This window comes from Streptomyces sp. NPDC007896 (assembly GCF_042959425.1).
GTDB lineage: Bacteria > Actinomycetota > Actinomycetes > Streptomycetales > Streptomycetaceae > Streptomyces.
Map to the genome: position 1 here is coordinate 1 of NZ_JBIBKX010000012.1, position 115,343 is coordinate 115,343.

A 115,343-nucleotide genomic window follows, 5' to 3' on the forward strand; every position below is an offset into this window, starting at 1 on the left:
ACGGAGGCGATGTGGAGTCGCAGTCCGTGCTTTTCGACGGTGCGGTCGCGGTATGCGAGGACTTCGGGGAAGTTGTGTCCGGTGTCGACGTGCAGGAGGGTGAAGGGGATCGCGGCGGGGGCGAAGGCCTTCAGGGCGAGGTGCAGCATGACGATGGAGTCCTTGCCGCCGGAGAAGAGGATCACCGGCCGTTCGAACTCGCCCGCGACCTCACGGAAGATGTGCACGGCCTCGGACTCCAGGGCGTCCAAGTGCGAGAGCGCGTACGGGGTGCTGTCCGTCTCCTCGGAGTCGGAGACACTGGCGACGGTCGTCATGCGAGACCCCTTTCGGTGAGCAGCGCATGGAGCGCGGCCGCGGACTCCTGCACGGACTGGGTGTGCGACTCGATGCGCAGATCGGGCGACGCGGGCTCCTCGTACGGGTCGTCGACGCCGGTCAGCCCCGAGATCTCACCCGCGGCCTGCTTGGCGTAGAGGCCCTTCACATCGCGTACGGAGCAGACCTCGACCGGGGTCGCCACGTGCACCTCCAGGTAGGGGGTGCCGCCGCTCTGGTGACGCCCGCGGACCGCCTCACGGCTGTCGGCGTACGGCGCGATCACCGGGACGAGCGCCTTGACGCCGTTGCGGGCGAGCAGTTCGGCGAGGAAACCGATCCGCTGCACGTTCGTGTCGCGGTCCTCGCGCGAGAAGCCGAGGCCCGACGAGAGGAACTCGCGGATCTCGTCGCCGTCGAGCACCTCGACGCGGTGGCCCTCGTCGCGCAGCCGGCCGGCCAGCTCGTACGCGATGGTGGTCTTGCCGGCGCTCGGCAGACCCGTGAGCCAGATGGTGGCTCCGGTCGTCACTTGCTGCTCCTGAGAGATCTGGGTGGTCGTGGTCATCCGTGCAGCCCGCACTCGGTCTTGGACCGTCCCGCCCAGCGTCCGGCGCGGGCGTCCTCGCCCTCCAGAACACGGCGGGTGCAGGGCGCGCAGCCGACGGAGGCGTAGCCGTCCATCAGCAGCGGGTTGGTGAGGACGCCGTGCTCGGCGACGTACGCGTCCACGTCGTCCTGTGTCCAGCGGGCGATCGGCGAGATCTTGACCTTCTGCCGCTTCTCGTCCCAGCCGACGACCGGGGTGTTCGCCCGGGTCGGGGACTCGTCGCGGCGCAGTCCGGTCGCCCAGGCGTCGTACCTGGTCAGGCCCTCTTCCAGGGGCTTGACCTTGCGCAGGGCGCAGCACAGGTCGGGGTCGCGGTCGTGCAGCTTGGGGCCGTACTCGGCGTCCTGCTCGGCGACGGTCTGACGCGGGGTGAGGGTGATGACGTTGACGTCCATCACGGCCTCGACCGCGTCCCGGGTGCCGATGGTCTCGGGAAAGTGGTAGCCGGTGTCGAGGAAGACCACGTCGACTTGGCTGTCGCCGGGCTGGGCGCGGGAGGCGAGGTGGGCGACGACCGCGTCCTCCATGGAGGAGGTCACGCAGAACGCCTTGCCGAAGGTCTCGACGGCCCACTGGAGGATCTCCAGAGCCGAGGCGTCCTCGAGATCGCGCCCCGCCTGCTCGGCGAGCCGCTTCAGATCCTCGGCCGTACGGTCTTCCCGATCTTCCCGGTCTTCCCGGTCCTTCTGAATCGTCGTCATATCTCGTCCCCTCCACCTTCGTTGCGCTGAACCCCACGGGCGAGCAGCCCGAGGAACTTCAACTGGAAGGCTCGGTTGCACGCCGCGCATTCCCACGCGCCGTGGCCCTGCTCGCTCGGACGGAGGTCTTCGTCACCGCAGTAGGGGCAGTAGAAGGGAGCGGCCCGCTCACTCATGACAGCGACTCCTCAGAAGCCCTGGTCGCCCATGTGGCGAAGCGCTCGCCGTCCTCGCGCTCCGCCTGGAAGCGCTTGAGGACCCGCTCGATGTAGTCGGGCAGTTCGTCCGAGGTGACCTTCAGGCCACGGACCTTGCGGCCGAAGCCGGCCTCCAGGCCGAGCGCGCCGCCCAGGTGCACCTGGAAGCCCTCGACCTGCTCGCCCTGGTCGTTGAGGACCAGCTGGCCCTTGAGACCGATGTCCGCGACCTGGATACGGGCGCAGGCGTTCGGGCAGCCGTTGATGTTGATGGTGATGGGCTCTTCGAACTCGGGGATACGGCGCTCGAGTTCGTCGATCAGAGAAGCACCGCGCGCCTTGGTCTCGACGATCGCGAGCTTGCAGTACTCGATGCCGGTGCAGGCCATCGTGCCGCGCCGGAAGGTGGAGGGCTTGACGGTCAGGTCGAGGGCTTCGAGGCCCTCCACCAGCGAGTCGACCTGGTCCTCCGTCACGTCGAGCACGATCATCTTCTGCTCGACGGTGGTGCGCAGCCGGCCCGAGCCGTGTGCCGCGGCCAGCTCGGCGATCTTCGTGAGGGTGGTGCCGTCCACGCGGCCGACGCGCGGCGCGAAGCCGACGTAGAAGCGGCCGTCCTGCTGGCGGTGCACACCGACGTGGTCGCGCCAGCGGGCGACCGGCTGGTCGGGGGCCGGGCCGTCGACGAGCTTCCGCTTGAGGTACTCGTCCTCCAGGATCTGGCGGAACTTCTCCACGCCCCAGTCGGCGACCAGGAACTTCAGACGGGCGCGGGTGCGCAGGCGCCGGTAGCCGTAGTCGCGGAAGATCGAGATCACGCCTTCGTAGACGTCCGGGACCTCGTCCAGCGGGACCCAGGCGCCGAGGCGCTGGCCGATCTTCGGGTTGGTGGAGAGGCCGCCGCCGACCCAGAGGTCGAAGCCGGGGCCGTGCTCCGGGTGGTTCACGCCGACGAAGGCGACGTCGTTGATCTCGTGTGCCACGTCGAGCAGCGGCGAGCCGGAGATCGCGGACTTGAACTTGCGGGGCAGGTTCGAGAAGTCCTTGTTGCCGATGATCCGGCGGTGGATCTCGTCGATGGCCGGGGTGCCGTCGATGATCTCGTCCTCGGCGATGCCGGCGACGGGCGAGCCGAGGATGACGCGGGGCGTGTCACCGCAGGCCTCGGTGGTGGACAGCCCGACGGCTTCGAGCCGGTTCCAGATCTCGGGGACGTCCTCGATACGGATCCAGTGGTACTGCACGTTCTGGCGGTCGGTGAGGTCGGCGGTGCCGCGCGCGAACTCCTGCGAGATCTCGCCGATGACGCGCAGCTGGTCGGTGGTCAGCCGGCCGCCGTCGATGCGGACGCGCAGCATGAAGTACTTGTCGTCCAGCTCCTCCGGCTCCAGGATCGCGGTCTTGCCGCCGTCGATCCCGGGCTTGCGCTGGGTGTACAGCCCCCACCAGCGCATACGTCCACGAAGGTCGTTGGGGTCGATCGAGTCGAAGCCGCGCTTCGAGTAGATCGTCTCAATGCGTGTCCGCACATTGAGACCGTCGTCGTCCTTCTTGAACTGTTCGTTTCCGTTGAGCGGGGTGAAGTGACCCACGGCCCACTGACCCTCGCCGCGGTGACGACTCACCTTGCGGCGGGGCGCGGCGGCGGGATTCTGCGGGGTGGCGGCCATGGTTGATACGTCCTTCGGGACTGCGGGACAGGAAGGAGAGCGGCTCTCATCTGCGCATGCGGGCGCATACGGAAGTGCGCGCGCGTCATTGCGCAGAGGGAGGCAAAAGGGAGAATGTCGGCTGGGCCGGGGCTGTCAGCTCGCCGGACAGATGGCGCTGGACATGCGGCCGAGGTCGACGTGCCGCCGACTCACCAAGGCAATTCCAGTTCCAGACATGACGGAAGCGTGTCACGGGGATCTCGGGCCAGTCCACCGTCATCCATCATGTGGACACCCTTGTCCCGAATGGCGAGACGAAGGTGTTGTCGGTCACATGGCTGGGCAGAAATGGACGATCCGACGGACCGGTGACCGCCCGATGGCGGGCCGAGGGTCGGTCCGTGGCAGGTCAGACCGCTCGTGCGCCCGGCCAGGGCCCGGGTGTGGCGACCTCCGGCTCCTCCTCCACCTTGGTGTCGAAGAGCTTGAAGCCGCGGCGCAGGTAGTTGTCCATCGCGTGCTCCCCGTCCTTGCTGCATGTATGCAGCCAGACGCGCTTCGTCTCGGGCCGTCCCGGCCAGCGCTCCCCGAGGTCCCAGGCGCGTGCCACCCCGTGGGAGAGCAGGTGCCCGCCGATCCGGCGGCCCCGGAAGGTCGGGATCAACCCGAAGTAACTGACTTCCACGACGCCGTCGTCCTGCGGGTCCAGCTCGACGTAGCCCGCGGGCGTTCCCCGGTCGTAGGCGACCCAGGTCTCCACGCCGGGGCGGTCCAGGAACCCCTGCCACTGGGCGTACGTCCAGCTCAGGCGGTCGGTCCAGCGGATGTCTCCGCCTACGGAGGCGTACAGGAAGCGGCTGAACTCGGGCGAGGGGACTTCGGAGCGCACGATCCGGACGTCGCCGTCGGGCGTGATCGCGGGGAGCAGGTCGCTCGACGCGGTCTGCTCCAGGGACCAGGTGGTCACAGTGACGTTGCTCATGGGGGCCAGGGAACCACGGGGCCGCGCCCTGCTCCAAAGCGGGCCAGGTGCTTTCGCCCCCGCCGCCCCTACCCGTCCCATCCCTGGGGGCTCCGCCCCCAGACCCCCCCGCGTGTGTTCTTCGACTGCGGGCCGGTGGGGGCCGTTCGCGCAGTTCCCCGCGCCCCTTAAGGGGCGCTGCGCGCATCTTTCAGCCCGTCCGGCGTTTGAGGACGAGGCCGTTCAGGCCGAACGGGGGTTTGGGGGCGAAGCCCCCCGGGCTCTAGCCCAGGGACTTGTCCACCGCGGTCAAGGGGACCGCGTACAGCACGCGCTCCGGTGTCGTGTCCGGGTCCGCGCCGGTGAGGGTCCACAGTTCGCCGGTCTCCGGCCAGTAGGACAGGGAGGCGGTGTGCTGGCCCCAGCAGGCGTAGGACTGGTCCCCGGTGCACTGCACCGCCTCGGCGGTGTGCCCGCTCTGGCGCCACAGCGTGCCGTGCCGGCCACCGCTGGCAGGAGTGTGGCCGACATACCAGTCGGCCCTGCGTGCCCCGGCCGGCGTGTACGAGAGGACGCCCGAGAGTCCGGCGGCCTTGGTCGTGTAGGCCTCGCGCGCGTCGACCCGCCCCAGGGAGTCGCTGCCGAGCAACCCCGCCCGGCCGGTGACGGTGCTGTACGAGTACCGCCAGATCCGGGTCCGTTCCGTGCCGTCGGCCGGTGCCGCCTCGGTGGCGACCAGGCTGTCCGGCGTCGAGGTGCGGTCCAGCGAGAGGGAACCGAAGCAGGGGTTCGCCCGGGTCTCGCCCGAGCCGCACGTGCCGCCCGCCGGGCTGTAGGAGCCGACGGCCGGCAGCACGTACTGGTAGCCGTGCGCGGAGTAGCCGCCGCGTACCCTGCCGATCGCCCCGCTGTTCACGCCCGCCTTCAGGAGGTGGTGCAGGTCGAAGACGAGCAGGGAGTCGTCCTGCCCCGCGCCGTTCTGCGCGGTGACGATCAGCTTGCCCTGGTACCAGACCATGCCGCCCATCCGGGAGCGGACCGCGCCGAAGTCCCTGCCGCCGTCGCGCGGCGCGACCAGCAGCACCCAGCGGTACCTGAGCGCCGCCGGGTCGCTCGCGTCGATGAAGGCGACCCGGGCCAGGCCCCGGTCCGTGGCGGAGGCGCCCGCGGCCCGGTCGTCGTGGCTCCAGCCCGCCAGGATGACCCGCTGGTCGCCCCACCGGCCGTCGTCGTCGGCGTCGCCTGAGGTGGTGACGGAGGCGGGCGCCCACTGCTGGGTCTCCGCGTCGTCCGAGGCCCAGCAGTACGCGCGGGTGGCGACCGGTTCGAGCGGCAGCGCGGCCCGCTCGGTCCCGGAGCAGTCGGCCTCGTCGCGCATCGTGTGGTCGGCGCTCGCCAGCACGCCGGAGACCCCGACGTTCCCGCCCATGTTCCGGCTGAGTGTGCTGAGGGTGTCCCCGGCGACCAGGTTCTCGTGCAGCCGGAGCCTGCTGGTCTCGGAGGCCGAGGTGAGCGGGGTCAGCGCGCCCGGACTGTTGCTGCCGGTGGCCTGGGAGGTGCTGATCAGCGTGGCGGCCGCGGTGAGCGCGAGGGCGGTTCCGGCCAGGGTGGCACGCAGCGCCTGTCCCCTTCGCCTACGACGGTGCCTGCCGCGGTGCTTCATGCGTCCTCCCGAGGTAGGCCAACTGCCCCTCATGATCAGAACATTGACGGAGAGACGGGTGGGGTGGCCTGTGGAGGGATGCTACGTCAGAGAGCCATGTGCCTGGTCAAGGACCCCGGAAGACGGTCCCGAAATACGCTCCTTGCCTCCCGCAGGGGGCATATTCGGCCGGTCGGGTGACGCGTCGGGGCCCGGTGCGGTACAAGGAGGCCCGGAATTCCGCGCCCTGCGCACCGCAGGGGCCGTCGAGTGGGGGAGCAGGTCCCCGGGGTCCTCCGGAAGCACCAGCTGGACCTCCGCGGCCTCGCAGAAACGATACGGCCGGTGTTCCAGAAAAGCCCCGAGATACCGCCGTACGCGCGACATCTCGGCCCGCACCGTCACCGTACGACCGGGGTCGTCGAACAGGTCGTCGGCGAGCCCGGAGGCGCTGCGCCCGGCGGGCCGGACGGCCAGCAGGTACAGCAACTCGGCGTGGCGGGGGCTCAGTTCGTGGCACCAGGAGCCCGCTTCGGACGAGACGGTCACCGAGGAGCGGCGCGGGTGCGCCAGGTCCAGGACGATCCGCGCGGCCCGCCGGGGTCCCTGCTCGTCGGCGGCCCGCAGCAGCCAGCCGCCGGGCAGCGGCTCCACCACGCACAGCCCGAGCGTCGGCAGCCAACTCCGCCCGGGAGCGAGCGCCTTGGGCAGCGCGAGCCGCCCGGTGTACGGCATCCCGGTGACCGCGGCCGTCCAGCCGTCCTGGTCCACGGCGAGGGCGCGTCCGCCGAGCCGGGCGAGCACCGGCGCCGCCACCGCGCGCAGCCCCTCCAGCGAGGTCAGGTGCAGCTCGCGCAGGCGCGCCTCGGCGAGCTTGGCCACCGAGCCGACCAGGGCGAGCGTCGCCGGGTGCAGGGTGTCCAGCGGCCCGCTCACGTCCACGACGCCGATCAGAGTGCCGTCGCGCGGGTCGGTGATCGGGGCGCCGGTGCAGGTCCACGAGTGGTGGGTGCGCACGAAGTGCTCGGCGGAGAAGACCTGGACGGGGCGCCGGGCGACCAGCGGGGTGCCCACACCGTTCGTACCGACCACGCCCTCGCGCCAGTCCGCCCCGAGTTCGAAGCCGAACCCGTCGGCCTTGCGCAGCACGGACGCGCTGCCCTCCCGCCACAGCACCCGGCCCTCCGCGTCCGCGACCACCATGATGTGGTGCGCGACGTCCGCGACCGAGAGCAGGCCCTCGCGCAGCACCGGCAGGACATGCCGCAGCTGTGAGGTCTGGCGCCGCCGCTCGACCTCGTCGCGGACCAGCAGCCCGGCCCGGAAGTCGTGGTCGGGGTCGACCCCGCTGCGCAGCATGCGCTCCCAGGACTGCTCGATCACCGGGCGCGGCGCGAGGCGGGCGGGCTGTCCGGAGAGCGTGGCGTCGCGTACCTTGCGCAGCACACGGGCCGCCTGGGCGGCGTCCAGAGCGGCGAGCCGCGTCACGTCGATCGGCGAGTGCGCCACGGAATCCTCCCCGGACGGGCTCGGGACACCGGTGGCCCACCACTGCCCGGCCCTTTTCGGCCACGGTCACCCGGGCCCGTACTGACTGCTGTTCTCATAGTGCCGCCCGGCGCCGACGGAAGGACACAGTCCGGCCACAGAAGCCGGAAAAGTTGCAACCCCCTGCAACCCTGGCGAACAGCCGTACGGGGTCGGAAACTTGAGCAACGCCGCCCGTGCGGCGTTCGCGCTCCTCACAACGGGGCCAGAGAGCGGGGGTGGTGCCGTGTCGGCGCAGCACCACCCCCGCGCCACCGGTGCGGAGACCGGCTCAGGAAACCGGTCGGGCCCGTTCCACCACCGTGGCCAGATCGAGACTGTGCGGCAGCGTGCCGAAGGCCGAGCCCCAGTCGCCGCCCAGCCGTGACGCGCAGAACGCGTCGGCGACCTCCGGGGGCGCGTACTGGACGAGCAGCGACCCCTGCAGCACCAGCGCGACTCGCTCCGCGAGCCTGCGCCCGCGCCCCTCGATACCGTCCAGGTCGGCGAGTTCGCCCAGCAGGTTCTTGATCGCGCCGTCGAGCCGGTGGTCGGCGCCTCGGGCCCGGCCCACCTCCTGCAGGAACGCGTTCAGCGCCTGCGGCTCCCGCTGGAGCGCGCGCAGCAGGTCGAGGGCCTGCACATTGCCCGCGCCCTCCCAGATGGAGTTGAGCGGCGACTCGCGCAGCAGCCTCGGCATGCCGGACTCCTCGACGTACCCGTTGCCGCCCAGGCACTCCAGCGCCTCCACCGCCACCGAGGTGCAGCGCTTGGTCACCCAGTACTTGGCGGCCGGCACCGCGAGCCGCAGGAACGCCCGCTCGTCCTCGCCGCCGTTGTCGTAAGCAGCCGCGAGACGCATCGCCAGTGTCGTCGCCGCCTCCGACTCCAGCGCCAGGTCCGCCAGCACGTTGCGCATCAGCGGCTTGTCGATCAACTTGCCGCCGAAGGCCTCCCGGTAGGTGCAGTGGTGCACGGCCTGCGCCACGGCCTGCCGCATGATCGCCGCGGCGCCGAGCACACAGTCCAGCCGGGTCACCGCGACCATCTCGATGATGGTGCGCACCCCGCGTCCCTCGTCCCCGACCCGGCGCGCCCAGGTCCCGTCGAACTCGACCTCGCTCGACGCGTTCGACTTGTTGCCGAGCTTGTCCTTGAGCCGCTGGATGCGGAACACGTTGCGGGTCCCGTCCTCCAGCACCCGAGGCACCAGAAGACAGGTGAGGCCGCCCGGGGCCTGCGCGAGCACCAGGAACCCGTCCGACATCGGCGCCGAACAGAACCATTTGTGCCCCGTCAGCTCATACGTGCCGTCCTCGGCGAGCGGCCGCGCCTCGGTCCTGTTCGCCCGTACGTCACTGCCGCCCTGCTTCTCCGTCATGCCCATCCCGAAGAGCACACCGGCCTTCTGGGAGGCGGGCCGCAGCCCCTGGTCGTAGACGGTGGACGTGAGCAGTGGCTCCCAGAGGGCGGCGAGCGCCGGGTCGGTGCGCAGGGCGGGCACCGCCGCGTGGGTCATCGACAGCGGGCAGCCGTGGCCCGCCTCGGCCTGCGACCACACGACGAAGCCGGCCGCGCGCCTGAGGTGACCGCCGGGACGGCTCCAGGCCGCCGTCAGCCCCGCCGAGACCCCCTTGCCGAGCAGTCGGTGCCAGGCGGGATGGAAATCGACCTCGTCGACGCGGTTGCCGTAGCGGTCGTGGGTGCGCAGCTTCGGTGGGTTCTCGTTGGCCAGCACCCCCCACTCCTGCACCTGCGCGGAGCCCGTCGTGCGCCCGAGCAGCGACAGCTCCTCGCGTGCCTCGTCGAGAAGCCCTGGATCAAGATGCCGGTCGACCGCCTCCACGAGGGCCCGGTCGGCGGCAAAGACGTCATATCCGACCAGGGGCGGAGCCTGGTTGGTCACGGTGTGGGTGCTGGCTGCCATACGGATACGGTAAGGACGTGCACCAGGCAAAAGAAACACCTGAACGGCCTCCCGTGGGCCGCTTTCACCGCGCTCGCGCGCTGTACAGGAACGTGTCGAAGCGCAGGACCGCCTGGCTGCTGCTCAAGGACACCGTCAACTCCTGCATGGAGTACCGGATCCTGGGGCTGGCGGCCGAGGCCGCCTTCTTCACACTCCTGTCCGTGCCGCCCCTGCTGCTGAGCCTCATCGGACTGCTCGGCTACGTCGACGCCTGGACCGGCGCGCACTCGATCGCGAGCCTGGAGTCCAACATCCTGGAGGCCTCCCGCACGGTCCTCACCGACAAGGGCGTCCACCAGATCGCCGAACCGATCCTTCACGACGTGATGAAGGGCGGCCGGCCCGACATCATCTCCATCGGTTTCCTCTTCGCCCTGTGGTCGGGCTCACGCGCGGTGAACGTCTTCGTCGACACCATCACCGTGATGTACGGCCTCGACGGCACCCGGGGGATCGTGGCGACCCGCGTGATGTCGTTCCTGCTGTTCATCGTGGCGCTGCTGATCGGCTCGATCGCGCTGCCGCTGATGGTCGCGGGCCCGGACGCGGTGGTGCAGATCGTGCCGTGGTCGGCGACGCTCGTGCAGGTGTTGTACTGGCCTGTCGTCATCGTGCTCTCGGTCGTCTTCCTGACCACGCTGTACCACGTGTCGGTGCCCGTCCGCTCACCCTGGGTGGAGGACGTGCCCGGCGCCCTGGTCGCCCTCGCCATGTGGGTCCTGGGCAGCTTCCTGCTCCGCATCTATCTGACCAGCACGGTCGAGGGCCCGACGATCTACGGCTCACTCGCCGCCCCCGTGGCCGTCCTCCTGTGGATCGGTGTGTCCGCGTTCGCCGTCCTCGTCGGCGCCGCGGTCAACGCCGCCATCGACCGGGTCTGGCCGGCCGCCGCCACGGCCGCGGCCCGCGCCGCGAACGAGCGTCTGCGTCAGGAGCAGGCCGCCGAGTACGTCGCCCGCGCCGCCGCCCACCGCGCCGCCGACCCCGACCCCGACGACCCGGACATGCCCTCCGAGTTCCCGGAACGCTGGTCCCGCTTCCTCCCCCCGGAGGACGTGACCTCCCGTCTCCGCACCCACGTGAAGAGCTCCCACCACCCCCGCAAGCACAACGACGACGACCACTGTCCGGAGGACTAGCACGACCCGAGTGGGAGGCGGCCCGTAGGGGCGCGGGGAACTGCGCGTTGGGGATGGGACGGACCTACCCCTTCCACGCACCCCCCACCGCCGCCTCCCGAGCGAACGCAGTGAAATCGCGCGGCTCCCGCCCCAGAACCTCCCGCACACCCCCCGAAAGGTAGGAGTTGCGCCCGTCGAGCAGGCTCTCGAAGAGCTCGACGAGGAACTCGACCTCCTCCGCCGGCACCCCGAACCCGGCGAGCCGATCGCCGTACTGGCGCGCCGTCACCGGGAGATACGTCAGCTCACCCCCCGTCGCCGCCGCGATCTCCCCCACCGCCTCCCGAAAACTCAGCAGCCGGGGCCCGGAGACGGCGAGCTCCTGCCCGGCATACCGGTCGCCGCCCGTGAGCACGGCCACCACGACGTCCGCGATGTCCCGCACATCGATGAACGGCTCCCGCACCTCACCGGCGGGAAACACCAGCTCCCCGCGGAGCAGCCCCTCCACCAACGGCCCCTCGCTGAAGTTCTGCGCGAACCACGCGGCCCGAACGACCGTCCAGTCGGCGCCCGACGCCCTCAGCGCCTCCTCGGCCGGCCGCGCCCGCTCCTCACCCCGCGAGGACAGCAGCACCAGCCGCCGCACCCCCAGCCCGACCGCCTCTCGTGCCAGACCCCCGACCACCTCGGCCGCGTCGGGCGAGCCGACGTCCGTGGGGTGGACGAGATACGCCGCGTCGGCACCCCGAAGGGCGTCCGCCCACGTCGACCGGTCCGTCCAGTCGAACCCCGCCGCGCGGGACGCGGCCCGCACACTCAGCCCCGCCGCCCGCGCGGCCTCGGCCACCCGCCGCCCGGTACGCCCCGTGGCGCCCGTGACCAGCACCGTCATGTCCCGTACGTGCTCTTCGTGTGCCCTGTTCTGCGTCATACCGCCAGTGAATCGCCGCCCGCGCGGGACTCCCATCGCCGAGGAACTCATTCCCATAAGCGGACGTCTACGTCCCTTCCCCTCAGACGTCTACGCTGACGCCATGGACGCACTCGCCGGCCTGCTGGAGGGCCCCCGGGCACGTGGCGCCTTCATGATCCGTGCGTGCTTCGACCCGCCCTGGTGCGTACGCGTCGAGGACCGCGCCCCTCTCACGATCATGCTCGTGGTGCGCGGCGAGGCCTGGGTCGTGCCGGACGCGGGGGAGCGCGTGTTCCTGCGGGCCGGTGACCTCGCGATCGCCCGCGGCCCGGACCCGTACACCTGCGCGGACGACCCGGGGACCCCGCCCCAGGCGGTGATCCTGCCGGGCGGCGAGTGCACCTACCCCGACGGGCGGTCCCTGAAGGGGCAGTGGGACCTGGACGTCCGCACCTGGGGCGACCGGCTCGACGGCTCCACGGTGCTGCTGATCGGGACGTACATGATGCGGGGCGAGATCAACGGCAGACTGCTCGACGCCCTGCCGCCGCTGCTCTCCCTCACCCAGGACGTGTGGGACTGCCCGCTCACCGAGATCCTCACCGAGGAGATCGTGCGCGACGAGCCGGGCCAGGAGGTGGTCCTGGACCGGCTCCTCGACCTCCTCATGATCGCCGCGCTACGCGCCTGGTTCTCCCGCCCGGAGGCCGCCGCCCCCGCCTGGTACCGGGCGCTCGCGGACCCCGTCGTCGGCCGGGTGCTGCGGCTCGTCCAGGACGACCCGGCACACCCCTGGACCGTGGCGACGCTCGCCGCGAAGGCCGGGGTGTCCAGGGCCGCGCTGGCCCGCCGCTTCAGCGAACTCGTGGGCGAGCCCCCGATGGCGTACCTCACCGGCTGGCGTCTCGCCCTCGCCGCCGACCGGCTGCGCGAAACGGACGACACCCTTGAGGCGATCGCCCGTCACGTCGGCTACGGCAGCGCGTTCGCCCTGTCCAGCGCCTTCAAACGGGTGTACGGGGTCAGCCCGCAGGAGCACCGGACGCGGGCGGCGTAGCCTGACGTACGTGTATGTGGAGCGGGCTTCCCGGTTGGCGGGCGCCGTGGTGTGGTCCCGTGGAACGTCCGGTTCCACGGTGGGGGCCGTGCTTCCCGACGGCTGCATGGACCTGCTCTGGCACGAGGGGCGACTGCTCGTCGCCGGGCCCGACACCCAGGCGTACGTTCCCGAGGACGCGGCCGGGCGCTGGGCGGGCGTCCGTTTCTCCCCCGGCACGGGGCCGACGCTCCTCGGCGTACCCGCCCACGAACTGTGCGACCTGCGCGTCGACCTGGCGGACCTGTGGCCCGCCTCGGAGGTCCGGCGCCGCACCGCGCGGGTCGCCGCGGCCGCCGATCCGGTGACCGCGCTGGAGCAGGTGGCGCTGGACCGGGCGACTGCCGCCGATCCGCCCGACCCGCTGCTGCGGGAGGTCGTGACGGCCCTGGACGCGGGCCGGTCGATCGCGGCGACGGCCGACCGACTCGGCCTGAGCGCGCGTCAGTTGCACCGCCGCTCGCTGACCGCCTTCGGCTACGGCCCCAAGACCCTCGCCCGCGTCCTGCGCCTGCAGCGGGCGCTCGCCCTCGCGCGCACCGGGGTCCCCTTCGCGGAGACGGCGGCCCGCTCCGGCTTCGCCGACCAGGCCCATCTGGCCCGGGATGTAAGGGAGTTGGCGGGCATGCCGCTGGGGGAACTACTCGCGCGCGGGTAGCGGCGCGAACAGATCGACGCCATTGCCGTCCGGGTCGTGCACGACCGCGTACCGCATCCCCCAGAAGGCGTCCCACGGTTTGAGCTCGCCGTGGTAGCCGGCGCCGACCAGGTCCTCGTAGACGGAGTCGACCTCCGCCGGGCCCTCGCAGCCGAAGGCGAGCGACATCCGGCCGCCCCCGTCGGCCGGCGGCCGCCACCCCGCGTGGAACGAACGGATCGTCTCCTCGGTGTCGATCGCCAGCCTGGACCCGCCGGGCAGTTCGGCCTCGACGTGCGGCTGGTCCTCGGCGCCCTCGGGGAAGACGAGGCCGAGGCGGCGGTAGAAGGCGAGCGTGGCGGCCATGTCGGAGGCGACCAGGCCGATCACGGCGAATCGTGGAGTCATGGGGACACCGTAGGCAGGGGGCGGGAAGCGGGTCTTGAACGAATCGGACAGAGTCCCTCCGGGGCGCAACGACCGGAACCGACCTCATTTCATCGCCGTGAACTGACGTGCATCTGTACAGACGTGCACCTGTGGAACACCTGTGCGAGAGGATGGGTGTCATGATCCGACCTGTGCGCGTGCTGTCGCTCCCGGTGGTGCTGCTGATTCCCGTGCTGCTCACGGGGTGCGGTACGGAGAAGGCGGGGGCCGGGACCGGGGTGGACTCGTCGGCGTCGGTTGCCGTGCCGAGCCGGGCCGAACTCGACGCGCGTGCAAGTGCGTTGGGGATCGCGCCGGAACTCGTGTACGTCACGAAGGCTCCCGGCTTCACCCTCGCCCAGCAGTCGGTCGGCGTGTACGGCGACGACGGCTTCTCCGGCGTGTACTGGGCGAAGGAGACCAACGCCCAGATCCAACTGTCCGTGGAACGCGGCACGATGACGGCGCGGTCCTGCCCGAAGCAGCCGGTCGGCGGCATGGCGGGCGAGCGGACGGTGTGTGAGCGGGACGGCGACGCGTGGTACCGCGCCGGTGGGGGCCGGCACGAGTACGCGCTCGTCGAGAAGGGCCATGTGCTGAAAGCGAGCGGTGACTCGACGAAGGTGACGCGGGCCGTCCTGCTCTCCGCCCACCGCCCGAGCGACGCCGAACTCGCCGCCGTCCTGCCACCGGCTCCGACGACGGCCACGGCGCCCGTGGAGCGGGGTGACCTGCCGTCGACGGGGGACGGGGCACCCAACAACGAGGTGGGGACCACGGGTTGAGCGTGAGTCGCCCCGCCCCGCCACTTCCCTGGGGCTCCGCCCCCAGCCCCCACCAACCCGCAGTCGAAGACGATCCCCAGGCATAGGCTCGCGCCCATGACCACCCGTGTTCTCGCCTACACCCGGACCACCGCCTACCGGCACGACTCCATCCCGGCCGCCGTCGCCGCCGTACGCTCCCTGGGCGCTACCCACGGCTTCGGCGTCGACGCCACCGAGGACCCGGCCGCGTTCGAGACGCCCCTCGACCCGTATGCGGCGGTCGTCTTCCTCTCCACCAGTGGGGACGTCCTGACCCCGGAAGGACGGACCCGGCTCGCGGCGTACGTCGAGGGTGGCGGCGGGTTCGTCGGAGTGCACGCCGCCGCCTGCACCGAGTACGACTGGCCGTACTACGGCGAACTCCTCGGCGCGCGCTTCGACCGGCACCCTGAGTACCAGCCGGGCAAGGCCGTCGTCGAGGATCGCGGACATCCGGCGACCGAACATCTGCCACCCGTCTGGGAGTTCACCGACGAGTGGTACGACTTCCGGACCAGCCCGCGCGGTGCGGTCCGCGTCCTCGCCTCCGCCGACGAATCCTCCTACGAGGGCGGCGGCATGGGCCGGGACCATCCCCTCGTGTGGTGCCGGGAACAGGGCGCGGGCCGGGTCTTCTACACCGCGCTCGGGCACGCCTCGGAGGCGTACGAGGACCCGGACTTCCGTGCGCATCTGCTCGGCGGCATCACCTGGGCGACCGCCCTCTGAGCGAGTCGGCCGCTCTCCGGCTGTCCGGTACCGGCCCCGTACTCGCCCGTTCCACCAGACGCGTCGACAACTCCGTGCGCGTGCCCTCGGGTTGCTCGCCCGCCATCATCCGCACAAGCAGGCGCAGTGCCGTCGCGGCCATCTCGGAGAGCGGCTGGCGCACAGTGGTGAGGGCCGGGGTGGCCCAGCGGGACTCGGGCAGGTCGTCGAAGCCGACCACACTGAAGTCGCCCGGGACGCTCAACCCCCGTTCGGACAAGGCCTGGTAGGCGCCGAGGGCCATTCTGTCGGAGCAGACGAAGACCGCGGTGGGCGGCTCGGGGAGGTCGAGGAGTTCCCGCATGTGGCGGTGGGCGCCGGTCTCGCTGAAGCCGCCGTAACGGACGTACTCGGGGCGCTGTCCGATCCCGGCCGAGGCGAGGGCCGAGCGGTAGCCGGCGACCCGGGCGCTGCCGCACATCTTGCGGCGGAAGCCGCCGATGACGGCGATGCGTTCGTGGCCGAGGGACAGGAGGTGTTCCGTAGCCAGCACCCCGCCCTGCCAGTTGGCCGCGCCCACCGACACCACACCGGTCGGCGGTTCGAGCACCGGGTCGATCATCACGAACGGGATGCGGTGCTGCTCCAGCCAGGTGTACTGGGACGGGGTGAGCTCGGCCAGGTTGAACAGCACGCCCGCCGAGCCCCGCGTGGTGAGCTTGTCCAGCCAGTCGCGCTCCGGGCGCCCGCCCCTGGTCCGGGTCAGACCGGCCGAGACGACCACCTCCAGGCCCGCGTCGTGCGCCGCGCCCTCCACCCCGTGCAGCACCGCGCCCGACCAGGAGCTCTCCAGCGAGTGCACCACGAGGTCGACCAGCCCCGGCGGCTTTGCCGCCTCGAAGCGGGGTCTGCGGACGTAGCCGAGCCGGTCGAGCGCCTCGGTGACCCGGCGGCGGGTCTCCGGCGCCACGTCCTCCCGGCCGTTGACCACCTTCGACGCCGTCGGCACCGAGACCCCCGCCTCGCGGGCGACGACCGCCAGCGTCGGCCCGGTCACGCTTCCCGTACGCACCATGAGAGCCCGCCTCCCCGGCCCGCCCGAGGGCCCGTCGAAAGTTTCGAACAGCACTGCTCGCGCGACCGGCACCGCGATCGCGTAGCAACCGCTTTCTACATTAAGCCCGCCTCAACACGGCGTGAAGGGGAAGGGATTGACGGAAGCCCCGCGCGTCGAAAATTTCGAAATGCCGAACAGGATTCCTCGCGCGGGAAAGGTCGACGCACTCTGGTTCACCGGGTGCCGGTCTGCAAGCATGAGAGGCGGGCGTCGGACGGCCCGCTGTGGGATCGCCGCCGCAGCGAGCCCGCGTTGGAGGGGGACCGACGGTGGCGGGAGTCGCCCTGAACATCGTGGTGGGGCTGGTCACCAGCGTGTTGAGCGGTGGACTGGTCTGGATCTGGCAGCGCGTCGGCACGACGCGTGACCAGCGGCGTCGGTGCGCCTTCTTCGGCCTGGAACCGGGTGGTACCTGCATCGTCGTCATGAACAACCAGTGGAACAAGCCCGGAAGCACCGAGCACCACGATGTGCAGGCCATGATCGAGGCCGTGGTCCTGGCCCGTCGCACAGGCTGCGAGGTCATCACGCGGTCGAGCGACGAATTCCGCGACGGCAACGGCGACGCCGTCGAATTCTGCATCGGTGGTCCGGAGAACGGCTCGAATGTCCGAACGGGCGGCCATCTCGCGCACAACCTGCCGGGTGTGGTCATCCAGCCGTTCAGTGACCGGCCGAACTCGATGGCCATCGACGTCGGCGGCGACAGCTTTCCGCGTGATCGGGGCAATGAGGAGCATGTGCTCGTCGCGAAGTTCACACCCACGGGTGCCGGCCGCCCGGTCATCCTCGTCTGCGGACAGAGCGCGATCACCAACCACGCCGCCATGTACTTCCTCAACCAGTCGTACCGGCGGCTGGCCGCGACGGTTGCCACGACCGAGCGGTTCTGTCTCGTGCTGAGGGTCGGTTCGATCCGTACGTACGGATTCCGGGCCGTGGAGCTGGCCAGGGACGTTTCAGCCGCCGCCTTCACACGGTAGGGCGACGGCCGGACGGCGGTCCGTCGCCGCCCGGCGCGAGACCGTTGATCAGCTCGGCGGCGGCCATGGCCCAGGTGCGCTTCCCGGCCATGATGGTGCGTACGGTCTCCGCGTCGGCGAACGCCGCCTCGCGTCGGTGCAGTACGGCCGCGACGGCGGAACCCCAGCGCGGCACGTCCAGCCGGGGATCGTCCCGCACCGGGATGACGATGCGAGCGGCGTCCTCGGCAGGCAGGTACTCCCGGAGCAACTGGCCGAGCCCGCTCCTTCGGCTGATGAGTACGGGTACACCCCGGACGATCGCCTCCAGACCCACGAGTCCGAAGCCGTCCGCACGTGAGGGCATGAGGACCAGGCTCGCCAGTCGCAGTTCGTGTTCGAGCCGTTCCCTGTCGGTCGAGAAGTTGGGGACCACGACGTTCAACGACGGTTGTCCGGCCCACTTTCTGATGGCCCGGTCGAGTCGCTCGGCCTGGCCGGGGGTGGCGCCCCGGAGCATGAGCCACACCTCGGCCTCGTCCGGGTCGCGGAGTCCGACCGCGTGCCCCACCGCTCGGGCCGCGAGGTCGAGTCCCTTCACACCGTCGTCCTCCAGCCGGCCCGTGACGAGAACGCGCAGCGGGCCCTCGACCGGCTCGCGTGGCCCCGACAGCGGACTGTCGAAGCCCGGATCGAGCCGCAACGGCTGGGGAACGCCCGGCAGCACCGACATCTCCTGGCGGTAGTAGTCGTACAACCGGGGGCCGACGGCCACGAGCCTGGTCGCGCCGCGGCCGAGCTTCAGCTCCGTCCAATTCCGGTCGTCCGCCCGTGCGTACAGGTCAAGACCCCGGGTTTTCCTCTTGTGCCGGTCCGTGTCGTCCGCCCACATGTGGACGAAGTGCAGGCGTGGGGTACCGGAGAAGTTCTCTTCGGCCTGGAAGAGCGCGGCGGGTCCTGTCACCCGGCTGTGACCGATGATCAGGTCCGGAGGCAGGCCGCCCGGCAGCACGGGTTTGCGCATCAGACGATCCCGCTCCGTGGCGCCGGGGAACGGCGGCGCGAGAACGAGGTGTACACGGGAACGTTCCGCGTTCGCGATCTCCTCCGCAGAGGCGGAAGGCACCAGGCAGAACACCTCGTGACCTGCCTCGGCCAGTGCCCGGCACAACGACTGGTTCAGGGCGCTGATCCCGCCCTCGGCGGGGAACCACTCATCGGCGAGCACCAGCACCCGCCAACCACGTTCCGCGGTGGTCAAGGACGCCCGCGGCACGGACGCGGAATGTGCCGCCGCATCGGTTCCCGATACGAACGCGGGACTTTCCGGTCCTGTCGCCGTGGTGTCGGCGGGCTCACCGGTCCCCGACCGCAGCGAGCCGCGGAACAGGCCGGGCGCTGTCGGTACGCCGGGTGCGGTCGGCAGGTCGCCGTTTCCCGGCCCCATGCCGCCGGTCTTCTCCATCGACGTGACCAGCTCGACGAGTTCGTCGAAGTCGAGCTCATGCCGCAGGTGGGCGGGCAGGCCTTCCCACAGGAGACGGATCTCCTGCCGGGCTTCGAGCCGTGCCTGGAGAGCGGCGAGCACCACGTGTTCCTTGGTGTCCACCCGTACTTGTTCGACATCGAAGAGGAAGGGTGTCAGCGCCACGAGAACCAGATCGGCGACGCCGTGCACACCGGCCCGCTCCAGCGCGGTGACCAGCAGGGCGGAGGCGAGAACGCTCCTGAACCGCTGCCCTGGGATCCGCACCTGCCGGCGGCCGACCCGCAGCGACAGGGGCTCGTCAAGGAGATCGTCGAGCGCGAGACGGAAGATCCGGTCCAGGTGCGCACGCTCGGCGCCCTCGGCCAGGCCCAGGTCTTCGAGCAGACGCGCGATGCGGGCTTCGTCGACGGTCGCCAGCCCGTCGGCACTGGTCATGAACGCGGTGAGCGAGAGAAGGTCGACGGCGTCAGACATGGGCGCGCCCACCCTGCTGGTCGATGATCCACCAGGCACTGACGACGTGCTGGACGGCGGCGTCGATGCCCGGCAGCAGCGGTGTGAACTCCTCCGGCCGGCTCTTCGCCTGTTCCGGTCCCAACGAGGTCAGCCAACGCTGGAGGTAGTGCCGGCCCGCTTCACCCGTCAGTTGCAGCCAGACGATGCCGGGCAGAACGCTGACGGTGAAGGCGAACACATGCAGCTTTCGGTCGCCGTCGACATCAGCCCGCATCCAGTTCACGTGGGCCTTCTGTTTGAAGGTGTGCACCAGTTGGGACACGATGGGGAGATCCGCGATGGCGTAGATCGTGTCGATGTGGTCGGAGCGGGCGCTGCCCGGGGCGTCCGTGAGACTGGCGGCGGTGGTCAGACAGACCACCGGCAGAGTGAAGGCGCGCGCCACGTCGGCGGGGCTCTCCGTGTCGAACAGGCCCAGCCGCGCCACGGCCCGGCCTTCGGAGTCGTATCCGGCGGCCTGGAGCGCGACCACGAATCCCGCCCGCTCCTCCAGGGCGTTGGGACGGGCGAACTGACGGGCCAGCAGGTCCGCCCGTGCCCACACCAACAGCACGTGCGCACCCAGCTGTTCATGGTCGCGCGCGAAGTCGGCGGCGCGGGCGGCGATCTCCGACTCAGGGACGATCTCCAGCGGCAGGGGCCCCGTGTCGTGCAGGCGTATCCGCTCCCGCTGGTGCTCCTCGATGTCGTCCGGGATCGGTGCGCGGACGCTGTCCAGTTCGATGCGGGCCCGCAGTTCGGGGCTGAGTGTCGCGATGTCCTCGAACAGGTCGTCGATCAGTTCCCGTACAGGGGCGGTACGCAGAGTGGGTACTCCGTTGCGGGTCAGGAAGTCCGCCACCTCGTCGAAGAAGACCCCGAGTTCGTCCGGGGTCGAGCCGGGACCGAGACCATGGGGCCTGAACCGCGGCAGGTCGAGCGAGAGAATCGTCGTCAGACGGGCGTCGGGACGTGTGTCCGGGCCGTTGAGGTCGCGGGTGCGGAGCCTGGTGAATCCGCCCGCGTAAGCCGGTTCGAGAGCGGCCGGCGACATGGCCGCGCGCAGCAGGGCGTCGACCTGGAACCGGCCGGCTTCCCACTCCGTCCCAGCGCTCAGGCGGGTGCCCTGATCGAAGTAGACCTTGTAGTCCGGACTCTGCTCCAGGAGCTTCAGTGCGAAGGGGTCGTTGCCGACCGAGAGGGTTGTGGCGTAGGTCTCGTGCACGAGCCGCGCGGACTCCCGGCAGAAGCGGAAGAGAAGTCTCAACTGTTCGCTCAGCACGCCGAGTCGGGCGAGATCCGCCGAGAAGCGAGCCACCAGACCCCAGGGCGTGGAATGCTGCAGCTCGTGGTGCAGGCGTTCGTGGACGGAGACGATGGCCTGCTCGTCGCGGTCGGTGAGTGCCGTGGCGTGCAGAGTCCAGGACTCAAGTCCGTCGTAGGCGCCCAGCACGTCGGACGCATCACTACGAGTGCACCAATAAGACGATTCGTCGGTAGACACGGTGGCAGCGTACCGAGAACTCGCGTCCCCTCGCGTCGCATGGATGCCGGGGCGCACCGGGCTTCGCACGTCGTTCCGCCCGGAGCCTGTCCGGCGGAGTGTCAGGCGAACTCCCTCGGGGCGGGCCTGGGCTTCCCGCGGTTCCGTGTCGCAGTCGTCCGCCGACCCGCCATCAGCAGTGTCGTGCCCAACAGCAGCCCCAGCGTGGGCAGGACGGGGAACCGGCCGTCGGGTGCGAAGCCCCGGGTGGCGAAGCGGGTCAGGGCGGTGACGCTCGCCGCGAGGCCGAGCCAGGGCAGCCACAGGCGGGGCGAGTCGGGATCCGGGCGAGTCCGTTCGTGAAGGAGGGCCAGCCCGCGCTCCAGGGGACGCAGCGCCCGCACGACACCGGTCAGGACGACGCCGAGCACGAGGAGCCACGGCAATCGGAGTCCCCACCAGGCCGCGGACCCGAGGGTGGGTTCGGGCGCGAGGCCGGTCAGATAGAACGCGGCGGCGACGATCAGCACCGGCAGCATGTGCCACAAATACAGCGTCATGCTGGCACCGCCCACGGGGCGCACCGCCCGCCACATCCGCTCGCGCTCCAGCAGCCGTCGTACCGCGGGCGCGGCCAGCAGGCACAGACCGACCTGGGCCACCGCCCACGCCAGCATCGCCGCCGACGGCGGATCGGTGTTGCTGGGGGTCTGCCCGGTCACCAGGATCAGACTGACCGGGAACGGCCCGAGGGTGATCAGCGCGGCGAAGGCCACTGCGCCGCCCGCCGCCAGCGCGGCCGGGAGCGGCCGGCGCTCCGTCAGCAGGCCGTCCCGCCAGCAGAAACCCAGTTGGTAGGCCACGCCCCAGACGAGCACGTAGTCGAGCAGTCCGACGTACGGCGTGTGCACCGACACCACCAGGGTGTCGGTCACGAGGGCGACCGCGCCCATCGCCACCGGGACGAGGAGCCCCCAGCGCCGGTGCGCCGCGTGCAGCGGCGGGGTCAGCGCGCTGAGCAGCAGATACACCGGAAGGAACCAGAACTGCATCGCCATCGCCCAGCCCACCAGCTCAAGGGTGTTCGGGTCCACGCCGACCGTCGAGCAGATCCCTACGGCGGACAGCACAAGACAGCTGTACACGGCGGCCGGAAGCAGCAGCCGCAGCGCCCGCGCTCCGACCCATCCGGCGGCCGTACCGGCCGCCGCCCGGGCCCGTGTCCAACTGCCGCCCGCCGCATGGCCCCCGGCGAGGAAGAACAGCGGCATGATCTGAAACCCCAGCGTCAGCCACTGGGTCCAGGGCACGGTCGCCAGCAGCTCTGGCGCGCGGATCTCTCCGTCCGGCTCCCGGACCAGGGCGGTGATCAGCCAGTGGCCGAGCACCACCAGGCCGATCGCCCACGCACGCAGGAAGTCGACATAGCGGTCTCTGCTCATGGGCTGTCATGCTGCCGCAGTGCCGCCGCCGGCCGCCGTGGGAAGCCCGGGCCGCAACCAATTCGTGCCCGGTACGACATCCCCCGCAGGCAGCAGCCCGGCAGGGATGCGGTCAAGGGCTGGTCAGTGGTCCGGGCCATGGTCGGCCGCTGCCCGCGTCGTCCTCGCCCTTCTCGCCGTCCTTCCGCGGCCCGGGACAGCCCCTCCCCGCTCCGGACGCGGGCTCACCCGAACGCGCGTACGTGTCGGCGGGGCATCGGCGGCCGGGCGTGGTGAGGTGATGCGGGCGGCGGGAACCGGGCCGGGCTCGCCGGCTCGCCGCCGGTCTGTTCCTTGTCGAGATGGGGAGCGTTCATGTACGGCGTACTCGGATCCGCTGCCGTGGCGGCCGGTGCCGCCTGTGTGCTGCTGGGTCCGTCGATGGCCCCGGCCGACTCCGGGGCCGTGGCGATGGTCGCGCCTCATCCCGCACGGGCGGTCGAGGACGTACGAGGCGGGGGAGACGGCACCCTCATCACCCGTCTGCACAGCGCCCGTTCGTGTCGGGGACCATGCGCCGGCAGAAGTACCTGAAGGTGACGACGACCGCTACCGAGAGGCGCTTCAAGGGCAACGGGCTCCCGGACCATCCCACCGGGCGCTTCCCCGTCCGGAAGGGCACCCTCGCCTACAAGTACTACGCGGAGATTCCCGCGCACGGGTACCCCAACGCCGCCGCGATCCCCATCAAGCCGTGGAACCTCGATGTCACCGTTCCGCGCGATCCGTCTGTCCGGGCGCGGCCCACGTGCATCGACTGTTTCCGGGGGGAAGCCGGTGACGGTGCCCCGGTCCGGGCACGACAGGGCCTAGCCGCCGAGGCGGCCGAGCTGCGGGGACTGCTGACCCACCACGAGGGCAGCGCGGGCGGCGCGATGACGACCGTGCCGGTCACCACTTCGGGCCGCCCGTCGTCGTACGCCCCGACACCCGCCCGGGAATGGGCTGATGCGGTGTGGTGCTCTGCTGTGGAAGGACACGACGCGCCGGGGTGAGGAGCTGGTGGGCGGATGGCGGTGGACGCGGTGGACTCGGTTTCACGGACGCACGACCCGGTGGTCACCACTCCGTACGGAGCGGTGCGCGGACGGTACGAGGACGGGATCGCCGTCTTCCGCGGCATCCCCTACGCGGCCCCGCCGTTCGGCGCCCGCCGCTTCCGGCCACCCGTCCCGCCCGAGACCTGGGACGGTGTGCGCGACGCGGGGGAGTTCGGGCCGACGCCGCCCAAGCCGCCCTACTCCGAGGCGTTCGCACGACTCCTCGCCGACCCCGTGGTCCCCGGCGACGACTGCCTCAACCTGAACGTCTGGACACCGGAACCCGGCCCCGGCGCCCGGCTGCCCGTCATGGTGTGGATCCACGGCGGCGCCCTGACCCGCGGCTCGTCGGCCGTGCCCGTCTACGACGGCCACGCCTTCGCCCGGGACGGTGTCGTCCTCGTCTCGATCAACTACCGGCTGGGTGTGGAGGGTTACGGCCTCTTCCCGGACGCGCCGCCCAACGCCGGGCTGCGCGACCAGCTCGCCGCCCTGGAATGGGTACGGGCGTCGATCGCGCGGTTCGGCGGCGACCCGGACCGGGTGACCGTGTTCGGTGAGTCGGCCGGGGCCATCAGCATCGGGGCGCTGCTGGCCAGTCCGCGCGCCCGGGGGCTGTTCCGGCGGGCCGTCCTGCAGAGCGGACCGCCGGAGGCGAGCGAGCGCGACAAGGTGCGCCGCATGGTGCGCAGGATGGCCACCCGGCTGAAGGTCCCGGCGACGGCGCGGGCGTTCGCCGCCGTGGACCGCGCACTGCTGCTGCGCACCCAGGCCGACGTGGCCAGGCTCAGCAGTCCGGTCCTCGGCGGGCCCGCCTTCGGGATCGTCGTCGACGGCGACGTCGTCCCGCGCGACCCGATGGAGGCGCTTGTCGCGGGCGGCGCGGGTGGCGCGGGTGGCGCGCCCGACGTCGAACTGCTGCTGGGGTGGACCAGCGAGGAGTACCGGCTGTGGCTGGCCCCGGGAGGTCTGCTGGAGCGCGTCGACCGGCTCGGTCCCGTCGCCCTGGCCGGCGCCATGGCCCGCTGCCGCTGCGGCCACGAGGTGCCCCGCGGCTATCGCGCGATCCACCCGGAGGCGGGCACCGCGGACCTCGTCGGGCAGATGGTCACCGACCATCTGTTGCGGGTGCCGCTGCACCGGCTCGCCGACGCCCGTCCACCGCGGACACCCGCGTACGTCTACGAGTTCGCCTGGCCCTCCAACGTGCCCGGCCTCGGCGCCTGCCACGCCCTGGAGCTCGGCTTCGTCTTCGACACCGTGAAGGTGCCCCAGGCGGCGCAGCTCGCGGGCCCGGGCGCCCCGCAGGAACTGGCCGACGCCATGCACGCGGCGTGGGTGCGGTTCGCGGTCGAGGGCGACCCGGGCTGGCAGGCCTGGGACGCCGCGCACCCGGTCCGGATCTTCGGCGCGGACGCACCGCACACCGTACTCGGACCGCGCGACCGTGAACTGGCGCTGTGGGAGGCCGAGTCGGGGCGGCCCGGTGCCCCGCTCAGCTCCCCGGAGTCCACCCCCTCGCCGCGCCCGCGCCGACCCCGCCGGGTCATGGCCGTCAGGCCGAGCTCGTGGCCACCTCTTCCGCCGAGAGCCGGGGGCGGGCGAGCGCGGCCTTGAGGCGCGCGGCGGCCGGGACCGGGTCGGCGGGCCGCCGCGTGTGCCAGTCGGTGACCGCCTGATACGCGGCGGCGACCTCCAGCAGCCGGTCCTCCTCGTAGGGCTGCCCGCCGAGGATCGCCCCCACCGGCACCCCGCCCGCGTCGAAGCCGATGGGGAAGGCGATCTCGGGCAGCCCCAGGATGTCGAAGGGGACGGGGCCGGTCTGCAGGAGCACGTCGCAGCGGTTCATGACCCCGTCCAGGACCTCCCGCAGCAGATGGTTCTTGGCACGCTGGGCAGTGATCCACTCGTCGCCCGAGAGCATCAGCCCCTGGAGCCAACTCAGCAGCGAGACACCGAACTTGGCCGGGTCCTCGCGCAGCCAGTGCCGGAACGGCTCGGTGCGCTCGGCGAGCCGGGCCGCGTTGAAGGTGCCGGTCAGGAGGGTCCAGTCGGCGGGGTAGGCGATGTCGACGAGGGTGACACCGGGGATCGAGTCCAGCTGGTTCAGGAGGGCGGTGCGCAGCTCCTTCTGGGCGGCCAGGAAGTCCGACGGCACCCCGATCCGGGTGGCCCGGCGCATCCGCAGGGCCCCGCCGCGCGACAGCACGGGCGTGGCGGCCCGTACGAGATCGGGCACGGCCGGAAGTCCCAGCGTGCGCGGGTCCTTCGCGTCGGGACCGGCCATGACCTGGAGCATGAGCGCCGCGTCCATGGCGTCGCGGGCGAGCGGGCCCGAGTGGTCGCGGGTGAAGGACAGCGGGATGACACCGTGGAGGGACACCCGGCCCATGGTCGGCTTCAGACCGGTCAGGTTCTGCTGGTTGGAGGGCAGCACGATGGAGCCGCCGGTCTGGGTGCCGATCGAGGACGCCGCCATGCGCCCGGCGACCGAACAGGCAGGCCCGGTCGAGGAGCCGCCCGGGTCGACGCCCGGGTCCCCGGGCGTCCACGCGTTGACCGTGGTCACCGTTCCGTTCGGCTTCGTCGCCCGGGTGGTGGCCAGCGGGCCCATCTGCCCCTTGCCGAGCACCATCGCGCCGGCCGCCTTCAGCCGGGCCACGGCCGTCGCGTCCTCGTCCGGCACGAAGTCCTCGAAGAGGGAGGAGTTGCAGCGCGTCGGCACGCCTCGGGTGAAGTAGTTGTCCTTGATGCAGAGCGGGATCCCGCGCAGTACGCCCCGGGCGCCCTGCCCCCGGTCCGCCTCGCGCGCCGCCGCGAGCGCCGTGTCCGCGGTCACCTCCGCGTACGCCTGATACGTCCCGTCGTACCGCTCGATCCGGTCGAGGTAGGCCTCGGTGAGGGTCGTCGAGGTCAGCTTCCCGCGCCGCATGAGCACGGCGGCCTCGGTGAGTGTGGCCTCGGTGGGGTCGTCGAGGGCCGCCTCGCGTACGTGGATGTCGGGGACACGGGGCGTCGTGGAGGCCTGCGCCGCGGTGGCCGTCCGCAAGGCGACCCCGCTCGCCACGGCCGTCGAACTCGCCAGGAACACCCGGCGGTTGAGGGATCTGCTCATCGGGCGTCCGCCTTCCCCGTCCAGGCCTCCGTGATGGAGGGGTAGATGAGGGGCGGCGAGACCTGCTGCGCGTACGCGGGGCCCGCGGCGGGCGGTGCCCAGCCGGATATCGCGCCGGGGGTGGAGGCCACGAACGACCGCAGGTTGGCCAGTACCTGGTCCCGTGTGGGCACCCCCGTCGCCGCGTCGAACACCTCGGGCAGCAGGGAGAGGTCGAACCCCGCGAGCGCGAGGCGGGTCCGTACGTAGGCGTCCAGTTGCTCGGTGGTGGGCTCGCTCAAGAGGGCCTCCATGATCGGCTGACGAGTACGGGGACTCCATCACCCGTCCGTGAAGCCCTCGTTGAGCGCGTGCTTCGCCGGAGTTACTGCACGGGCGTCAGCACCTGATCGCCGCACAGGTGCCGGCACCCGCTCACCGCACCGGCGTCAGCGCCCGGGTGATCCCCGTGATCGCTCCCGGTCCCACCCGGCAGCACCCCCCGATCAGCCGCGCCCCGCCCCGCCGCCAGCCGGTCACCTGCTCGGGAGTGAAGGTCGAGAGCCCGTTCCAGGCCCGCGCCTCGGCGTCCCAGACCTCGCCGCTGTTCGGGTACACCACCACCGGCTTCCCGGTCACGCGCGCCGCCGTCTCCACCGCGCCGTCCACGTCCTCGGGGGCGCAGCAGTTCACGCCGACCGCGATGATCTCGTCCGCTTCGGCGGCCAGGGCGAAGGCCTCCTCCAGGGGCTGCCCGGCCCGCGTACGGTCCCCGGCGACGGTGTACGACAGCCACGCCGGTACGGCCAGCCCGCGTACCGCCCGCAGCAGCGCCTCGGCCTCGTCGGCGTCGGGCACGGTCTCCAGCGCCAGTACGTCGGGCGCGGCGGCGGCCAGCACCTCCAGGCGCGGGCGGTGGAACCGCTCCAGCTCGGCGACGCTCAGCCCGTACCGGCCCCGGTACTCCGAACCGTCCGCGAGCATCGCCCCGTACGGGCCGACCGAAGCGGCCACCCACAGCGGCCGGGTCGCACCCTTCGCGTGCGCGCGACGGGCCGCCTCCCGCGCCAGCTCCACGCTGAGGCCGAGGAGTTCGGCCGCCCGCCCGTGGGGGATGCCGCGCTTCGCGAAGCCCTCGAAGGTGGCCTGGTAGCTGGAGGTGATCGCCACGTCCGCGCCCGCCTCGAAGTACGCGAGGTGCGCCTCGGTGATCGCCTCGGGCCGCTCGGCGAGCAGCCGCGCCGACCACAGCTCGTCGCTCAGGTCGTGCCCGGCCGACTCCAGCTGGTTGGACATGCCGCCGTCCAGGACGACCGTTCCGTCGGCGAGGGCGTCGGCGAGGGAGGGGGAGGAAGCGGAAGCGCTGTGGGAGGTGTCGCTGGTCATGTCACGACGCTAGTCGATGGGGACGGCCGCGCCCCGTTATGTCCGTCTGATGAGCAGAACGACCACGATGCGGAACGCGAGAGCCGGGCCTGTCCGGCCGGACAGGCCCTGGCCTGGGGGCATGCGTGAAGTCGATCAACTCGACACCGAAGGCGGGGAGATCCTCCGTGCCGAAGTGCGGGAGATCCTCGGGGCCCCGGCGGACCGGGCCGTTTTCGAACCCCTCGTCCACAACCTCAAGAACGGCGTCACGGGTGGCGTGTGGCGGGTCACCGTCGATGACCGTTCCGTCGTCCTGAAGGTGCTCACCCGGGGCAAGGACACCGGCGGCGCCTGGGACGCGTCCGACGACCCCAGGCACTGGAACTTCTGGCGCCGCGAGGCCCATGCGTACGAGTCCGGGCTCGCCCGGAGCCGGCAGCCGTGGGGCATCACCGCCCCCCGGCCGGGGTGCGCGAGGCGATGGTACGGCTGCGGCAGGACCGGGAGTGGTTCCTCGGGATCATGGAGTCCCTGCCGCGCGTCTTCAGTCACCTCGACCAGTGGCCCGCCAGCGTCGTGTCCCACGGACCGGACAGCGCGCTCATCGACTGGGCGTTCGCCGGGGACGGCGCGCTCGGCGAGGACCTCGGCAACTACATCCCCGACACCGTCAACTGGCCGACCTGAGCGGACTGTCGACACTGACGAACCTCACCCGCCTGCACCTCCGGGGGGAGTGAACGGCTCGCCTCCCTGCGGGACATCGCGTCACTCCGCCTCCTGAAAACGGTCGGCCTCCTCGACTGCCCGTCCCTGCGGGACTTCTCCGCGCTCGGTGACCTTCCGCTGCTCGAAGGGCTCACCATGAACGGGCTGGAGGAGCTCCGCGATCTGTCCCCACTCGGCCTCGTGGGCCACGACCGACTGGCTGATCTGTCGGGACCTCGGCGCGCTGACGGGACTGTCCGAACTCACGGAGATCAATCTGGGCCACTGCCGTGACCTGGAGGACTGCCGCCCCTGCTCGACATGCCGTCCCTGAAGCACGTCACCATGCCCTACCGCATGTGGTACAGCGAGTACCACGGAGATGCCCGACCCCGTCATGACGGAACTCGCGGAACGCGGGGTGACCGTCGTCCACCCATGACTCACCGGGAGGCCGCGTGCCGCCGTCCGCCGCGCCGCCGTGACCGCCCGCGCCGCACGATCGGCACGGCGAGCGCGGCCAGAAGCGGTGCGAGCAGCAGCGGCCACCACGAGTTCGCGTTCTCGCTGTCGCCGACGGCGGTGGAGTTCTTCACGGACGGAAGCCCGGACGTGGAAGAGGACGGGGCCGCCACGGTCCGATGGTTCGACACGGCCTTCAGAGTGACGTCGTTGCCGTCGCCCCCGCGATAGCTGATCCGGTACGTCGTGTCGGCGAGCGCGAGCGTGGCGCCCTCGCGCAGGCCGGAGAAGGCGCCGGTCGTCCTCGCCCGGCCGGTGTGGTCGAGCACCCTGATCTCGCGGGCGGGGTCGGTCCCGGCGGCCGACAGATCGAGGTCCCCGGCCAGCCGGACCGCGCCCGTCACCTTCAGGGGCCGGCCGCGCAGGACCAGCGTGCCCTTCGCGCCCTGGGTGTAGTCGCCGGTCACCGTGAGGGCGCCCGCGACCTCGCCGTCGTTGACGACCGCGCCCCCTACCGTGCCCTTGCCGCTGAGGGACGTGGACACCCGAAGTCCCGTCGCCCGCACGTCCAGCCGCGCGTCGGCCGAGGTGAGCCGGATCGCCTTGCTGTGCGCGAGCGTGGCGCCGGAGGCGAGGGCGAGTGTGCCCTTGGTGATGGTCGTCGGGCCCGTGTACGACACCTCGCCGCCCGTCAGGGTCGTCGTCGCGGCACCGGACTGGGTGAGCCCGCCGACGCCGTCAACACGGGACAGCGACACGGGAGTTGCGGTGTTGCGGACGATCAGTGTGCCGTCGTCGACGATCCGTCTGCGCTCGGTGCCGGTCATCAGCGAGCCGTCACCGCCCCGGGCGCCCGAGCCCAGCCGCAGCACGGCGCCCTTCTCGATGGTCGTCGACCCGTCGTAGTACTGCTGTGCCGCGAAGGTCACGTCGTTGCCGGGCGTCCCCTTGATCACGACGTCCCCGGCGCCGGGCGCGGCGAGTGTGTCGTGGTACCGGCCGCCGCCGATGGGCGCACCCAGGGTGACGGGACCGTCGTAGGCGAAGGTCAGCCGGGACCGGACGCCGCTCGCCATGTGCAGGTTGATGTAGACGGTGTCCTTCGTCCCCGGCATGAAGATCCTGTGGGTGGTCCCGTCGCCCCACTGGACGTCCGCACCCTCGATGTTGGTGCCACGCTTGTTCAACTGATGTGGAACGGGGTGCCAGTTGAGGCCCGGGTCGCTCAACGACGGGTCGGTGTCGCCGCCCTGGTCGCTGTAGCCGTACTGGCCGGTGAGTACGACCTTGCTGCCTGGCCGCGAGTGGACGTTGACGTCGCTGCCGTACGCGCGCTGGTAGAAGTTCTGGCGCAGGGTGATCGTCTGGTACAGCGGGGTGTCGATGATCCAGGAGCCCTGGTTGAGGACGGCGCGGGCGTTCGGGAGCGCCACCGGGTACTCGGGGCGGCCCACCGCCATGCCGGTGCCGTTGTCGATCACTCCGGAGAAGGGGTGGGTGCCGGCCAGGTCGAGGGTGCCCCACATGTTGCGCGGCTGGGTGACCAGGCCCGAGCCGCTGATGGTGCCGATGTTGAAGGTGCGGGTGAGGGAGAGGCGCAGGGTGCCGTCGACACGCACGTTGAGCTGGTTCAGCTGGTAGCCGGGCGTGTTGTAGGGGAAGTGGCCGATCAGACCGGTGCCGCCGCCCGTGCCGTACTGGAGGGTGGTGCCCCGCTCGACGGTGATCGCGGGCGGGTCGGGGTTGCTCACGGTGGTGTACGGGTGGTTGCCGCCCTGGGTGGTCACCTTCTGCCGCTGCCGGGCCGCCGGGAGGGTGAAGTCGCTGTCCTTGGTGAGGATCAGCGTGCCGCCGCCGCGCACGGTGAGGGTGCCCTGGCCGCGGAACACCCCGTCGTACGTCGTCGTGCCGGACGGCACGGTGACCACTGTGTCGCCGGTGAGCGTGACGTCCCGGTCCGCGAGGACGTCGGCGGTGGCGTCACGGCCGCCGGCGGCCGAGGCCGCCGCGCGAACGGAGCCAAAGGAGGGAGGCGCGGTGACCAGGAAGGCGACGGTCGCGAGGGCGCCAACGGCGGCTGCTGTCTTGCGGGAATGGCTGCGCACGTCATCGGAGACGTACGCGGACGGCGGCGATAACAGAAATCTCGCGTCCATCTTTGTCCCGCGCGACCCGTTGACCTTCCCGTAACACACCCTTACCTTTTCGACGTTCGTAATCACAGATGACGTACGAGATCTCGAACCCCCCACTTGTTTCCTGCCCTGCCCCCACCTTCGAGAGGCGTCAGATGAGACGTGTGTACGCAATCCTTGTCGCCTTGTGCTGTGCCCTCGCCGCGGCACTGGTGACCGCCGGACCGGCCCAGGCAGCCGCCCAGACCATCACCAACGGCACCCAGTTCACCGACACTTCGGGCAACGCCGTGCACGCGCACGGCGGTGGGGTCATCAAGGTCGGCAGCTACTACTACTGGTTCGGCGAGGACCGCAACGCCGACAACACCTTCCGGTACGTGGACGCCTACCGTTCCACGGACCTGAAGAACTGGGAGTTCCGCAACCACGTCCTGACCCAGTCCAGCGCCTCCGAGCTGGGCACCGCCTACATCGAGCGGCCCAAGGTCATCTACAACGCGTCCACCGGCAAGTTCGTCATGTGGATGCACAAGGAGAACGGCGTCGACTACAGCGAGGCGCGCGCCGCCGTCGCCGTCTCGGACACGGTCGACGGGAACTACACCTACCAGGGCAGCTTCCAGCCGCTCGGCCAGTACATGTCCCGGGACATCACGACCTTCGTCGACACGGACGGCACCGGTTACATGGTGTCGGCGGCCCGCGAGAACTACGACCTCCAGATCTACAAGCTCACCGCCGACTACACGGGCATCGACAGCCTGGTCGCCAACCCGTGGGTGGGCGGCCACCGCGAGGCACCGGCGCTGTTCAAGCGCAACGGCGTCTACTTCATGCTGACCTCGGCAGCCACCGGCTGGAACGCCAACCAGCAGCAGTACGCCACCGCGACCAGCATCGCCGGCCCCTGGACCGCGATGACCAACGTCGGCGACTCGACGACGTACAACTCGCAGACCGCGTACGTCCTTCCGGTGCAGGGGACTTCGGGCACCTCGTACCTCTACATGGGCGACCGCTGGGGCAACTCCTTCGGCGGCACCGTCAATGACTCGCGCTACGTCTGGCTGCCGTTGACCTTCCCGACCTCCACCTCGATGACCATGTCCTGGTACCCGGAGGTCTCGCTCGACACCACCGCCGGCACGATCGCCGGGACGAGCGCCACCTACAACACGCTCGTCGGGCGGTCCAGCGCCAAGTGCGCGGACGTTCCCAGCCAGTCGCTGTGGCAGGGTGTCGCGATCAGCCAGTACACCTGCAACAGCGGTACCAACCAGAAGTGGTGGTTCAAGGACCTGGGTACCGGCTACTACGAACTCATGGGCCGGGGCAGCTCCCTGTGCCTCCAGGAGAACACCGCCAGTGTCACCCAGGAGAACTGCACCGGCGCCACCACCCAGCAGTGGAGCCTGACCACGTCCGGCAGCTATGTGCTCGTCAAGGCCCGGGCGAGCGGCAAGTGCCTGGACGTGTCCGGCGCGTCCACCGCCAACTCCGCCGCGATCATCACGTACACCTGCAACGGAGGAACCAACCAGCAGTGGACACGCGGAACATGACATCAGTTCAGTAGATCCACGGCGTCGATGGAGGTACCCGCGCTGAGGAAGGACGTCGACCCCGAACCGCTCGCCACGTAGATCTTCAGCGTGTTGTACGCGCTCGTGTCCGTCAGCCAGGCGGACGCGGGAACGCTGTAGCTGAACGTGTAGTTGTTGCCCCGGTACGAGCCCACGGTCAGCGACCGGGTGCTCGGCTGGGTGGGCGGTGAGGGGACGGCCGAGGTCCAGGTGTCGTTGACCGTGATCTGCGGGCGGCCGTTCGCGTAGGCCGTGGTCACGCCGATGCGCAGGGTGTGCGCGGCGGCGGCCTGGGCGGCGGTCAGCTTGAAGTACACGATGATGCCGCTGTTGACGTCCTTCCACAGATAGCAGGGGAACGCCGAGGTCTCGCTGCCGCTGCCGACGACGACGTTGCCGGTCCAGGACGCGGCCCGTACGTCCGACGGATGCGCGTACGTCATCAGGTCCGCGTTCTTGAACCCGCCCGGCGTGCCGTCCCAGGTGCCGATCCGCCAGATCGCGCTCGCGTTGGACGGGTCGTTGGAGGAGGGGATCGCGATGCTGTTCAGCGTCGTGGTCCCGCCCGCCGTGACCGTCACCGACGTGGTGTACACGGCGAGTTCGCCCTTGAAGACCGTGAGGGTGTACGACCCCGGCAGCGCGCCCGCGATCGAGAAGTAGCCGTCCGAGGCCCGCGCCGAACCCCAGTACTGTGCGGCCGAGTTGGCGAGCCCGACCGTGTACGCGTACGCCGTGTCGCGCCCCGAGATGCCCACGCCCGCGACCCGGCCCCGCCCGCTCGCGGCCGTGTACCCGGAGATGCCGAGCGAGTCCGCCCAGGAGGTGGTGAGATTCCCCGCGTACAGCGAGGAGGAGGGCGCGCCGCCGTCCGTGAAGGCGATGACGTACGGACCCTGGAGGCCGAAGCGCTCCGACTCCGTCTGGTTCTCGCCGTAGTACAGGATCTCGTACAGACCGCCGCCGTCCGCGCTCTGGTGCCGCAGCAGGGAGCGGTAGAACGGACCGCCGGAGGCCTTTTCGTGGTTGCTGCGCACGATCCACAGGCCGACGCTTCCGGTCGTCCAGCCGATGTAGTTGTAGTCGATGACGCGGAGCTTCGCGTAGTGCTTCGAGCGGGTCTGGCCGTCGGACTTCGCGAAGACGTCCGCGGACTCGATGGTGGTGGGCGCGTACGTGTAGGAGTCCGGCTCGTCGTTGAGGAACAGGCCCGCCTTGACGCGCACGATGTAACGGGTGGCGCTGACCGATGTGTCGGCCTTGTTGGTCCACAGATAGACGTTGTTCTCGCCGCTGCGGGCCGCGTAGTAGTGCCTGAGCGTGCCGTACGCGACGGAGACGAGGATCGTCGAACCGGACTGCGCGATGGTCACGGTGGAGGTGCCCAGGCCGGACTCGACGTGCGAGTTCTTGCCGCCGTAGCCCTGGTACTCGGTGCCGCGGTAGACGAGCGAGGTCAGGTCGCCGTTGGTCTTGCTGACCTTGAAGACGAGGTTCGCGCCGGTGTCGATGACGTAGTTCGAGCCGTCGTCCGTGTAGCCGAAGCTCGCGGCGGCGGCCGTCCGGGTGAGGGCCGTCGCGCTCACGGCCGCCGCGGTCGTGCCGAGGACGAAGGTGCGGCGTCCGAGGGATCTGTCGGTGGATCCGGACATGGGGGTGCCTCCTTCGGAGGTGGGGGTGTGCGGGTGTCCGGAAGACTGACAGTTGAATCGATTTCGCGAAAGGGCTTTCGCTGCTTGGGAGTTGGCAATCATGTGAAAACGCGTCGAGTACTAGAAAGCGCTTGCGGAGAGCGGTACGGTCCTGCCGCCAGGTCTTGTCGTCCTGTTGGAGGAGCCGCAATGAGACGTTTCATCGCCGCCGCAGTGGCCGGGCTGGCCGCTGCCACCGCGCTGTCGGCCACGCCGGCGCAGGCGCACGGAGGGCCCCGCGCCCTCGGCCTGGAGAACTGCACCGCGACCGCCTGCCACTTCGACGTCGCGCCCGGCACGTACGACGTGCGCGTACGGCTCGGCGGGGAGGCCGCGGCGAGCACGAGCGTCAGCGGTGAGACGCGCCGCGCACTGCTGCCCGAGACCGCCACGGCGGCCGGGAAGCCCGTGACGCGCAGCTTCACGGTGAACGTGCGCACCCCCGAGGGCGAGCCGACCGGCCCCGACGGCACCCCCGGCCTGGACCTGGTGCTCGGCGGCTCCGCACCCGCGCTCGCCGACATCAAGGTGACCCCGGCCGTCCCGCACACCCGGCAGATCTTCCTGGTCGGCGACTCCACGGTCTGCGACCAGCCCGGCGACCCCTACTCCGGCTGGGGCCAGCAGCTGCCCCAGTACCTCCGCAAGGGCGTCTCGGTCGCCAACTACGCGGATTCCGGGGAGAGTACGGTCACATACCTCGAGAACCCCGCGCTCTTCCCGACCGTCCAGCCGCTCATCCGGCGCCACGACCTGGTCCTCATCCAGCTCGCCCACAACGACAAGACGACGGACGAGCCGACGTACCGCGCGAACCTGGAGACCCTGGTCGCCGGGGTCCGCGCGCGGGGCGGCGACCCGGTCCTGGTCACCCCCATCGTCCGCCGCTGGTTCAACGCGGACGGCACCCTGAACAACGACACCGCGCTGCTGGTCAACGGCCTCGGTGTGAACCATCCGGCCGTCATCCGCTCGGTCGCCGCCGCCGAGCACGTGCCCCTCATCGACCTGACGGCCAGGACCAAGGCCCTCGTCGAGTCGCTGGGCGTCGAGGGCTCCAAGGCCATCTACCTCTACAACGAGAAGCGGGACAACACGCACACCTCCGTGCACGGCGCCACGGTCTACGCGGGCCTCGTCCGCGACGAACTCCTCGCCCAGCATCTGGTGCCAGAGCGCCAGGTGAGGGTGGGATGAACTCCTGGGGCGTCCCGTCCGGAACCGGGGCGCCCCAGGTACCACCCGACCGAGTCGCCGAACCACGGAGCGCCACTGATGCCCGACGAGGACCGCACCCTCAGCCCGTACACCGGCTACAGCCGCGCCCACTGGGAGGCGGCGGCCGACTCCCTGCTCGCCGCGGTCGCCCCGTACGCGACCGAGAACGGTGCCCTCTACCACCTCCCCGGTGAGCACACGAGCTGGTCGGGCCGGCTCTCCGACGGCCTGGAGGGCTACGCCCGCACCCTGCTCCTGGCCGCCTTCCGCCGCGACGAGAAGGCCCTGGAGCGCTACGCCGACGGACTCGCCGCCGGTACGGCCGGTGTCTGGCCGCGCGTCGAGGACCGTAGCCAGCCCCTCGTCGAGGCCGCGTCGATCGCCCTCGCGCTGCGGCTCACCCGGCCGCTGCTGTGGGACCGCCTGGACGACGGTGTGCGGCAGCGGGCCGCGGCCTGGCTCGGCGACGCGCTCACGGCCGAACCCTGGGCCTGCAACTGGGAGTTGTTCCCGGTGACGGTCGGCGGCTTCCTGGCGGAGATCGGCCACGAGCCCGAGGCGTCGCGGGCCGCGATCGACCGGGGCCTGGAGCGGATCGAGGAGTGGTATGTCGGCGACGGCTGGTACACCGACGGGCCCGGCCGCGCCTTCGACTACTACAACGGCTGGGCGATGCACCTGTACCCGGTGCTGCACGCCTGGCTCGCGGACGACACCCGGCTTCTCGACCTGTACGGCGGCCGGCTCTCCCGCCATCTCGCCGACTACGCCCGGCTGTTCGGCGGCGACGGCGCCCCGATGCGCCAGGGCCGCTCCCTCACCTACCGCTTCGCGACGACCGCCCCGCTGTGGCTCGGCGCCCTCACCGGCCGTACGCCGCTGTCGCCGGGCGAGACCCGACGCCTGGCGTCCGGCGCGCTGCGTCACTTCCTCGACCGGGGCGCGGCCGACGACCGTGGCCTGCTCACCCTCGGCTGGCACGGCCCCGACGAGACGGTCCTCCAGGGCTATTCGGGCCCGGCCTCCCCGTACTGGGCGAGCAAGGCCTTCGTCGGCCTGCTCCTCCCACCGGACCACGAGGTGTGGACGGCGCGGGAGGAGGCGGGCCCGACCGACCGCGCCGACGCCGTCACCCCCGTCGGACCGCCCAACTGGCTGCTCCAGAGCACGACTTCGGACGGCCTGGTCCGACTCCACAACCACGGCAGCGAGGACGTCCGCTACGACCCCTACTACACGCGGCTCGCGTACTCGACCGCGACCGCGCCCTCGGCGTCGTACGACAACAGCGTGATCGTCGGTGACGATGCGAGCCGGACGGACATCGAACCACTGGGCGCGGGGGATGGCTGGGTGGCGTCCCGGCACACGGCGGGTGGGGGAGCGCGGGTGGTGAACCTGGTCGTCGCGCGGGGAGCGGTGGAGGTGCGGGCCCACCTGGTGGCGGGAGCGGACCCGGGGACGGCGGTGCGCGTCACGGGGTGGCCCGAGGACGACGGCGTGCATGCCGAACTCCTCCCCGTACACAACCTGCTGGACTCCGCCGGTGTCACGGGCCCCGGCGCCACCCTCTTCGTCGCCCTCGCCCGGCTCACCGGCGAGCCGGACCCCCTGCCCCTCACGGAATCGGTGTCCGTGGACGTGGAGGGGGAGGAGCAGGGGGAGTACGACGTCCGCGTGAGCTGGCCCTCGGGCCCCTCGACGCGCTTCCGGTTCAGGGCTTCAGACGGGCGACCTTCAGCGTCGTCGTGGTCGGTGAAGCCCCGGTGAGCGCGCTCGCGTAGGACGGGGTGACGGGGGCGTACGCCCAGGTCAGTGAGCCGTCCTTGAGGGTCGCGATATCACCGGAGATACGCGCCTGGACGACCTTGTCCGGCGTCTTGAGGGCGCCGTTCCAGTCGACCAGGCGCAGGTGGGTGCCGGTGAACGTGCCCGTGCAGGTGCCGGACGAGCACTTGGCGTTCTTCAGGGACTCCCAGGAGACGAGGAGCCGGTCCTTGCCGTACGGGGCTATGTGGACGTTGACGTTCTCGGTGCCGGCGGCGCTGGTGAGGTAGACCGGCTTGCCCGCCGGGGTGTTGCGGTTCTTGAGGAAGGCGACCGCCACCTGGTGGGTCGACGTCTTCGGCTTCACCGTCCAGCCGCGCCCGCTCGCGTCGGCCGGGTTCTTGGCGGCCGAGGCGGCGCCCCGGGAGGCGAAGGCGGTGGCGTACCGGCCCGTCGAGGACTTCACCAGATCGCCGGTGCGGCCCGCGAACGTGCCGCCGCAGTAGCCCGCCCAGCACTGCTCGCGCTGCACGGCGGGCGCGTTGTCCGGGGCACCGATGCCCGTCGAGACGAACAGGCCCGAGCGCCAGTCGTCGAAGCACAGGGAGGTGAACGCGCCGGTCGTCTCGGCGTGCAGCGCGATGCCCTCGTTGTGGCTGCACCCCCAGCTCCAGCCGCCCGTCAGCTTCGCGCCCTTGGCGCTGACGTAGCTCAGCTTGTCGCCGAAGTGGCCGTCCGCGAAGCCGCCCGCGCCGTGCACGACGAAGTACGTGCCGTACTTGGTGCCGTTCCAGGTGAGCTGGCCGTCCAGCAGCGGGGCCGTGTCGTGCGAGGCGGTTCCCGTGAGCTTCGTACGGAAGGCCTGGGTGCCGTTCTTGTAGCGGATGAGGGCCGCCGCCGTCTCCTTCCACTTGTTGGTGTCGAAGACGCGGGTCAGCAGCGCGAAGCCGTCGTTGTGCGCGACGAGGCCGCCGACCTCCTTGGCGCCCTTGACGACCGTGTCGGCGCCGGAGCGCTTCCCGGCGGCCGTCAGCGGGGTGACGTGGACGCCGTCGGACGCGGGCCAGGCCACGCGGAGGGTGCCGTTCGGGGCGACGGCGGTCGTGGTGCGCGTCCACTCGCGGGTGTTGTTGTACCCCGCGGACAGGTACGGGAACTTGGCGGCCAGGTTCACCGTGGTGCTCGTGACGGCCGCGAGCCGCGGGGCGGCGGCCGTCGTGGTCGTCGTCGGCGTGGCGGTCGCGTACCAGGCACCGGCCAGGACACCGACGGCCCCGAGTCCGGCCGCCAGCGGCTTACGGGCCACGTGGCGGCGGCGGTGCGATGTGGTGGGTCTTGCGTTGGTCATGCCGGGTGGTCGCCGCCGCACGGCGAAAGGTTGCCGCGTTTCTCGGCGCGCGGTGGACGGATACGGTTCGGCGGGCGCCGAAGGATCGCGCGTCTAGCGTTCGCGGTATGGACAACTCCTCACCCCGGAAACCGGCCGAAGGCGTCGTCGCCCTGGTGGACCACGTCCTCGATCTGGCGGCGACCTGGACCGCCTGGGACGGCAGGCCCACCCATGTCGACGACCGTGTCTACACCCCGCACAAGGCGATCCGCCGTGTCGCCGACCATCTCCTCGACCACCTGGCCGAGCTGGAGGCCCGGCTCGTGGGCGAGGAGCCACTGCCCGACCACTGGCACGCGTCGGCGAGCACGACGCAGGCGGACCTCGCACCCTTCACCCGCAAGGACCTGGACGAGGCGCGCAGTCGGCTCACCCGTCTCGCCCGTATCTGGGCGAACCGGCTCGACACGCTGACCGAGGACCAGCTCGACGACTCCCCGGGAGAGGGGTGGAGCTTCCGTCAACTGGCCGAACACCTCAAGGGATCGACGTACTACGCCGATGCTGTCGGCAAGCTGACGTGATCGCCCGCCGCTCCCGCATCGGAAGGCCGACATGACTCCCTTCGCCGCGCTCCACCACGCCGACGCGCCCCTCCTGCCGCCCAACGCCTGGGACCACGCCTCGGCCGCGCTCCTTGCCGCTCAGGGCTTCGCGGCGATCGGCAGGACGAGCCTTGGTGTCGCCGCGGCGGCCGGACTGCCGGACGGGGCCGCGGCGACCCGGGACCTGACCGTGCGGCTCGCCCGGCAGCTCGGGGGCGCCCCCTACCTGCTGTCCGTCGATGCCGAGGACGGATACAGCCAAGACCCGTCCGAAGTCGCCGAGTTGGCCCGCGAACTGGCCGCCGCCGGAGCCGTCGGCATCAATCTGGAAGACGGCCTCGGCCCCGCCGACCTCCACGCGGCGAAGATCGCGGCGGTCAAGGCGGCCGTACCGGACCTCTTCGTCAACGCCCGCACCGACACCCATTGGCTCGGCGACGGCGCGGACGAGCGGGAGACCGTCCGCCGTCTCGACGCCTACCAACAGGCGGGCGCCGACGGCGTGTTCGTGCCCGGACTGACCGACCCGGACCGCGTCACCGCCCTGCTCAAGACCCTCGACGTACCGCTGAACATCCTCTACTCACCCGCGGGCCCGCCCGTCTCCCACCTCGCCGCCCTCGGCGTACGCAGGATCAGCCTGGGTTCGTACCTCTACCGGCGGGCCCTGGGCGCGGCGCTGGACGCGATGGCGGACGTCCGCTCCGGCCGCCCGCCGCGGGGCACCGCGCCGACGTACGACGAGGTGCAGGCACTCAGCGCGCAGGGTTCCACGGGGAAGGACCGCCGCGGCACCTCCTAGGCCTGCTTCAGCTTCTTGACCTGCGCGGAGACCAGAGCCTCCGGCACGTCGGCCGAGGAGCCGGTGCCGCTCGCGGTGTGGAAGAGAACGACCGTGGCGCCGCTGCGCACGATCACGACGGCGGTCTTGGCGGTGGTGCGGGCGGGGGCGGCGGTGCGCGTGTTCTCCAGCGGTCGGCAGGCGGTGGGCCGGGCGGTGGCGCCCCCGTCGGGCTTCGCGGGGAACGCGGTGATCTGGAAGCCGTCCACCTCGGTGCCCGACAGTGCGGCGGACTTCAGCAGGGCCGCTCCGAGCGGGTCGTCGGGAGCCTCGGAGGTCGGTGCGGACGCGGACTCCGGGGCGGACGGAGCCGTCGATGCGGGCACGGACGCCGATAATGACGCGATTTCTCAACAGAGCGGTTCCGATGGCGTGTTCGTCCCGGGGCGCCGCCCGCGGGCCGCCCGAGTCGTGAGCGCGCGTGGTCGGGCTTACGGTGGATTTGTACGAGGAGGCGTTGTCATGCCCCTCACCCGAGCGGCGAAAGAGGCCGCGGGCTGGTGACGGCCAAGGGCGGGGAGGGTGCCGTCACGTTCCTCGCGTCGCGTCGCACGCGATGTCGGGGAGCTGCCGACCGCCCCTGACGAAAGGGAATCCCGTGCGAACCAAGAGCAATCGAATACGTCGTGTCTGCGTTGCCGCGTGTGCGGCCCCTCTGCTGGTGCTCACCGGAGCGGCCGCCGCAGGCGCCGCGGCGACGGCCACCGTGCCCGCCGCCCCGCCGCGCGCCCTGCAGACCTCGCCCGGCGAGGTCCTGCAACTGGTCAACGCCGAACGCGATAAGGTCAACTGCCCCGCCCTCCATGAGAACGCGCAGCTGACCCACGCCGCCAAGGTCTTCGCGGACGACGCCGCCAAGAACAACATCACAACGCACACTGGCTCCGACGGCTCCTCGCCCCAACAGCGCATCAAGGACGCCGGCTACAACGCGGGGCCGTCAGCGGAGAACATGTCCTGGGGAGACACCAGCGCCAAGCAGGTCGTCGACCGCTGGATGACCAGCGGCAAGGGCCACAAGGACAACATCCTCAACTGCTCGTTCAAGGACACCGGCGTTGCCGTCAGCGGAAAGTACACAGTGCAGCTCTTCGCGGCGCCTGGTTGATCCCTCCCTCTGCCGGGCGACTCAGAGCGCCTCGGCCAGCCGGTCCGCGAAGGCGACCGGGTGCTGGAGGACGCCGAGGTGACCCCCGGGGAACTCGACGAAGTCGCTGCCGGTGAGTTCGGCGAGCAAGGCGGCGGTGCGGAAGGGGAGTTGGCCCCGTGAGTCGCGTCCGGCACCGAGCGTGAGCCGGGAGGACAGACCCTTCAGGGCGTCCAGGTCCAGGGCATGGGAGGTGAAGGGGCGCAGGACGCGGCCGAGGAAGATGTCCATGGGCGTGTTCTGCGTCTCTCGGGAGTCCGGCATGTTCTGCCCGCTCCGCGTGCTCGCGCCGCCGTCGGCGGCAGTCGACGCGGGGCGTGGACCGGGCTCCCAACTCCGGCCCTCCAGACCGGCGCTGAGCCGGGCCGTGGCCGCCGCCACCCCCTCCGTACGGTGGATCTCGTACACCTCTGTGATCATCGCGTGCTGCCGGGCCGAGTCCGGCAGCACGCCGATGCTCGGCGGCTCGTGCGCGACCACGCGCCGCAGCCGCTCCGGGTACCGGGCCAGCAGGTCGAGGGCGACGATCCCGCCGGAGCTGCTCCCGAAGACGCAGGCGGACTCGCCGTCCGGAAGGAGTGAGTCGAGCAGCTGGTGGGCGCGGTCGCTCCAGGCCTCCACCCGCTGGTCTTCGACCGGCCCGTCGAGCGGGCCGCGGGACAGTCCGAGCGGGTCGTACGTCACCACGGTGAACCGCTCGGAAAGGCGTGCGACGGCGCCCTCCAGCCCCATGGGATGACCGGCCCCGCCGGGAATGAGCAGCAGTAGGGGCCCGCTGCCCCGCACGTCGTAGTGCACGTCGTAGTGCACGTCGCAGTGCCCCTCGTAGTGCCTGTCAAGCATGATCCTCTTCCTTTCGCTCGCCGCTCCGTGGCCAGTGCTCCAGGGCCGTGTGCAGGCCGTTGAGGGCCCGCTCCCACGAGGTCTGTACGTCCCTGGCGGCGTGAAAGCCGCCGATCGCCTCCAGAGCGCAGAAACCGTGGAAGGTGCTGCGCAGCAGCCGTACGGCGTCGGTGAGGTCCGGCTCGGACAGGCCGTACGCGTGGAGCATGCCGTAGGTGATCTCGGCGGTACGCCGGAACGCGTCGGACGCGGCGCCGACGACGGGGTCGATCGACGTGTGCGTGGCGGCGTAGCGGCCGGGGTGTGCGAGTGCGTACGTCCGGTAGGCGCCCGCGAAGGCGACGAGCGCGTCCTTGCCGGCCCGCCCGGCGACCGCGATCGCGATCCCGTCGATCATCTCGCCCGAGGCCAGCAGGGCGACCCGCGTCCGCAGCTCCCGCAGGTTCTTGACGTGCGAATACAGGCTCGCGTCCTTCACCCCGAACCGGCGCGCCAACGCGGACAGGGTGACGTTCTCGAACCCGACCTCGTCGGCGAGATCGGCGGCGGCCGCGACGACACGGTCGGTCGTGAGCCCGGCACGGGCCATGGGGACCACCTCTGGAGCGCTGGCTTGTCTGGATTGCCTGGTCCGATTTTCCTAGGAGTCCTAGGCGGAGACCTAATATACACAGGCATGTGGGGAGTGAGAGGCTGTAGCGGACTGGGGAGGACGTAGTGATGTTTGAGCGACTGCCCGAAGGGCTCGTCACGCCCGCGCTGGTCGTGGACGCCGACGTACTGGACCGGAACATCGCCCGCATGGCCGAGGCCGCCAGAACCGGCGGCTTCGCTCTCCGGCCGCACGCCAAGAGTCACAAGTGCGCGGAGATCGCGGGGCGGCAGCTCCGGGCGGGTGCGCGCGGGCTGTCGGTGGTGACCCTGAGCGAGGCGGAGGCGTTCGCGGCGGCGGGCGTGGACGACCTGTTCATCGCGTATCCGCTCTGGCCGGACCAGAGCAGGGCGCGGCGCCTGCGCCGACTGGCCGACGTGGTCGCGCTGCGGGTCGGCGTCGACTCGGTGGAGGCGGCGCGGCGGCTCGGGGACGCGGTGCGCGGGAGCGACCGCCCGGTGGAGGTGCTGGTCGAGGTGGACTGCGGGACGGCACGGACCGGGGTGCCGGCCGCGGACGCGGGACAGGTGGCCCGCGCCGCGTCGGACGCCGGGCTGGGCGTGCTCGGCGCGTTCACCTTCCCCGGACACGGATACGGCCATGACCCCGAGGCCCGGGAGCGGGCGGCCCGCGACGAGGAACGTGCCCTGTCCGAGGCGGCGGAGGCCCTGCGTGAACTGGGCCTGGAACCCCGGGTGTTGAGCGGCGGCTCGACTCCGACGGCGGGTCGCTGGCGCCCCGGCCCGGTCGACGAACTCCGTCCCGGCGTCTACGTCTTCAACGACGCCCAGCAACTGGCCATGGGCTGCTGCGGTGTCGATGACCTGGCCCTGGCGGCCGCCTCGACGGTCATCAGCGTCCCCGTCCCGGACCGCTTCGTCCTCGACGCGGGCAGCAAGGTCCTCGGCGCGGACCGCTCCGCGTGGGTGACCGGCCACGGCTACCTCCCGCAGTATCCCGAGGCCACGATCACCGCCCTCTGGGAGCACCACGCGGTGGTCCACCTCCCGGAGGGCGTATCCGCCCCCCGCCTCGGCGCGGTACTCGCCGTCGTCCCCAACCACGTCTGCCAGCCGGTGAACCTCGCGGACGAGCTGGTGATCGCCCGCCAGGGCGTGGAACTGGACCGCTGGCGGGTGGCGGCACGCGGCGCCAACACCTGATCGCCATGATTGCCAAATAAATTCTGCAAAAATACTTTTGTAAAGTGTCCGGGGCGTTCTAACCTCCGGTCATGGTCAGCGACGAGCACAAACGCGTACTCGATCCCGAGCGGGACGCCGGGGCTCTGAAGGCCCTCACCCACCCTCTGCGTATCCGGCTGCTCGGGATGTTGCGGCAGGACGGCCCGGCCACCGCGAGTGAACTCGCGGTCAGGACCGGGGAGTCGTCCGCGTCCACCAGCTATCACCTCCGGGTTCTGGCGAAGTACGCGTTCGTCGCCGAGGCCGCGCACCGGGACGGGCGGGAGCGCCGCTGGCGGGCGGTGCACTCCGTGACCTCGTGGAGCAACAAGGCCATGGAGGACTCTCCGGCCAGCCGCGACTTCGTGAGTCTGTCGCGCAGGCGCCAGGTCGAGCACCTGGAGGCGTCGCTCGTACGGTACGAAGCGGACGTCGCCGAAGGGCGGTTGGGCCAGGAGTGGGTCGAGCCGTCCGGGATCACTGACCTGATGCCCCGTCTGACTCCCGAGTCGCTCTCCGAACTCTGGGAGATGATCGACCGGAAGCTGGAGGAACTGGCCGCGCGTGACGCGGAGGATCCGCGGGCCGAGCGGGTCGTGTTCGTCGCGGCGGGGCTGCCGCTGGCCCCGAGCGGGCCCGACGTGGAGCCGGGTAGGGCGGGGTCGGGGACCGAGGGCGGTTCCGGGTCATGACCACGTCGCTGGACTTACCTGCCGCCCGCCGCCGTTACGTCACGGCCTGCGCCCTCTTCTGGCTGCCCGCGGGGCTGACCATCGCTCCCCTCATCCTGCTCTTCACCGAGCGGGGCATGACCATGGCCGCCATCGCGGGCTTCTTCGCCGCCCACTCCCTCACCGCCGCCGCGCTGGAACTGCCCACAGGAGGACTCTCCGACGTACTCGGCCGCCGCGCCGTCCTCGCCGCCGCAGGCCTGCTGAACCTGACCGCCCTGACCCTCCAGGCCCTGGGCACCACCGCCTGGGTCCTCACCCTCGGCATGGTCCTCATGGGCACGGCCCGCGCCCTGTCCAGCGGCCCGGCCGAAGCCTGGTACGTCGACACCGTCCATGCCCACACCGGCCCCGACGCCGAACTCCGCACGGGACTCGCCCGCGGCGGCTCCGCGACCTCCGCCGCGCTCGCCACCGGCACGCTCCTCGGCGGCGCCCTGCCCTGGCTCCTCGGACTCGGCCCCGACCTCGGGGCCCGACTGGACTCGGCGACCTCTGGGCTCGTGCTGCCCCTCTCCGTTCCGCTGCTCCTCGGCGCGGTGGTGGAGGTCGTCTTCGTGCTGTACGTCCTGGCCGCCCTGCGTGAGCCGCCCCGCGCGAAGACCACCCTCCGCGACGTCCTTCAGGGCATCCCGGCCACCGTCGTGGGCGGACTGCGGCTGGGCGCACGGGACGCCCTCGTACGGCGCGTGTTCCTCAGCGCCGGGGCCGTCGGCTGCGCCCTCGCCGCGCTCGAACTCCTCACCCCCGGCCGCGCGGCCGCCCTCACCGGCGCCTCGGAGTCCGGCGCCGTCCTCTACGCCGTCATCGCCTGCCTCGGCTTCGTCAGTTCCGGCGTCGGCAGCCACCTCGCTCCGCTCACGGCCCGGCTCGCGGGCAGCGGGCGGCGCGCCGTCATGGTGAGCCTTGGCGCCGGGGCGAGCGGGCTGCTTCTGCTCGGCGCCACGGCGGTGTCCACGGCACCGTTCGCCACGGTCCTCGCCGCCGGCGGTTACGCCCTCGTCTACCTCGGCATCGGGTCGGCGGCGCCCAGCGAGAACGAGCTCCTGCACCGCCGTGTCCCCAGCGCCGGGCGCGCCACGGCGTTGTCCGTCCAGTCCCTGGCCCTCCAACTCGTGGGGGCGCTCAGTGGTCTGGTCGTCGGGGTGCTTCCGGCGGGGCCACTGCCGTGGCTACTGGGCGGCACCGCGCTGCTGGCGGGCGCCGTGCTGTGGATTCAGCGGGACCGATCCACGCCCTCGCGGGCGGCGAACTCCACGAACTCGGTCCAGGTGGTGGGGGAGAGGGCGAGTTGAGGGCCCGAGGTGTGCTTGGAGTCGCGGATGTGGATGGTGGTGGGGCAGGTGGCGATCTCGACGCAGTCGCCAGAGCTGTCGCCGCTGTACGTCGACTTGCGCCAGGAGAGGGCTACTTCGACGCAGTCGTCGCCGTCGCTGCCGCTGTAGGTGCTCTTGAACCAGGTCAGCTCTGTGGTGTTCATAGCGCTCCTAGCGTCCGCTCCAGCAGGCTCCTGGAATCCTCCGGGGTGAGAGCCTGTGAACGTAGTTTCGCATAGCGCATGTGGAGCACACTGATCGATTTTGGGTCAGCGATGAACTGACCGCTCCGTTGGCCTTCGCAGTAGCCGAACCACTCGTTCTCCGGAGTCTCCAGCAGCCGGATGGGGCCGTCGAGACCTGCGTGGACATCGCGCGCCATGGGCATTAATTGCAGCTGTACGTTGCGTAGTTCCGTGACCCTTAGGACGTGGTCGATCAACCCTCGCGTGACATGCAGGCCGCCGGTCCCGCGGCGGATGATGTGCTCCTCGACGATGAAGCTGAACGCCGTGTTCGGCCGCTCGACGAGCAGCCGCTGACGGTCCTCGCGGGCGGCGATCTGAGCCTCGATCTGAGCGTCCGTCAACACGGGCACCCTCTCGTTGAAGAGAGTGCGTGCGTACCCTTCCGTCTGGAGCAGACCCGGCACGAGCCGGTTCTCGAACGTATAGAGACTGATCGCCTGCTCCTCCAGCTCCGCCCACTCACGGAACCAGGACGCCAACCCCGGCTGCCGCGTCGCATACTTCGCTGCCGCCCGCAGCACACCGAACGCATCCAACACCTCCTCCGCCCGCTCCACATACGCCCGCGGCGGCAGTCGTCTCCCCTGTTCGATCGACGCCACCGTGGACGGCTGGTACCCCACCAGGGGAGCGAACTCCTCCTGTGTCAGACCTGCCCGCTTGCGGCAGGCCTTGTGGACCAGGCCGAACGTCTTCAGGCTGTCCGACGGTTCGGGCTCGTTCGTGGTGCTGTTGGTCATGCCGGGTATGGTCACGGAAAGTGACTCGTACTGTCCATAGCGTGAACCCCTACAGAACCCGGCGTACGAGTGGCGTCGCTGGTCGACGCCCGTGACACCCGGGACCGTTGACCCATGCAAGGAGACATCCGGGCCCAAGAACCGGTCACCGTACGTACGTTCACGCAACTCTTCAGCAGCACGCCGCGAGGCGCCCGGCTCGCGCGGCGGCTGGTCGCGAACCGGATGGACGTGTGGGGGTTCGCCTACGACAGTGAGGCCGGCGAAGACGTGAGCCTGGTCGTGGCCGAGCTGGCCGCGAACGCCGTACGGCACGGGAGCGTGCGCGGGCGCAGCTTCCGCGTACGGCTGGTGCTGCGCGACGGCGTCGTCCGCGTGGAGGTCGCCGACGGGCGGACCGAGCGGCTGCCGGTGCTGCGGGAGCCGGACGGCGAAGGCGGGTGCGGGCTGGTGCTCGTCGCGGCGCTGGCCGAGCGGTGGGGTGTGGAGCCCCGGATCGGGATGGCCCACAAGGTGGTGTGGGCGGAGCTACGGGTGGGCCTGGGTGGGTAGTTGAGGTGGGAGTGGTGAGTCGACTTACCCCCATCGCCCGCCGATCACGCGCCCGCCGTCCGGCGTTCACGTTCCGCACCGAATCTCCTCGTGGCGCGCTCTCGCACTCGCGGCGCACGACTCAGGAGGCAAGCATGGGGCACGGGCATCACCACCACGGTCACCAGCACGACCACAGCCACGGTCACGGACACGACCACGAGAGTGAGTCGCTGCCCGCAGCGTTCGACCCCTCCGTGCCCGACGAGGCCCTGACCCCCGAGCAGCAGTCGCGCCGCTCGCTGCTGCGCCGCGCGGGGCTGCTCGGCGCGGGACTGGCCGCCGGTGGCGTCCTCGCGCAGGGGGCGGCGGCACCGGCGTACGCCTCCAGCGCCACGAGCGGTGGGAGACGGAACGGGTTCCTCTGGCTGTCCGGCGACCACCACATCCACACCCAGTACAGCAGCGACGGCAAGTACCGCGTCGGCGACCAGGTCCGGCAGGGCGCCCGGCACGGTCTGGACTGGATGGTCATCACCGACCACGGCAGTGAGACGCACGCCAAGATCGGTGTCGACAAGGTCAACCCGGACATCAAGGAGGCCCGGGAGAAGTACGAGGACACGCTCGTCTTCCAGGGGCTGGAGTGGAACATTCCGGGGGCCGAGCACGGCACCGTGTTCGTTCACCCCGGCAACAACGAGGTCAGCGTTCTGAAGGCGTTCGAGACGTCCTATGACGGCGCGGTGACGGGCTCCAGCGGGTCGTCTCCCGCCAACGAGGCGCTCGCCGTCGCGGGCCTCAACTTCCTCGCGGAGCAGGTGCAGCGGCGCAAGGTCAAGGACGCGCTGATGCTCGCCAACCACCCGGCGCGGCGCGGTGTCGACTCGCCGCACGAGATCCGCGGCTGGCGCGACGCGACGGGCTCGGGCCGGCAGATCGCCGTCGGATTCGAGGGCGCGCCGGGCCACCAGGGCGGCGGTATCGCGACGCCGCTGGGCATGGGGCGGGCCCGGGGCATCTACGACAACAACCCGAGCGCCGACTCCTTCGCCGGCTACCCGCTGGAGAGCTACCGCACCTGGGGCGGCTTCGACTGGATGACCGCCACGGTCGGCGGCCTGTGGGACAGCCTTCTCGCCGAGGGCAAGCCCTGGTGGATCACCGCCAACTCCGACTCCCACCAGGTGTACACGGACACGGCCGTCCGCGGCGGCCCGGACAGTGACTTCACCGCCAACGGCAGGCACACCGACCCGGTCTACGGCGGCAAGATCGACCTCACCCAGGGCGACTACTGGCCCGGCCAGTACAGCCGTACCCACGTCGGTGCCGACGGCTTCTCGTACGCCGCCGTCATGGACGGCATCCGCGCCGGGCGCGTGTGGGTCGACCACGGGCAGCTCATCAGCGGCCTCGACGCGCGGGTGGCGGGCGGCAACCGCTGGGCGACCCTCGGCGGCGCGCTGCACGTCAAGAAGGGACAGAAGGTCACGCTGACGGTCGACATCGCGCTCGCCGACGGGCCCAACTGGGCCGGATTCGTACCGAAGTTGGCCCGTGTGGACGTCATTCAGGGCGATGTCACGGGCGCCGTCGCGGACCAGGACACCTTCACCGCGCCGACCGCGAAGGTCGTCGGGTCGTACGAGGTGAACAAGTCCACGGGCGTGGTGCGTCTGTCGTACTCCCTCGGCGCGGTCGACCGCCCGGTGTACGTCCGGCTGCGCGGGACCGACGGCAACCGTTCCGCCACCGGTCTGATGGGCGCGGCGGTCGACCCGGCCGGCCCGGCCGTGGACGTCGTCGGCGACGCGGACCCGTGGAAGGACCTGTGGTTCTACTCCAACCCGGTGTGGGTCCTGCCGTCGTGACCGAACGGTACGTGGTCGGGGTCGACACCGGTCTGTCCGGAACCCTGCGGGCAGCCGACCATCTTCTCCTCGACCTCGCCGCCGAACTCGGCCTGGACGAGGGGGTGGTGGGCTGCACGCACCATGTGCGGGAGGGGCGGCGGCACACCGCGCTGTCCTTCTCCACGCCCTCGGAGCGGGTGGCCCGCGCGGCCTGGCGGGCGCTCACGGAAAGGGAGTTCGGCGCCGCTCTGGGCGCCGAGCGGCACGGTCCGGACGAGCTGGCCACCGGTGCCGCGCACGCCGCCGCGGAGCACCTCGCGCGTACCGGGGGCCGTGCCGTCCGGTACGCCGGGGTCGACGCCCTCACCGGGACGGTGACCGTCGCCCGGTTGCTGGCCGTCTCCGCGGTCGAGCGGATCGTCGTCCTCGGCGCGCCCGACGGTCCCGCCCCGGATCAGCGGATCGTCACCCGCGATCACGTACGACCGGAATGGCGCGAAGGGCGACTGGTTCTGGCCGCGATGCCGGCTGCGGGCGGCACACTGGTCCCGTTCGAGGTCCCGGACCCGACGCCGTGCTGCGCGGACCACTGACCCGACGAGGACGATCGAGGGCAGTCGGCTGGACCGTGTGGTGACGGTTCCAGCCGACGTTGCTCCCCCTGTCACCACGCCGGCAGCACCACCCCCGTGGCAGAGGACGCCCGAAGTAATGACAGACACGCCCTTGGCGGTTCCGCGACCAGTTGCCGGGTGCCGTTGCCTTCCGCGCTCGTTGCCGTCAGCGCTGCCGTCGATCGAGGGTGCGAGGACTCCGTGCCCGAGAGACGCGATGCCCCGCCCGGAGGGCCAAGATCAGCACCGTGACCCAGAGCACGCCGTTGAGAGTGTCCATGATCATGATGATGGGGTGGGGCGCGAGCAGCAGACTCGGCATCCTGGCGCTGATCAACCCCAGGCCCATGAGGAGGGGGAGCCATGCCCGAAAGAATCGCATGCCCTGATCGGGACTCTGTCCCTTCCGAACCGTGGTCCGCTCCCACCACCGGCTGCCGAGACTCGTGAGGACCAGCGCGCACCCCATGGCGACCACGGACCAGTCCATGAACCGCAGCATCACAGCTCCTTTATCAGGAGGAGGATATTCCTCCCGCAGGTGTTCATGGTCAAGGGGGCAACTTCACCGCTACGAGGACGGACTGAGCGCCCCCAGCAGCTGTGCTGGGGGCGCCCGTAGGCCCGGATCAGATGGTGTCGATCCGCCAGGCGATCACGCCGGTGGACCCCTTGGCGCCGTCGACATCAATGCGTACCGGCTTGTGCACGGTGATCCGCTGCTGGACCACTGACTGGTCGCACGGCACCTTGGTCTGTGTGCCGGTGCTCGCCGGTGTGAAGGTCAACCGCGCACTGCCGTTGCCGACGCACACCAGGTTGAGCCTGTATGTCCTGCCCTCGCTCAGGCTCGGCTCGGTGTGGATGCCGTCGATCACCCGCTCCGCGCCGGCCTCGACCATCTTCCCGCCGTGGACGGCGGTCAGGGCCGCCTGAGCCTGCTCGGTGAGCTTCTTCTGGGACGGCTCTGTTGCCGTCTGCGACCCACTCGCTGCGGGCGATGAGGGGTCTTTGGAGGCCTTGCCGTCACCGCTGCCTGACGTGCACGAGGCGAGCAGGACTGCTGAAGCCGCCACAGCGCATCCGGTGAGCCATGTCCGCGGGCTCGAATAGGTCATGACGAGGTTTCCCAGTACTTCCAGCCAGTCTCGGACGTGGGCAGCGTCGCCGACCCATGAGCGATCTCGACGCCACCACAGCTGCTACCACCAGCGGAACGGTACCGCTTCCAGGTCAGCTTGTACCCCCACGAGCCGTACTGCAGGTGGCCGTACTTGTTCCGGCTGATGTCATGGGAGTAGTTGTGGCCGATGGCGACTCCCCGCTGGCTGAAAACTCCGCAGAAATGGTGCCGGTCTTGGTAACGGACTCGGACATGGTGCCGCCCGGGCCGTCCTCTGACGCAGCGGCCGGACAGGGGCGCTGGGGTACGTTTCTGTTCACCAGCCGGTCCCGGACCCGGCACCGTGCTGTGCGGACCACTGACCGGCGATCGCCCGGCCATCCCCGTAAGGAGGGGTAACTCCCGTACGGCTGAAGCAAGATACCGACATGCGGATACGGGAGTCACGACACGACAGTGCGGCGGCCCGGAAGGCGCCGCTGCGGCGGGACCGGGACTTCGGTGTCTTCTGGGTCGCGCAGACCCTCTCGGTCCTCGGGGACTCCTTCGCCCTGATCGCCCTGCCGCTGCTCGTGCTGCACGCGACCGGATCCGTCGCGCAGATGGGTCTGTTGACGGCCGTCGGCGGGGCGGCGTCGGTCGTGGCCGGGGTCTTCGCCGGGGTCGTCGTCGACCGGGTGGACCGCAGGAAACTGCTCGTGACCTGCGACCTGGTGCGCATGGCGCTGTACGCGGTCATTCCGCTGGTCTGGGTCTTCGGACCGCGGATCTGGCTGCTCTACGTGGTCCTGCCGCTGTGCGAGGCCGTCGGCATGCTGTTCTCCGTCGCCTACGTCACCGTCGTCCGCAACCTCGTCGGCGTCGAGCGGATCACGGAGGCCAACGGCAGGCTGAACGCGACCGCGGCGGCCGCCGGGGTGGCCGGTCCGGTGTGCGCGGGGCTGGTGGCGGCGTGGTTCGGCCCGGCCGCCGCCGTCGGCGTGGACGCGGCGAGCTTCGGCGTGTCGGCCGTCTGCGTCGGCTTCGTACGGTTCAAGGGCAGTACACGCCCCGCACCGGGAGCCGCGGCCGGAGCGGGCGCGGTCCGGCGGTTGCGGACGGATCTGCTCGCCGGGGTGTCCTTCCTGGTCCGGCACCCGGTGCTGCGGGTGCTGACTGTCCTGCTGTCCCTCTTCAGCTTCCTGACCCTCGGCCTGAACGACCTGCTGATCTACCACCTCAAGCAGGATCTCGGCTGCGACGACGCCGCGGTCGGCACCGTGTTCGCGGCCGGTGCGCTCGGCACGATCGCCGGGGCGCTCCTGGTGGCCCGGGTGCGTAGGCGCCTCGGCTTCGGCCCGACCTGGATCGGGTCGGTGGCGGTGTGCGGATGCGCGCTGGCGGGCGTGGGCTGGGCCCGCAGCGTGCCGGCCGTCGCCGCTCTGACCGCGGTCTTCCTGGGCTTCGGGAGCGTGGCGGGCACGTGCTCCATGTCGCTGCGGCAGGAGGTGACTCCGGAGCATCTGCTCGGGCGGGTCACCTCGGCGTTCTGGACCCTGCACTACTCGGCGGCCCCGGCCGGTGCGGCCGTCCTCACCTGGGCCGCGGGGCGCCACGGCACGGCGGTGGTGGGCGTGGTCGCGGGTGCCTGCTGCGTGCTCGTCGCCGTACTGGCTCTGCTCACCCCGGTGCGGCGGCCCCGTCCGGAGCGCCCGGCGGGCGCTGCCTGACCAGCTCGCCCGGTGGCCGGACGGCAGGATCGTCGCGTTCGGCGGCGACGACGAGGACCGCGAAATGGCCCGCTACCTCGGCGGTACCGGTACCCCGCCGCCGCCCCCGGGGCGTGGACCTGTCGGTCACCAAGTCCGGTACGACCACGGTCGGCATCGGCGACCGCGCCACGTACACCGTGACCGTCACCAACAGCACCACGACCTCCGCCACCGGCACCACCTGCGGCCTGGGCACTTCGGCACGGACACCTGCACCACGGACAGCGGGGACACCCGCATCAGTTGCCCCTAGGGCGACACGATCTCCTCGAGACGCAGGGCGGGGCCCGGACCGGTCACAGGTCCGGGCCCCGCTCTCGTCATGGCAGGCTCCGCGGCGCCACCCGTTGTCAGCCGTTGACCCCGGAGTAGTGGCCGAGGCTCCAGCGCCACAGCAGCCGCGCGCCCAGATAGGCGAGCAGCCCCACCAGCGGTGAGGCCGCCGCCAGCCAGTACGGCAGCCGAGGCCGCCGAGGAAGGCGGCGGTGAGCGCGAGCGGCCAGTTCGGGGCGAGCGCGAAGCCCGCGCCGCCCGTCGCCATCAGCGCGTAACTTGCCGACAGGAGTGCCCTGTTGGAGATCCGGGAGTGGATCGCGTTGAAGGCGAGGACGCCCGCGACACCACCGGTGAAGTGCAGGCTCAGACCGAGGCCCGCCGCCGAGGGGGAGAGGCCGTACTGCGCGCGCAGGCCCGGGACCGCCGGGCCGTAGAGCGCTTGCAGCATGCCGATGAGGACGAATCCGATACACGACGCGACCGCGGCCGGTCGGCTGCACCTCTTTCCGGGGGACACCCCCAGACCCCCGTGCCGACCGGCCGCGGTCTTCGTGAGCGGGTCAGCCATGGATCTCCGAGAAGAGGAACGTGAATTCGGCTGGCGCGGGCCGCAGTTGGTACTGCTCAAGCGGGCCCGGACCGCACGACTGCGAGCCGATGCCCTGCTGCCCGTGGTCGAGATTGACCCAGACCGTGTCACCGGCCTTCAGATCGGTCGGATGCTCGGCCGCGTCGAGCTGCTCCGACGTCCAGCGGCGCGCGGTGAACCAGAACTCCGGTTCGCCCTCGACCCGCAGCCCGCCGATCTCCACCCAGCGGACGTCGGCCCGGGCGCCGTTCTCCTGCGGACGGACGTACGGCGTCTGGAGTCCGTCGATGGTCGACTCCCAACGTCCCACCATGGAGGCCGACTTGGTGTCCGGGTAGGCCTCGCCGGGGCCGCCGCCGAACCACCTGGCGCCGTCCACCGAGCCCGCGAGCCCCAGCCTGATCCCGAGCCGGGGCAGCGGCAGCGTCCAGTCGCCCTCGGGCGCCACGGAGACGGTCAGTCGCAGCCGCGTCCCGTCGGACGTCCACCGGTGGACCGTGCGCAGGGCCACCTCGCGGGCGGCGGGCGCCACCCGGCTCCGTACGGTCAGAGCGTCGTCGCCCAACTCCACGGACTCCAGCCGGTGCTGCATCCGGTGCAGGCCCAGCTCGCGCCAGAGCGGGCCGTAGCGCAGATCCGGCTGCCAGGCCGCCCCGTTGTCGTTGTCGGTCGGCGCACGCCACACGTCCAGGCGCAGCCCCCTGACATCGACCCCGCCGATCGACCGCAGCGCACCCGTACGGGCGTCGAAGGCCGCCGGGCCCAGGGTGATCTGCCCCTCGCCGAGGACCGGACCGTCGCTCTGCGCCACGACGGTCAAGGGCCGCGCCGAGAGCGGGAACTGCGCCCAGGCCACCAGGTGGTCCTTCGGTCCCCACGCGGTGTCGGCCGCGAGCGTCGCCCGTACCGTCCACTGGGTCTCCCCGTCCCGTGAGTCGGCCGGCGGGTCCGGCAGTTTCACGTCGGCCGACGCGCCCGGGGCGAGCTCCGGCACCGACAGGACGCCGGCCTCGACGGTCTCCCCGTCGACCTGGTAGGACCACTCGAAGGCCAGCGCGGAGAGATCGGCGAAGTCGTAGCCGTTGGTGACCCGCACGGTCCCGTCCGCCGCGTCGCCTACGATCCGGACCGGCTCGATCACCTTCTTGTACTCGACGAGGCCCGGGGACGGGGTCCGGTCGGGGAAGAGCAGGCCGTCGCAGACGAAGTTCCCGTCGTGCAACTCCTCGCCGAAGTCGCCGCCGTACGCGAACCCGTACCGCTCGTCCTTGATGCCGTGGTCGATCCACTCCCAGATGAAGCCACCCTGGATGCGGTCGTACGACTCGAACAGGTGCTGGTAGTCGGCGATCCCGCCGGGCCCGTTGCCCATGGCGTGCCCGTACTCGCAGAGGATGAAGGGGAGTCCGCGGCGCTTGTGGGTGCCGCCGTCCAACCCGCGGCCTATCCTCTCGACCTCGGCGTGGTCGGCGTACATCCGCGAGTAGACGTCCGTGTCACGGCAGTCGATGTCACCCTCGTAGTGGATGAGCCGTGAGCCGTCCCGGCCGCGGATCCACTCGGCCATCGCGGTCAGTCCCCGCCCGGTGCCGGCCTCGTTGCCGAGGGACCAGATGACGACGGAGGGGTGGTTCTTGTCGCGCTCGACCATGCGGGCCGCGCGGTCGAGCAGGGCCGGGGTCCAGCGCTCGTCGTCGACGGGGTTGTCGCGCCAGGCCTGCTCGGTGAAGCCGTGCGTCTCGAGGTCGCACTCGTCGACGACCCACAGGCCGTACTCGTCGCACAGGTCGAGGAAGGCGGGGTGCGGCGGATAGTGCGAGGTGCGCACCGCGTTGATGTTGTGCCGCTTCATCAGCAGCACGTCCTCGCGCATGGTCTCCAGGTCGAGGGCGCGGCCCCGCTCCGGGTGCCACTCGTGCCGGTTGACACCCTTGAAGAGGAGCGGCGTGCCGTTGACCTTGATCAGGCCGTCCTCCAGGGCGACCGTGCGGAAGCCGACGCGCAGCGGGACGCGCTCGCCCTCGGTCGCGAGCACACCGTCGTACAGGTGGGGTGTCTCGGCCGTCCACGGCCGTACCGGGACGGTGACCGACTCGCCGGTCGCGACATCGATGTCGAGGGCGGGCACGGTGACCCGGCCGTCGACGTCGGAGTCGACGCGCAGGGTCCCGAGGCCTTCGACGTGGTCGTACGAGGCGTGCACGAAGAAGTCGAGGACACCGCCCGCCGGGCGGTGCAGGAGCGTGACGTCCCGGAAGATGCCCGGCAGCCACCACTGGTCCTGGTCCTCCAGGTACGAGCCCGCCGACCACTGGTGGACACGGACCGCCAGCACATTGCCGCCCGGCTTGAGCAGATGGCCGACCGCGAACTCGTGCGGCAGCCGCGACCCCTTGAACTCCCCGATGTCCGTGCCGTTCAGCCAGACCCGGGCACAGGACTCGACCCCGTCGAAGCGCAGCACCGCCCCGCCGTCCGAGGGCCAGTCGGACGGCAGGTCGAAGGTGTGCAGATGATCGCCGGTCGGGTTCCCGGTCGGCACGCGCGGCGGGTCGACCGGGAACGGGTAGAGGTGGTTGGTGTAGATCGGTGAGCCGTGTCCCTGGAGGACCCAGTGGCCGGGGACGGACACCTCGGCCCAGTCCCCGGCGTCGAACCCCTCCGCCGCGAACGAGTCGTCCTCGGCGTCGGCGGTGGGGGACAGACGCAAGCGCCAACTGCCGTTCAGTGACAAGGACCGCGCGTCCGAGGACGCGTAACGGGCGCGTGGCGGGAGCGCCCCACTGCCCGGTGAGACGTCCTCGACGTAGTCAATGGCGGTAGTCGTGCGGAAAGACATCGGTCTCCTAGATCGTCCCTTGGTGCCCGTCTGGCTTGTCGATCAGCCCTTGATGCCCGTCTGCGCGACCCCCTGCACCAGCCAGCGCTGGAGGAAGAGGAAGACGAACACCAGGGGCAGGATGGAAATGGCGGTGGCCATGAAGATCAGGTGGAAGTTGACGACCTGGTTGGTCATGTACGAGGAGAGCGCGATCTGCACGGTCCAGGCGCTCGGGTCCTGGCCGATGACCAGCGGCCACAGGAAGGCGTTCCAGCCGCTGATGAAGGTGATGGTCGCGATCGCGGCGAAGAAGTTCAGGGAGTTCGGTACGACGATGCGCCAGTACGCGCCCCAGTAGCCGAGCCCGTCCACGCGCGCCGCCTCCTCCAGCTCCTTGGGGAACCCCAGGAAGTACTGCCGGAAGAGGAAGCAGGCGAAACCACTGAAGAGCACCGGAATGACGAGCCCGCGGTAACTGTCCACCCAGCCCAGCGAGGAGACCAGCACGAAGCTCGGGACGAAGGTGACGGCGGGCGGCACCATCAGGGTCCCCAGGACCATGTAGAAGATCTTGTTGGCGTGCTTGTACGGGATACGGGCCAGGCCGTAGCCGGCGAGCGAGCAGACCAGCAGGGTGCCCACGGTGATCAGGACGGCGACGACCGCCGAGTTGAACAGGGAACGGCCGAAATCGACCGTCGTGTCGTGGAACAGCTCGGTGAAGTTGCCCCACTGGGGGTTCGTGGGGAAGAACTTCCAGTTCTCGCCGGTGATTTCGGGGTCCGTCGACAGCGCGTTGCGGGCGATCAGATAGAAGGGGACCAGGAAGAGCAGGGCGGCGACGCCGATGGAGACGTACAGGCCGGTGTTGCCGATGACGCTGCCGCGCTTGATACGGCGTGGCTTGTCGACCGGAGTGACTGGAGGCACGGTGGCGGTCACTTGTCGTCACCCCTTCCGAAGCCCAGGAACTTGCCCTGCGCCAGTGTCACGATGAGGATCAGCAGGGTGAGGATCACCGCGCCCGCGCTGCCCTCGCCGTAGTCCTGGCTCTCGCCCAGCGCGGTGTAGTACAGCTCGACGAGCGGCGGCCGGCCCCAGGTCGTCTTCGCCAGCAGGTTGAAGAACTCGTCGAAGGCCTGGTAGGCGGCGATGACCAGCAGCAGGATCACCGCGGTCGAGGTGGCCCGCAGTTGCGGCAGGGTGATGTGGCGGAAGGTCTGCCAGCCGGGCTTGGCGCCGTCGATGGCGGCGGCCTCGTACAGCTCGGGCGGGATGTTCTGCAGCGCCGCGAGGAACAGGATCATGTAGAAACCGGCCTGCAGCCACAGCCGCAGCGTCACGATGACCAGCCAGTACCAGGGCGGATCGGGGTTGGCGAGCCAGGCGATGTTCTCGACGCCGAACCAGCCGAGGATCGTGTTCATCAGGCCGAAGCGGACACCGCTGAACACCGACATCTTCCAGATCAGCGCGGCGGCGACATAACTGCACGCGGTCGGCAGGAAGAAGACGGAGCGGAAGAACGCCTTCATGAAGCGCAGCCGGTTCACCAGCAGGGCGAGACCCAGCGACAGCGCCCAGGTGGCGGGCACGATGAAGACGGCGAACACGGTGAAGGTGACGAGCGAACCGGTGAATTTGCTGTCCTGCAGCATCTGCCAGTAGTTGTCGAAGCCGACGAACTTGCTCGGCGTCACCGTGAAGCGCGCCTCGAAGAAGCTCAGCCAGAGGCTCCAGCCGATCGGCACATAGACGAAGACCGTCAGGCCGATGAGGAAAGGGCTCGTGAAGAGCCAGAAGTTGAAGGTGCTGCTGCCCCGCAGCCCCCGCCGCGGCCCGGCCGGTGAGGCCTTGGCCGAGGCGGGGCGCGCGACACCGCGCGTGGTGGTGGTCGACATGTCGCTACCCGTCCGTCTGTCTCCGTCCCGGCCTATCCGAAGAGCTTCTTGAGCTCGCGGTTGACGGTGGTGTCGGCCTTGGAGAGCTCGGCCTCCGGGTCACCGTTCTTGCGGACGCAGTTGGCGAAGACGTCCTCCAGCGCGGTGATCATGGCCTGGGTCCAGCCGATGTTGTCGAAGTGCCCGAAGTCGTTGAAGAGCTTGACGCCCTCGGCGGGCAGGCCCGTCTTGAGCTTGGTGGCGGACGCGGCGATCGAGGCGCGCGGCGGGATGTGGAAGCCGTACGACAGCGCGAAGTCCTCCTGGTACTTCTTCTGGTCGATCCACAGCCACTTCACGTACTCCTTGGCGAGGTCGACGTTCTTGCCCTTGGCGTTGACGAACATCGACCAGCCGCCGTTGACGACCGACTGCTTGCCGGAGTCGGTGACCTTCGGGAAGGGGAAGATCCCGAGGTCGTCGCCGAGCGCCTTCTGCATGACCGGCATGGCCCACATACCGCAGAACTGGATGGGGGTCAGACCCTGCACGATGGCGGAGGGGTCCCAGTAGTCGGTCGGGGCGTCGAGGAGAAGGTGGCCGCTGGTGAACAGCCGGCGCATCTTCTTGATGCCCTCCTTGACGCCCTCCGTGTGGTACGCGATCTGGTTCTTCGCGTCGAGGGTGTCGGCGCCGGACGACCAGATCAGCGGGTTGATGACGGCATGCAGGTCGTTGCCGATGAACAGGCCCTTGACCTTGCCGGTGGTGAGCTTCGCCGCGGCCTCGATCAGCTCGTCCAGCGTGGTCGGCGGCTGGATCTTCGCCTTCTCCAGCACGGACTTGCGGTAGAAGAAGAACTGCGGGTCGTCGATCATCCGGACGCCGTATATCTTCCCGTCCACCGTGTGCGAGGCGATGTCGGCCGGGTTGAAGTCGGACTTGACCGGATCGATGATGTCGCTCAGGTCCGCCACCTGACCGCTCTTGATGAGCTGGATCTGCGGGTGGAACTCGAACACGTCGGGGGCGTTGTCGGTGAGCAGCGCGGAGAAGAGCTTGCTCTCGTAGTCCGCGCTGGTGATCCACTGCGTGTTCACCGCGGCCTTGTCATAGCCCTTCGCGTACCGCTTGAGGGCGTCCTCGACGCCGGCCTCCCCGTACGCATGGAAGTACTGCTTGATGGACTTGCCCGAACTCCCGCCCCCGGACCGCCCGTTGTTGCTTCCACACGCGGCCAGCGGCCCCAGCGCGGCCAGCCCCGCGGCGGCCCGCAGGACGGATCGACGGTCCCAGTTGCTGCTCATTGCCGACATGGTGACGTCCTTGTCTCTTGTACGGCTGCGGCTCGAAATCGCTGTGCGGTGCGGGACGCTAACCTTCTGTTAAGGCTTCGGCAAGGGGTTGGACGAAGTCTGTTCGAAGCGTTGTCTGCGGTTCGGTGGGTCGAACAGGGGTGTGGGCAGGGCGAGTTGGCGGACGGTCGGCCCGGCGGCCCACGACCCCCTAGAGGGCGGTGCGGCGCGGGACGGTCCTGCCGCCGGCGGCCTTGTGGCCCACCGAGTTCAGGGCGCCCTCCAGGGCGAAGGTCGCGGCGCCCAGACAGACCGGGTCGGTGGGGATGGGGGAGAGGACGATCTCGGTGGCGGCCAGCGGCCGGCGCAGCGCGTGCCGGGCGACGGCCTCGCGCACCTCGCGCAGCAGCGGCTCGCCGAGTGTGGCGGCCACCCAGCTGCTGAGCACGACGACTTCGGGATTGAGGAGGTTGATCAGGTCCGCGATGCTCGCGCCGAGATAGCGGGCGGTGTCCCGGACGACTTGGAGCGCCGCCGGGTCGCCGGCGGCGACCCCGTGGGACAGGGCGTCGATGGTGGCGGTCTGGTCGTCGGGATGCAGCAGCGGGCTGTCCGGGCTCGACTCCCGCAGGTTCCGCATGATTCCGGGTGCCCCGACGTACGTCTCCACACAGCCGTGGTTGCCGCAGTGACACGGCCGCCCGTCAAGCACCAGCGTCGTATGGCCCCATTCGCCCGCGCTGTTGCTCACCCCGCGGTGCAGCCCGCCGCCGAGCGCGAGCCCGGCGCCGACCCCTGTGCCCAGGTTGACGACGACGGCGTCCCCGCGGCCGCGGGCCGCGCCGAACCACAGCTCGGCGACCGCGCAGGCGCGCAGCGGGTTGTCGAGGTGGAGGGGGTAGGCGATGTGCTCGGCCAGCAGGTCGAGCAGCGGCACGTCGTGCCAGTCCCAGTTCGGCGCGTACTCGGAGATGCCGGTGTCGCGGTCCACCTGGCCCGGCACGCTGACCCCGACGCCCAGGACGCGCGCGCCCTCGATCCCGGCCTGCGTGACCACCGAGCCGACGGCCGCGGCGACATGCCCGACGACCTGCTCCGGGCGGCTCTCGCCGGGGCGCATGTCCTCGGCGGCGCGGGCGAGCACGTTCAGAGCGAGGTCGAACAGCTCCACGCGGACGTATGTCTCCGCGATGTCGACGCCGATCAACGCGCCCCCCGACGCGTTGACGGCCACGAGTCCCCGGGGGCGGCCCCCCGCGGAGTCCTCGAACCCGACCTCGGTCAGCATCCCGAGGTCGAGCAGTTCACCGATGAGCGTGGCGACCGTGGCCAGGCTCAGCCCGGTGGCCGCCGCCAACTCCTGTCGTGAGGTGGGGGACGCGGCGATGATCTGACGCAGCACCTCATAGCGGTTCGCGGTGCGGATGTCGCGCGACGTCCGCTTCGCCTGCTTGGCCACCTCGGTCCTCCGTACCGCACAGCGGGGCAGCTGCACGCGCCAAGCCCCACTCGCCAGCGTCGATGAGGCACCGCCCGTTTCCTGCGACCTGATCCGCCGGACAGGCCCTCGGCGGTCCCGGCGCGCCGCAAGGCTATGGCCTGGCGAGGAGGTTCGACAAGGGGTTAGGAAAGGGGCTGAACAAAGTCCCGCACGAAGGGGTTGGTGAACTTGCCGGCCGGGTCCATGGTTTCGGCCAGGGCCCTGAAGTCGTCACGTCGCGGATAGCGCCCGCGCAGCACCTCCCCGGGCGTGGTGAACACCTTGCCCCAGTGCGGCCGGGGGTCGAAGGGCTCCAACGCCTCCTCGACCCGGCGCACCACCGGCAGGACGGCCGCCGTGTCCTCGACCCAGGTGAAGTGCAGGGCCACGGTGTCCCGACCGTAGGCGGGGCTCAGCCACTGCCGGTCGGCGGCCACGGTGCGCACCTCGCAGATCTGGAGCAGCGGCGCGATGTGCTCGCGGATCGCGTCGAGGGCGCCCAGCGCCGCGAGCGCGTGCGGGCGCGGCAGCAGGTACTCCGACTGCAGCTCGGCCCCGCTGCTCGGGGTGAACTCCGCCCGGAAGTGCGGCAGCCGCTCGTGCCACGGTCCGGGCACTGCGAACTGCTGCGTGCAGTTCTCCGCGGGCATGCCCGGCACGGGGTGCATCGCCTCGGTGGCGGGCGCGGCCCAGGGGAAGTCCGGCAGCGGCTGGTCGGTGCGGCGCTTGAGCCACACCTGCCGGAAGCCCGGACGCCCCCAGTCGGTGAAGAGACTCACGCTGTACGCCGTCGCCGCCACCGTCTCGAAGTCGAGCCCCGCGAGGGGGAGTTCGGTGAAGACGTGCTGGCTCACCTCGAAGTCCGGTTCCAGGTCGAGGGTGAGGGCGGTGACGACACCGAGTGCACCGAGGGAGGTCACGGCGCCGTCGAAGCGGGTGTCGTCGCGGCCGATCGTGACGGTCGAGCCGTCCGCCGTGACGATCTCGACCTCGCGCACGGCGGAGGCGAGGGAGCCGTTCGTGACGCCCGAGCCGTGGGTGCCGGTCGCCACCGAGCCCGCCACGGAGATGTGCGGGAGGGAGGCCATGTTGTGCAGGGCGAACCCGTGCTCGTGCACCTGGCGGGCGAGTTCGGCGTACCGGACGCCGCCCGCGACCCGTACCGTACGGGCGGTCGAGTCGACGTCCACGGTCGGGGGCAGCGCGGTGAGCGAGACCAGTACGCCGTCGTCGCCGGGCTCGGCGATCTTGTTGAACGAGTGCCCGCTGCCGAGGACGCGGACGCGTGCGCTCTGCGCGACGAGCGCCGCGAGGGCGTCGTGCGTGTGCGGGCGGTGCAGTTCCTTGGCGGTGTACGTGATGTTGCCGGCCCAGTTGGTCAGGGTCTGTGTCATCCCTGTCGTCCCTCCCCGGGAAGTCGCCGTGCGCGGCCGTGCGGTGGCCACTGCTGGAAACTACCTCGGGAGTCCGTCGGTCCGGTGTTCCGGCCCTGGCCACGCTCATCGTGGCGGTCCCACCCACGGCCTCTGTCGCGCGGCGACACCCAACGGTTACGGTAGAGAGCGCTTGCTGTTGCCGCGTCCGTAGTCACCGAGCCGGAGGGTTGACTCCTTGCCCGAGCGTCCCGTGGCGATGTTCGCCATGTCCGCCGAGAACGTGCCGCAGGTCTTTCCGCCCGAGGTCATGGCCCGACTGCGCGAGGTGGTGGACATCGATCCCGCGCTGGTGGCCGAGGACTTCTCGGAACCTCGTGTCCGCGAGGCGCTCGGTGGGACGGAGATCCTGATCACCGGCTGGGGTTGCCCGCGGCTGGATGCGGCCACGCTGGACGCGGCGCCGAAACTGCGTGCCGTGCTGCACTCCGCGGGCTCGGCGAAGGGCTTCACCACACCGGCGGTCTGGGACCGCGGCCTCCTGGTGTCCTCGGCCGCCGATGCCAACGCGCTGCCCGTGGCCGAGTACACCCTCGCCATGATCCTTCTCGCCGGCAAGGACCTCTTCGCCCACCGCGACCGCCTGCGCGCGCGGCGCTCCCCGCCCGGCTGGGCCCTCGTTCCCGGCATCGGCAACTACGGCCGCCGCGTGGGCGTCATCGGAGCGTCCCGCATCGGCCGCCGCGTGATCGAACTGCTGCGCCCCTTCGATCTGAGGGTGAGCCTCACCGACCCGTACGTCGACGAGGCCGGGGCGGCCGAGCTGGGGGTTCCGCTCCTCCCGCTCGACGACCTGCTCGCCACCAGCGACATCGTCACCGTCCACGCCCCTCAGACGCCCGCGACCCGGCACCTGCTCGGCCGTCGTGAGCTCGGTCTGATGCCGGCCGGGTCGGTTCTCATCAACACCGCGCGGGGTGCGCTCGTCGACCATGACGCGCTGATCGAGGAGCTGCGGGCCGAGCGGGTGAGCGCGATCCTCGACGTCACCGACCCCGAGCCACTGCCGCCCGATTCCCCTCTCTACGACCTCCCCAACGCCTTCATCACCCCCCACCTCGCCGGCTCCCAGGGCAACGAACTCACCCGCCTGGGCCTCACGGTCCTCTCGGAGGCGGAGCGGGTTGCTGTGGGGGAGGGGTTGGAGTTCGGGGTGGATGTGGGGGTGTTGGAGCGGGGGGCGTGACGTGGATGTGGGGGTGTGGGGACGGGGTGTGACGTGGACGCGGGGGTGTTGGAACGGGGCGTGACGTGGACGCGGGGGTGTTGGAACGGGGCGTGACGTGGACGCCGGGTTCTCCTCGCCCCCGCCGCCCCTACCCGTCCCATCCCCAGGGGGCTGCGCCCCTGGCCCCCGCTCGGGGCTGCGCCCCCGACCTCCGCTCGGGGCTGTGCCCCCGGCCCCCGTTCGGGGCTGTGCCCGTGGGGTCTCGTCTGGGGCTGTGCCCCGGGCCTCCGTTCGGGGCTGCGCCCCCAACCCCGCCCGGGGCTTCGCCCGTGGGACCCCGCCGGGGGCTGCGCTCCGGGCCTGTTCTCGGGGCTGTGCCCCCGACCTCAACCCGGGGCTCCGCCCCGAGCTCGCTCTAGGGGCTCTGCGCCGGACCAGCCCCGGACCAGCTCCCCTTGGACCAGCTCCCTTTGGACCAGCCCCCCTTGGACCAGCCCCCCTCGGACCAGCCCCCGGACCAGCGTTGAGGGCTGCGCCCCGGACCCGACCCGGGGCTGCGCCCCGGACCCCGCGCTGCCGCTCGACGTGGCTCCTCCCGTGTGCGTCGCGCGCCGCGAGGGGACCCGGCACGGCTGACGCGCGGGCGGGGGCATACCGTGAGGAGTCGAGCACGGAGACTTGAACGAGTCGGGAACGGGTCGGGAGCGAGGAGAACGGGATGGTCGGCAGCCGCACCGCGTTGGTCGAGGATCTGATGGAGCGGTTCCCGCACGTACCGAGGGAGGCCGTCTTCAAGGAGGACCTGCTCCGCGGAGGTGTGGCCTTCGACGAGTCGGCGCTCTCCGACAACGAGGACGGTGACGTCAAGCCGAAGTCGTACTTCATCTTCTCCTTCGACCACGGCACCCTGCCCGAGCTCGGCGAGGCCGCGCTGCGTCGCCCGCCCGAGGAGATCATCCTCACGGGTGGGCCGTACGACCTGCGGCGGACCGTGGTGTCCGTGCGGGTCAATCCCGCCTCGCCCTATCGCGTCGCCGCGGACGACGAAGGCATGCTCGGGCTCTACCTCGACGGGAAGCGCATCGCCGACGTCGGCGTGCCGCCGATGCCCGAGTACTACCGGCACACGCTCTCCAACGGGAAGTCCGTGATGGAGGTCGCTCCCACTATCCAGTGGGGCTATCTGATCTACCTCACCGTCTTCCGGGTCTGCCAGTACTTCGGCGCCAAGGAGGAGTGCCAGTACTGCGACATCAACCACAACTGGCGCCAGCACAAGGCGGCGGGGCGCCCGTACACCGGGGTGAAGGACGTCGAGGAGGTCCTGGAAGCCCTGGAGATCATCGACCGGTACGACACGGCGAAGGTCTCCACCGCGTACACCCTCACCGGCGGCGCGATCACCTCGAAGCTGCAGGGGCGCGACGAGGCCGACTTCTACGGGCACTACGCCAAGGCCATCGAGGAGCGCTTCCCGGGGCGCTGGATCGGCAAGGTCGTCGCGCAGGCGCTGCCGCGCGACGACGTACAGCGGTTCAAGGACTACGGGGTGCAGATCTACCACCCCAACTACGAGGTGTGGGACCGGCGGCTCTTCGAGCTGTACTGCCCGGGCAAGGAGCGTTACGTCGGCCGCGACGAGTGGCACAAGCGCATCCTCGACTCCGCGGAGGTCTTCGGCGCGCGCAACGTGATCCCCAACTTCGTGGCGGGCGTGGAGATGGCGGAGCCGTTCGGCTTCACGACCGTCGACGAGGCCATCGCCTCCACCACCGAGGGGCTGCGCTTCTTCATGTCGCACGGCATCACGCCCCGCTTCACCACCTGGTGCCCGGAGCCCACGACCCCGCTCGGCAAGGCCAACCCCCAGGGCGCGCCGCTGGAGTACCACATCCGGCTGCTGGAGGCCTACCGTTCGACCATGGAGGACTTCGGGCTGTCCTCCCCGCCCGGATACGGCCCGCCCGGACCCGGCCACGCGGTCTTCTCGGTGAGCTCCTTCATGGACAGCCTCCCGGCGCGGGAACCCGCGGTGGCGGAAGCGGCCGGACCGAAGGTTCCGTAGAACCTCTTAAAAGTCGAGGGCGATCGAGACGTATCGGCCTCCCTTCCGTATCACCTTCCATACGGCGGGAGGGAGGCTGCGCGCGCTCGGACGAACGGCGCCGCAACCGCTTGCCACGCTAATTGAATACCTCGCTTGTCAGTTGTGTGGAAAGCGTGAAAGGCTCGGGCCCCGTCGTTGAGACGGCCTCAACTCCCTTGTACAGAGCGTGAGTTGACGATCACGTTGTTCAGACGTTTCTAGACGTTGCACCTGGAAGCAGTTGATGCAGGAGCCCCCCATGCCCGACCTGCCGACCCCCCAGAACGCCGCCGAGGCCGCGCTGCTCTCGGAGTGCTGGGACGCGGTCCTGTCCTACGCCGATCTGTGCACGTCCGGTTCGGCCGCGGCCACGCTGCTGGCGACCGAGGCGTTCACGCACGGCATCGACGAACTGCGCGCCGCCACCGCGGCATCGAAGAGTACCGGTACTGGACGCAGGGCACTCAGGCTGCCCCGCATTCCGCTGCTGCTGGCCTCGGTCCGCACCGTGGCCGGCGCCTGGGAGACGAACGGGCTCGGCCATCGGCTCGACCCCGACCTGCGCCTGTGGCTCCACTCCGACAAGGCCGCCCGCTACAGCGGACCGCCGCTGCACCGCCCGCTCGCGCTGCGCGGCCTCAGGGACATGCAGGAGCCGGACGCCGTTCTGCTGTGGCTGGCCGAGGTCGAGTCGCTGCCGCTGTCCGCGGTGGCCCGGCGGCTCGGTCTCGATCCGGCGGCGGCGTCCTCCGAACTCGCCCAGGTGCGGGCGCTGTTCCGGGACCGCTGCCACCGCAACCACATCGACACGCCGATGGACGCCTACTGCCGCAGCTACGCGCGGCTCCTCGACGCGGTCACCCGCTCGCCCACCGCCGAGACACCCGAGGACCTCTCCCGGCACCTGGCGCGCTGCGTCGAGTGCGCGGAGGCCGCCGCCTGTCTGCGGCTGCACGGCGGCGGGCTGCCCGCGGCGCTCTCCAGCGGTGTGATCGGCTGGGGCGGCCTCGCGTATCTCGAACGACGGCGCAGGGCCGCCGAGGCCGGCATGATCGGCGGACGCACGGACGCGGCGGTGGACACGGGGCTGAACGAGGGCAAGCCGGTCCGGCCCCGGATCGGCCGGACCGGGATCCTGGTCACGGCCGTCCTCGTGTCCGCACTGGCCCTCACGGTCTCGTTGATGCCCTTCGGCGGCTCGAAGGGCGGCGGCGTGAGCGCCGCGCAGGGCGAGTCGACGGACGGGCAGTCCGTGGCGGACCCGGGCCCCTCCTTCCCCTCGGGGTCGGAATCGGAATCGGGGTCAGGGGCGGGGTCGGGGTCGAGGTCGGCGGGCTCGCCCGCGGTGGCGGACTCGACCTCACGTCCGGCGGGCAACTCCGATCCGGAGGCCCAGGGCGAGTCCTCGTCGCCCGCCGGGAAGCAGGGCGGGGCGAAAGGCGGGGCGAAGGGCTCCACGAAGAGCGCCTCGCCCGACTGCCGGGTGAAGTACGAGATCGTCAGCGAGTGGCCGGACGGCTTCCAGGCCACCGTCACCGTCACCTCCACCAAGGCCCTCGCCACCTGGAGCCTCGGCTGGACCTTCAAGGACGGCCAGCACGTGGGCCAGATGTGGGACGCCACCTTCACCCAGAACGACTCCCACGTCACGGCCACCGCCGCCGACTACAACAAGACCGTCGCCGCGAACGGCACCTTCACCTTCGGTTTCCTCGGTTCCTGGACCGGCTCCAACTCGCCCGCGCGCGACTTCACCCTCAACACGGCCAGTTGCCAGGCCGCCGGCTGAGTACCGGCCGACCGGTGTGACGCGCGAAGAGCCGGTGTGACGCGCGAAGAATCGGTGTGACGCGCGCAGAAGCAGACACCGTCCCCTCACCCCGTCACCACCTCGCCAGCACCCCTCCGGCGGCGGAAACCTGATTTTCCGCCAAGTCCGCCGCCCTGGCCGGTCCCCTCATCGACGGGGCCGGCCGTTCGAGCGCCGGTCCTGACCTCAAGGTCGTCGGTGGGGCGGGAGTCGGGGCGGACGGTTCGGCCGCGGTCACCGGTGGTGGGGGGCGTCACGGGGGACGGTCCCCCCGGGCGACCCACCTGGCACTTCGGCACTTACCGACCAGTACTGCCGATCTGGCGTAATTCACTCGCCTCAATGCTTCGCTCTGCCACCATCAACGCCTCTGAAAAGTCAGGCTGCATGATTGCGGCGGGGGGCGTGGCCATGGGACTGCTCGGCAATGAGCTGGCTTTCGCGCGCGCTCTGACCGCTCAGGAGCGCGAGAGCGTGATGGCGCTCGGCAGCCGGAAGCATTACGCGGCCGATGCCCATCTTCTGACGGAAGGCGACCGGTCCAGTCACGTCCTGATCATCATTCAGGGCTGGGTGACCGTTTCCGTGGTGACGGACCGGGGCGCCACCCGGCTGATACTCGGGTTGCGGGGTCCCGGTGAACTGCTCGGCGAGATGGCCGCCCTGGACCCGCATCCCCGCAGCGCCACCGTGCGCGCGCTGGGCCCGACCGAGACCCAGGTCATATCCGGGGACGCGTTCCGCCGTTTCCTCGCCCTGCACCCCCGCGTCAGCGGTCTGGTGATACGCCAGCTCACCTTCCGGCTGCGCAGCGCCGACCAGGAGCGGTCCGCGCTCGCCTCGCTCACCGTGCTGCAGCGGCTGGCCAGCCGGCTCACCGAACTGTCGAGAGCCGAGCCCTCCGGCCCCTACAACCCGGCCGTACCGGGCGTCACGCACACGGGCACCGTCGTCCAGCTGGCCCAGGACGAACTGGCCGCCACCATCGGAGCCACCCGGGAAGCCGTCGCCAAGGCACTGAAGCTGCTGCGCACCCAGCACGTCGTGCGCACCGGCAACCGGATGGTGGAGATCCTCGACCCCGAGCTGCTCGCCCTCCTCGCGGACGGTCATCAGGAGTAGACCCACGCCTTGTCGTAACCCACGCCTCGTCGTGTGTAAACGGCTACAGACGGCCTTCGTCCCGGGCCCGACGCTGAGGGGGACGGCAAGTGGAGAGAACAAGGGGGCACGGGGTGGACCACGACGCGATGGATCTCACCGAAGCACGCTACGAGTTGGTGATCAGCGTCGACGCCCGGCGTTCCGGGGAGTACGACGACGTCGACAAACAGCGCATGCGCGAGCGGATCTACCGGGTGCTGGAAGCGGCTTTCACCCACGCCAAGGTGGCGCGGGACGCGGTGCACATGGAGGACCGCGGCGACGGTGTGCTGCTGTCGGTGGCCGGCCGGATCGCGGTGACCCGGCTGCTCGGCCTGTGGATGGTCGAGGTGCACGAGAATCTGCGGGACGAGAACCGCGGCCTGCGCGTCCCCCTCGGGCTTCGGGTGGGCATGCACGTCGGGCCTGTCCGGCACGACGGCCGGGGCATCATCGGGCGCGCGGTCGACCTCGCGTGCCGGCTGGCCGACTCGCCCCTCGCCCGGCGACTGCTGGACGCCGAGCGGGCCGACCTCGTGCTGGTGACCTCCCAGTCGCTCTACGAGGACGTGGTCAGCAGCGGCGGCAAGTTCATCGAGCCCGCGCACTATTCCTGCGCCCGCCTGGAGCTCAAGGAGGGTGAGGTCACCGCCTGGTTCCACCTCCCCGGCCGACCCGCTCCCGAGATCCCCGCCGCCGCACCGGCAGCACCGGACGCCGACCGTGCCGATGACGTCGATGACACCCGTGACGTCGATGACACCCGTGATGTCAATGAAGCCCGTGGTGGCGATGACGTCCGTGACGTCGATGCCCCCCATGGCGCCGACGGCGAGGACCGGGCCGACGGCCCCGGTGCCCGGTACACCGTCCACGGCGACATGTCGCAGCACAGCGACAACGTCTACCAGCAGCCCGTGCACATCGGGCGGATCACCGGCGACGCCGACCGACGGAAGGGCTGATCGCGGTGACCGACGATCAGCAGGCGGGCGGCGCCGCCGAGCCCGCACCCCAGAAGGGGGCCGACGCCCGTTCGCCCGAGGCCGACGGGAAGGCCAGGAACGACCAGCCCCGTGCCGACGAGGGCAAGGCCGGCGGCGACGAGGGTGCCGCCGGGAACGACGCCCCGGAAGAGGGCGACGTCAAGAAGGACCAGGAGAAGAAGCAGGAGGAGGAACGCGAGCGCGCCGCGGGGCGGTTCAAGGAGCACACCCGCGACCCGCTGGCCGAGGAGCAGGGCGAGGACGGGACCACCGACCTCGCCGCCGCCTCACGGGCCCGCCGGGCCACCCGGATGCTGTTCGACACCGGCCGGGACCTGAACAGCTTCGACCGCTCGTACTTCCAGAGCGCCCACATCGGCGACATCCACCTGCGGATGGACGCCCGCCACTCCGGTGCTCGGATGCGCAGCGGACCCGTGCCCGACGAGGAACTGCGCAGGCTCCGCCGCGTCCATGTGGAACCGCGGGGATACGTACAGCTGCGCAAGGCCCTCGGCACCCGTCGGCTGCTGGTGCTCGTCGCCGCCCCCGGCACCGGACGCACCAGCACCGCACTCTCACTCCTCGACGAGGTCACCGGCCCCGCGGCGGACGCCACGGGCACGGAGCCCGGAGCCGGATCCCGAGTGCGCCGGGTCGACCCGGACGGTGGAGTGAGGGAGTTGGCGGGCTCCCTGGCCGGCGAGGGCGAGGAGGCGCGGCGCGGCACCGGGTACCTGCTGGAGCTCTCCCTCACCGGTCCCGTTGCGCTGCCGCCGGACGAGATGGACCTCGACGGGCTCGCCGCGGCCTTGGCCCGGTGCGATTCGTACGCGGTGGTCGTCGTCACGGTCGGGTCGGCGGCCAACCCGCTGCTGGCCGGGCGGTACGGCAGGCTCTGCCCTCCCGCGCCCACCCAGGAGCTGCTCACCACCCGGTTACGGGAGCGGCTGGAGGAGCATGTCGCCGCCGCCCCGGACGCCGGTGTCCGGCTGGAGGAGCTGCTCGCAGGGGCGGAGGAACTGGCGGTCCGCCAGGACGTCAAGGACGCGGTCGGGCTGGAGGATCTGCGCCCCGCCGAGGCCGAGTTGCTCGCCTCGCTGCTGGCCGCGCACCAGCTGGGGGAGGTCTCCCGGGACGAGCTGCTGGCCGGTTGCCGCAGCCTCGCCGCCGACCAGGCCCAGGAGTGGTTCGCCGGGGTGGACCGGGCGCTGACGGCGCCGCCCGCCGAGCCGGAGGGCGGCGCGGGACGGCCGGGCACGGCGGCCCTGTTCCACCCGGTGGCGTTCCGTATCGCGCTCGCCGTACTGGGCGGCGCCTCGCACAGCGCCGTGGCCGCCGCCGCCCATCTGCTGACCTGGGAACTGTCCGTACAGTGCGATCCGGACCACACCCCGGCCCGCCCGCTGTTCTGCGACGACCCGGAAGCCGATCTCGCCCTCTCGCGCGCCGAACTGACGGACGGCCGGCTCGAGGTGGCCGGGACCGAGGTTCCGGCCCGGCTGATCTGGTACCGGGGTTCCGCGTTGCCTTCGGCGGTGCTGACCGAGATCTGGGACCGGCACTTCCCCGTCCGGGCACCGATCGTGCGCTGGCTGCGGCTGCTCGCGGACGATCCCCGCCCCCAGGTGTGGATGCGCGCCGCGGTGGCCGCCGGGGAGCTGTGCGCACGGGACTTCGACCACGGATACGCGGAGCTGATCCGGCCGCTCGCCGAGGCGGCCACGCCCCGCCGCAGGATCTTCGCGGCCACCACGCTGGACCAGGCGGCCGGTCACGCGTCGCACCGCAAGGCGGTGCGCAAGCTGGTCGACGACTGGAGCAGGTACGGGACGAAGTCGCTGCGCTGGACCGCGGCGATGGCGCTGGGTTACGGGAACGCCGCGGACACGACGGAAGACGCCCTGGACGCCCTGGCCCGGATCGGGGTCCGCGACGACGGGGAGCAGTTGGCGGTCGCCTCGTTCAACGCCGTACGGCTGCTGGCGCTCCCCGACGGTGCCAAGGTGCTGCGGCGGATGGCCGACTGGACCCACCACAAGCGCGAGGCGTACCAGGATCTCGGTCTGGTCACCTCCGTGCGGCTCGCCCTGACCTCGGTGGACGAGGTGCTGTCCGACGAGCCCGACTCCCCGTTGGCCGACCGCGCCGACTGGCCGCTGCCGCTCGCCCTCGCCGTCACCCGTCCCGAACTCGTGCTCCCCATGGCCGACTTGATGTGGACCGCGCTGAACACGGCGCGCTCGAAGGACGTGGCCCTGGACGCGCTGGAGTCCCTGCTGCGTTCGGCGGTGCGCAGGGACGGCGCCGAAGGGACCCGGCCGGGGCTGGCTGCGCTGCTGCCCGCGCTGGCGACCGAGCAGAACGACCGACGGCGGCTGGACTGGCTGCTGCGCCGAATGATGAACGATCCGGAGAATCCGCTCCCCGACGCGCAGGCGCGCTCCCTGTGGTGGCTCGCCGTCCCGCCGAAGGAGAGGACGGGCGAGGAGGACAGCCATGGCTGAGGACCAGGACGCGAGGGCGAAGGCGAGGGAGCGGCTGAGGGCGCGGAAGGCGGCCGCGGGGCCCGCGGGTCCCTTCCTGCGGGAGTACGCGCCGACGGGCGGGTTCCCGCAGGTGAGCGCCCAGAAGGCCTCGGTGCTGTTCTACCGCAACGGCGGCTACAGCGTGGTCACCGTCTCCGGTGTCCGGCACGTCGACAAACGGGCGCTGGCCCGGCCGTACACCGTCTGCGAGATCGCGCTCGGCACCTATGTGACGACGCTTCAGATGGAGCTGCCTGCCGCCGGCGGCACCACCTTCTTCAAGGCCGAGGTGGACATCCACTGGACGGTGACCGATCCCCATCTGGCCGCCACCGAGGTCGTCACCGACGTCGCCCAGCGGCTCACCGCCCCGGTGCTGGAGCGACTGCGCGAGGTGTCCTCGGCCTACCGGGTGACCCAGGCCGAACAGGCCGACCGCGCCATCACCCTGGAGTGCGCCGGCGGGCGCTGGGCCGAGCTGGGCACCGAACTCGGCCTGCGGGTGCGGCTGTACGTCCGCCTGCGGGTGGACGACCGGACGATCGAGCACATGGACGGCATCCGGGACGCGCACGCCTCGGCCGAGGTGACCCGGGTGCATCAGGCCGCGTTCCGCAAGATGCTGCAGGGCGGCGAGCTGGAACAGCTCAGCTACATGCTGGCGGCCGAGCCCGAGGCGGCCAAGGACTTCCTGGAGAAGATCCGCCAGGAGGGGCGGCAGGACGAGAAGGAACGTGTCGACCGGCTCTTCGCCATGGTCGCCAGCGGCCAGATCCAGTCCAACGACATGGAGACACAGGCCCTGAACCTCCTCAACCAGGGCCGCCACCCGCTCCAGGGGCCCATCGGCTCGCTGCCCGCCCGCCGCGAGACCCCGCAGCTGGCTCCGGCCGCCGACGAGCCGTTCACCCCGGACTGGGTGGCGGACGAACCGCCCTCCCGGGCGGACCGGGGGCCACGCGCGAGAGAGCCCTACCCAGGTGACCCCCAGGACACCGAACCCGAACCGCCGCGCCGCCGCGCGCGCTCCCGGGACGACGGATGGTCCTGGGCGGAGGAGGACCGGTGACCGGCGACGGCCCGGCGCGCACCTCCCCCGACCCGGTCGGGCCCGTGCCGGACGGGGGTCCGCACGGGTCCGACCGGGGCGAGCGCATCGCCGAACGACTGCTGAGCACGGTCAGGGAGGACCTCGGCCGCGCCGACGCGAAGGCGGCCGTACTGCTCTCCGGAACGCTGGCGCTGCCCGCGTTCCTGATCGGGCGGCACGGCCCGCCCGACTGGCGCGGGCTCGCCGACGTGACGCTGATCCTCGCGAGCGTGCTCTGGGTGGTCGCGGTGACCTCGCTGGTCGGGGCGCTCATGCCGCGCACCCGAACGGTCCGCGGCCGGGACGGGGTGACGTACTTCGGCGACCTGCTGGCCCCCCGCGACCTCGCGGGGCTGTCCGCCGACGTCACCGACGCCGGACGCGATCCCGCCGGATGGCTGCTCGTCCAGGCCGTGGACGTCAGCTCGATCCTGTCCGCCAAGTACCGCGCCATCCGCTGGGGAGTGGGCTCGCTCGCCCCTTCGACGGCGCTGGCCCTGGCCTGGAGCCTGACCGCCCGCTGACACGCGGCACAGCACGTAGACGACACAGAGACGAACCAAGGAACCAGGGGGACGGCCGTGGAAAGCATCACGGGAAGACGGCAGACAGGAAGGGGCCGGGTGCGCCGCGCCGCGGTCGGCGCGCTCGGCGGCATGGCGGTGCTCGTGTCCCTGCTGGCACCCGCCGGTCATGATCCGGTGCCGGCGGCGGATTCCGAACCCGCCTTCCCGGCGGTCAACTACTCCATCGCCGTGGACGAGTCCGCCAGCCTCGCGCCCGAGGACATGAAGGCCGAGAAGGCCGCCGCCGCACGCATCGCGCTCGGCGACGTCTCCTCGTCCTCCCACGCCACCGTCTTCGGGTTCGCCGCCGCCGAGTCCGGCGCACAGCGCGCGGTGGACCCGGTCTGCCCGCGCACCACGCTGGACGCGGCGGGCCGCGAGACGATCGGCACCTGTGTCGGCAAGCTGCGCAGCCGCACGAAGAACGAGGGCACCGGCACCGACTTCCCGAGCGCGATACGCCAGGGAGTCCACGACCTCACCACCGGCACCGATGCTTCGGGGCCCCGCGTGCTGTTCCTGCTCACCGACGGAAAGCTGGACGTCCAGGACAGCCCCAAGTACGGCGACCCCGCGCACCGCAAGGACGAGGGCGAACGGCAGCTGACGCAGGAGCTCGAGAACGCCGCCGCCCAGCACGTACAGATCTGGCCGCTCGGCTTCGGACCCGACCCGGACAAGGCGCAGCTCGACCGGATCGCCGCCGGCGGATACCAGAAGGGCTGCGTCGAACTGCCCTCCGCCCGCCCGAGCGCGGGCAAGGTCTCCGGGGCCAAGGACGTCGGCCCCATGCTGGAGAAGATCTTCGCCGCCGCCCACTGCCTGCGCCACGAACAGGGCCCCAGCAAGCGGCCGCCCGCCACCCTGGAGATCGGCATCTCCCCGCTGGCGACCGTGGGCAGCATCGTCGTCGACAAGGGCGACCCCCAGGTGAAGATCACCTACCTCGACCCCAACGGCCACCAGGTCCCCACCACGGGGACGTACCGCAAGTCGAGTTTCGAGCTGGCGGGCGGCAGCGGCACGGTCGAGGCGCTGAAGATCGTCGACCCGGTGCCCGGCACCTGGCGCGTGAAGGCCGAGGCCCCGGAGGGCCACCGCTCCGTGCCCGTCGCCGTCAGCGTGCTGTGGCAGGGCGAGTTGCGCGGCGCCATCACCATGGACCCGCCGTCCCCGCAGGCCGGCGAGAAGGTCACGGTGACCATGCGCCTGCAGACCCGCGAGGGCTACGAGATCAAGGACGCGCGCGACTACGAGGGGCTGCGCGTCCGCAGTGAACTGACCGGCGACGGGTTCGACCCGCTGGCGCTGCGCCTCACCGACGACGGCCAGGGGGCCGACTCCAAGGCGAGCGACGGCTCCTTCACCGGTTCCGTCGAGATCCCCAAGAGCGCCGACGGGGCACTGAAGGTGAGCGGCACGCTGACGGCCTCGGGGCTGAGCGCCGACACCCGCAGCGAGGGCGGCCAGATCGCGCCCGGCGCACTCCCCGTCACCACCGCGCTCGAACTGCCCACCGCGAACACCCACCCCGGCTCCACCGTCACCGGCACGCTGGCCGTCCACAACACCAGCGACACCGCACACACCCTGCGGCTGTCCGTCGCCGACCTCAAGTCCGGGCTGCTCACGGTCACCCCGGCCGAGATCCAGGTGAAGCCCGGCGAGTCCGGCACCAGGAAGGTCACGGTCGAGGTCGCCCCCCGCGACGTCTTCGGCGACCGCCTCGGCGACGGCGGACTGCGACTCGGCGGCACCGTCACGGTCGTCGACACCACCGACCACGACCGGACGCTGGTGCGCGCCCCGCTCTCGGTGCGGGTGACACCCGAGCCGGGCATCTGGGCGAAGTACTGGTGGGCGTTCGTGTCCGCCGCCGCACTGATCGCGCTGGTCACCGCGGCGGTCCTCGCCTGGCTGCGCCAGCGCCGCACTCGCAGGGACCCGTTCGGCCTGGTGCTGCGGCTGGTCTCGGCGGAGGGCGACGTCCTCGGCGAGCACCTCGCCGGACACGGACACAAGCAGTGGTACGAGTTCGCCGTCGCCGAACCCCACCGCAGCCCGCGCATCGAGCGGCGCGCCCACGGCCCGTACGCCGTCCAGCGCAGCCCCGAGGGCGGAGCGGTCCTGCGCAAGCGCGGCGGCGGCCGGACCCCGCTGCCCGCCCGCGGCCAGGTCCAGCTGACCGACACGCTGAGCCTGGCCCTGGGCGAGGACACCCGCGCCTCGAAGGTCCGCCGACCGCGGCCCTCCGCGCGGACGACCGCGGGCTCCACCACCTCCGCGACCGGTACCGGCGAGAGCGGGAGCTCGTACGGGTCGTACCTGTGACGCCAGGGGGCGGGCCCCAGGCGCCACCGGGCCGCCCCCACGCACCGCAGCGCGGCCGTGCCGCGCGCACTCCACGGACGTACCGAGCACGAACCGGCCGTCGCGACGGCCGTAAGCGGGGAGGAAACCCATGAAGATCTTCCAGCCGATGCTCTTCGTCGGCCTGGGCGGCACCGGTGGCCTGGTCGGCGCCGAACTCGAACGCAAACTGCGCGCCGAGCTGTGCGGGCCGGACGGCGTCGCGCTCAGCCACCTCAGCGGACACGCCCCCTACCAGCTGCCCGACTGCCTCCAGTTCGTCTACGCGGACTACAGCGAGTCCGACCTCCAGCGCCTGCCCCAGTTCAACGTGGACCCCTCGCTGCGGGCCGCGTACGCCCGTACCTCCCGGGCCACCCACAACCTGCTGCCGAACTTCGACGCGTCACCCGAACTGACCAAGATGCTCCGGGCGAGCCTGCGCGACGAGGTCGCCGACTGGTTGCCGCCGCGCATCGACGAACCGAAGGTCACCCCACTGCACAACGGGGCGGGCCAACTGCCCACCGTCGGACGCGCCGCCCTCTTCGCCACGCTCCGGCACAGCCTCGCCCCGGTCCTCGAACCGCTGCTCCAGGCGATCGACGCGATCGCCAAGTCGGCCGGTGAACTGGCCGAGCTCGGCGGCGGCAAGGTCAACGGCTGCGACGTGTTCATCGCCTTCTCGGTGGCCGGCGGCACCGGCGCCGGGATCTTCCTGGACTATCTGCACCTGATCAACCACGCCTTCCAGCTGCGCCGCTTCGACGGCGTGAAGATCTACCCGCTGGTCGTGATGCCGTCCTCGTTCTCCTCGGCGGGCGGCGGCGGACGGGAGGCGGAGCTCAACGCGGCCCGCGCGCTGGTCGACCTGTTCCGGCTGGTCGACGCGCAGAACGCGCCGAGCGAGGGGACGGAGATCGGCGACCTCGACCTGGACCTCGACTCCGGGCTCGGCATCCGCTACCCCGGCACGACACCGATCCGCCTGCGCACCGGCATCCTGCCCACGGCCTTCCTGTTCAGCCCGACCGCCGGCATCCGCCAGGACGACCTGCGCCGCTCCATCGTCTCCCTGGTGATGTCGCTGATCGGCACCGAACTGGGCGACAGCCGCCCCCGGGGTCGGGCGACGGCGACCGACGACGACTTCCAGACCTTCGCCGCGAGCTTCATCAACCGCGGTGTGCACCGCAGTGCAGTGTCCCCCACCGGCATCGGCCGGCAGGGCGTCTCCACCAGCCTGGTGGCCTCCATGACCGCCCCCATGGACCAACTGGCCGACCTGGTGGCGGGCCGGCTGTTGCGGGAGGCGGTCACCGACCTCGTGGAGCGGCCCCGTACCGCGCTGCGCGACAACGCGGTGCCGCTGATCCGGCAGCTGTTCGCCGACTCCCACCTCGAAGAGCTGTGGGAACGCAAGCAGTTGGACCTCCCGGAGCCCGATCCGCTGCCACGCGGTGGCAAGGCCATCGAGCAGGCGCTCGGTGAACGCCTCACGGACATGCAGCGGCTGCTGTCCGACCTCCAGTCCTTCGCGGACCGGCAGGCCGCCTCGATGGCCGACCGTTTCGCCCCGCGCCCCGCCATCGACAAACTCCTCCAGAGCGTGGACCCCTTCCTCGCCGAACGCATCGTCAGAGGCGTCCCGGGCAGCGACGAACCGATCGCCCGGCTCGGCTTCCTCGGCATGCTCGACAGCCGCTCCCGCGCCCCCCAGCGCCCGCCGGGCGTGACCGACCAGCCGCCCAAGACCCCCAGGATCAAGGGCCGGCTGGCCGGTATGTCACCGGCCCGCTGGGGCGACGACGACGTGCAGGCGGCGCTCCAGGAGCAGGACCTCTGGTACCAGTGGCGCAGCCGGACCGTGTGGCACGAGGCCTGGCGGGAACAGCAGCAGCAGTGGCAGCCCCCGGCGGCCACCGCCGGGGCCGACCTCGGACGCCTGGTCAACGCCTTCCGCAAACACTCCGACCAGGAGCGCAAGGTCTCCGCGCAGAAGGGCCTCGAACTGTACGAGGACCGCACCGGGATCTCGTATCTGCTGCCGCCGCAGCGCACCCTCAACCACTTCTACGAGGACGTCGTCACCCGGCTGATCCGCCGGGAGGGAATGCGCGAGAACGACGACGAGGCCGCGCTCCTGCTCAGGATGATCGACGGGGACACCTGGCGCGAGGTCCACACCCTCAGCCGCCGCAATCCGGACAACGCGGTCGCGGTCGTCAAGGCACAGCTGGAGGGCCGCATCACCCGGCTGTTCGCGGAGAGCGGCGAACACCTGGAGGAACGCCCGCTGCTGCCGGCCATGGGCACCCTGCTGGCCGCCGCGGCGGGTGACGCGGACGCCGCCGACCAGGTCAGCAAGGAGGCGCTCGACCTGTTCGGCCGCAAGCTGACCGGGCTGCTGCCGGTGGGCTTCACCCCGGAGGGCACCGGGCCGCTGCGGGTCCTCGTCACCCACCCGCGCGTGCAGGCCGTGGAGGAGGTGCAGGAGTACCTCGGCAAGGCGCTGCGGCTGCCGTCCGACGCCAAGAACTCGGTGGAGTACCGGGGAGTGGAGAGCGACTCCGTCACCGTGGTCCTCTTCCGCAGCGAGATGAGCCTCACCCAGGTGCCCGAAGCCCGCAAGGTGCTGCGCCAGTGGGCCAGGGCGAAGGACTCCGAGCAGGCCCAGGACGTACTGCGCTGGCGGCAGCGGCTCGGCTACCGGGACAGCTGGATGGTCAGCAGTGAGGAGGACCGCCGCGTCATCCTGCACCGGCTGCTGTGCTGCATGTGGAACGGCCAGGTCGACGTGGTGGACGGCGACCCGGCGTCGCCGGAGCGGCTGAGGCTGCGGCTGTTCCCCGAGAAGGGCGCCCATGTACCCGGCGTCCGGTTGCGGTTGGGGGACTTCCCCGGCGGGGTGTCGAGCTGGGCGGAGCTGCTGCGGTCGTACGAACGCTGGACCGTTCTCGACGACGAACGGACCGTGGAGGACTACTGCCGCGAACTGATGGGGACTCAGCCACTGGGTCTGGCCAGAAGCGCGAGCGAACCGCATCCGCTCTTCGTCGAACTCGTCGAGAAGACCGCCCCGCGTCAGCTGGAACTGCTGGCCGACCGCCGGCAGCGCGGCGGCGAGCGGGTCGAGGGATGGGTGCGCCCGCTGTGGGAGTTCTGGGCGAAGACACTGCCGGCCGCACTGGACACCGAGTTCGGGGACCAGCGCGCCGTCCAGCCCACCCTGCGCACGCTGCTGGAGCACGTACGCGGCGGAACTCCCGCGCCGCGCGTCGGCAAGGAGTTCCCCGAACCCCGGCGCGCCGTGCCCGATGAAGACGACTGGGGCACCGCACCGCGCGCCTCCTTCGACAAGTACCCGAGCGGCACCGAGGACCGTCCGCGCCGCGCGTCCGTGGACGACTACGACGACGGGTACGACGCCGATCGCGCCGATCGCGCCGATCGCGCCGATCGCGCCGAACGCGGTGATCGGGGCGATCGGGGTGACCGCGCCGACCCGGCCGATCGCGGTGACCGGGGCGACCGTGTCAACGGGCGCTCCGGCGGCGCCGACCGGCCCTCGGTGCCCTGGGACGAGCCCGGTGACCCCGGCCCGTACGGCGACGAAGGCGAGCGCGAGCGCTCCCGCCGCAACCCCTGGGACGGTGACCCGGAGTGAAGACGTCCGAAGACCTCGGCACCGTCATCCAGCTGGACCTGCGCAGCGGCGCGGCGGAACTCGACACCGCCAAGGCCCTACGGGCCAGTGTCGCCCGGCAGTTGGGCCGGGCCGGGCTGCCCGAACCCGACGACCCGCTGTTCCTGGTGGTCGACACCCCGGCCGGGCTGACCGACCACCGACGGCAGTACGAACTGCTCACCGCCTACCGGGCCGTGGGCGAGGTCAGGATCCTGGTCCTGCTGGTGGGCAGCGCACCCGGTTCGTACGCGGGTGAGGACGAGGCCTTCCAGCCCGACCGGCGCCTGGTGCGGCCCGCGGTGCTGCGGGCCTCGGGCACCGCCCTGCTGTGGGCGGGCGATCTGCGCTCCGCGCGCACGGCGCTGGAACAGCCCGAACCCGACGCCCCGGAGGCGCTCGCCGTCCTGGTGGACGTGCTGTCGGTCCCGGACGTCTATCTGAAGGTCCTCGACGGCCTCGGGGCGCTGCCCGACGCCGTCGCCGCGCCCGGTGTGCGGCTGCTGGAGCAGGACCTGCCGCTGGAGGTGCGCGACCGGGCCTGGCGCGACGCGCTCCTCAGGTTCGCGGGTGAGGACAGCGAACTCGCCCCCGACCTGCTGGTGACCGCCTCCTCCGGCGCCGATCTGCCGGAGCCGCTGCGGAGTCTGGTGGCGGGCCGGGGCGGCCGCGACCAACGGCACCGGGAGCCGGGCGGCGTGGCGGACAGCACGTACGCCGCCTGCGCGCAGGCCCTCGACTACGCCGAGGACGCGCTCGCCGGACTGCGGTCCCTGCCCGGGCTGTTGTGGGCCTCCCGCAGGCAGGCGTTCGAGGCGGACCTCGACCAGGCGCACCAGGCGCTCGACGAGTACCGGGACCTCGTCGGCACGGCTCTGCGCGGCGGCGGCTCCGGTACGGCGCCGTCCGCCGCCGAGACGGCGGCCCGGCTCGGGGCCCTCGGTCTGCGGGTGCCCTCGGCCGAGGGCATGGGGGAGCGGATCGGCGAGGGACTGCGGGAGTTCGCCGGAAAGCTGCTGGGACAGGGGCTCGCCCTGCGGTCCGTGGCCCAGCGCTTCACCGGGCTGGCCGGGCGGGTGGAGCCCGTACCGGGTTCGGCACTGGTGCGCAAACTCGCCGACCACTCCACCGAAGCGGTGTCCCGGCGGCCCGCCGTGGGGAACGGCCCCGTGGCCACGGGGCGCGGCGCACTGCCCGCGGCGGCCGCGGCGGGGCTCCTCGGCGCCCTGTGGCGGGGGCCCCTGACGGCGCTGGCGATCGCCGTCCCGCTGGTGTTCGTCGCGGTGGCGCTGCTCGGCGCGTCCAGGCTGCGGGGCGCGGGACGCCCCGGCCGCTGGGGCTGGGGACCCCGGGCCGCGGCACTCGGCGGCGCCGCGGCCGGTGTGGCGGTGGCGTACGCGGTCGAGCTTCCGCTCTGGCTGAGCGCCGTCGGTCTGCTGGCGGGCCTCGGTGTCGCGGTGGAGACGGCACGCCGGCTGTGGCGCGCAGCGATCGACTCCTGGGCGGCCTTCCACGCCACCACCGCGCTGCGCAAGGCCCTGGACGGGCTCGACGCGCTGCTGGCCGAGGCGGTCCGTGAACACTGGGCCGTCGAGGAGCGCCTGCACTGCGCCGACGCCGCCCGGTCCGTCGCCGGCATGCTGCGGGCGACGGCCGCCGCCGCGGCCGCCGAGGCGGTGCCCGAGCCCGAGCGGCCCACGGTCACCGGCGCGTCCGCCTCCGAGCCGCTCGACGCGGACGACTGGCTGACCAGCGCCTCGGTCCTGGAGACGGACGCGTTCGCGGTGTCCGACGACGGGGACAGCGACTGGGCGAGCGCGTACGCCTGGCAGGACGGGGCTTCCTGGAGCGAGCCCGGCGAGCCCGGCGCGCGGGGCGAGTTCGCGGAGTCCGCCGGGCCCGCCGACCCGTGGGCGGACCGCACCGCGGGGGTTCCGCGCTGGCTGGACCGCGAGAGCGGGGAGGGCGGACCGGAGCTCGTCGCCGCCCTGGCCGGTGATCTGACGGACGCCGCCATGGTGGCGATGGGGCCCTACTGGGGTGCCGTCGAGCGCGGCCAGGCCGGCGCCCTCGCCGTCCGGCGCACCGAGGAACGGGTCCGCGACCTGCTCTCGACGGCCCGCCGCCACCTCCAGCACAACGGCGTACTGGCCCCGCCCCCGTTCGCCGCCGATCACCGCACCCGGGCCGGCTCGGCGAACCTGCTGGGCACCGACCCGCGCCGGGTGGCCGACCTGGTCGGCACGGAGGCGGACCGGCAGGCCGTGGTCCAACTCTCCTCACCCGAACAGGGAACGCTGCTCAGCCGGGACCCGGCGGCCGCGGTGTGGATCAGGTTCGCGCCGGAGGCCGTGCGCGACGAGGTCGAGAAGACCTGGCGGACCACCGGCTGCGTACCGCCGGAGCAGACGCTGTGGACCTCCACGGGACGCTACGCCGGCCTGGTCCGGCTCACCCCGCTGCGGATGGGCGTGGTGGACACCGTCCGCTCCCGCCAGAACTCCCCGGCCGACGGGCTCGACCCCTACGACCGCGAGGACGCGGACGACCACGAGGACGGCGACAGCTGGTGACCCGCACCCCGCATCCCGGCCCGGCGCACCCGTACGACCGAGAGGACGGCAACCGCTGGTGACCAGCACCTCGCACCCCCACCTGACGGAGCCGGACGGTCCGCGCTGGAAGACGCTCGCGTTCACCGTCCCCTCGGGCCGGCGCCGGGTCGCCCCCGTCCGCTTCGGCCCCGAGTCCCGCCGCGATCCGCTGCTGCCCCAGCTGATCCGCAACGGACTGCTCGACGACGAGGGGCAGCAGTGCGTCCAGGTCCGCCTGAACGCCACCGACGCGGCGAACCCGGCCGCGCGCGCCCTGCTCGACGCGGAGGCGGGCACCGCCCTGCAACTGCACCGAGCGCTCGACGACACGGAGTACACGGCGCTCTTCCCGAGGATCGTCGGCTACGAACTGGACGCGGCCGAGCCGTTCCTGCTGTACGCCGCGCCGCGCGGCACCGCCATCGCGCGTACCCATGTGATGTCCGCGACCGACCAACGGGTCCTCACCCGCGACCTGATGCTCGCTCTGTGCCTGCTCGACAGCCAGGAGCTGGTCCTGCGGGGCATCTCGCCCGCCACCGTGCTCTGGGACGGCGCCTCGGTCCAGCTCTGGGGACTGGAGGGGGCGGCCCGTACCGGACGGCCGAGGAGCCGGTGGGGCCGGGCGCCCTACTGCTCGCCCGAACAGCGCAGGGGTGAGGGGCTCGTCGACTCCCGGGACGCGGTGTGGAGCGCCGCCCAGGTGCTCTACCAGCTGGTGACGGGCAGGCCCGGCCCCGGTGACCGGGCACCCACCGACCTCGGCGAACACCGGGTGCTCGCCGAGACGTTGCGGGGCGCCTTCGCCCCGCTGGCCGCCGACCGGCCGACCCCCGCGGAACTGCTCGACCTGCTGGCACCGGGGGCCGCCCGGCGTGTCACGCTCACCGTGCCCGCCGACGAGACCCGCGCGCACCGGGAGGCGTTCGAGCAGGCGCTGCGCCTCAAGCAGCAGGCGCCCGTCACCCACCAGGAGTCCAGGACACCGGCCGGGCGCAGCAGCGACGGCCAGGTGCTGTGCCCGTACTGCCTGGAGCACATCCAGCTCGACCTCGCCTCGCTCTTCGTCACCGACAGCAGGATGCAGTACAAGCCGCTGGACGTCTCGACGATCGGCAACGCCCTGCGCCGCCAGGACGTCATGCGCGGCGCCGTCCAGAAGTGCACCGCGGACCGGGACTTCCCCGAGCACTTCATCCCGGTGCCCTACCTCACCTACGGCCGCCCGCTGACCGTCGCGATGGTCGGTCAGTCGTCCACCGGCAAGAGCCATCTGCTGACCCAGATGATCGCGGAGATCACCGACGGCGGCCTGGAGCCGTTCGGCCTGAAGTGGCAGTCCGTCAACCCGGAGCAGCACGCCCGGTTCGTACGGGAACGGGTGCAGCCGCTGCGCAACGGCAAGGTCCTCGACCACACCGGCGCCCTCGGCCTGGACGGCTTCGCCCGCTTCGTGGAGTCCCTCCTCATCACCGACGCCCACGGGCAGGTACGGCCGGTCGCCTTCTTCGACCTCGGCGGCGAGGACCTCGTACGGACCGACGCCGCGCTGCGCTTCCTGCTCGGGATCGACGCCCTGATCTTCGTCGTCGACCCGGCGCTGGCCCTTCCGCTGCCGCATCTGGACCACGCCAGGGAACGCTGGGGTGTCGAGGTGAACCGGGACGGCGACCTCGCCTTCGGCACCGTCCTCGACCGGCTGCCGAAGAACGGACCGTATCTGGACGTGGCCGCCGCGATGGTGCTCGGCAAGGCGGACCTCCTGCGGTTCCAGCCGCCCGTGGACCGGTGGCTCGGCCAGGCACCGGCCACCTCCCTGGACCCCGAACGGATGCGTGAGGAGAGCCGGGACGTGTACGGGCTGCTGCGACAGCACGCCGGGCCGGCCTGGCTGCGTCCCTTCGACGCGATCCGCCGCTGCACCCTGCATGTCGCGTCGGCCACCGGCGGCCAGGAGGACCAGGGCCGTTATCCGGCGGGGGCGGGGCCCCGGCGGGTGCTGGAGCCGCTGCTCGCACTGCTGGCGCTGCAGGGGATGGTCGAAGTGCCGGGCGGCGCCGAGGCGTTCGCCGTGGGAGAGGCGCCCGCGTTCGAGGCGGTGCCGTCGGGGAGGGCCGGACGAACCGGGGGAGCGGTGGGAACTGTGAGGGAGACGAAGTGAGTGACTTCGGGGATCGGAGGAGTCCGGCCGCCCACGGGGAACAGGCCGGCGCGCACGGGCCGGGCGAGGGCGGCACCGGAGGCTCGGTGCACCAGGTCGTCTTCCGGTGGGACGGCAACCAGGGCCGCCAGGGCACCGGCATGAAGGCCGTCGCCCATTCCTGCTCGGCCGGGCGCGCCGAGGAACTGGGGCGGGAACTGGGCCCGCTGCTGTGGGTGTCCGGTACGGCCGCCTCGCGGCAGAGCGTCGTACGCACCCTGTCCCGCGACGGCGACGTCATGCTCGTCCAGCGCTGGCCCACCACGGACCGTGGCGGCCGGCCCAGCACGATCAGCCATGTCCTGATCGGTGACCCCGCAACCCTGAAGACCCGCCAGTGCCTCGGCCTCTCCTACGGCGGCTGGGGCAGCCGGGAGTCCGCCGAGAAGGCCTCCGGACGCCAGCGCGTGATCGAGTGCGCGCAGCTCGACGCGCTGGCACGCAAGCGGCTCCCGGCCATGCTGGAGCTGCTGCCGGCGGTCAAGCGCGCGCTGATCCTGGTCGCCGCGGAGTGGCTGCGCGATCCGGCGCAGCGGGTGTCGCTGCTCGCGGAGGACAAGGGGCAGCCCGGCTGGCCGGACCAGGACGCCGTGCCGGTGGCGTATCTGGGGCTGTTCCTGCTCTTCGGCCCCTGGCTGGGGCAGGAGTGGACGTTCGCCACCCACGACACGGTGGACACCCATCAGCTGCGTCTGACATGCGTCCCGCGCTGGGAGCCGGACGCGGGCGGGGCCGGTCCGCTGGCCCGGGTCATGGGCCGTCGGGTCACGCCCCAGTTCGAGCACAAGGCGGCGGCCCGACTGGTGGACCACCTCCTCGACCACCTTCTCGCGCACCCCGAGGCCGCCCCCGGGGTGCCCCAGCTGGTCGAGGAGCTGGCCGGCGGCGCGGAGCTGGAGTGGACGCGGCGGCGCGTCCTGCTGAACGAGATCCTCAGCACCGACCGCCGAACCGGCACGCGTACCGACGCGCCCGCGCCCCGCTCTGCGGAACCGGGCCCGGTCGGGGAGGGGGACGAGGACCAGGAGCGGGCCGGGACGACGTCCGCGACGCGGCCGCCGAAGCCGTACGCGTACCCCGACCCGTACCTCGACCCGCACGCGGATGCGTACTCGGACCCGTATCCGGACACGTATGGAGACCCGCATTCGAACGCGTATGCGGACCCGGCGCCCGCGGATTCTCCCGCCGCGGATTCTTCCCCCACGGCCCCTGCACGCCCCCCGCGGACGCCGGTCCAGACGCCGGTCCAGACACCGGTCCAGACTCCCGCCCACGAGGCGTACGGGCTCCACGAGGACCTCCGTGACCATCGGCGCGGGAACCACATGCAACGCCGTCTCCTGGCGGCGCGTCTGCGCACCCTGCCCGACGAATTGCTCCTGGGCGAGCTGCGCTCCGCCGATCTGCCGGCGGAGTCCGTGGAGCTCCTGCTCGACGAGCTGGGGACCGACCATCGCGTCCAGGAGCGCCGACCGGAGACGCGGCACGACCTGTGCGCGGAGGTGCTCCACAACGGCCTGTACTTCACGCCGTACGGACAGGGACCGGAACCCGTCTCCCGGACGGCCATGGTCACCCGGGCCGCCGACCTCTTCACCTGGGCCGTCGCCCCGCTGGCCCGGGACGAACGCTATCTGCGCGATCTGCGCGAGCTGCTCCACCGCATGACCCGGGACAGCCACCCCACCGGGGGCAACTGGCTCCGCCAGAGCATCATCGCCCCGGCGAACGGCCGGGTTCCCGACCTGCCGCCCGTCCTGTGGCAGCAGATCCTGCGAGACGTGCTCAGCCGGGGCGAGCGAGTCCCCTCCGCCCCTCAGTCGCCCCACGCCGTCCCGGCGCCCACGACGGCCCCGGAACCCTCCTCCACCCCGCCGAGACCCCCCACCCTCACGTCCCGGCTCTCCGACCTGGCGAACAACCCGGGCTGTGTGATGGGAGCCGGCTTCGGCGTGATCGCCGTACTCCTCACGATCGTCCTCATCGCCCTGTGAACACGGGCCCGCCTCCCCGCCACCGGCTGTCCGGGCGATCATGCGTCCTCGGTGTGTCCGGGGCGGGGCAGGGCAGGAGTGGGGAGGGCCATCGCTCGGGTGGGCCATGGCCGCTCGGGATCACCAGTGCTAGAAAGGTCACATGGCGAATCGTTTCGCCGGTTTTCGACGCTTTTCACTCAGGCCACTGGTCAGCAGGAGCCCGCGAAGCGTAGCCGGGCAGGTGTTCGTACTTCAGGTGGCCTTGGTCGTGCTGCTCGTGGCCTGCGGTGTGTTCGCCCTCGCCCTGCAGTCGGAGCGGGACACCACCGCCGAGGCCAAGCGCCGCTCCGTAGCCACGGCGGAGACCTTCGCGCACTCTCCCGGGGTCGTCGCGGCACTGCGGACCCCCGACCCGAGCAAGATCCTCCAGCCGGCCACCGAGGCGGCCCGCAGGGCCGCCGGGGTCGACTTCATCGTGGTCATGAACACCAAGGGCATCCGCTACACCCACCCCATACCGAGCCTGATCGGAAAGCGGTTCGTGGGCACCATCGGGCCGTCGCTGGCGGGCAGGGTCTACACGGAGAGCGTCCACGGCCCGCTAGGCCACGAGGTGCAGGCCACCGTCCCCATCAAGGACACCGGGGACAAGGTGGTGGGCCTGGTGTCGGCCGGTCTGAAGGTCAAGAACGTGACCAGTGAGGTGAACCGGCAACTACCGATCATCCTGGGCGCCGGGGCCGGGGCACTCGTGGTGTCCACCGGGGTGACGGCACTGGTGGGCCGACGGCTGCGACGGCAGACCCACAGCCTGGCCCCGGACGAGATGACCCGCATGTACAGCCACCACGACACGGTGCTGCACTCCGTACGCGAAGGAGTGCTCATCGTCGCCGGCGACGGGCGGCTGCTGCTGGCGAACGACGAGGCCAGACGGCTGCTGGAGCTGCCCCCCGACGCCGAGGGGCGGCTCGTGTCGCAGCTGTCGAACCTCGAACCCGAGACGGTGGAGCTGCTCGTCTCCGGGCGCGAGGCCACCGACGAGGTGCACTTCGCCGGGGAGCGGCTGCTGGCGGTCAACCAGCGGCCCACGGGGCGCGACGGAGGCATCGGGGGAACGGTGGTGACGCTGCGCGACTCCACCGAGCTCCAGGCGGTCACCGGCAGGGCGGAGGTCGCACGGGAGCGGCTCAAGCTGCTGTACGACGCCGGACTCGGCGTCGGCACCACCCTGGACGTGCGGCGCACCGCCGACGAGCTGGCGCGGGTCGCCGTCCCCCGCTTCGCCGACTTCGTCACCGTCGACCTGGCCGACGCCGTGCTGCACGGCGAGGAGCCGGCCCCCACGGCGACGGACCTGCGACGCATCGCCGTGTGCGGCATCCGGAACGACCATCCGCTCTACGAAAGGGGCCGACTGATCGACTTCGTGCCCTCCACGCCCCAGGCGCGCGGCTACGGCAGCGGCCGCTCCGAACTGGTGACGGACCTGTCGACCGCCGTGGGCTGGCACGCGCAGGACCCTGAGCGCACCAAGGAGATCGTCGACTACGGCATCCACTCCCTCATCGCCGCCCCGATCCAGGCCGGCGGTGTCGTGCTGGGCGTGGCCAACTTCTGGCGCGCCAAGCAGCACGAGCCCTTCGACGAGGAGGAGCTGTCGCTGGCGGAGGAACTGGTGGCCCGTGCCGCGGTCAGCATCGACAACGCCCGCCGCTACACCCGCGAGCACGCGCTGGCGGTCACCCTCCAGCGCAGCCTGCTGCCGCGGGCCCTGCCCGAGCAGAGCGCCCTCGACGTCGGCTACCGCTACCTGCCCGCCCAGTCGGGCGTGAGCGGGGACTGGTTCGATGTGATCCCCCTGCCGGGCAGCCGGGTGGCACTGGCCGTCGGCGACGTGGTCGGCCACGGGCTGCACGCCGCCGCCACGATGGGGCGGCTGCGGACCGCGGTGCACAACTTCTCCACCCTCGATCTGCCCCCCGACGAGCTGCTGAGCCATCTGGACGACCTGGTCGGCCGGATCGACCAGGACGAGCGGGACACGGATGCCGCCGCGGGCGTCGTGGGCGCCACCTGCCTGTACGCGATCTACGACCCCGTGACACGCCGCTGTGTCATGGCACGTGCGGGGCACCTGGCGCCCGCGCTGGTCCACCCCGACGGAACCGTCACCTTCGTGGACGTGCCGACCGGGCCTCCCCTCGGCCTGGGCGGCCTGCCGTTCCAGACCGCCGAACTGGACATCGCGGAGGGCGCCCAGCTCGTCCTGTACACCGACGGACTCATCGAGGACCGCAGACGCGACCTGGACGTGGGCATGGAACTGCTGCGCGAAGCACTGGCGGGGCACCCCGACCGGTCGCCCGAGGAGAGCTGCCAGGCCGTGCTGGACGAGCTGCTGCCCGGGCGTCCCAAGGACGATGTCGCCCTGCTCATCGCCCGCACCCAGGGGCTGCCGCCCGACCGGATCGCCGACTGGGACGTGCCGCTCGACCCGGCCGCCGTCGCCGGGATGCGCGGCACCGTGTCCCGGAAGCTCGACGAGTGGGGGCTGTCCGAGCTCGGCTTCAGCATGGAACTCATCCTGAGCGAGCTCATCACCAACGCCATCCGCTACGGCTCCGAGCCGATCCACGTGCGGCTGATCCACGACCGTACGCTCATCTGCGAGGTGGCCGACAGCAGCAGCACCTCGCCGCATCTGCGCTATGCGGCGACCATGGACGAGGGAGGCCGGGGCCTGTTCCTGGTGTCGCAGATGGCCGAGCGCTGGGGCACCCGGTACACCCCCCAGGGCAAGGTCATCTGGGCCGAACAGGCACTGCCGCGGGTCACCGGGCAGCCCCGCCCGTGAACGCTTTCGGCAAGGATCGAGCTGGGCGCCTGTCGAGGCGCCGTAGTCGTTGCGAGCGGGGTGTGGTGGACGCCCCGCAGCCCTGTTGAGCGCGACCAACACCGGCACCACACCCTGCGCCTTCGACGGCTACTCCAGCATCGATGTGATGGGTGGTCGGCTGTGTGGCCACGTGGTCGGCAGCACTACAGGCCGCAGCAGCCAGAACCACGGTCAGGCTGATGGCGAGGACCGCCGCGGTCCGCCGTGCCATGAGAACTTCCCCCCGGTGAAGCCATCCCTGTGAAGGCCGGGTGCGCCCACCTTGACGACGTGCGGGCACGCGGCCCGGCGGCACATGGATTGGCCCGATACGGCCGTGAAGCGGCTTGAAATCGCACAACCCCCGGCGCGGTGACGGGCGTCACACGGCTCCATGTCGCGATAGGCCAGTTTCGCTGTACCGGTGTTGGTTGCGGGGATGGCCGCGAAGTCGCGGTTGCCCTAGCGTGCACGCCGGCCATCCTCATCGGGCACATCCGCCGGCAACTGCAAGCAGTCCTGCTGGAACATTCTCACGGCCGTGGACGACGTCACCGTCGACCTCGCCCGCAAGAAGCTCATCATGGCCTCCGGAGCCATGCTTCCGTCCGTGATGATCAATCTTCCCGGCGGCGGCGACAAACTCGACGCGTTCTGTCTGGGCTTCAGCGACCGCATGCTCGCCCTCACCGGCCTGGAGAACACCATGGCCGCCACCTACAAGAGCAACCTGCAGAAGTACCTCAAGGACGCCGGCCGGCGGGCAGCCGCTCGAGTCGGCCACTGAACCATGGACGTCATCGCGAACTTCCTCTTCCTCGCCGTACCCGCGCTGCTCGTGCTGGGACTGTGGAGCAGGCCCCTGTTCACCGGCCGGTGGAAGACACCCGGCTGGTTCGTCGTGACAGCCGCGCTCTGCTTCGTCACCACCGTCGTCACGTGGATCATCGGCGGCCTCTCGGGTTCCTCCCTGGACGCGGAAGAGTCCTGCCACGCGGCCGGCGCCACCTACGACCGCTCCTACCGCTCCACGCACTGGCAAGAGCCTTCGCGATGGTTCCCCCTGCACGACAAGTGCAACGCCACCTACGACCTGGTCCCGGCCTGGGTCAACCCGGCCCTGGTGATCCTGCCCCTGCTGGCCGCCATCTGCCTGGGCCTGGCCGTACGACTGGCCGTCGTCAACCAACGCGTCAAGAAGGGCACAGCGTGAACGAGCTGACCAGGCGCCACTTCGTCGGTGCCACCGCCGGGTTCGCCGGAGCCGTCACCATCGGATCACTGGGGGCGTCCCCGGCCTCGGCCGCCGCACGGGAGACGGCCTGGACGGGGCACCGCTCCGCCAACGGCTGGGAAGTCCTGCCCGAAGCGAGGAACTTCCCGATCGAAGGCAGCGACCAGTCCGTCCACCTCGCCGAAGGTGACGCCGCGACGATTCTGCTGTACGTCGCGCGACGCTTCCACTACGAGATCGACCAGCTCCGCGAGGGTGACGTCAGAGGTCATCGGACCTCCCGCCGCATCCGCGAGCGTCACGAGTCGAACTACCTGTCCGGCACGGCCGTAGAAATCAGACCCCAGGCCTACCCGCTTGGTGTCAAGGGCGGCTTATACCCCCCGGAGATGATCGTCATCCGCGACATCCTCGCCGAGCTGGATGGGGTCCTGGCGTGGGGCGGCGACTTCAAGACGCCCAAGGAGTCCCACTTCGAGATCGCGTACAAGCCCGGCCACCCCAAGGTGAAGGGCGCCGCCCGGAAGATCGAGGGCTGGAACACCGGCCCCGGCAACGAAGGCGCGGGCGCCACCGACGCCTTCGACCCCGGGCGACAGTCACGCGCGACGTCGTTCGCGTTCCGTAGCGCCGCCACCCGCGCCGCCTAGATCCTTCCGGGCGATCATGATCGGACCCGCGGCGCGGACCGCAGCGGTCGCTTCAGGTATGAGTTCGGTATGAGCCCGATGTGGCGACGGCGATGGCGGTGAGTGCGCTGCCAGGGCGGGGTCGGCGTGTTCGCACGGGTCTCGCGTCGGCCGTGGCTCTGCCGGCCACTCTTACCGAAGGTGAACGGCGTGTTGGTGGCGGTGACCGCGGCGGGCGTATGCTGTGCGCTGTTTGTTTGAGGCACCTCGTTCGGTGAGGCGTCTTCACGGACACAGGCCACTGACCCGACGACGTCGAGAGACGCCCAGGTTCAGGACACCTCTCCCCGACCTAAGGGGTGAGGCCAAGTGGCTTCCCGCCCGCAGGCGGGATCACGCCGTGGAGTGCCAAAGCTCTGACGAGTTGGGGTGAACCAGGAGCATCGCGTCCTGGTCCGCTCCTTGCCGAGTCGTCGCGACACCTCTGCGGTGTCCCCGGCCGGAAGGAGGCGAGAGATGGACAGTAGTCCGGGCCATAGTCGGCCCCATCCCACGTTGTCCTCGTCGTTCTCGCCGTCCTGCCGCGGCACGAGGCAGCCGATCACTCCCTGACCACCGTCCGGCACCGTCGCCGGACGCCGACGCACACCTACCCGTCCTAGCGGTCGGCCTGTGCAGATCTCCTGGTCAGGGCACTTGGTGCTGCCTGGTGCCGCCCGGTGCCCCGTCGTCTTGTCGGGGCAAGGGGGTGTTCACCTTGACCACCAACACTCTGCTCATGTCCACCACCGCCCGCCTGCGCGGCCGCCGCGTCCAGCTGGAACGGCGTGCCACTGCGTCCAAGGCGGTGCGCGCGTCCCTGGTCTCGCTCGCAGGTCTGATCGGCGGGCCGGTCACCAACCAGGCCGGGGAGGAAGTCGGCCGGGTCGTCGACGTCGTCGCCCGGCTCTACGGCGCCGACCCCTACCCGCCGGTGACCGGCCTGGTCATCCGAGTCGGCCGCCGCCACGCTTTCCTGGCCGCCGACACCATGGAGAAGGTCCACGCCGGGCGGGTCGCCCTGCGCAGCGCCCGTCTGGACCTGCGCGAGTACGAGCGCCGTCCCGGTGAGGTGCTGCTCGCCCGCGACGTCCTCGACCATCAACTCGTCGACGTCGACGGGGTGCAGGTCACCCGTGCCGCCGACCTGTATCTGGCCCCGCTGGCCGACCGGGTGGTGCTGGTCGGGGTGGATGTCAGCCTGCCGACCTTGTTGCGTCGCCTCGGGCCGCGCCGGTGGCAGGCCCGCCCGACCCCGGAGCGGGTGCTGGACTGGCAGGCCATGGCCCCGTTCGCCGAACACGCCACCGACGGCCCCGCCCAGGTCCAACTGCGCGCCTCCCGGAGCGCGCTGCACCGGTTGCGCCCGGCCGACCTGGCCGACCTGCTCGAAGACCTCGGCCGGACCGAGCGGCAGCAGCTGCTGCACATGCTGGAGCCCGCCGCCGCGGCGGACGCGCTGGAGGAGATGGAACCGGCCGAGCTGGAGAACCTGCTGCGCGAGGCCGACCCCGCCCACGCCGCCCGGTTGGTGGAGGAGATGGAGCCGGACGAGGCCGTGGACGCGCTGCGCGACCTGCACGAGGACGAGCGCGAGCGGCTGCTGGAGCGTATGCCCGCCGCCGAGGCCGCGCACCTGCGCCGGCTGTTGGCCTACCCGGAGGACACGGCGGGCGGTGCGATGACCACGCTGCTGGTCACAGCCCGACGCGAGCAGAGTGTCGCCGAGGTCCGCGCCGTACTGGCGGCGCAGTCCGAGCACCGTACCGAGATCGACGCAATCGCCGTGGTGGACGACGACGGCCGCCTGGTCACCGACATCGCGCTGTTCGACCTGGCGGTGGCCGAGGACACCACAAAGGTCGCCGATCTGACCGGCTGGCTCGCCCAGTTCGGCCCACCCGCGACCGTGCACCCCGACACCCGCCTGGCCGAGGCCGCCGAACAGCTGGTCGCCGCCCGTGTCTCCTCCCTCCTGGTCGTCGACGACCGGGAGCGTCCGCTGGGCCGGATTCTGGCCGACGACGTCCTCGACACCCTGCTGCCCGAGCGCGGGCGCCTGCACTTCCGGAGGTTCCTGCAGTGACCCGCGATCTCGACACCACCGCGGCCCCGCCGGTCTCCGCGACCGCCCCCGGCCCCCGACGGCGGGGCCTGGGGCGCCTCGCTGTGGTTGCCGCCATCGCCGGGCCCGGCCTCGTCGCCGCGAACGCGGGCAACGACGCCGCCGGGATCGCCACCTACGCCTCGGCCGGTTCCCAATTCGCCTACGGCACGCTCTTCTTCATGGTGCTGGTCACCATCGCCCTGGTCATGGTCCAGGAGATGGCCGTACGCCTCGGCGCGCACACGGGCAAGGGCCTGGGCGCGCTGATCCGCGAACAGTTCAGCCTGCGACTGACCGGGCTGGCGGTGTTCTGTCTGCTGCTGGCCAACACCGGGCTGGTCGTCAGCGAGTTCGCCGGGATCGGCGCCGCCTTCGAACTCCTCGGCGTGCCCAAGTGGGCGGTCATCCCGCCGGCCGCGATCCTGCTGTGGTCACTCGTGCTGTTCGGGTCCTATCGGTGGGCCGAACGCATCTTCCTGATCATGTCGCTGGCGTTCTTCGCCTACCCGATCGCGATGATCCTCGGCCACCCGCACTGGGGCGAGGTCGGCAAACACCTGGTCGTCCCGCACATGGAGCCGAGCAAGAGCTTCATCCTGCTGGCGGTCGCCCTGATCGGCACCACGGTCAGTCCGTACATGCAGTTCTACGCGGCCGCAGGCGTCGTCGACCGCGGCGCCAAGCCCGAGGACTACAAGCTCATCCGCGCTGACGCCGTCCTCGGCGCCGTCTTCGCGTGCGTCATCAGCCTGACCATCATCATCGCCACCGCCTCCGCCATCGGCGGCACCGGCCCGCTCAACTCCGCCGCCCAGGCCGCCGAAGCCCTCAAACCGGTCGCCGGGCAGAACGCCGAACTCCTCTTCGCGCTCGGCCTGATCGGCGCCTCCGCGCTGGCCGGGGCGGTGGTGCCGCTGTCGGCCAGCTACGCCATAGGAGAAGCCGCCGGGGTGGAACGCTCCGTCTCCCGCAGCTTCCGCGACGCGCCCCTGTTCCTGGGCCTGTTCACCGCGCAGATCGTCCTCGGCGCCACGGTCGCGATGACCCCGGTCGACGTCATCCAACTGCTCATCGGCACCCAGGTCCTCCAAGGACTGATCAGCCCCATCGTGCTGGTCTACCTGCTGGTCCTCACCAACCGCCGCTCCCTGCTGGGCAAGGCGGCCAACAGCCCGCGCTACCGCATCGCCGCCACCACGGTCGTGGTCGGCGTCGCGGGGATGTCCACCATCCTGCTCGTCCAGACCGTCCTGGGCTGGTTCGGCCTGGGCTGATCCCCACCCTGAGAGGAAGTCGGGTCATGAAGAGGTACGGCCCCTACCTCGTGGCCACCGCCGTGCTCGCCCGGCTCACCACCATCGTGCTGCTGATCGCCCTCGATCCCCAGCCCGCCGCCCCCTGACCCCGCGCCCGGCCATGCATGAGGTCAGCCCCCCAAGGGCTGGCGGATACGAGGCGGTGATCTTCCGCGCGTCTTCGTTCTGGGCGACACTGAGAGGACGGCGGTGTATCCGGCAGGCCGGAGCCGATGACGATGACGTTGCGTATGTCCGTCCCCGTGCTCATGCCTGGGGCTCCGGCGCGACCTCCTTGATCAGGCCTTCGATCAGCACCTTGATCTCGTCCCGGATCGGACGTACGGCCTCGACGCCCTGGCCCGCCGGGTCCTCCAACTGCCAGTCCAGGTACCGCTTGCCCGGGAAGACGGGGCAGGTGTCGCCGCAGCCCATGGTGATGCAGACGTCCGACTCCTTCACGGCATCGACCGTGAGCATCTTCGGGACCTCGGCGGAGATGTCGATGCCGACCTCGCGCATGGCCTCGACGGCGGCCGGGTTGACGCCTGTGCCCGGGTTGGAGCCGGCGGAGCGGACCTCGACACGGTCCCCGGCCAGGTGGGTCAGCCACGCGGCGGCCATCTGGGAACGGCCGGCGTTGTGGACACAGACGAACAGCACGGAGGGCTTGTCGGACATCAGAAGTCTCTCTTGTCTCACGACGACATCAGGCGCCACTGATATCAGCGCCTGCTGGTGTCAGTCGCCACTGATATGAAAGTATCAGTCCATGCTGACGTCGGTCGACACTGATCTGATCCGGGTTCTGGCCGACCCGCTCAGACTCCGGATCGTGACCTTGCTCGCCAAAGAGGCGCTGTGCACCACCCACCTGGTGGAGGAGACCGGTGCCCGGCAGACCAACCTCTCCAACCATCTGAAGGTGCTGCGCGAAGCCGGGTTCGTCGAGACGGAGCCGTGCGGCCGGTACATCTACTACCGGCTCAAGCCCGACGTCCTCGCCTCACTCGCCGGCCAGTTCGCCGACCTGGCCGAGTCCGCTCGCACCGCCGCCGCGAACAAGAGGGCCTGCCCATGACCCCTGCCGAAGCCGCCCCGACCGCCGAGTCCGCGACACCCGCTCCCACACCCGCCTCCGTCGGGCCCGCGCCGGGTGCCACCCCGCCGCGCACCCCCCTGGTCGCCCGGGCCGCCGCCGAACTCATAGGCACCGCGGCGCTGGTGGCGGTCGTGGTCGGCTCCGGCATCCAGGCCACCGAACTGACCAAGGACGTCGGCCTGCAACTGCTGGCCAACTCCACGGCCACCGTCTTCGGCCTCGGCATCCTCATCCTCCTGCTCGGCCCGGTCTCCGGCGCCCACTTCAATCCGGTCGTGACGCTGGCCGAGTGGTGGACCGCCCGCCGCGGCGGCGCCGGGGTCACCCTGCGCGAGGCGGCTGTCTATCTGCCCGCGCAGATCGTGGGCGCGATCGCGGGTGCGATCCTCGCGGATGCGATGTTCGGCGAGCCCCTCGTGAAGTGGTCCACACACGACCGCTCGGCCGGGCACCTGCTGCTCGGTGAGATCGTCGCGACTGCGGGCCTGATCCTGCTGATCTTCGGCCTCGCCCGCGCCGACCGCCTGCAGTTCGCCCCCGTGGCCGTCGCCTCCTACATCGGCGCCGCCTACTGGTTCACCTCGTCGACGTCCTTCGCCAACCCGGCGGTGACCATCGGCCGCGCCTTCACCGACACCTTCGCGGGCATCGCACCCGGCTCGGTTCTGGGCTTCATCGGCATGCAACTCGTGGGCGCCGTGGTCGGACTGGCACTGGTGGCCCTCATCTTCATGCCCGGACGATCGGCCGAATGAGCCACCAGACGCAGGTGGTGGTGATCGGCGGCGGCCAGGCCGGGCTCGCCGCCGGTTACCACCTACGCCGCCTCGGCCTCGACTTCGTATCCTCGCCGCCCGGACCACGCCGGGCGGCGCCTGGCAGCACGCCTGGGACTCGCTGCGCCTGTTCTCCCCTGCCGCGTACTCCTCGCTGCCCGGCCGCCTCATGCCGGCGCGGAGCGGCGAGACCTACCCCTACGCACAGCACGTGGGGGAGTACCTCGCCGACTACGAGGAGCGCTACGAGCTGCCCGTCGAACGCCCCGTGCGCGTCCTGGGCGTCCACCGGGACGGCCGGCTCCTGCGGGTGGAAACCGACTCCGGCACCTGGCACGCCCACGCGGTGATCAGCGCGACCGGCACCTGGTGGCTTCGAGCGGATGATGGACAACCTCGGCGCGATCTCCGGCCCGCCGCTCGCTCTCGGCCTCGTGGCCTGGCTCGGCGTGCAGTGGGCCATCGGCCTGTCCGTGATCCCGGGGCTCCTCGTCGTGGAGCGGCAACTGCTCGTTGTCCACCGGGTGCTGTCGGTGAGTCGGCGCAGGTCGGTCTCGGTGGCGTGATCGAGAAGCTGGTGGCACGCCGTACGGGCTCCCTCCATCTCCTCGTGGACGGCCTTGCGGTCCACCGCGGACTCGCTCAACGAACCCACCTCCGCTCTGCGGAGCGTGCTCAGCCCATGGCGCCGAGCATCTGCCCCATCGCCGCGACCACCGACGGTTCCACCCGGTAGTAGACCCAGGTGCCGCGCCGCTCGGAGGTGAGCAGCCCGGCTTCCTTGAGCTTCTTCAAGTGGTGGGAGACGGTCGGCTGCGAGACGCCGACGTCGGAGATGTCGCACACGCACGCCTCGCCACCCTCGTGCGAAGCGACCAGCGAGAACAGCCTCAACCGCACCGGATCGCCGAGCGCCTTGAACATCCGGGCGGTCTTCTCCGCCTCCTCGGCGGTCAGCGGACGCTCGGTGAGGGGCGGGCAGCACGGCGCCACGGCCTCGGAGCCCTCGGGCTCCAGCAGCGCCTTCGTATTCGACATGTATCTATGTTGACATACGTCGAACCAGGGCGGCGAGAGGCAGTTTGCCCCAGCCGAGAGGGCCGCGCCGCGACACGATTGCCCACTCCTCCGGTCGAATTCGATAGATGTCTATGTTGACGCCTGTCGATACAGATGCCAGGCTGGCCGCACAGGCCATCGACAAACGTCGAAGCAAAGGGGAACTCAGTGGCTGCGTCCATTGACAGCGTGCTCACCACCGACCAGCTGCCCGTCGTGGTCATCGGAGCCGGCCCCATCGGCCTGGCCGCCGCCGCCCACCTCATCCAGCGCGGCATCGAACCGCTGGTCCTGGAAGCCGGCCCCGCCGCCGGCAGCGCGGTACGGGAGTGGTCGCACGTGAGGCTGTTCTCCACCTGGGGCGAGGTCATCGACCCGGCCGCCGAGAAGCTGCTGGCGCCCACCGGCTGGGTCCGCCCCGACGGCACGACCTACCCGACCGGCGGCGACTGGGCCGAGCGCTACCTGCAGCCCCTCGCCGACCTCCTGGGCGACAAGATCCGCTACGGCGCCACGGTGACCGGCGTCGCCCGCGCCGGCCGTGACCGGATCGTCGACGCCGGCCGCGACGAGCAGCCCTTCACCGTGCACATCCAGTCCGCCGACGGCGCCGAGGAGCGGATCACCGCCCGCGCCGTCATCGACGCCTCCGGCACCTGGTCCACTCCGGGCCCCGCCGGCGCGGACGGCTTGCCCGCCCTCGGCGAGAAGTCGGCCGTCGGCCGCATCTCCTACCGCGTCCCGGACCTGAAGGACCCGGCCGTACGTACCCGTTACGCGGGTAAGCGCACCGCCGTCGTCGGCTCCGGCGCCTCCGCCTTCACCGCCCTCGCCCTCCTCGCCGACCTGGCGAAGAGTGAGGCCGGCACCCACGCGGTGTGGATACTGCGCCGCGGTATCGGCGCGAACACCTACGGAGGCGGCGAGGCCGATCAGCTCCCCGCGCGCGGCGCGCTGGGCCTGCGTGCCAAGGCCGCGGTCGAGGCCGGCCACGCGAGCGCGGTCACCGGATTCCGTACACAGGCTGTGGAACGCGACGAGGACCAGCTCGTCCTCGTCGCGGAGGACGGCCGCCGCCTCGACCCGGTCGACGAGGTCATCGTCCTGACCGGCTTCCGCCCCGACCTGTCCTTCCTCTCCGAGCTCCGCCTCGGCCTCGATGAGCGCCTCCAGGCGCCGGCCGCGCTCGCCCCGCTGATCGACCCGAACGCCCACTCCTGCGGCACGGTCTACCCGCACGGCGTGAACGAGCTCTCCCACCCCGAGCAGGGCGTCTACCTGGTCGGCATGAAGTCCTACGGCCGCGCCCCGACCTTCCTCGCCATGACCGGCTACGAGCAGGTCCGTTCCATCACCGCCGCCCTCGCCGGAGACCAGGAGGCCGCCGAACGCGTCGAACTCACCCTCCCGGAGACGGGGGTGTGCGGCGGCGCCGGCCTCTTCGACGAGCCGGAGAACGCCGAGCAGTCCGGAGGCTGCTGCGCGGCCCCCTCCACCCTCCAGATCGGCATCGGTGCTCCGGCCACCGTCTCCGGCGGCCGCTGAACTCCCCACCCACCCCAGGAGGTTCGCCATGACGTCCCGCGTACAGCTCGCCCTCCGCGTTCCCGACCTCGCCGCGTCCATCGCCTTCTCCACGAAGCTCTTCGGCACCGCGCCCGCCAAACTCCGCGACGGCTACGCCAACTTCGCCATCGCCGAGCCCCCGCTCAAGCTCGTCCTCATCGAAGGCACCGCAGGTGAGGCGACCCACATGGACCATGCCCTGACCCGGACCCGGACGGGCCTGGCCCGCTGAACCCAGCCGACGCACTTACGCCCATCGGTCACCATCGGTTCAAATAGCACCATGACCAGAGGCATACCGCGTGCGGGGGCACGAGGCCGTCAGCTTCGGCGGATCGCAGAGCGCAGAGCACGGGTGGGGCAACGAACCGCGCAACGCGCCGGAGCTCCGCTGGGAGCACGTCGCCCGGGGCACCGCCGTGGAGCCCCGCAGCGAACCGGTGCCGGCGTCGGCCCTGGAGTTGACCGAGGAGCCGTCAGTCTGCCCGCGGGAGTGGGGGGATCGGGCGACCGGGCGACCCTCATCGCGACGATGCTCCCCGGACTGGCAGCAGTCGCCGCATTGGTTTTCACCTGGGTATCCGTGACCCAAGTGTCCGAAGAACTGGCAATTTCGAAGCAGGGACAGATCGCGGATCGGTACGACAAGGCATTGGAGAGGCTCAGCGGCAATTCGGCGAATATACGCAGAGGCGCCATCTTTTCCCTGCAAGGCATCATGGAAGACTCTCCGCGGCAGCAGCCCGCGGTGATCGATGCGTTGTCCGGGTACATCCGCACGCACGCCACCAAGAAAATGTCGGCTGAGAAGGCCCCCGACGTTCAGGCCGCACTCTCCGCGCTCGGTCATCGCGACCCTTCCCAAGACGGTGACAGCACCATCAACCTCAGAGGCGTCCATCTGGCAAACGCCGATCTGCGAGGAGTCGACCTGGCCGAGGCGAACCTCGGCGAAGCGGTTCTGTCCAACTGCAACTTGGAGGGCGCGAATCTGTCCGGTGCGGACCTCCGCCTCGCCTCGTTGAGACAGGGGAGTCTGAAGGGTGCCAACCTGGCCGAGGCGAATCTGGGCAGTGCGGTCCTGAATGACGCAAACATGATCAAGGCGAAGCTGTCCAACGCTCGGCTCAATTCGGCCGTGCTGAAATCTGCCGTCCTGATAGACGCAGATCTGCGAAACGCCTACCTCTACGAGGCCGACTTACAGGAAGCGGATCTGACCAACGCGGATCTGACCGGGGCGGACCTGACCGGGGCGGACCTGACCCAGGCAAGCCTGGAAGCCGCCCGTCTGGACGGCGCGGACTTGACCAGCGTTCGTCGTCCGGAAGTAGATCTGCCGACGTCAGTACCGTCCCGCATCTCTTCACCGTCAGCCGGAGCGCCGGACGCGGAAGGATGAGAACGCTCGGCCTGTGCCCGGGTGTTGCGGCGGCGGACGCCGTGCAAGCCGTCCCGAAGACACTCCCGGCTCCCTGCGAGCCCCTGTCAGGTGCGCCCCTCGGTCGGCGACCCGGGCGCGCAGTGCCTCGCGGACGATGGGCCATTCGTCTGCGAGCAGGCTGTAGTGCAGGGAGTCGCGGCGAGTGCCGTCCGGGCGCCGCAGGTGGCTGCGCGGGATTCCTTCGTGGACCAGGCCGAGGCAAGCCAGGGCCTGTTGCGTATTCACGCTCTCCCGCGTCCATGGCGTCATGCCCTCATAGCTGGGGAGAGCGAGCGGGACGGTACCCGGACAAGTCCACCGGCACCGGAGAAGCAAGAACCTGACATGGTGTCCGATGGGCGGCCGTCGCGCGCCCCATCGCAGTTGTGGGACTCCGTGCGGACCGCTGTGAGGTGCGCCGTAATTCGATGGCGTCGTGGCCCGCGTACCTCTAGAGTCGGAGCCGTTCGAGCGGCGACCTCGGGTTGCCGCGGGTGATTTGACTTGTTCGGGGGGTGTGACCGATGGCTGTCTCTGTGATGGGCGCTGCCCGCATCCGGAAGTTCATCAAGTCCACTTCCGTGGTCTCCGGCTGACCTCTCTCTTCCCGCGCCAGTGAGCGCGGTGCCGGGGCCACCCTTGTGAAGGGTCACCCCTTGTCTTTCTCTTCCTTTCAGCTTCCTTCTTCGCATCCTCTCGCCCTGTACGGCTGGGATGGGGAATGGGAGGCCGAGTTCGCTCCGTACGTGGAGCAGGGTCTGTTGCCCGGTCGTGTGGTACGGGTCGACCGTGGTCTGTGCGATGTCGTCACTCCGGCAGGCGTCGTCCGTGCCGATACCGAGTTCGTTGTGCCCCGTGACCCGATGAAGGTCGTGTGTACGGGTGACTGGGTCGCCGTCGATCCCGAAGGTGACGATCCGCGGTATGTGCGGACGCTGTTGCCTCGGCGCACCGCCTTCGTACGCTCGACCTCGTCGAAGCGTTCCGAGGGCCAGGTGCTGGCCACCAACATCGATTACGTCGTCATCTGTGTGTCGCTCGCGCTTGAACTGGACCTCGGGCGGATCGAGCGGTTCCTCGCGCTCGCGATGTCCTGCTCCAGTGGTGAGGCACTGCTGCATAGGTCGGCACTCTCCTGGGAGTCCGGTGCGCAGCCCCTGGTCGTCCTCACCAAGGCCGACCTCGTGCCCGAGGCGGCGACGCTCGGACACCTCGTCCAGGACGTCGAGACGGCGGCGCCCGGGGTCCCGGTGCTGCCGGTCAGCTCCAGCGCGGGGGAGGGTCTGGACGTGCTCGCGGCGGTGCTGTCGGGCGGCACGACCGTCCTCCTCGGACAGTCCGGCGCGGGCAAATCGACCCTCGCCAACGCACTGATCGGCGAGGACGTGATGGACGTACGGGCCGCGCGTGACGTGGACGGCAAGGGCCGCCACACCACGACGACCCGCAACCTTCTCGCCCTCCCCGGCGGGGGTGTCCTCATCGACACGCCCGGACTGCGCGGAGTCGGCCTCTGGGACGCCGAGACCGGCGTCGGGCAGGTCTTCTCCGAGATCGAGGAACTGGCCGCCGACTGTCGCTTCCACGACTGCGCGCACGAAGCGGAGCCCGGCTGCGCGGTTCTCGCCGCCGTCGACTCCGGCGTCCTTCCCGAACGCCGCCTCGACAGCTATCGCAAGCTGCTGCGCGAGAACCAGCGGATCGTCGCCAAGACGGATGCGCGGGTGCGGGCGGAGATTCGACGGGACTGGAAGCGGAAGGGGGCGGAAGGGAGGGCGGCGATGGACGCCAAACGGGGTCGTTGGCACTGAGCCTGCGCGGAAACGGGGTCGTTGGCACTGAGCCTGCGCGGAAACGAGGTCGTTGCCACTGAGCCTGCGCGGAAACGGGCTCCGGGGCTGCGCCCCAGACCCCCCGGGCAGGCTCAGTGGCTGCGGGCCGGCGGGGGCTGGTTGCGCGGTTCCCCGCGTCCCTGAGGGTGGGGCTTCGCCCCGCATCTCCCGGCCGCTCGAAGTTCTTCGGCCGACGGCCGGCGGGGGCTGGTCGCGTAGTTCCCCGCGTCCCTGAAAGCCTCCACCCCGGCCGGCGTCTTCAGCCTGTCCGACGTTTGAGGACGAGCCCTTCGGGCGATTCGGGGGTCCGGGGGCGCAGCCCCTGGCGGGGTGGAAGGGGCGGAGCCCCTGGGATGTGGACGGGTAGGGGCGGCGGGGGCGGAATCAGGTTTTTGGGGTTGAGCGTCGTGTCTGAAAGCCGCCAGTCGAAGGGCGGACGGCGGCGCAGACTGGTAGGTGTGATTGACGCGGAGACCAGGTACGAGGCGGTGCGGAGCAGGGACGCCCGGTTTGACGGGGAGTTCTTCTTCGCGGTGGAGACGACCGGGATCTACTGCCGGCCCAGCTGCCCGGCGGTGACGCCGAAGCGGCAGAACGTGCGGTACTACACGACGGCCGCCGCGGCGCAGAGCTCGGGCTTCCGAGCCTGCCGCAGATGCCGCCCGGACGCCGTCCCCGGCTCCGCGGAGTGGAATGTACGGGCCGACGTCGTAGGGCGCGCCATGCGACTCATCGGGGATGGCGTGGTCGACCGGGAGGGGGTCGCAGGGCTCGCCGTCCGGCTCGGATACAGCGCCCGCCAGGTGCAGCGGCAGCTCACCGCGGAAGTCGGCGCGGGCCCCGTCGCCCTCGCCCGCGCCCAGCGCGCCCACACCGCCCGCGTCCTGCTCCAGACCACCGGCCTGCCGATCACGGAGATCGCGTTCGCGGCCGGATTCGCCAGCGTCCGGCAGTTCAACGACACGATCCGCGCGGTGTATGCCTCGACGCCGAGCGAACTGCGCTCGGCCGCCGCACCACGGGGCGGGACCGGAGCCCGGCGCACCGTCACCCCCACCGCCGGGATCCCGCTGCGCCTCGCCCACCGAGGCCCCTACCAGTCCGCCGCCGTCTTCGACCTGCTCGCCCACGAGATCGTCCCTGGGGTGGAGGACATCGGCGGCACCCCCGGCCGCCGTACGTACCGCCGCACCCTCCGCCTCCCGTACGGCACCGGAATCGTCGCGGTGGACGAACGCTCGCGCGGCTGGCTCGACGCCCGGCTCCACCTCACCGACCTGCGCGACCTCACCACCGCCGTCCAACGCCTGCGCCGGCTGTTCGACCTCGACGCCGATCCGTACGCCGTCGACGAGCGGCTGGGCGCCGACCGGCGGCTGGCCCCGCTGGTCGCCGCGCGCCCCGGCCTGCGCTCGCCGGGTGCCGCCGATCCGGACGAGCTGGCCGTGCGCGCGCTGGTGGGGCGGGCGGAGGCCGAGCGGTTGGTGCGGCGGTACGGGAAGGCGCTGGACGCCCCGAGCGGCACGCTCACCCATGTGTTCCCGGAGCCGGCCGTCCTCGCGGAGGCCGAGCCCGACGGCCCCCTCGGCGCGCTCACCACCGCCCTCGCCGACGGCACCCTGCGGCTGGACGCGGGCGCGGAGCGCGACGAGGCACAGGAGGCGCTGCTGGCGTTGCCGGGACTGGACGGCCGTACCGCCGCCGAAATCCGTACGCGCGCGCTCGGCGACCCCGACGTGGTGCCGCCGGGGGTGGATGTGCCGGACGCGTGGCGCCCGTGGCGCTCGTACGCCGTTCAACACCTCAGGGCGGCGGGGGAGTTGGAGTGAAGCTCCCGGGCTGCCGTCGGGAACGTCAGTGTCGCGGTGCCGGGAGCAGGCGCGGTTCCAGGCGCTCCTCGACCGCCCGGTCCCCCTCGCGCCGGACGACGTACGCCCCCTTGCCCGGCGTCTCGCTGACGGTCTCGACGAGTGCGGTACCGCGGTAGACCAGGCCCACGCCGTCGTCGGTGCAGTGGCTGAGCGGCAGCGTGCCCTCGGCGACGAGCCGGTGGACCAGGGGGCGGCGGCCGGGGTCGGTGTCGTAGTGGACGCCGTTTCCGTACGGGAGGAAGCCGAGACCGTTGGTGAGCGGCCGCAGTTCGGGGCCGAAGGAGTCGGTGGTGCCACCCTGGAACCAGCAGATGGATCCGGCGCTCACCCCGCTGAGGACGACCCCGGCCTGCCACGCGCGACGGAGGATCGCGTCCAGTCCGTGTACGCGCCACACGGCGAGCAGGTTCGCCACCGAACCGCCCATCACCCACACCACGTCCTGCTCCAGCACCGCCGCCTCGATGTCATCGAGGTTGGGCATGGGGAAGAGGTGCAGCGGCGTCAGGTCGAAGCCCGCGACGCGCGCCGCCTCGCTCATCCGGGTGGTGAAGTGCTCGGCGTCGCCGATCGCGGTACCGACGTACATGACCCGGGGCCGACGCCCGTGCACGCCCGACAGTTCGACGGCGTGGTGGACGAGCGCGTCGAAGGTCAGCCGGGTGCGGCCGCCGACGCGGTGACCACCCGACGTGGCCAGGACGGTGGGTTCCGTGGCGGTCATGACCGGTGACCCTACCAAGCGCAGTCGGGGCTCCGGTCAGTCCTCCAGGCCCCAACTGTGGATGCGCCGGGGATGGATGCGGATCAGTTCCTCGCTGAAGTGCGGCCCCAAGTCGTGGGGGCCGGTGAGGAGTTCGGCCTCGCCCCGGATGTCGATGCCGCGCACCTTCCACGGCTGCAGGCTCACGATGTCGTCGACGACGAGCGCCACCTTCGGGTTCTTCCGCAGGTTGCGCCACTTCTTCGTGGTGCCCATCGCATAACCGCCGATCAGGATCGTCCCGTCGTCCTGCGGGAAGAAGCCGACGGGGTTCGCCTGCGGCTGCCCGTGGGCGTCCACGGTGGCCAGCCGGCCCAGTCGCTGTGTGGTGAGGTAGGCGCGTTCCGCCTCGCTGAATTCGGTCATGGCAGCAGCCAAACACGCCCGTGCATGAACCGCATCGGGTCCTGGTCCTAGGTCTCCCGCCCAAAGCGGTTCGGGCGTCGCTCTGTTCGGGACGATCGAACGATAGGTCCTACGAATCAGTGGTGCGGGTGAGTGAGGACGGCCAACGGTGTGACCTTTCGTTGACGGGCCCGACGGTGAGGGAAGCGATGCCGTATGACCCGCGTGATCAAGGCTCGTCATCTCTTCACCGCCCTGGTGACCGTTCTGGCGCTCGTCCCGCCGGCCGCGAGCGCCGATGCGGGGCCCACCCCCCTCACCGGCCCTGACCGCGGCCTCGGCAGCGATCAGGCGCTCTGGACCGGCACCTGGGAGACCGCCCCCTCCGGAACCGCCCCCGCCCTGCCCGGGGCCTCGATCCGCAACGTCGTGCACACCAGCGTCGGCGGCAGCGCCGCCCGCGTCCGCGTCTCCAACCGGCTCGGCACCGCACCACTCCAACTCGACGCCGTCACGGTCGCGGTGCAGGAGTGGGGCAGGCCCATGAGCCCGAACGCCGCCCCGGGGTCGCTGCGCGTCGCCACGTTCGCCGGCCGCCGATCCGTGACGATCCCCGTGGGGCAGGACATGGTCAGCGACCCCGTCGACCTCCCGATCCCCGCCGACGCCAACCTCCTGATCTCGGTCCACACCCCCGCCGACTCCGGCCCGGCGACCTACCACCGCTCCGCGTTCCAGACCAACTTCCTGGCCCGCGAAGGGGACTGGACCGCCGACGAGCCCGGCACCGCTTACACCGTCACCCTCGGCAACTGGTACTACGTGACCGGTGTCGACGTACTGGGCGCTCCCGCCGCGGGCAGCGTGGTCGCGCTCGGGGACTCCCTCACCGACGGCACCGGCTCGACGTCCAGCGCCAACCGCCGCTGGCCCGACCTGCTCGCCGCCCGTCTGCGCATGCTCCCCGCGCACCGCCGGCTCGGTGTCCTCAACGCGGGGATCTCCGGAAACCGCCTCCTGCAGGAGAGCGGCGGCCCGAGTGCCCTGACCCGCCTGGACGCCGACGTCCTCTCCCGCGCCGGAGTGCGCACGATGATCGTGCTGGAGGGCATCAACGACATCAAGGGCACGCCCGAGCAGACGGACCCTCTCGCCATCGAGGACGCCTACCGCCGGATCGTGGAGCGCGCCCACGCCCGCGGAATCCGGGTCGTCGGCGCCACGATCACCCCGTACGGCGGATATGGCGCCTATACGGAGTCCCGCGAGGCGGTCCGGCTGACGGTCAACGCCTTCATCCGCAACGCCGATCTCTTCGACGCGGTCGTGGACTTCGACGCCGCCGTCCGCGACCCGGCCGACCCGCACCGCATTCTCCCCGCCTACGACCCCGGCGACCACCTCCACTTCAACGACACCGGGATGCAGGCGCTGGCCGACGACATCGACCTGGACGAGCTCCTGCGCTAGGGCCTAGGCGGGCAGCCCCCACCGGGGAGCGTCCGCGTTCGGCCGTACCGGCGTGACGGTCAGGTCCGGGCGGTCGCCCTTTGCCGTGATCAGCGCCGACTCGCCGCGGCGCAGGGCGACTTGGATCGTCCCGTCGCCGACCGTCTCGTACCGCAGCGGCCGTCCCCGCCCGTCCCGTACGTCGATCGCGCCCGCGATGCCGTGCCGTACGACGCAGGGCGCGCCCGCCTCGCTGACCAGCCGGACCCAGCGGGTCGCGCCGCCCTTCCGTACCGCACTGAGCAGAAAGGCGCCCTGGGTGCGGAAGTCATGGACCGTCAGGTCCGCCCAGGCGGCGGGCAGGGCGGGGAAGACCCGGACGACGCCGCCCCAGGACTGGCAGACCATGTCGTGCAGGGACTGGGCGGCCGACAGCGGCGTCTCGATGACCGGGCCCGACTCCTTGTACATGGTGTTGGGCTGGATGAAGCGGGTCATGAGCTGACCGAGGTACTTGAGAGCGTCCTCGCCCTTGCCGAGCAGCGCGGACATCGAGGCGGCGCCCGTGAAGGTGTACCCCTGAAGGGCACCCTCGAAGCCCACCCAGTGCGCCAACGACTTCTCGATCAGCGCCAGTTCGTCGGGAGTGCGGCCGGTCAGCTCGTACAGCGGGTACACCGCGAGCAGATGCGAGTAGTGCCGGTGCGACTTCGCGAAGGGGATGTCCGCGCCGATCATGAAGCCGTTGGTGTCCGTCGGGTACGGCACCCGCTTGGCCAGCACCTCGCGCCAGCGCGGCGCCAACGCGTCGTCGATGCCGAGGAGTTCGGCCGACTCCAGCAGGGTGCGGCAGCCCCAGGTCAGCAGCATCAGGTCGTAGTTGCAGTCGCGCGAGTTGCCGCCGTACTCGGGGGAGAAGGTGGCGGGCAGGTGCAACTTCCCGTCCGCGCCCGGCTCCAGGAAGTGCAGGTAGTAGTTGACCGCCTTGCGCAGCAGGGGGAAGAGGACGTCCCGCAGGATCGACTCGTCCATGGTGTGGCGGTAGCTGAGCCAGACGTTGTGCAGGGCCCAGGTGAGGTTGCCGACCTCGGGAGTGGGCGGGTCCTGGCCGGGGATGCCGACGCCGTAGCCGGTGAGGGTGCCCGCCGCGCCGTTGACGAGCTGGGGGTCCGTGGTGCGCGGGATGCCGAGCGAGTCGGCGCGGTACCGGTCCGCCACCTCCTTCGACAGATTGCCCCGGAACTCGCTCAACGCCCTGGTCACGGCGTCGAGTTCGAGGTGGTTCGAGCCGTGGATCAGCCAGTACTCCAGCTGGACGTTGAGGTTCCACCAGGTGTTGGGCCAGGGCGTGGACTCCAGCCAGGGGCCGCTGGTCGCCATCACGGGCGCGTCCCGCCGGGCCGCCGACGCCGTCTTGTAGAGCTGGATCCAGTAGAAGCGCTGGATGCGCGCGTCGGGGAGGGAGAGGAAGCTCTTGCGGTAGTAGGCGTGCCACCAGGCACGATGGGTTCCAGCCAGCAGGTCGTACGGCAGCGCCGACGCCCCGCGCACGGCGGCGAGCGCCCGGCCCAGCGCCGTGGACCTGGGATACGAGTGCGCGACATGCACGTACAGGCATCGTGTTCCGCCCCGCGTCCGCTCCCGCCACGCGGTCACGTGCTGTCCACCCGACAGCAGGGGCTGTACGGCGGTGGAGACGCCGTCGTGTGTGGCGACCTCGGCGGGCGGGTTGCCCTGGTGGCCGTCCGGGAGGGGCTTGAAGTCGGCGCGCGGGCTGATCGCGTCCGTCGGGTGGAAGACCCAGCGGAAGTCGCGCTCGCCCTCGCTGGGGGTCACCTCGACGGCGAGGACCGAGCGGGAGTTGTGCACCAGGGCGCGGAGCGTGAGGGTGCCCTTGTCCGTGGTGAGGGTGCCGGTCAGTTCGGCGTCGCGCAGGCCGAGCCGCCAGTCCAGGCCCGTGATCGCGCCGACCGGCTCCAGCGTGAACCAGCCGATGGGCAGGCGGGCGAGGCCGAAGAGGGAGCCGAACTCGGGGCGGTGGTCCTGCACCTGCGAGTGCTGGACGTTGAAGCGCACGGCCGAGAAGGAACCGGTCTCCGCGCCCGGTTCGGCGTAGATCCCGGAGCCGAGGAATCCGTTGCCGAGGTAGGGGCCCTCGTACCAGGTCTTCGGCATCCGCTGCCAGACCAGATCGGCGTCTTCGAGGACGGTGCGCCAGGGGTCGGAGATGTCCGCGTGACCGGCCGCCCGGGCCTGGGCGGGCATGCCTCCGGCGAGCAGGGTGCCGCCGAGGGCGGATCCGGTGGCGAGGACGGTACGTCTGGACGGGCTGGGCATGCGGGTGCCTCCAGGCGGCTCGAGCGACTGCGCTTCAGGCGTTTCATCGATTCATCGGAGCTATCCCGCGATGCAACGTAGAGAAGTGGCTGCAGCCCGTCAATATGAAGGGAGAGATCCGATGTGTTGGTGCCCGTTCCTGTGAGGCCGCTCAGCCCCAGATCACTGCGGTCAGCCACGCGGCCGTGACCAGCAGGCAGGCGAACAGCTCCGTCAGGACGCGCCAGCCGCCCGACCGCATGACCGTCCCCACCGCGGCCTTCGCCGGGCCGTGCCCGCCCAGCCGCGGCCGCTCGTAGAGATAGATCCCGCCGAGGAAGCCCGCGACCGCGCCGACCACCGGCAGCAGAACGAAACCGAGCAGTGCCCCGACCCCGGCGTACACGCCCATGCGGGGAGTGGCGCCGGCCTCCCGGAGCCGTCGGGGCGCCAGCCCCCAGCGGATCGCCTGGGCGAGCACCAGGACCACGGTCGCGCCCACCAGTACGCCCCAGGTGAGGGCCCGTGGGTCGGCCAGGGCCCACCACAGGACCGCGGCCCAGACCAGCCACGACCCCGGCACACCGGGCACCAGTACTCCGCACAGGCCGAGCACGATCACCACGCCGACCAGCAGGAGTTCCCACGCTCCCATCTGCCCAGGGTGACTGAGCGGGCGCGAAGGCGCAGGTCAGTCGCGGGCCACCCAGCCCCTCTCGTAGGCGTGCCAGCCCAGCTGGAGCCGGGTCGTGACGCCCGCCAGCTCCATCAGCCGCTTCACCCGGCGCTGTACGGTCCTGAGGCCCAGGTCGAGCTGTTTGGCGACGCTCGCGTCGGTCAGCCCGGCCAGCAGCAGGGAGAGGATCTCCAGGTCGGTGACGTCGGGGCCGTCCGGCTCCTGCTCCATGACGCCCCTGCTGCCGAGCCGCAGCGGCAGTGCGTCCCGCCACACCGACTCGAACAGGCCCGACAGCAGCTCCAGCAGCCCGCTGGCGTGCACGACGAGGGCGGCGGGCTCCGCGGTGTGCGAGGTGAGCGGCACCATCGCGAGCGTCCGGTCGGCGATCACCAGCTTGGTCGGCACCTTGTCCACGACCCGCACCTGCTCGTCGCGGCTGAGCGCGGCGGACAGCTCGGTGAGGCCGGTGGGCTGGTCGAGAACGGCGCGTTCGAGCACCACGCGGTAGCCGACGCCGCGTCCCGCGGCCTGTTCCTCCGCGTCGTTGTCCATCCCGGAGACCACCATCGGGTTCCCGGTGACCAGCGCGCACACCTCCGTGGCCGCGCCCAGCTGGAGCTGGAGGAAGCGCTGGGTGACCGCCGCCGCTCCGATCACCACCTCCACCAGGTCGTGCACGGCGGGTTCGGTGGCCTGGGCGCGGTACTCCTCGGCGAGCAGGGCGGCCGCCAGTTCCGCCTTCTCCAGCTCGTGCCGCTGCTGCGTGAGCAGTGCGCCGAGGGCGACGCCGGGCGGCGCCGCGACCCAGCGTCCCGGGCGGCCCGAGGACTGGGCCGCGAGACCGTGCCGCTCCAGTCGGCGCAGGGCGCGCTCGGTGTCGTGCTCGCCGAGCGTGAGCCGCCGCGCGAGGTCGGGCACGTCGGCGGCGCCCACGGACACCAGTGCCCGGTACGCCGACTCGTGCGTCTCGTCCAGACCTATCGCTCCCAGCATGCGGCGATGCCCTCCCCAAATCCCGTTCCGGCCGTGACCTGGCGGAAATCGGCCACGGCGCAAACCCGCCTCGGCACATCATCGCCGTGGCACCCGTAACTCTGCCAAGCTCACGGCACCGCGGCAGCAACAGCCGCCCGTAATGCCCGGCTTGGGCCGGACCGGCCTGCGTGGACGCGGGCGGAGTGATCTTGGGAGTGGCACCTTGGGGAGCGCGACAGCGCGCGTCACAGGGGAACCTCAGGGAAGCAGGTCACACTCAGGGCGCCGCCGGGCGGTTCTCCCGTGGGGGGTGGAATCGTCCGGCGGCTTCGACGCGACGTCCGACGTTTCTTCAACCCTCCGCACCCGTACGGCCATTCGATACGTCACCCGACGCGTCGTTCGACTACCAGTCCTATGGCCGGTTTTGCCGGATGCCCCGTTTTCATGCGGCTCTCGCGGTGGACAATTAGGGGCATGAGCCAGCAGGGGGAGAGGCCTACCGGTCACGAGGACGACTGGTGGGGACAGCTGTACGACGACTCCACCGGGGACACCGGGCCCACGCCCGCGGCCGATTCCCTCGACGACCGCTTCGCGTCGGCCGCGGGGACGGTGGGATCGGGGTCCGCGCCTCGGGCCGCGCCGCCCGAGCGGGACGGGTTTCCCGTCGTCCCTGAGCAACGGGGCGGCGGCGCCACCCCGCGCGGCGAGGAACCGGGCCGCCGCCTCGCCCCCCGCTGGGACCGCGAGCCCCGGTCCGATCCACCCGACCGCTTCCTCGACCCGGCCCGGCCCGCCGAGAACCTGCCCCCGTCGACAAGCGCGGACGCCGGCTCCTCGCGCAGTGGCGGGGACTTCGGCGTCTCGGGAGGCAGGGAGGACTCCGAGCCCTCTCGCGGTGGCGGGGACCCGGGCCTTTCGTGGGGCGGCGGGTACCCGGGTGCCTCGGGGAGCGGGGAGGATCCCGGCCCCGCGTCGGCCGACGCGGAGCCCGGCCCTTGGTGGAGCGGCGAGGCCACAGGCTTCTCTCGGAGTGGTGTGGATCCTGGCTCCTCGGGGGGTGGCGAAGAGCCCTCGACCCCCTGGGAACCCCCGCCCGCCGAACCGCAGACCCCCGCGGCCTTCCCGCCGGGACCGACGCCGCCCGGGTTCCACGCCGAGTCGCTCCGCGGCCGTACGTCCAAGGAATCGCCCGGCGCGGCGGTGCCACCGCGCCCCACCGCGCCGCCGGATCCCGCCCCGCCCGGCGCAGCCGCCCCCGTGGATGCCCCTCCCGCCCCGCCGCCCCCCGCGCCGGTCCTCACCGTCCCCCACCAGCCACCCCCGGTCGACCACGTCGGCTCGGGCCCGCCCACCTACGACGCCGAGCCCACCGCCCTCCCGTCCGCCGACCCGGACGACCTCGACGAGCTGGTCGCCGACACCGTCCTGGACGGGGCGCGCTACGGGGCGAGCACCCTGCGCGCGGCCTCCGTGCGCGGCGACTCCGCGCGCTTCAGGGGCGAGCCCCGCCGGGACTCCCTGCTCACCGCCCGCTTCGGAGCGGGCGAGCACGCGCTGGTGCTGGTGGCGATGGCGACGGGCGCCCGGGCGACCCCCGGCGCGCACCGGGCGGCGGCCGAGGTGTGCCGGTGGATCGGGCGCGCCGTGGGCCGCAGCCACGCGCGGCTGGCCGAGGACATAAGGGCGGCCCGTCGCGGCGACCTGAAGTCGGGCCTGCACCGGCTCACCGACCGCAGCCTCGGCAAGCTGCGCGCGAGCGCCGCCGAACAGGGCATCGAACCCGAGGAGTACACCGCCGACCTGCGCTGCCTGCTGCTCACCGGGGACCCCGAGTGCCGTACACGCGTCTTCTTCGGAGTCGGCGCCGGCGGTCTGTTCCGGCTGCGGGACGGCGAGTGGCAGGACATCGAGCCGCGGGTCGCCGAGACCACCGGCGAGGCCGTGGTCGGCTTCGGTTCGCTGCCGCACGAGACCCCCGAGGGCGACCGGCTCACCATGGACCTGGGCATCACCACGCTCCCGAGCCCGTACGAACCGTCCCCCAAGCTCTCGGCTGCGCTCGAGCAGGGAGGTACCCCCACCGAACTGCCCCGCGAACCCTTCCGCTTCCGCGCCTCCGTCGCCCGACCGGGTGACACGCTGCTGCTGTGCACGGGCGGCCTCGCGGAGCCCCTGCGTGGCGAACCGCAGTTCTGCGAGCACCTGACGGCGCGGTGGTCGGGGGGCGAGCCGCCCGGCCTCGCCGCGTTTCTCGCCGACACCCAGGTACGGGTGAAGGGATACGCCGACGACCGGACCGTCGCGGCCGTTTGGGAGGCGTAACCGCGCACCGTGTGAATTCATGGACCCAAAGGATGAACCAAGGGACCCGCGGGATCCATGGATCACAAAGAGGTGCGTGCAGCATGGCCAAACAGAACGTCGCCGAGCAGTTCGTCGACATCCTCGTCCGTGCGGGCGTCAAGCGCCTGTACGGCGTGGTCGGCGACAGTCTCAACCCGGTGGTGGACGCGATCCGGCGCAACGCGGCGATCGACTGGATCCACGTCCGGCACGAGGAGACGGCTGCCTTCGCCGCGGGCGCCGAGGCCCAGATCACCGGCAAACTCGCCGCCTGCGCCGGCTCCTGCGGTCCCGGCAACCTCCACCTCATCAACGGTCTGTACGACGCCCACCGCTCCATGGCCCCGGTCCTCGCCCTCGCCTCGCACATCCCCTCCAGCGAGATCGGCCTCGGCTACTTCCAGGAGACCCACCCGGACCAGCTCTTCCGTGAGTGCAGTCACTACAACGAGATGATCTCCAACCCGAAGCAGATGCCGAGGCTGCTGCAGACCGCCATCCAGCATGCGGTGGGCCAGTCGGGCGTCAGCGTCGTCTCCCTCCCCGGCGACATCGCCTCCGAGCCCGCCCCGGACAAGGCCCTCGAGACCGCCCTCGTCACCTCCCGGCCCACCGTCCGCCCCGGCGACACCGAGATCGACAAGCTCGTCGCGATGATCGACGAGGCGGACAAGGTCACACTCTTCTGCGGCAGCGGCACGGCGGGCGCGCACGCCGAGGTCATGGAGTTCGCGGAGAAGGTCAAGTCCCCGGTCGGACACGCGCTGCGGGGCAAGGAGTGGATCCAGTACGACAACCCGTACGACGTCGGTATGAGCGGTCTGCTCGGCTACGGCGCCGCCTACGAGGCCACCCACGAGTGCGACCTGTTGATCCTGCTCGGCACCGACTTCCCGTACAACGCCTTCCTCCCGGACGACGTCAAGATCGCCCAGGTCGACGTCCGGCCCGAGCGCCTGGGCCGCCGCTCCAAGCTGGACCTGGCGGTGTGGGGCGATGTGAAGGAGACCCTGCGCTGTCTGACGCCCCGGGTGAAGCCCAAGGGGAACCGCCGCTTCCTCGACAAGATGCTGAAGAAGCACGCGGACGCGCTCGAGGGTGTCGTCAAGGCGTACACGCGCAAGGTCGAGAAGCACGTTCCGATCCACCCCGAGTACGTGGCCTCCGTCCTCGACGAACTCGCCGACGAGGACGCGGTGTTCACGGTCGACACCGGGATGTGCAATGTGTGGGCGGCCCGCTACATCTCGCCCAACGGCCGCCGCCGGGTCATCGGTTCGTTCTCGCACGGCTCGATGGCGAACGCGCTGCCGATGGCGATCGGGGCCCAGTTCACCGACCGGGGCCGGCAGGTCGTCTCGATGTCCGGAGACGGCGGGTTCTCCATGCTGATGGGTGACTTCCTCACCCTCGTCCAGTACGACCTGCCGGTGAAGGTCGTCCTCTTCAACAACTCCGCCTTGAGCATGGTCGAGTTGGAGATGCTGGTCGCCGGGCTGCCGTCGTACGGGACCACGAACAAGAACCCCGACTTCGGGGCCGTCGCGCGTGCGTGCGGGGCGTACGGCGTGCGCGTCGAGAAGCCCAAGGACCTCCCCGGCGCCTTGAAGGCCGCCTTCAAGCACAAGGGCCCGGCTCTCGTCGACATCGTCACCGACCCCAACGCCCTGTCCATCCCGCCGAAGATCAGCGCGGAGATGGTGACCGGGTTCGCCCTGTCGGCGTCGAAGATGGTCCTGGACGGTGGCGTCGGCCGAATGGTGCAGATGGCCCGCTCCAACCTGCGCAACGTGCCGCGTC

The 115,343-nt window shown here is 71.3% G+C and carries 94 protein-coding genes, 2 pseudogenes and 1 riboswitch (1 of these 97 running past the window's edge); of the genes and pseudogenes, 53 read left to right on the forward strand and 43 right to left on the reverse strand.

Annotated elements, in window-relative coordinates; genetic code table 11:
* From ACFZDJ_RS33370 to ACFZDJ_RS33415, 10 genes are all read right to left on the reverse strand, one after another.
* Window positions 1-317, reverse strand: a 317-nt coding sequence (locus ACFZDJ_RS33370; RefSeq protein WP_391064377.1) for a phosphoadenosine phosphosulfate reductase family protein, incomplete at its 3' end; no start/stop codon positions are given.
* Window positions 314-886 carry an adenylyl-sulfate kinase gene (gene cysC / locus ACFZDJ_RS33375; protein ID WP_168496790.1) on the reverse strand — a complete coding sequence of 191 codons (573 nt, stop codon included), beginning with the start codon at window positions 884-886 and terminating at the stop codon, window positions 314-316. The genes cysC and ACFZDJ_RS33370, both read right to left, overlap by 4 nt.
* Window positions 883-1,629 (reverse strand): phosphoadenylyl-sulfate reductase, encoded by a 747-nt coding sequence (locus ACFZDJ_RS33380; RefSeq protein ID WP_391064380.1) that lies wholly within the window; start codon window positions 1,627-1,629, stop codon window positions 883-885. The genes cysC and ACFZDJ_RS33380 overlap by 4 nt, the downstream gene beginning before the upstream one ends.
* Entirely contained in the window at window positions 1,626-1,805 is a 180-nt protein-coding gene (locus tag ACFZDJ_RS33385) for a hypothetical protein (protein ID WP_079090235.1), read from the reverse strand. The genes ACFZDJ_RS33380 and ACFZDJ_RS33385 overlap by 4 nt, the downstream gene beginning before the upstream one ends.
* On the reverse strand, window positions 1,802-3,496 hold the full coding sequence (locus tag ACFZDJ_RS33390; protein ID WP_168496794.1) for a nitrite/sulfite reductase: 1,695 nt from the start codon (window positions 3,494-3,496) through the stop codon (window positions 1,802-1,804). Before ACFZDJ_RS33390 ends, ACFZDJ_RS33385 begins: the two co-directional genes overlap by 4 nt.
* Before the next feature lie 135 nt (window positions 3,497-3,631).
* Window positions 3,632-3,715: a putative leader peptide gene (locus tag ACFZDJ_RS33395; RefSeq protein ID WP_309486338.1), complete on the reverse strand. Its 84-nt coding sequence runs from the start codon at window positions 3,713-3,715 to the stop codon at window positions 3,632-3,634.
* A gap of 172 nt (window positions 3,716-3,887) precedes the next feature.
* Entirely contained in the window at window positions 3,888-4,460 is a 573-nt protein-coding gene (locus ACFZDJ_RS33400) for a GNAT family N-acetyltransferase (protein WP_391064383.1), read from the reverse strand.
* Window positions 4,461-4,722: 262 nt separating this feature from the next.
* Complete coding sequence (locus ACFZDJ_RS33405; protein WP_391064386.1) at window positions 4,723-6,102, reverse strand: hypothetical protein; 1,380 nt, start codon at window positions 6,100-6,102, stop codon at window positions 4,723-4,725.
* Window positions 6,103-6,183: 81 nt separating this feature from the next.
* Window positions 6,184-7,590, reverse strand: a complete 1,407-nt coding sequence (locus ACFZDJ_RS33410; protein ID WP_391064389.1) for a GAF domain-containing protein — start codon at window positions 7,588-7,590, stop codon at window positions 6,184-6,186.
* A gap of 310 nt (window positions 7,591-7,900) precedes the next feature.
* Window positions 7,901-9,535 (reverse strand): acyl-CoA dehydrogenase family protein, encoded by a 1,635-nt coding sequence (locus ACFZDJ_RS33415; RefSeq protein ID WP_390934589.1) that lies wholly within the window; start codon window positions 9,533-9,535, stop codon window positions 7,901-7,903.
* A 17-nt stretch (window positions 9,536-9,552) separates the two neighbouring features.
* Here ACFZDJ_RS33415 and ACFZDJ_RS33420 point away from each other — a divergent pair, with 17 nt between their 5' ends.
* The gene (locus ACFZDJ_RS33420; protein ID WP_390934587.1) at window positions 9,553-10,716 is read left to right on the forward strand and encodes a YhjD/YihY/BrkB family envelope integrity protein; all 1,164 of its coding nucleotides are present in this window, start codon (window positions 9,553-9,555) and stop codon (window positions 10,714-10,716) included.
* Between the two features lie 64 nt (window positions 10,717-10,780).
* Here ACFZDJ_RS33420 and ACFZDJ_RS33425 read toward each other — a convergent pair whose 3' ends face one another.
* Window positions 10,781-11,632 carry an NAD(P)H-binding protein gene (locus ACFZDJ_RS33425; protein WP_384909877.1) on the reverse strand — a complete coding sequence of 284 codons (852 nt, stop codon included), beginning with the start codon at window positions 11,630-11,632 and terminating at the stop codon, window positions 10,781-10,783.
* A 103-nt stretch (window positions 11,633-11,735) separates the two neighbouring features.
* Between ACFZDJ_RS33425 and ACFZDJ_RS33430 the strand changes: the two genes are divergently transcribed.
* Window positions 11,736-12,671 carry a cupin domain-containing protein gene (locus tag ACFZDJ_RS33430; RefSeq protein WP_391064391.1) on the forward strand — a complete coding sequence of 312 codons (936 nt, stop codon included), beginning with the start codon at window positions 11,736-11,738 and terminating at the stop codon, window positions 12,669-12,671.
* Between the two features lie 10 nt (window positions 12,672-12,681).
* Entirely contained in the window at window positions 12,682-13,368 is a 687-nt protein-coding gene (locus ACFZDJ_RS33435) for a helix-turn-helix domain-containing protein (RefSeq protein ID WP_391064394.1), read from the forward strand.
* On the opposite strand, the gene ACFZDJ_RS33440 is transcribed toward ACFZDJ_RS33435, so the two are convergent.
* Complete coding sequence (locus ACFZDJ_RS33440; protein WP_168512284.1) at window positions 13,351-13,755, reverse strand: VOC family protein; 405 nt, start codon at window positions 13,753-13,755, stop codon at window positions 13,351-13,353. The genes ACFZDJ_RS33435 and ACFZDJ_RS33440 overlap by 18 nt on opposite strands.
* A 161-nt stretch (window positions 13,756-13,916) precedes the next feature.
* On the opposite strand from ACFZDJ_RS33440, the gene ACFZDJ_RS33445 reads away from it, so the two are divergent.
* A complete protein-coding gene (locus ACFZDJ_RS33445; protein ID WP_391064398.1) occupies window positions 13,917-14,561 on the forward strand; it encodes a hypothetical protein in 645 nt (214 codons plus the stop codon).
* A 96-nt stretch (window positions 14,562-14,657) separates the two neighbouring features.
* Window positions 14,658-15,311 carry a ThuA domain-containing protein gene (locus ACFZDJ_RS33450; protein ID WP_390934583.1) on the forward strand — a complete coding sequence of 218 codons (654 nt, stop codon included), beginning with the start codon at window positions 14,658-14,660 and terminating at the stop codon, window positions 15,309-15,311.
* Here the strand turns inward: ACFZDJ_RS33450 and ACFZDJ_RS33455 are convergent.
* Window positions 15,289-16,365 carry a substrate-binding domain-containing protein gene (locus ACFZDJ_RS33455; protein ID WP_391064401.1) on the reverse strand — a complete coding sequence of 359 codons (1,077 nt, stop codon included), beginning with the start codon at window positions 16,363-16,365 and terminating at the stop codon, window positions 15,289-15,291. The genes ACFZDJ_RS33450 and ACFZDJ_RS33455 overlap by 23 nt on opposite strands.
* 311 nt (window positions 16,366-16,676) lie before the next feature.
* On the opposite strand from ACFZDJ_RS33455, the gene ACFZDJ_RS33460 reads away from it, so the two are divergent.
* A complete protein-coding gene (locus ACFZDJ_RS33460) occupies window positions 16,677-17,390 on the forward strand; it encodes a hypothetical protein (protein ID WP_168512292.1) in 714 nt (237 codons plus the stop codon).
* On the opposite strand, the gene ACFZDJ_RS33465 is transcribed toward ACFZDJ_RS33460, so the two are convergent.
* The 3 genes from ACFZDJ_RS33465 to ACFZDJ_RS33475 form a co-directional block, all read right to left on the reverse strand.
* Window positions 17,380-19,332, reverse strand: coding sequence for a glycosyltransferase (locus ACFZDJ_RS33465; protein ID WP_391064404.1), 1,953 nt, complete (start codon window positions 19,330-19,332; stop codon window positions 17,380-17,382). The two genes, ACFZDJ_RS33460 and ACFZDJ_RS33465, sit on opposite strands and share 11 nt — an antisense overlap.
* On the reverse strand, window positions 19,325-20,857 hold the full coding sequence (locus ACFZDJ_RS33470) for a hypothetical protein (RefSeq protein WP_391064407.1): 1,533 nt from the start codon (window positions 20,855-20,857) through the stop codon (window positions 19,325-19,327). Before ACFZDJ_RS33470 ends, ACFZDJ_RS33465 begins: the two co-directional genes overlap by 8 nt.
* A 101-nt stretch (window positions 20,858-20,958) precedes the next feature.
* Complete coding sequence (locus tag ACFZDJ_RS33475; protein WP_391064410.1) at window positions 20,959-22,278, reverse strand: acyltransferase family protein; 1,320 nt, start codon at window positions 22,276-22,278, stop codon at window positions 20,959-20,961.
* Between the two features lie 551 nt (window positions 22,279-22,829).
* On the opposite strand from ACFZDJ_RS33475, the gene ACFZDJ_RS33480 reads away from it, so the two are divergent.
* A complete protein-coding gene (locus tag ACFZDJ_RS33480; protein ID WP_391064413.1) occupies window positions 22,830-23,312 on the forward strand; it encodes a hypothetical protein in 483 nt (160 codons plus the stop codon).
* Between the two features lie 15 nt (window positions 23,313-23,327).
* Complete coding sequence (locus ACFZDJ_RS33485; RefSeq protein WP_391064416.1) at window positions 23,328-24,974, forward strand: carboxylesterase family protein; 1,647 nt, start codon at window positions 23,328-23,330, stop codon at window positions 24,972-24,974.
* Here ACFZDJ_RS33485 and ACFZDJ_RS33490 read toward each other — a convergent pair.
* The 3 genes from ACFZDJ_RS33490 to mmuM all read right to left on the reverse strand — a co-directional run bounded on the left by ACFZDJ_RS33490 (window position 24,913) and on the right by mmuM (window position 27,837).
* A complete protein-coding gene (locus tag ACFZDJ_RS33490) occupies window positions 24,913-26,472 on the reverse strand; it encodes an amidase family protein (RefSeq protein WP_391064417.1) in 1,560 nt (519 codons plus the stop codon). The two genes, ACFZDJ_RS33485 and ACFZDJ_RS33490, sit on opposite strands and share 62 nt — an antisense overlap.
* Window positions 26,469-26,753 (reverse strand): hypothetical protein, encoded by a 285-nt coding sequence (locus tag ACFZDJ_RS33495; RefSeq protein WP_391064419.1) that lies wholly within the window; start codon window positions 26,751-26,753, stop codon window positions 26,469-26,471. Before ACFZDJ_RS33495 ends, ACFZDJ_RS33490 begins: the two co-directional genes overlap by 4 nt.
* 133 nt (window positions 26,754-26,886) lie before the next feature.
* On the reverse strand, window positions 26,887-27,837 hold the full coding sequence (gene mmuM / locus ACFZDJ_RS33500) for a homocysteine S-methyltransferase (protein ID WP_391064422.1): 951 nt from the start codon (window positions 27,835-27,837) through the stop codon (window positions 26,887-26,889).
* A 423-nt stretch (window positions 27,838-28,260) separates the two neighbouring features.
* Between mmuM and ACFZDJ_RS33505 the strand changes: the two genes are divergently transcribed.
* The gene (locus tag ACFZDJ_RS33505; RefSeq protein WP_391064425.1) at window positions 28,261-28,506 is read left to right on the forward strand and encodes a hypothetical protein; all 246 of its coding nucleotides are present in this window, start codon (window positions 28,261-28,263) and stop codon (window positions 28,504-28,506) included.
* Between the two features lie 81 nt (window positions 28,507-28,587).
* Here ACFZDJ_RS33505 and ACFZDJ_RS33510 read toward each other — a convergent pair whose 3' ends face one another.
* Both ACFZDJ_RS33510 and ACFZDJ_RS33515 read right to left on the reverse strand, forming a co-directional pair.
* The gene (locus ACFZDJ_RS33510; protein WP_391064427.1) at window positions 28,588-28,794 is read right to left on the reverse strand and encodes a hypothetical protein; all 207 of its coding nucleotides are present in this window, start codon (window positions 28,792-28,794) and stop codon (window positions 28,588-28,590) included.
* Between the two features lie 176 nt (window positions 28,795-28,970).
* Window positions 28,971-31,094: an autotransporter gene (locus ACFZDJ_RS33515; RefSeq protein WP_391064430.1), complete on the reverse strand. Its 2,124-nt coding sequence runs from the start codon at window positions 31,092-31,094 to the stop codon at window positions 28,971-28,973.
* Window positions 31,095-31,279: 185 nt separating this feature from the next.
* Between ACFZDJ_RS33515 and ACFZDJ_RS33520 the strand changes: the two genes are divergently transcribed.
* Window positions 31,280-32,689 carry an RICIN domain-containing protein gene (locus ACFZDJ_RS33520; RefSeq protein ID WP_391064433.1) on the forward strand — a complete coding sequence of 470 codons (1,410 nt, stop codon included), beginning with the start codon at window positions 31,280-31,282 and terminating at the stop codon, window positions 32,687-32,689.
* Window positions 32,690-32,691: 2 nt separating this feature from the next.
* Here ACFZDJ_RS33520 and ACFZDJ_RS33525 read toward each other — a convergent pair whose 3' ends face one another.
* Window positions 32,692-34,362, reverse strand: a complete 1,671-nt coding sequence (locus ACFZDJ_RS33525; protein ID WP_391064436.1) for a rhamnogalacturonan lyase B N-terminal domain-containing protein — start codon at window positions 34,360-34,362, stop codon at window positions 32,692-32,694.
* A gap of 189 nt (window positions 34,363-34,551) precedes the next feature.
* On the opposite strand from ACFZDJ_RS33525, the gene ACFZDJ_RS33530 reads away from it, so the two are divergent.
* Together ACFZDJ_RS33530 and ACFZDJ_RS33535 are read left to right on the forward strand one after the other, a co-directional pair.
* Window positions 34,552-35,598 (forward strand): GDSL-type esterase/lipase family protein, encoded by a 1,047-nt coding sequence (locus ACFZDJ_RS33530; RefSeq protein ID WP_391064439.1) that lies wholly within the window; start codon window positions 34,552-34,554, stop codon window positions 35,596-35,598.
* Between the two features lie 78 nt (window positions 35,599-35,676).
* Entirely contained in the window at window positions 35,677-37,389 is a 1,713-nt protein-coding gene (locus ACFZDJ_RS33535; protein WP_391064442.1) for a DUF2264 domain-containing protein, read from the forward strand.
* On the opposite strand, the gene ACFZDJ_RS33540 is transcribed toward ACFZDJ_RS33535, so the two are convergent.
* Window positions 37,334-38,734, reverse strand: coding sequence for a hypothetical protein (locus tag ACFZDJ_RS33540; protein ID WP_391064445.1), 1,401 nt, complete (start codon window positions 38,732-38,734; stop codon window positions 37,334-37,336). The two genes, ACFZDJ_RS33535 and ACFZDJ_RS33540, sit on opposite strands and share 56 nt — an antisense overlap.
* 107 nt (window positions 38,735-38,841) lie before the next feature.
* On the opposite strand from ACFZDJ_RS33540, the gene ACFZDJ_RS33545 reads away from it, so the two are divergent.
* Both ACFZDJ_RS33545 and ACFZDJ_RS33550 read left to right on the forward strand, forming a co-directional pair.
* Window positions 38,842-39,300, forward strand: a complete 459-nt coding sequence (locus ACFZDJ_RS33545) for a hypothetical protein (RefSeq protein ID WP_391064448.1) — start codon at window positions 38,842-38,844, stop codon at window positions 39,298-39,300.
* 31 nt (window positions 39,301-39,331) lie between these two features.
* The gene (locus ACFZDJ_RS33550; protein ID WP_391064451.1) at window positions 39,332-40,123 is read left to right on the forward strand and encodes an isocitrate lyase/phosphoenolpyruvate mutase family protein; all 792 of its coding nucleotides are present in this window, start codon (window positions 39,332-39,334) and stop codon (window positions 40,121-40,123) included.
* Here the strand turns inward: ACFZDJ_RS33550 and ACFZDJ_RS33555 are convergent.
* The gene (locus tag ACFZDJ_RS33555) at window positions 40,120-40,488 is read right to left on the reverse strand and encodes a hypothetical protein (protein ID WP_391064453.1); all 369 of its coding nucleotides are present in this window, start codon (window positions 40,486-40,488) and stop codon (window positions 40,120-40,122) included. The two genes, ACFZDJ_RS33550 and ACFZDJ_RS33555, sit on opposite strands and share 4 nt — an antisense overlap.
* 272 nt (window positions 40,489-40,760) lie before the next feature.
* Between ACFZDJ_RS33555 and ACFZDJ_RS33560 the strand changes: the two genes are divergently transcribed.
* Entirely contained in the window at window positions 40,761-41,270 is a 510-nt protein-coding gene (locus ACFZDJ_RS33560) for a CAP domain-containing protein (RefSeq protein ID WP_391064456.1), read from the forward strand.
* A gap of 21 nt (window positions 41,271-41,291) precedes the next feature.
* Here the strand turns inward: ACFZDJ_RS33560 and ACFZDJ_RS33565 are convergent, their stop codons facing one another.
* On the reverse strand, window positions 41,292-42,152 hold the full coding sequence (locus ACFZDJ_RS33565; RefSeq protein WP_391064459.1) for an alpha/beta fold hydrolase: 861 nt from the start codon (window positions 42,150-42,152) through the stop codon (window positions 41,292-41,294).
* Window positions 42,145-42,741, reverse strand: a complete 597-nt coding sequence (locus ACFZDJ_RS33570) for a WHG domain-containing protein (protein ID WP_391064462.1) — start codon at window positions 42,739-42,741, stop codon at window positions 42,145-42,147. Before ACFZDJ_RS33570 ends, ACFZDJ_RS33565 begins: the two co-directional genes overlap by 8 nt.
* Before the next feature lie 131 nt (window positions 42,742-42,872).
* Between ACFZDJ_RS33570 and ACFZDJ_RS33575 the strand changes: the two genes are divergently transcribed.
* From ACFZDJ_RS33575 to ACFZDJ_RS33585, 3 genes are all read left to right on the forward strand, one after another.
* On the forward strand, window positions 42,873-43,967 hold the full coding sequence (locus ACFZDJ_RS33575; RefSeq protein ID WP_391064465.1) for an alanine racemase: 1,095 nt from the start codon (window positions 42,873-42,875) through the stop codon (window positions 43,965-43,967).
* Window positions 43,968-44,038: 71 nt separating this feature from the next.
* Complete coding sequence (locus ACFZDJ_RS33580) at window positions 44,039-44,680, forward strand: helix-turn-helix domain-containing protein (RefSeq protein ID WP_391064468.1); 642 nt, start codon at window positions 44,039-44,041, stop codon at window positions 44,678-44,680.
* Window positions 44,677-46,014, forward strand: coding sequence for an MFS transporter (locus ACFZDJ_RS33585; RefSeq protein WP_391064471.1), 1,338 nt, complete (start codon window positions 44,677-44,679; stop codon window positions 46,012-46,014). The genes ACFZDJ_RS33580 and ACFZDJ_RS33585 overlap by 4 nt, the downstream gene beginning before the upstream one ends.
* Here the strand turns inward: ACFZDJ_RS33585 and ACFZDJ_RS33590 are convergent.
* The gene (locus ACFZDJ_RS33590) at window positions 45,936-46,199 is read right to left on the reverse strand and encodes a DUF397 domain-containing protein (RefSeq protein ID WP_391064475.1); all 264 of its coding nucleotides are present in this window, start codon (window positions 46,197-46,199) and stop codon (window positions 45,936-45,938) included. The two genes, ACFZDJ_RS33585 and ACFZDJ_RS33590, sit on opposite strands and share 79 nt — an antisense overlap.
* Window positions 46,196-47,023: a Scr1 family TA system antitoxin-like transcriptional regulator gene (locus tag ACFZDJ_RS33595; RefSeq protein WP_390934554.1), complete on the reverse strand. Its 828-nt coding sequence runs from the start codon at window positions 47,021-47,023 to the stop codon at window positions 46,196-46,198. The genes ACFZDJ_RS33590 and ACFZDJ_RS33595 overlap by 4 nt, the downstream gene beginning before the upstream one ends.
* A 114-nt stretch (window positions 47,024-47,137) precedes the next feature.
* On the opposite strand from ACFZDJ_RS33595, the gene ACFZDJ_RS33600 reads away from it, so the two are divergent.
* From ACFZDJ_RS33600 to ACFZDJ_RS33610, 3 genes are all read left to right on the forward strand, one after another.
* Window positions 47,138-47,575, forward strand: a complete 438-nt coding sequence (locus ACFZDJ_RS33600) for an ATP-binding protein (RefSeq protein ID WP_390934553.1) — start codon at window positions 47,138-47,140, stop codon at window positions 47,573-47,575.
* 134 nt (window positions 47,576-47,709) lie between these two features.
* Complete coding sequence (locus ACFZDJ_RS33605) at window positions 47,710-49,428, forward strand: PHP domain-containing protein (RefSeq protein ID WP_391064478.1); 1,719 nt, start codon at window positions 47,710-47,712, stop codon at window positions 49,426-49,428.
* The gene (locus ACFZDJ_RS33610) at window positions 49,425-50,003 is read left to right on the forward strand and encodes a hypothetical protein (protein ID WP_391064482.1); all 579 of its coding nucleotides are present in this window, start codon (window positions 49,425-49,427) and stop codon (window positions 50,001-50,003) included. Before ACFZDJ_RS33605 ends, ACFZDJ_RS33610 begins: the two co-directional genes overlap by 4 nt.
* 650 nt (window positions 50,004-50,653) lie before the next feature.
* Here ACFZDJ_RS33610 and ACFZDJ_RS33615 read toward each other — a convergent pair.
* Window positions 50,654-51,142, reverse strand: coding sequence for a hypothetical protein (locus ACFZDJ_RS33615; protein WP_391064485.1), 489 nt, complete (start codon window positions 51,140-51,142; stop codon window positions 50,654-50,656).
* A gap of 433 nt (window positions 51,143-51,575) precedes the next feature.
* Here ACFZDJ_RS33615 and ACFZDJ_RS33620 point away from each other — a divergent pair, with 433 nt between their 5' ends.
* Window positions 51,576-52,856, forward strand: a complete 1,281-nt coding sequence (locus ACFZDJ_RS33620) for an MFS transporter (protein WP_391064488.1) — start codon at window positions 51,576-51,578, stop codon at window positions 52,854-52,856.
* Here ACFZDJ_RS33620 and ACFZDJ_RS33625 read toward each other — a convergent pair.
* From ACFZDJ_RS33625 to ACFZDJ_RS33655, 7 genes are all read right to left on the reverse strand, one after another.
* Complete coding sequence (locus tag ACFZDJ_RS33625; RefSeq protein ID WP_391064907.1) at window positions 52,807-53,622, reverse strand: MFS transporter; 816 nt, start codon at window positions 53,620-53,622, stop codon at window positions 52,807-52,809. The two genes, ACFZDJ_RS33620 and ACFZDJ_RS33625, sit on opposite strands and share 50 nt — an antisense overlap.
* A 112-nt stretch (window positions 53,623-53,734) precedes the next feature.
* On the reverse strand, window positions 53,735-56,602 hold the full coding sequence (locus tag ACFZDJ_RS33630) for a glycoside hydrolase family 2 TIM barrel-domain containing protein (RefSeq protein WP_391064491.1): 2,868 nt from the start codon (window positions 56,600-56,602) through the stop codon (window positions 53,735-53,737).
* A gap of 42 nt (window positions 56,603-56,644) precedes the next feature.
* Window positions 56,645-57,526, reverse strand: coding sequence for an ABC transporter permease subunit (locus ACFZDJ_RS33635; protein ID WP_391064494.1), 882 nt, complete (start codon window positions 57,524-57,526; stop codon window positions 56,645-56,647).
* Window positions 57,523-58,485, reverse strand: a complete 963-nt coding sequence (locus ACFZDJ_RS33640) for an ABC transporter permease subunit (RefSeq protein ID WP_390934549.1) — start codon at window positions 58,483-58,485, stop codon at window positions 57,523-57,525. The genes ACFZDJ_RS33635 and ACFZDJ_RS33640 overlap by 4 nt, the downstream gene beginning before the upstream one ends.
* Before the next feature lie 32 nt (window positions 58,486-58,517).
* Window positions 58,518-59,780 (reverse strand): extracellular solute-binding protein, encoded by a 1,263-nt coding sequence (locus ACFZDJ_RS33645; protein ID WP_101401625.1) that lies wholly within the window; start codon window positions 59,778-59,780, stop codon window positions 58,518-58,520.
* A 190-nt stretch (window positions 59,781-59,970) separates the two neighbouring features.
* Window positions 59,971-61,218, reverse strand: coding sequence for an ROK family protein (locus ACFZDJ_RS33650; protein WP_391064499.1), 1,248 nt, complete (start codon window positions 61,216-61,218; stop codon window positions 59,971-59,973).
* 164 nt (window positions 61,219-61,382) lie between these two features.
* A complete protein-coding gene (locus tag ACFZDJ_RS33655; RefSeq protein ID WP_390934547.1) occupies window positions 61,383-62,633 on the reverse strand; it encodes an FAD-binding protein in 1,251 nt (416 codons plus the stop codon).
* A gap of 217 nt (window positions 62,634-62,850) precedes the next feature.
* Between ACFZDJ_RS33655 and ACFZDJ_RS33660 the strand changes: the two genes are divergently transcribed.
* The 19 genes from ACFZDJ_RS33660 (at window position 62,851) to ACFZDJ_RS33750 (ending at window position 95,017) form a co-directional block, all read left to right on the forward strand.
* Window positions 62,851-63,858, forward strand: a complete 1,008-nt coding sequence (locus tag ACFZDJ_RS33660; protein WP_391064502.1) for an NAD(P)-dependent oxidoreductase — start codon at window positions 62,851-62,853, stop codon at window positions 63,856-63,858.
* A gap of 700 nt (window positions 63,859-64,558) precedes the next feature.
* Window positions 64,559-65,905 (forward strand): radical SAM protein, encoded by a 1,347-nt coding sequence (locus ACFZDJ_RS33665; RefSeq protein ID WP_168512375.1) that lies wholly within the window; start codon window positions 64,559-64,561, stop codon window positions 65,903-65,905.
* 280 nt (window positions 65,906-66,185) lie between these two features.
* Window positions 66,186-67,715 (forward strand): cellulose binding domain-containing protein, encoded by a 1,530-nt coding sequence (locus ACFZDJ_RS33670; RefSeq protein ID WP_391064506.1) that lies wholly within the window; start codon window positions 66,186-66,188, stop codon window positions 67,713-67,715.
* A 432-nt stretch (window positions 67,716-68,147) separates the two neighbouring features.
* Window positions 68,148-68,858 (forward strand): Crp/Fnr family transcriptional regulator, encoded by a 711-nt coding sequence (locus ACFZDJ_RS33675; protein WP_101403846.1) that lies wholly within the window; start codon window positions 68,148-68,150, stop codon window positions 68,856-68,858.
* Window positions 68,859-68,971: 113 nt separating this feature from the next.
* Window positions 68,972-69,844 carry a hypothetical protein gene (locus ACFZDJ_RS33680; protein ID WP_391064509.1) on the forward strand — a complete coding sequence of 291 codons (873 nt, stop codon included), beginning with the start codon at window positions 68,972-68,974 and terminating at the stop codon, window positions 69,842-69,844.
* Between the two features lie 5 nt (window positions 69,845-69,849).
* On the forward strand, window positions 69,850-72,372 hold the full coding sequence (locus tag ACFZDJ_RS33685; RefSeq protein WP_391064513.1) for a hypothetical protein: 2,523 nt from the start codon (window positions 69,850-69,852) through the stop codon (window positions 72,370-72,372).
* A complete protein-coding gene (locus ACFZDJ_RS33690; protein WP_391064516.1) occupies window positions 72,365-73,462 on the forward strand; it encodes a hypothetical protein in 1,098 nt (365 codons plus the stop codon). Before ACFZDJ_RS33685 ends, ACFZDJ_RS33690 begins: the two co-directional genes overlap by 8 nt.
* On the forward strand, window positions 73,459-74,007 hold the full coding sequence (locus ACFZDJ_RS33695; protein WP_390934541.1) for a Pycsar system effector family protein: 549 nt from the start codon (window positions 73,459-73,461) through the stop codon (window positions 74,005-74,007). Before ACFZDJ_RS33690 ends, ACFZDJ_RS33695 begins: the two co-directional genes overlap by 4 nt.
* Window positions 74,008-74,106: 99 nt before the next feature.
* Window positions 74,107-76,380, forward strand: a complete 2,274-nt coding sequence (locus tag ACFZDJ_RS33700; protein ID WP_391064519.1) for a VWA domain-containing protein — start codon at window positions 74,107-74,109, stop codon at window positions 76,378-76,380.
* A gap of 130 nt (window positions 76,381-76,510) precedes the next feature.
* Window positions 76,511-80,065 (forward strand): tubulin-like doman-containing protein, encoded by a 3,555-nt coding sequence (locus ACFZDJ_RS33705; protein ID WP_391064522.1) that lies wholly within the window; start codon window positions 76,511-76,513, stop codon window positions 80,063-80,065.
* Window positions 80,062-82,656, forward strand: a complete 2,595-nt coding sequence (locus tag ACFZDJ_RS33710; protein ID WP_391064525.1) for a hypothetical protein — start codon at window positions 80,062-80,064, stop codon at window positions 82,654-82,656. The genes ACFZDJ_RS33705 and ACFZDJ_RS33710 overlap by 4 nt, the downstream gene beginning before the upstream one ends.
* Before the next feature lie 58 nt (window positions 82,657-82,714).
* A complete protein-coding gene (locus ACFZDJ_RS33715) occupies window positions 82,715-84,838 on the forward strand; it encodes a hypothetical protein (protein WP_391064529.1) in 2,124 nt (707 codons plus the stop codon).
* Window positions 84,835-86,874, forward strand: coding sequence for a hypothetical protein (locus ACFZDJ_RS33720; protein WP_391064532.1), 2,040 nt, complete (start codon window positions 84,835-84,837; stop codon window positions 86,872-86,874). The genes ACFZDJ_RS33715 and ACFZDJ_RS33720 overlap by 4 nt, the downstream gene beginning before the upstream one ends.
* Before the next feature lie 142 nt (window positions 86,875-87,016).
* Complete coding sequence (locus tag ACFZDJ_RS33725; protein WP_390934535.1) at window positions 87,017-89,713, forward strand: SpoIIE family protein phosphatase; 2,697 nt, start codon at window positions 87,017-87,019, stop codon at window positions 89,711-89,713.
* A gap of 562 nt (window positions 89,714-90,275) precedes the next feature.
* Window positions 90,276-90,521, forward strand: a complete 246-nt coding sequence (locus ACFZDJ_RS33730) for a hypothetical protein (RefSeq protein ID WP_390934533.1) — start codon at window positions 90,276-90,278, stop codon at window positions 90,519-90,521.
* 3 nt (window positions 90,522-90,524) lie between these two features.
* Window positions 90,525-90,947, forward strand: coding sequence for a hypothetical protein (locus ACFZDJ_RS33735; RefSeq protein ID WP_384909731.1), 423 nt, complete (start codon window positions 90,525-90,527; stop codon window positions 90,945-90,947).
* Window positions 90,944-91,618, forward strand: coding sequence for a hypothetical protein (locus ACFZDJ_RS33740; RefSeq protein WP_391064535.1), 675 nt, complete (start codon window positions 90,944-90,946; stop codon window positions 91,616-91,618). Before ACFZDJ_RS33735 ends, ACFZDJ_RS33740 begins: the two co-directional genes overlap by 4 nt.
* A gap of 238 nt (window positions 91,619-91,856) precedes the next feature.
* Window positions 91,857-92,033: riboswitch (M-box (ykoK) riboswitch) on the forward strand.
* A 312-nt stretch (window positions 92,034-92,345) separates the two neighbouring features.
* On the forward strand, window positions 92,346-93,722 hold the full coding sequence (locus tag ACFZDJ_RS33745) for a magnesium transporter MgtE N-terminal domain-containing protein (protein ID WP_248297059.1): 1,377 nt from the start codon (window positions 92,346-92,348) through the stop codon (window positions 93,720-93,722).
* Window positions 93,719-95,017 carry an NRAMP family divalent metal transporter gene (locus tag ACFZDJ_RS33750; protein ID WP_385369603.1) on the forward strand — a complete coding sequence of 433 codons (1,299 nt, stop codon included), beginning with the start codon at window positions 93,719-93,721 and terminating at the stop codon, window positions 95,015-95,017. Before ACFZDJ_RS33745 ends, ACFZDJ_RS33750 begins: the two co-directional genes overlap by 4 nt.
* Window positions 95,018-95,305: 288 nt before the next feature.
* On the opposite strand, the gene ACFZDJ_RS33755 is transcribed toward ACFZDJ_RS33750, so the two are convergent.
* A complete protein-coding gene (locus tag ACFZDJ_RS33755; RefSeq protein WP_390934530.1) occupies window positions 95,306-95,719 on the reverse strand; it encodes an arsenate reductase ArsC in 414 nt (137 codons plus the stop codon).
* Window positions 95,720-95,810: 91 nt separating this feature from the next.
* Between ACFZDJ_RS33755 and ACFZDJ_RS33760 the strand changes: the two genes are divergently transcribed.
* The 4 genes and pseudogenes from ACFZDJ_RS33760 (at window position 95,811) to ACFZDJ_RS33775 (ending at window position 97,482) form a co-directional block, all read left to right on the forward strand.
* A complete protein-coding gene (locus ACFZDJ_RS33760; RefSeq protein ID WP_391064538.1) occupies window positions 95,811-96,119 on the forward strand; it encodes a metalloregulator ArsR/SmtB family transcription factor in 309 nt (102 codons plus the stop codon).
* Window positions 96,116-96,895, forward strand: a complete 780-nt coding sequence (locus ACFZDJ_RS33765) for an aquaporin (protein ID WP_391064541.1) — start codon at window positions 96,116-96,118, stop codon at window positions 96,893-96,895. The genes ACFZDJ_RS33760 and ACFZDJ_RS33765 overlap by 4 nt, the downstream gene beginning before the upstream one ends.
* Window positions 96,892-97,286: pseudogene (locus tag ACFZDJ_RS33770) on the forward strand (FAD-dependent oxidoreductase); the annotation flags it as partial. The gene ACFZDJ_RS33765 and the pseudogene ACFZDJ_RS33770, both read left to right, overlap by 4 nt.
* A gap of 13 nt (window positions 97,287-97,299) precedes the next feature.
* Complete coding sequence (locus ACFZDJ_RS33775; RefSeq protein ID WP_390934616.1) at window positions 97,300-97,482, forward strand: hypothetical protein; 183 nt, start codon at window positions 97,300-97,302, stop codon at window positions 97,480-97,482.
* A gap of 109 nt (window positions 97,483-97,591) precedes the next feature.
* Here the strand turns inward: ACFZDJ_RS33775 and ACFZDJ_RS33780 are convergent, their stop codons facing one another.
* A complete protein-coding gene (locus ACFZDJ_RS33780) occupies window positions 97,592-97,954 on the reverse strand; it encodes a metalloregulator ArsR/SmtB family transcription factor (RefSeq protein WP_390934526.1) in 363 nt (120 codons plus the stop codon).
* Window positions 97,955-98,143: 189 nt separating this feature from the next.
* Here ACFZDJ_RS33780 and ACFZDJ_RS33785 point away from each other — a divergent pair, with 189 nt between their 5' ends.
* From ACFZDJ_RS33785 to ACFZDJ_RS33805, 5 genes and pseudogenes are all read left to right on the forward strand, one after another.
* Window positions 98,144-99,520 carry an NAD(P)-binding domain-containing protein gene (locus tag ACFZDJ_RS33785; RefSeq protein ID WP_391064544.1) on the forward strand — a complete coding sequence of 459 codons (1,377 nt, stop codon included), beginning with the start codon at window positions 98,144-98,146 and terminating at the stop codon, window positions 99,518-99,520.
* A 28-nt stretch (window positions 99,521-99,548) separates the two neighbouring features.
* Window positions 99,549-99,737: pseudogene (locus ACFZDJ_RS33790) on the forward strand (VOC family protein); the annotation flags it as partial.
* A gap of 336 nt (window positions 99,738-100,073) precedes the next feature.
* Window positions 100,074-100,943 (forward strand): pentapeptide repeat-containing protein, encoded by an 870-nt coding sequence (locus tag ACFZDJ_RS33795; protein ID WP_391064547.1) that lies wholly within the window; start codon window positions 100,074-100,076, stop codon window positions 100,941-100,943.
* A 662-nt stretch (window positions 100,944-101,605) separates the two neighbouring features.
* Entirely contained in the window at window positions 101,606-102,775 is a 1,170-nt protein-coding gene (rsgA, locus tag ACFZDJ_RS33800; protein WP_390934522.1) for a ribosome small subunit-dependent GTPase A, read from the forward strand.
* A gap of 482 nt (window positions 102,776-103,257) precedes the next feature.
* The gene (locus tag ACFZDJ_RS33805) at window positions 103,258-104,625 is read left to right on the forward strand and encodes an AlkA N-terminal domain-containing protein (protein WP_390934611.1); all 1,368 of its coding nucleotides are present in this window, start codon (window positions 103,258-103,260) and stop codon (window positions 104,623-104,625) included.
* A gap of 25 nt (window positions 104,626-104,650) precedes the next feature.
* Here ACFZDJ_RS33805 and ACFZDJ_RS33810 read toward each other — a convergent pair whose 3' ends face one another.
* Together ACFZDJ_RS33810 and ACFZDJ_RS33815 are read right to left on the reverse strand one after the other, a co-directional pair.
* Complete coding sequence (locus ACFZDJ_RS33810) at window positions 104,651-105,391, reverse strand: Type 1 glutamine amidotransferase-like domain-containing protein (protein WP_390934521.1); 741 nt, start codon at window positions 105,389-105,391, stop codon at window positions 104,651-104,653.
* Window positions 105,392-105,427: 36 nt separating this feature from the next.
* Window positions 105,428-105,796 (reverse strand): PPOX class F420-dependent oxidoreductase, encoded by a 369-nt coding sequence (locus ACFZDJ_RS33815; protein ID WP_390934520.1) that lies wholly within the window; start codon window positions 105,794-105,796, stop codon window positions 105,428-105,430.
* 195 nt (window positions 105,797-105,991) lie between these two features.
* Here ACFZDJ_RS33815 and ACFZDJ_RS33820 point away from each other — a divergent pair, with 195 nt between their 5' ends.
* Complete coding sequence (locus tag ACFZDJ_RS33820; RefSeq protein WP_391064550.1) at window positions 105,992-107,245, forward strand: GDSL-type esterase/lipase family protein; 1,254 nt, start codon at window positions 105,992-105,994, stop codon at window positions 107,243-107,245.
* A gap of 3 nt (window positions 107,246-107,248) precedes the next feature.
* Here ACFZDJ_RS33820 and ACFZDJ_RS33825 read toward each other — a convergent pair whose 3' ends face one another.
* The 3 genes from ACFZDJ_RS33825 to ACFZDJ_RS33835 form a co-directional block, all read right to left on the reverse strand.
* Window positions 107,249-109,561 carry a glycoside hydrolase family 95-like protein gene (locus tag ACFZDJ_RS33825; protein ID WP_391064553.1) on the reverse strand — a complete coding sequence of 771 codons (2,313 nt, stop codon included), beginning with the start codon at window positions 109,559-109,561 and terminating at the stop codon, window positions 107,249-107,251.
* Window positions 109,562-109,712: 151 nt separating this feature from the next.
* Entirely contained in the window at window positions 109,713-110,195 is a 483-nt protein-coding gene (locus ACFZDJ_RS33830; protein WP_168512424.1) for a DUF456 domain-containing protein, read from the reverse strand.
* A gap of 36 nt (window positions 110,196-110,231) precedes the next feature.
* On the reverse strand, window positions 110,232-111,212 hold the full coding sequence (locus ACFZDJ_RS33835) for a TrmB family transcriptional regulator (protein ID WP_067375665.1): 981 nt from the start codon (window positions 111,210-111,212) through the stop codon (window positions 110,232-110,234).
* Between the two features lie 459 nt (window positions 111,213-111,671).
* Between ACFZDJ_RS33835 and ACFZDJ_RS33840 the strand changes: the two genes are divergently transcribed.
* Window positions 111,672-113,522 (forward strand): protein phosphatase 2C domain-containing protein, encoded by a 1,851-nt coding sequence (locus tag ACFZDJ_RS33840; RefSeq protein ID WP_391064558.1) that lies wholly within the window; start codon window positions 111,672-111,674, stop codon window positions 113,520-113,522.
* 83 nt (window positions 113,523-113,605) lie between these two features.
* Window positions 113,606-115,343: the 5' portion of a pyruvate dehydrogenase gene (locus ACFZDJ_RS33845; RefSeq protein ID WP_384922693.1), read on the forward strand. Its footprint extends 5 nt past the window's final position; 1,738 of the gene's 1,743 nt are visible here — the first part of the coding sequence; its start codon is at window positions 113,606-113,608; the stop codon falls past the right edge of the window.

Excerpts from the sequence above, each read along its gene's own strand:
- ACFZDJ_RS33455 (WP_391064401.1), bottom strand. The coding sequence starts at position 16,365 with ATGGTGCGTACGGGAAGCGTGACCGGGCCGACGCTGGCGGTCGTCGCC.
- ACFZDJ_RS33405 (WP_391064386.1), bottom strand. The coding sequence starts at position 6,102 with ATGAAGCACCGCGGCAGGCACCGTCGTAGGCGAAGGGGACAGGCGCTG.
- ACFZDJ_RS33840 (WP_391064558.1), top strand. The coding sequence starts at position 111,672 with ATGAGCCAGCAGGGGGAGAGGCCTACCGGTCACGAGGACGACTGGTGG.
- ACFZDJ_RS33780 (WP_390934526.1), bottom strand. The coding sequence starts at position 97,954 with ATGTCGAATACGAAGGCGCTGCTGGAGCCCGAGGGCTCCGAGGCCGTG.
- ACFZDJ_RS33670 (WP_391064506.1), top strand. The coding sequence starts at position 66,186 with ATGCCCGACCTGCCGACCCCCCAGAACGCCGCCGAGGCCGCGCTGCTC.
- ACFZDJ_RS33550 (WP_391064451.1), top strand. The coding sequence starts at position 39,332 with ATGACTCCCTTCGCCGCGCTCCACCACGCCGACGCGCCCCTCCTGCCG.
- ACFZDJ_RS33815 (WP_390934520.1), bottom strand. The coding sequence starts at position 105,796 with ATGACCGAATTCAGCGAGGCGGAACGCGCCTACCTCACCACACAGCGA.
- cysC (WP_168496790.1), bottom strand. The coding sequence starts at position 886 with ATGACCACGACCACCCAGATCTCTCAGGAGCAGCAAGTGACGACCGGA.
- ACFZDJ_RS33830 (WP_168512424.1), bottom strand. The coding sequence starts at position 110,195 with ATGGGAGCGTGGGAACTCCTGCTGGTCGGCGTGGTGATCGTGCTCGGC.
- ACFZDJ_RS33820 (WP_391064550.1), top strand. The coding sequence starts at position 105,992 with ATGACCCGCGTGATCAAGGCTCGTCATCTCTTCACCGCCCTGGTGACC.
- ACFZDJ_RS33575 (WP_391064465.1), top strand. The coding sequence starts at position 42,873 with ATGTTTGAGCGACTGCCCGAAGGGCTCGTCACGCCCGCGCTGGTCGTG.
- ACFZDJ_RS33440 (WP_168512284.1), bottom strand. The coding sequence starts at position 13,755 with ATGACTCCACGATTCGCCGTGATCGGCCTGGTCGCCTCCGACATGGCC.
- ACFZDJ_RS33585 (WP_391064471.1), top strand. The coding sequence starts at position 44,677 with ATGACCACGTCGCTGGACTTACCTGCCGCCCGCCGCCGTTACGTCACG.
- ACFZDJ_RS33445 (WP_391064398.1), top strand. The coding sequence starts at position 13,917 with ATGATCCGACCTGTGCGCGTGCTGTCGCTCCCGGTGGTGCTGCTGATT.
- ACFZDJ_RS33595 (WP_390934554.1), bottom strand. The coding sequence starts at position 47,023 with ATGACCAACAGCACCACGAACGAGCCCGAACCGTCGGACAGCCTGAAG.
- ACFZDJ_RS33425 (WP_384909877.1), bottom strand. The coding sequence starts at position 11,632 with ATGACGCAGAACAGGGCACACGAAGAGCACGTACGGGACATGACGGTG.
- ACFZDJ_RS33690 (WP_391064516.1), top strand. The coding sequence starts at position 72,365 with ATGGCTGAGGACCAGGACGCGAGGGCGAAGGCGAGGGAGCGGCTGAGG.
- ACFZDJ_RS33760 (WP_391064538.1), top strand. The coding sequence starts at position 95,811 with ATGCTGACGTCGGTCGACACTGATCTGATCCGGGTTCTGGCCGACCCG.
- ACFZDJ_RS33485 (WP_391064416.1), top strand. The coding sequence starts at position 23,328 with ATGGCGGTGGACGCGGTGGACTCGGTTTCACGGACGCACGACCCGGTG.
- ACFZDJ_RS33535 (WP_391064442.1), top strand. The coding sequence starts at position 35,677 with ATGCCCGACGAGGACCGCACCCTCAGCCCGTACACCGGCTACAGCCGC.
- ACFZDJ_RS33380 (WP_391064380.1), bottom strand. The coding sequence starts at position 1,629 with ATGACGACGATTCAGAAGGACCGGGAAGACCGGGAAGATCGGGAAGAC.
- ACFZDJ_RS33590 (WP_391064475.1), bottom strand. The coding sequence starts at position 46,199 with ATGAACACCACAGAGCTGACCTGGTTCAAGAGCACCTACAGCGGCAGC.
- ACFZDJ_RS33705 (WP_391064522.1), top strand. The coding sequence starts at position 76,511 with ATGAAGATCTTCCAGCCGATGCTCTTCGTCGGCCTGGGCGGCACCGGT.
- ACFZDJ_RS33620 (WP_391064488.1), top strand. The coding sequence starts at position 51,576 with ATGCGGATACGGGAGTCACGACACGACAGTGCGGCGGCCCGGAAGGCG.
- ACFZDJ_RS33615 (WP_391064485.1), bottom strand. The coding sequence starts at position 51,142 with ATGACCTATTCGAGCCCGCGGACATGGCTCACCGGATGCGCTGTGGCG.
- ACFZDJ_RS33835 (WP_067375665.1), bottom strand. The coding sequence starts at position 111,212 with ATGCTGGGAGCGATAGGTCTGGACGAGACGCACGAGTCGGCGTACCGG.
- ACFZDJ_RS33605 (WP_391064478.1), top strand. The coding sequence starts at position 47,710 with ATGGGGCACGGGCATCACCACCACGGTCACCAGCACGACCACAGCCAC.
- ACFZDJ_RS33795 (WP_391064547.1), top strand. The coding sequence starts at position 100,074 with ATGCTCCCCGGACTGGCAGCAGTCGCCGCATTGGTTTTCACCTGGGTA.
- ACFZDJ_RS33450 (WP_390934583.1), top strand. The coding sequence starts at position 14,658 with ATGACCACCCGTGTTCTCGCCTACACCCGGACCACCGCCTACCGGCAC.
- ACFZDJ_RS33390 (WP_168496794.1), bottom strand. The coding sequence starts at position 3,496 with ATGGCCGCCACCCCGCAGAATCCCGCCGCCGCGCCCCGCCGCAAGGTG.
- ACFZDJ_RS33645 (WP_101401625.1), bottom strand. The coding sequence starts at position 59,780 with ATGTCGGCAATGAGCAGCAACTGGGACCGTCGATCCGTCCTGCGGGCC.
- ACFZDJ_RS33565 (WP_391064459.1), bottom strand. The coding sequence starts at position 42,152 with ATGCTTGACAGGCACTACGAGGGGCACTGCGACGTGCACTACGACGTG.
- ACFZDJ_RS33525 (WP_391064436.1), bottom strand. The coding sequence starts at position 34,362 with ATGTCCGGATCCACCGACAGATCCCTCGGACGCCGCACCTTCGTCCTC.
- ACFZDJ_RS33725 (WP_390934535.1), top strand. The coding sequence starts at position 87,017 with ATGGCGAATCGTTTCGCCGGTTTTCGACGCTTTTCACTCAGGCCACTG.
- ACFZDJ_RS33825 (WP_391064553.1), bottom strand. The coding sequence starts at position 109,561 with ATGCCCAGCCCGTCCAGACGTACCGTCCTCGCCACCGGATCCGCCCTC.
- ACFZDJ_RS33570 (WP_391064462.1), bottom strand. The coding sequence starts at position 42,741 with ATGGCCCGTGCCGGGCTCACGACCGACCGTGTCGTCGCGGCCGCCGCC.
- ACFZDJ_RS33540 (WP_391064445.1), bottom strand. The coding sequence starts at position 38,734 with ATGACCAACGCAAGACCCACCACATCGCACCGCCGCCGCCACGTGGCC.
- ACFZDJ_RS33630 (WP_391064491.1), bottom strand. The coding sequence starts at position 56,602 with ATGTCTTTCCGCACGACTACCGCCATTGACTACGTCGAGGACGTCTCA.
- ACFZDJ_RS33520 (WP_391064433.1), top strand. The coding sequence starts at position 31,280 with ATGAGACGTGTGTACGCAATCCTTGTCGCCTTGTGCTGTGCCCTCGCC.
- ACFZDJ_RS33490 (WP_391064417.1), bottom strand. The coding sequence starts at position 26,472 with ATGAGCAGATCCCTCAACCGCCGGGTGTTCCTGGCGAGTTCGACGGCC.
- ACFZDJ_RS33530 (WP_391064439.1), top strand. The coding sequence starts at position 34,552 with ATGAGACGTTTCATCGCCGCCGCAGTGGCCGGGCTGGCCGCTGCCACC.
- ACFZDJ_RS33665 (WP_168512375.1), top strand. The coding sequence starts at position 64,559 with ATGGTCGGCAGCCGCACCGCGTTGGTCGAGGATCTGATGGAGCGGTTC.
- ACFZDJ_RS33480 (WP_391064413.1), top strand. The coding sequence starts at position 22,830 with ATGCGCCGGCAGAAGTACCTGAAGGTGACGACGACCGCTACCGAGAGG.
- ACFZDJ_RS33430 (WP_391064391.1), top strand. The coding sequence starts at position 11,736 with ATGGACGCACTCGCCGGCCTGCTGGAGGGCCCCCGGGCACGTGGCGCC.
- ACFZDJ_RS33655 (WP_390934547.1), bottom strand. The coding sequence starts at position 62,633 with ATGACACAGACCCTGACCAACTGGGCCGGCAACATCACGTACACCGCC.
- ACFZDJ_RS33640 (WP_390934549.1), bottom strand. The coding sequence starts at position 58,485 with ATGTCGACCACCACCACGCGCGGTGTCGCGCGCCCCGCCTCGGCCAAG.
- ACFZDJ_RS33580 (WP_391064468.1), top strand. The coding sequence starts at position 44,039 with ATGGTCAGCGACGAGCACAAACGCGTACTCGATCCCGAGCGGGACGCC.
- ACFZDJ_RS33765 (WP_391064541.1), top strand. The coding sequence starts at position 96,116 with ATGACCCCTGCCGAAGCCGCCCCGACCGCCGAGTCCGCGACACCCGCT.
- ACFZDJ_RS33400 (WP_391064383.1), bottom strand. The coding sequence starts at position 4,460 with ATGAGCAACGTCACTGTGACCACCTGGTCCCTGGAGCAGACCGCGTCG.
- ACFZDJ_RS33625 (WP_391064907.1), bottom strand. The coding sequence starts at position 53,622 with ATGCTGCAAGCGCTCTACGGCCCGGCGGTCCCGGGCCTGCGCGCGCAG.
- mmuM (WP_391064422.1), bottom strand. The coding sequence starts at position 27,837 with ATGACCAGCGACACCTCCCACAGCGCTTCCGCTTCCTCCCCCTCCCTC.
- ACFZDJ_RS33675 (WP_101403846.1), top strand. The coding sequence starts at position 68,148 with ATGGGACTGCTCGGCAATGAGCTGGCTTTCGCGCGCGCTCTGACCGCT.
- ACFZDJ_RS33395 (WP_309486338.1), bottom strand. The coding sequence starts at position 3,715 with ATGTCTGGAACTGGAATTGCCTTGGTGAGTCGGCGGCACGTCGACCTC.
- ACFZDJ_RS33775 (WP_390934616.1), top strand. The coding sequence starts at position 97,300 with ATGATGGACAACCTCGGCGCGATCTCCGGCCCGCCGCTCGCTCTCGGC.
- ACFZDJ_RS33755 (WP_390934530.1), bottom strand. The coding sequence starts at position 95,719 with ATGTCCGACAAGCCCTCCGTGCTGTTCGTCTGTGTCCACAACGCCGGC.
- ACFZDJ_RS33545 (WP_391064448.1), top strand. The coding sequence starts at position 38,842 with ATGGACAACTCCTCACCCCGGAAACCGGCCGAAGGCGTCGTCGCCCTG.
- ACFZDJ_RS33810 (WP_390934521.1), bottom strand. The coding sequence starts at position 105,391 with ATGACCGCCACGGAACCCACCGTCCTGGCCACGTCGGGTGGTCACCGC.
- ACFZDJ_RS33465 (WP_391064404.1), bottom strand. The coding sequence starts at position 19,332 with ATGTCTGACGCCGTCGACCTTCTCTCGCTCACCGCGTTCATGACCAGT.
- ACFZDJ_RS33415 (WP_390934589.1), bottom strand. The coding sequence starts at position 9,535 with ATGGCAGCCAGCACCCACACCGTGACCAACCAGGCTCCGCCCCTGGTC.
- ACFZDJ_RS33735 (WP_384909731.1), top strand. The coding sequence starts at position 90,525 with ATGGACGTCATCGCGAACTTCCTCTTCCTCGCCGTACCCGCGCTGCTC.
- ACFZDJ_RS33385 (WP_079090235.1), bottom strand. The coding sequence starts at position 1,805 with ATGAGTGAGCGGGCCGCTCCCTTCTACTGCCCCTACTGCGGTGACGAA.
- ACFZDJ_RS33475 (WP_391064410.1), bottom strand. The coding sequence starts at position 22,278 with ATGAGCAGAGACCGCTATGTCGACTTCCTGCGTGCGTGGGCGATCGGC.
- ACFZDJ_RS33600 (WP_390934553.1), top strand. The coding sequence starts at position 47,138 with ATGCAAGGAGACATCCGGGCCCAAGAACCGGTCACCGTACGTACGTTC.